We start from the raw sequence: 87,118 nt of genomic DNA, 5'->3' as shown, positions 1-87,118 counted from the left end.
GGAGCAGCCCGGTAGCTCGTCAGGCTCATAACCTGAAGGTCACAGGTTCAAATCCTGTCCCCGCATCCAAATACAAGGCGCTGACCCAAACGGGCCAGCGCCTTTGCCGTCTGTCTGGACGCTCTCTCAAACGATCCCGCTCGCCGCACCTTCGGCAAAGCCGCGCAGCCGCCCGGAGATAACTGTGCCCACCGCCTGTAGGGCGGCGCGCCGCGGAAAGCTGGCCCGCCAAACCAAGCGGACGGTCCGCCTAGCTTGGCAGGCCAGAGGCCGCAACACAATCCCCGCATCCTGCGCCGCTCCCGCGGCAAGCCCTGGAACCAACGTCGTCCCGTATCCCGCGGCGACCATGTTGAGCAGTGTCGAGAGGCTTGCCACCCGCAAGGTACTGCCAAGCGCGCCGTGGCGCCCACAAGCCTCCAGCGCCTGATCGCGCAGGCAATGCCCGTCGGCCAGCACCAGAATGTCAGACGCCAATTCCGCTTCTGCTACCACCGCCCGCCCGACAAGCGGATGCTCGGGTGGCAGTGCTGCCAGGAAGGGTTCGGCGAAGAGCGGCCGGCTGGTGAGGTCCGGCCCATCCACATCGGTCGCCAGCAGGGCGGCATCCAATTCATGCCCGCGCAGCCGCTTGAGCAGCACCTCGGTCTGCTCTTCCCAGGGCTCAATCTCCAACGCCGGCAGCGCATCGCGTAGCGGCGCGAAGACCAGCGGCAACAGGTAGGGTGCCAATGTCGGGATGATGCCGAGCCGAAAACGCCCGGCCAGCGGATCCTGCAGGCTGCGCGCCACGGCGAGGATCGCATCGACCTCGGCCACAGCGGCGCGCGCGTGGTCGATCAGCAAGCCGCAAGCGGCGGTCGGTGTCACCGCCTTGCTGCTGCGTTCGAACAAGGTCACGCCAAGTGCTTCTTCCAACTTGCGCAATTGGACAGAGAGGGTCGGCTGGCTGATGCCGCAGGCCTCCGCCGCCCGGCCGATATGCTCGTGCTCGGCGACTGCCAGAAGGTAGCGCAGATCCCGCAGGTTCATCGGGTCAGCCCCGCTGTCGTGATAGGCAATGCCTATCGGGTCCTTTGAAGCTCTATGCTTCCATTTATGCTTGGCTTGGCGCTAGCCTTCCACAAGACCACTGAACAAGGTGGGGGATGGCGGGTCGCGCCCCAAGCCGACAGGTCCCTCGCAATGGTCGCAGGCACCGGGATGACCCGGGTCTATCCTCGCGGGACCGCATGGCGGCTTCGCAGGATGACGTGCCTTCCAAAGCAATCGCGGTCCTTCGAATGGACCCAAGCACATCCGGAGTGGAGGAAAACATGGACGGAACCAGTGGCCCGACCAGCGGCAAGTGCCCTGTGGTGCACGGCCCACCGAAGCACGCGACCTTCGCCGGCCGGTCGAACCGCAATTGGTGGCCGAACGCGCTGAACCTCCACATTCTGCACCAGCGGTCCGAGCTCTCCAATCCGATGGGGCCGGCGTTCAACTACGCCGAGGAGTTCAAGAAGCTCGACCTCGATGCCCTCAAGCAGGACCTCTTCGCGCTGATGCGGACCTCGCAGGACTGGTGGCCTGCGGATTACGGACATTACGGTCCGCTCTTCATCCGTATGGCATGGCACAGCGCGGGCACCTACCGCACCGGGGATGGCCGCGGCGGCGCTGGCGCCGGCACGCTCCGCTTCGCGCCGCTGAACAGCTGGCCCGACAACGGCAACCTCGACAAGGCGGTCCGCCTGCTCTGGCCGGTGAAGCGGAAATACGGCAATCGGATCTCCTGGGCCGATCTCATCGTCTTCGCCGGCAACTGCGCCATCGAATCGATGGGCCTCAAGCCCTTCGGCTTCGCCGGCGGCCGCGTCGACGTCTGGGAGCCGGGGGAGGACATCTACTGGGGCTCCGAGGACACCTGGCTCGGTGATACGCGCTACACCGGGGAGCGCGAGCTCGAGGCGCCGCTCGCCGCGGTGCAGATGGGCCTGATCTACGTGAACCCGGAGGGACCGAACGGACAGCCGGACCCGCTCGCCTCGGCGCGCGACATCCGCGAGACCTTCGCCCGCATGGCCATGAACGACGAGGAGACCGTCGCGCTGGTCGCCGGCGGGCATACCTTCGGCAAGTGCCATGGTGCCGGCGAGGTGAAGCATGTGGGCCGCGAGCCCGAGGGCTCCGAGATCGAGGACATGGGCCTCGGCTGGAAGAACAGCCTCGGCAACGGCCACAGCCTGCATACTATCACCAGCGGCCTGGAGGGCGCCTGGACCAGCCATCCGACCCAGTGGGACAACGGCTACTTCGACAACCTGCTCGGCTACGACTGGGAGCTAACCAAGAGCCCGGCCGGCGCCTGGCAGTGGACGCCGACCGATCCGGCGGCGAAGACCACGGTGCCGGATGCGCACGACCCGGCGAAGCGCCACGCGCCGATGATGACGACGGCAGACATGGCGCTGAAGATGGACCCGATCTATGCGCCGATCTCGAAGCGCTTCCATGAGAACCCCGACCAGTTCGCGGATGCTTTCGCGCGCGCTTGGTTCAAGCTGACCCATCGCGACATGGGGCCGCGCAGCCGCTATCTCGGTCCGCTCGCCCCGACCGAGGACCTGCTGTGGCAGGACCCGGTTCCGCCGGTCACGCACCCGCTGATCGACGCGGCGGATATCCGCGCGCTCAAGGCGAAGATCCTCGAGTCCGGCCTGTCGATCCCGCAGCTCGTCAGCACCGCCTGGGCCTCTGCGGCAACCTTCCGCGGCTCCGACAAGCGGGGCGGGGCGAACGGGGCGCGCATTCGCCTAGCGCCGCAGAAGGATTGGGAGGTGAACGAGCCGGCAAAGCTCGCCAGCGTCCTGGCGAAGCTCGAAGGCATCCAGCAGGCCTTCAACTCGGCGCAATCCGGCGGCAAACAGGTCTCGCTCGCCGACCTCATCGTCCTCGGCGGCTGTGCCGGGGTGGAGCAGGCGGCGCGCCAGGCCGGCGTCGAACTTGAGGTTCCCTTCACCCCGGGCCGCACCGATGCCTCTCAGGAGCAGACCGATGTCGAGTCCATGGGAGTGCTGGAGCCGATCGCCGACGGCTTCCGCAACTACCTGAAGGCAGACTACAGCTCCCCGCCCGAGGAACTGTTGGTCGACCAGGCGCAGCAGCTCACGCTGACTGCACCCGAGATGACGGTGCTGCTCGGTGGCATGCGCGTGCTGGGCGCCAATTTCGGCGAGTCTCCGAACGGCGTCTTCACGCAGCGGCCGGGGACGCTGACCAACGACTTCTTCGTCCATCTGTCCGACATGGGCACGGGTTGGAAGCCGTCGGAGACCACCAAGGGCCTCTACGAAGGCCGCGACCGCGCGACCGGCGCGCCGAGATGGACCGCCACGCGGATCGACCTCGTCTTCGGCTCGAACTCCCAGCTCCGCGCCCTGACGGAGCTCTATGCCTGCGACGGCTCAGAAGCGGCCTTCGTGCATGACTTCGTGGCGGCCTGGACCAAGGTGATGAACCTGGACCGCTTCGACCTCGCCTGAGGACGAAGGACCGGCACCCGGGCGCGGCTTCGGCCGCGCCCGGGCGTGGTTCGACGATCGCGAGGGCCGACCGGCGGCGCAAGCGGCTGGACGGCGAAACCCGCGACCGGCATCACGCGTCAGCAGATCGCCAGTCCGGAAAACACCCATGCACCAGCCGCTCCTGCCGCGCCGAGGCCTCGCCATCCTGGCCGCCGGCCTCGGCCCTGCCGCCACCGCCCGCGCCGCCGACTACCCGACCCGCCCGCTGCGCATCATCGTCCCCTACACGCCCGGTGGCACCACCGACATTGCCGCCCGCCTGATTGCCGAGCCGCTGGCAAAGGCCTTCGGCCAGCCGGTGATCGTCGAGAACCGCCCCGGCGCCAACAGCATCGTCGGCGCCGCCGCGGCCGCCACCAGTCCCGCCGACGGATATACGCTGGTCATGGTGCTGCCGGCGCATGCGGCCAATGCCACGCTGCAGGCCGGCAAGATGCCCTTCGACGCGATCGCCAGCTTTGCGCCGGTCTCGCTCGTGGTCTCGGCGCCGCTGGTGCTGGCCGGCAGCCGCCAGGTGCCCGGCCAGACCCTGCGCGACTACCTCGACCATGCCCGCAAGAACCCGGGCCGGATGAACTACGGCTCCAGCGGCATCGGCGCGACCGCGCACCTGGCGATGGAACTTCTCAAGCTCCGCACCGGCGCGCAGATGGAGCACATTCCCTACCGCGGCACACAGCCGGCGCTGCAGGACCTGATGGCCGGCAATATCGGCCTGCTCTTCGACAGCTACTCCACACTCAAGCCGCAATTCGAGGCCGGCGCCATCCGCCCGCTCGGCATAGCGGCGCGGGAACGCGCGGCTTTCGCCCCCGACTTGCCGACCATCATCGAGGCCGGCCTGCCGGACTTCGCCGCCAGTTCCTGGTGCATGCTGCTGGCCCCGGCTGGGACGCCGCCGGACCTTGCCACGCGACTGTCGTCCGAGGTCGCCCGCATTGTCCGCGAGCCCGGCATGACCACCCGGCTGCAGGACCTCGGCTTCGTCGTCGAGGGCCGCAAGCCGGCCGAGACCGCGGCCTTCCTGCAAGCCGAGGTCGTCCGCTGGGGCGAGGTCATCCGCGCCGCCAAGGTCACGCTCGAGTAGCCCCGCGGCTTGCCGGCTTCCGCTGCTTCCTGCCATGGTCGGGCAAAACCACGGGGGAACGGCCAATGGCCAGGCTGCAGGGCAAAACCGCCATCGTCACCGGCGCGGGCACCGGCATCGGCCGCTGCACCGCGGAGTTGTTCGCGCGTGAGGGCGCCAAGGTGGTCATCGCCGAGATCGACGCGCCCACCGGCGAGGAGACGGCCCACCGCATCGCCCGTGCCGGCGGCGAGGCGATCTTCCTGCAAACCGATGTGAGCGAACCCGAGAGTATCGCCGGCGCCATCGCCCGCACCGTGCAGCACTATGGCGGCCTGCACGTGCTGCACAACAATGCCGGCGGTTCCACCAGCATCGACAACAACGTGGTGGAGGCGCCGCTCGAGGAATTCTGGCGCGCCATCAAGCTCGACCTCTACGGCACCTTCCTCGGCTGCCGCTTCGGCATCCCGGAAATGGCCCGCTCCGGCGGTGGTTCCATCATCAACATGGCCTCGGTCGTCGCGCTGATGGGCTTTCCCGGGCGCGATTGCTACACCGCGGCCAAGGGTGGCGTCGCCTCGCTCACCCGGTCGCTCGCGGTCGAGTTCGGTCCGAAGCGCATCCGGGTCAATGCCATTGCCCCGACCGTGACGCTGACCGACCGCGTGCGCGGCCTGCTCGCCGGCAACTCGGCGATGCAGGTCCTGGCCGACCAGCACCTGCTCGGCCTCGGCGAGCCGATGGATATGGCGAATGCCGTGCTCTACCTCGCCTCCGACGAGAGCCGCATCGTCACCGGCACCATCCTTCCCGTCGATAGCGGCCTGGTGACGCTCTGATGTCGAACCTCACCCATATCGGCTTCCTCGGTCTCGGCCAGATGGGCGCGCCGATGGCGGAGCGGCTCTTCGGCGCCGACGTGCAACTGCATGTCTACGACCCGCGCGCCGAGGCCATGGCGCCCTTCGTCGCCCGCGGCGCCAAGGCCTGCGCCTCGCCCGCCGCGGTCGCGGACGCCGCCAACATCGTCTTCGCCTGCCTGCCCAGCGGCAAGGTCAGCGAGGCCGCGGCGCTCGGCCCCGAGGGCACCGTCCACGGAAAGGCCATCCGCATCCATGCGGAAATGTCGACCATCGGCCGCGCCACCGTCCAGCGCATCGCCGAAGGCTTGGCGCAGCGTGGCCTGGCGATGGTCGATTCGCCGATCAGCGGCGGCCCGGCTGGCGCGCGCGCGGGCACGCTGGCGATGATGGTCGCCGGCGATCCGGCGGCGGTCGAGACGCTGCGGCCCTTCCTGCTGCGCATCGGCAAGCGGGTCTTCGTCCTCGGCGAGCAGCCGGGGCAGGGACAGGTGATGAAGCTGGTGAACAACCTGCTCTTCGCCGCCAACACGGCGAATGCCTTCGAGGCCTTCGCGCTCGGCGCCAAGGCCGGGCTTGACCCCGACACTATGGTCGAGATGGTCAATGCAGGCACCGGCCGCAGCTTCGCCAGCAGCGACGTCATGCCTGCGATCCTCAGCGGCAAGCTGCGCTTCGGCGCCACGATCGCCGTGCTCGACAAGGATGTTGGCCTCGGACTGGATGAGGCGAGGGCCTACGACGTGCCGATGTGGGGGATCGAACAGGCGGCGCGGCTCTGGCGCTTCGCCGCCAGCCAGGGCAAGGGCAACGAGGACCTGGCCGAGCTGGTCCGCGTCGTCGAGGGTTGGGCCGGCGCCGAGATCCGCAGCCGCAAGCCGGATCATACCTGACGCAGGAAGTTCCAACCTGCGGCCCGCAGGGCCGAGGCGCCGAATGGCGCCCGCCGCCGGTGCGGCGAGGCCAAGCCGTGCGGCGGCACGGCGCCCGGCGCCTGAGGCGCACGAAGGTATAACCTTCGTGCGCTCGGTATTGGCGGCCCAACAAGGCAAGGCCAGAGAGGAGGTATCCTCCGGCTAAAGGCCTTTGGCGTCCAACCCTCCTCCATTGCTGGGAGTCGGTACCCGTCGCGCGGCGAGTGCCAGATTCAGAGAACGTAGGTGGGGTTTGGGGAGGAAACGCTTTTTCCTCTCCAGCCTTCCAAACCGTTCAGGTCGCCAGCTGGCTCCCGATCGGCAGCTCGCGGATCCGCTTGCCGGTCGCGGCGAAGATCGCGTTGCAGAGCGCCGGCGCGAAGGGTGGCAGGCCCGGCTCCCCGACCCCGCCTGGCGGCACCTCGATCCCCGCCGGCACGATATGCACCCGCACCTCGCGCGGCGCGTCGTCGATGCGGCTGATCTCGTAGTCCGTGAAGTTGGATTGCTGCACCTTCCCGCCCTTGAAGGTGATGGCACTCTTGGTCGCCAGCCCCATGCCCATGACGCAGGCGCCCTCGATCTGCGAGCGGATGCGCTCCGGGTTGACGTGGAAGCCGCAATCAACCGCCACGTCGACCCGCGGCACGGAGAGCACGCCCTTTTCGTCCACCGCCGCCTCCACCACCATCGCCACGTAGGTGACGAAGCTGCGATGCGCGGCGATGCCGAGGCCGTGCCGCGACGGCAGCTTGCGGCCCCATGCCGCCTTCTCCGCCGCGAGTTCCACCACCCGCCGCAGCCGGCCGGTATCGACCGGGTATTTCCGCGGGTCCTCGTTGTAGTTCCAGTACTGCGTCGGCTCGGTGCCCTGCGGCAGCTTCAGGTCGCGGGGCGGGCCGATCAGCTCCAGCAGGTAGTCCTTCGGGTCGCGCCCGGCCTCGTGCGCCAGCTCCGCCGCGAAGGACTGCACGGCGAAGACGTGCGGAACGTTCAGCACCGAGCGGAACCAGCCGATGCGCGCATGCGCCTCGGCCTCGCCGTTCTCGATCCGCAGGTTGGGGATGGCGAAGGGCGTGTCGTAGAGCCCCATTCCCACCTCGAAGGTCAGGCCGTGCTTCGGGTCCGGCGCGAAGATGCTGCCGATCGAGGGGAAGACGCTGCGATGCAGGAAGGCGGTCGCCTTGCCCTCCTTGTCGAGCCCGCCTTCCAGGTGGTCGACCTGCACGGTGTGGAAATAGTCGTGCTGGACATCGTCCTCCCGCGTCCAGACCACCTTCACGGGTTGCCCGTCCATGGCCTGGGAGAGCACCGCCGCCTCGATCGCGTAGTCGCATTTCGACTTGCGGCCGAAGCCGCCGCCGAGCAGCTCTATGTTCACCGTCACCTTCTCGATCGGCAGCTTGAGACGCTCGGCGACCTCGCCGCGGACCGAATAGGGGCTCTGCGCGCTGGTCCAGACCTCGCACACGCCGTCGCGGATGCGGGCAGTCGCGGCCGGCGGCTCCATCGGCGCATGCGCCAAGTGCGGCGCGTAGTATTCCGCCGTGACGCGCTTCGCCGCCTTGGCCAGGCCGTCGCCGGCATCGCCTTCGTCGCGCAGGCGGCGGGCCGGCCTGCGGGCGGTCTCGGTCAGCGTGGCGCGATAGGCCTCGCTGTCGTAGGAGGCGTGCGGCCCCTCGTTCCAGGTCAGCTTCAGCGCGTCGCGTCCCTGCATCGCCGCCCAGGTGTTGCGGGCGATGACGGCGACGCCGCCGAGCGGCTGGAACTTCGCCGGCGGCGGCGTGCCCTCGATCCGCATCACCTTCAGCACGCCCGGCACCTTGCGCGCCGCGCTGTCGTCGACCGAGGCGAGCGTCGCGCCGAAGACCGGCGGCCGCGCCACCACCGCGAAGAGCATCCCCGGCAGGGTGGTGTCCTGGCCATAGACCGCGCGGCCGGTCGAGATGTCGAAGCCGTCGACGATTTCGAGCTCGCCCTTGCCGATGTAGCGGAAGCTGGCGGGGTCCTTCAGCTTCAGCGACGTCAGGTTGGGCACCGGCAGCTTCGCCGCATCTGCCGCCAGCTCGCCATAGCCGAGCGTGCGGCCGCTCGCCTGGTGCACCACCTGGTGGTTGCGCGCCGCGACCTCCCCGGGCGCCACCTTCCAGCGCTGCGCCGCGGCGGTCTCCAGCATCTGCCGCGCCGCGGCGCCGCACTCGCGCATCGGCTGCAGAAAATGCCGCGTGCTGCGGGAGCCGTCGGTGTCCTGGTTGCCGAAGCGCGGCTCGTCGGCCGGCGCCTGCTTAACGCGGACCTTGGCCCAGTCGGCGTCAAGCTCGTCGGCGACGATCATCGGCATGCCGGTGCGCACGCCCTGGCCCATCTCGGCACGGTGACAGAAGATCGTCACGATCCCGTCCGGCGCGATCGAGACGAAGACATGCGGGTCGTTCACCACGCCGTGCGGCATGGCATCGGCGCCGTACTTGGCCTCGGGCGCGGCCTCGACCGCCTGGGCGCGCGGCAGGCGGAGCGCCAGCAGCAGCCCGCCGGCCGCCGCACCCTGCAGCAGCAGGCGGCGGGACGGTGCTTCGATGCGGATGTCGGTCATGTCACGCGGCCCCCCGGGCGGCTGCCTTGATGGCGGCGCGGATGCGCTGGTAGGTCCCGCAGCGGCAGAGGTTGCCCTGCATGCCGCCGTCGATGTCCTCGTCCGTCGGGTTCGGCGTTTGCTGCAGGAGCGCCGCGGCCTGCATGATCTGCCCGGCCTGGCAGTACCCGCACTGCGGCACGTTGATGCTGCGCCAGGCCTTCTGCACGGGATGCATGCCGTCCTTGCTCAGCCCCTCGATGGTGACCACCGCCTGGCCCTCGACATCGCCCATGGCGGTGGCGCAGGCCCGCACCGCATCGCCGTTCAGGTGCACCGTGCAGGCGCCGCAGGCGGCTACGCCGCAGCCGAACTTGGTGCCGGTCAGGGCGAGCTCGTCCCGCAGGTACCAGAGCAGGGGCATGGCGGGGTCGCCGTCGTAGGAGCGCTCCTCGCCGTTGACGCGCAGCTTGACCATCGGGGGGTCCCTTCCTCCGCCCGGCGCCGATGCGCCGGCATGCCTAGGGAACGCCGGGGAACGCGTTCCCGTTGCGCTTGCTTCGGCCCGCGGAACGGTTCGCGCCCTCGTCCGCTGGCCGGGCGGCTGCTAGACAGCGGCGGATCGCAACAGGGAGGCGGCGGCACCATGGCATCGAAGAAGACCCCCGCTGTCCGTGCGGCCGAGGCTGCGGGAATCCGCTTCCGCTTGCTGGAATACGACTACGACCCGGAGGCCGAGTCCGTCGGCCTGCAGGCGGCCGGCGCCATGGGCATCGCGCCGGAGCGGGTTTTCAAGACCCTGGTCTGCCTGCTGGACGGGGCGGAGCTCGCCTGCGCCGCCATTCCGTCCGACGCCCGGCTGTCGCTGAAGGCCCTGGCCACGGCGGCGGGGGCCAAGCGGGCCGAGATGGCCGATCCGGTGAAGGCCGAGCGCAGCACCGGCTTCGTCGTCGGCGGCATCAGCCCCTTTGGCCAGAAGCGGCGGCTGCGCTGCTTCCTGGATGCCAGTGCCGAGTCGCATAACGAGATCGTGGTGAACGGCGGCCGGCGCGGCCTGCAGATCGCGCTCGCGCCCGCCGATCTGATAGCGGCGCTGGAGGCGGTGGTCTGCCCGCTGCAGGCCGAATGACGCAACGAAACAAAGGGAGGATACCCGCATGAAGGCCCTGGTGGTGGACAAGCCGGAGGCCGGGCCACCCGGCCGCGCCGCCTTCCGCGACTTCGCCGACAGCGAATTGCCCGAGGGCGATGTGCTGCTGCGCGTCACCCATTCGACGGTGAACTACAAGGACGGGTTGGCGGTGACCGGCCGTGCCCCCGTGGTGCGGCGCTTCCCGATGGTGCCGGGGATCGACCTGGTCGGCGTGGTCGAGCAGTCGAGCAACCCCGCGGTGAAGGCCGGCGACCGGGTCCTCCTGAACGGCTGGGGCGTCGGCGAGACGCATTGCGGCGCCTATGCGCCGAAGGCCAGGGTCAAGGCGGACTGGCTGGTGCCGCTCCCCGAGGGCATGGCCCCGGCTGAGGCCGCGGCGATCGGCACGGCGGGCTATACGGCGATGCTCTGCGTCATGGCGCTGGAACGCCACGGCCTGACGCCCGAGCGCGGCCCGGTGCTGGTCACCGGCGCGGCGGGCGGCGTCGGCTCGGTCGCCATCGCATTGCTCGCCTCGGCCGGCTGGTATGTCGCGGCCAGCACCGGGCGGCCGGAGGAGCAGGCCTATCTGGAGAGCCTCGGCGCGAAGGAGGTGGTGCCGCGCGACCGCTATGCCGGCGGTGCCGCGCGCCCGCTGGGCAAGGAGGTCTGGGCCGCGGCGGTGGATACCGTCGGCTCCAAGACGCTGGCCGGCGTGCTGACCGAGATCAGGTATGGCGGGGCCGTCGCCGCCTGCGGCCTGGCGCAGGGCATGGACCTGCCGGCCTCGGTCGCGCCTTTCATCCTGCGCGGGGTCGCGCTGCTCGGTGTCGATTCCGTCATGGCGCCCCGCGCGCTGCGGCTGCAAGCCTGGTCACGGCTGGCGAAGGAGCTGGACCGCACCAAGCTGGCGGCAATGACGGCCACGGTCGGGCTGGACGAGGTGCCGCGCGTGGCGGAGGCGATCCTCGCCGGCCAGGTGCGCGGCCGCGTCGTGGTGGAGATCGGCTGATGGCGATGCTTTCCCGCCGCGCGCTGCTCGGCGCCGGTGCCGTGCTGGCGGCTTCGCCGGCCCGGGCCCAGCCCTGGCGGCCCGCCCGGTCGGTCACCATCCTGGTCCCCTTCGCCGCCGGGTCGGGCACCGATGCGATCTCGCGCATCCTGGCCGGTCTGCTGGAGCCGATCTGGGGCCAGCCGGTGGTGGTCGAGAACCGCGCCGGCGCCAATGGCGCGCTGGCGGCGGGCGCCACGGCGCGCAGCGCACCGGACGGCCAGACCCTGATGATGACCACCAACACGCCGAGCGCGGCCAACCCGGCGCTGATGAAGAAGCTCGACTACGACCCGGTCGCCGACTTCACCGCCATCTGCCGCACCGGCAACTACAATTTCTGGCTCGTGGTGCCGGAGAGCTCGCCCTTCCGCAGCGTGGCCGATCTGCTGGCGGCGGCGAAGGCGAAGCCGGGGCAGCTCACCTATGCCTCCGGCAACTCGACTGGCATCGTCGCCGGCGGCGCGATGGCGGCGCAGGCCGGGGTCGAGATGACGCATGTCCCCTATCGCAGCACCCCGCCGGCCATCACGGACGTCATGGCGGGGCGCGTATCCTGCATGATCGTGGATGCGTCGTCCTCGCTCGGCAACGTCAAGGGCGGGCAGCTGCGGGTGCTCGGCGTGACGACGCAGCAGCGCAGCAAGCTGCTGCCGGACATCCCGCCGCTGGCCGAGCTCGGGCTGCCCGGCTTCGACGTGGCGGCCTGGGCCGGGCTAATCGGGCCGGCGCGGATGCCGCCCGGCATGGTGGCCTCGATCAACGCCGATGTCCGCAGCGTCTGGGACCGGCCGGAGACGGTGAAGCGGCTCGGCGACATCGGCTTCGACGGCTTCAGCTCGACGCCCGAGGAGTTCGGCAGCTTCATCAAGGACGAGATCGTCAAGTGGGGACGCATGGCCCGCACAGCGGGGATCGAGCCGGAGTAGCTAGACCGCGACGAGCCTTCGCCTGGGCCGGATGCGCCAGGCGAAGGCGCCGTCGCCGAGGTCGAGGCGGCGCTCCACCACCAGCTCCAGCCTTGGGTCGTGCGCCGCCAGCAGGCCTTCCCACAGCGCGTTCCAGCATTCGAAGGCGGCGGGATGCAGGTCCGGCGCGCCGCGCATCAGCGCCCAGCTCGACTGTTCCGCGCCATCGGCGTGCTGCGTCACCCGGTCGCCCTGCGCAGTGGCGACCGCCGCCAGCAGCGCAGCGAAATCGGCGGCACCGCGTCCGGCGATGCCGGCGGCGGCGGCCAGTTCCTGGTGCCACTGCATGCCGACCTGGCGCAGCGCCAGTCCGAGCAGCGCGGTCGTCTCCGTCGCGCCGAACAGGTCGATGGCGGCTGGGATGGCGGTGCGCAGGTATTCCATGGCGTAGTTGCGATGCGCCTTCCGCAGGCGCTCCGCCGGCCAGGCGCTGGCCTCGACCCAGGGCGCGGCCGCGGGGTCGAAGGGCGGGGCTGCCTCGGCCCTGGCGAAGCACAGCCGCTCCTCCGGTGCCAAGTCGCGGTCGTATTCGCGGTAGTAGCCGTCCAGCGCCGCATCGCCCTCCGCCACCTGCCCGGTGCAGACGAAGCCGAGCCGCGGATTGCCGAGCGAGACGCCGTTCTGCGCGTGCCAGCCGCGCAGCATGGCGCGGGAGACCTCGCCGGGAATGCCGCAGACCGCGGTGCCGTGCCACAGCCAGCGCGGCGGGGCGTAGCGGATCCAGGCCTTGCGGTCGCTCTCCGGCATGTATTCGACCGAGACGCCGCCGATGCGGTTGGACAGGTAGTGATACTGCGCAGCGGCAACGGCGTGCGGCAGACAATCCAGGCCGAGCTTCCGCAGGCCGGGCAGGAAGCGTTCGTGGTGCTGCCGGCGGAAGACGGCGAAGACGAGCTCGGCCGCGGCCGGCGTGCCGCGACGCGCGACGGTGGCCAGGACCGTGCCGGTGAAGGCGGCGCGGTGAAGGTCGGCGACGGCCTGCAGCAGGGCAGGGTAAGGGGCGTCAGGCATTGGCGAAAAGCCCCGGTTGCGCCGGCGGTGGCGGCGGTGTGACGGCTCCGAGCGGCCGGGCGCCGCAGGCCGTCAGGTAGTCGGCGATCGCGTCCATCTCGGCCGCGGGGCGGGTACGGTCGTGGAAGGGGTCGTCGGCCGGCGAGCCGCGGGGGACCCAGATCACCGTCTCATAGCGGGCGCGGGTCAGCAGCACGCGGTACGTGTTGCGGATGAAGTCGGCATCCTTTGCGGCGATCTGCCACTTGTCGCCGACGAAGCCGCGCGCCGACCAGCCCGCCTGGCCGCGCACGAAATCGCCGCCCCAGGCCAGGCCCACCACATCCAGCTCAAGCCCCTGGCAGGCATATTCCGTGGCCGCCGTCTCCAGCGCGTCTGAGGCGCGGGTATCCGGCCACCGCCGCAGGAACCAGTCCGGCACCTCCTTGGTCGGCACCTCGGCGCCGAGGCCTTCGGCCCGCAGCCGCCGTGCCCCGGCGGCCCGCACCAACCCGGCGCGGCGCTGGCCACGGGCGAAGTGGCGAAGCGCCGCGCGCGTTGCCGCCAGGTCACGGGTGAGGAAATAGGGCAGGGCGGGCGCCGCCTCGGCGATGCGCCGCGCCTCTGCCGTGTCGCTGTCCAGCAAGGCATTGACCCAGGCCGCGCCCGCGGTCTCCCGCACGCTGCGCATCGGCACCACCAAGTCGAGGTCGGGGTCGATCTCCAGCCAATCCGGCATCCCCTCCGTCAGCCGCTGCACCGGATCAGCGGCGGACAGCGCGCGGGGCGCCGCGGCGGCGCGCCAGCGTGGATTCGCGGCGACCACGCGGCCCCATTCCCTCAGGCCGGCCTCGCCGGTATTGATCTCCTGCCCGTTGCCGATCAGCGCCAGGACCACGGACCAGCCGGCACGCCGGCCCATGATTTCCAGCGTATGCGCAGGCTCGCTCATGGTCAGGCGGGACCGCTTGTTCTGTGTGCCCATCAGCGATTTCGCCTCGTCCCAGGCGCGCTGCGCCTCGTCGAAAACGATCAGTCGCTCGGGCGGCAGGCGGGTAGGATCGATCGCGCAGTCCTCGAGGAAGCGGTGCACGTTCTGCAGCGCGGCCTGGGTGCGCCGCTCCGCCTCCGCCCGGTCGCATTCGCCGCGCGTCACCGCATCGCGCGCCAGCGCCGCGCGCAGCACCGAGACCAGGGGCGCATTGCCGGTGAGGAAGGCCGCCCCGTCCAGCCGCGCCGGCCCGAAAACCGCATTCAGCCCGCATAAGGTCTTGCCCGCGCCGGGAATGCCGGTGACGAAGATGACGATGCGCGCCGCCTCGGCCCGCGCTGCCTCGATATGCCGGGCGATGGCACGCGCGGTGCGGGTCAGGTTGGTGGCATCCGCGCGCGCCGCGGCAATCTCGGCGACGCCGTTGCGGGCATAGAGCATGGTCGCCGCCTCGACGATGGTCGGCACCGGCCGGTAGGGCGCCTCCAGCCAGGCGGCGCCATCGATCGGCGTGGCGGGCGCGGGCAGGATCGCCTGCACCCAGGCGATCAGGTCGGCCAGCGACTCCGCGCCGCAGACCAGCGGGTCGGTCGGGTGCTTCGGCAGCAGCCAGCGCTGTGCCGGCGGCATCCAGCCGTGCCGCCCCGCCACCAGCACCGGCACGATGGCATGGTCGCGGCTGCCGGCATGGAAGTCGCGCAGGTCGAGCGCGTAGTCCTCGGCCTCCGCCCTTGCAGCATTGGTCGCCGCGGCCGTCTTGAACTCCAGGCAGAGGATGGCACGGTCGGTCAGCAGCACCGCGTCGATGCGCTTCTCCAGCCGCAGCAGGTCGAATTCCAGCGCCACGGTCCAGGCCCTGCCGCCGCAGGCCGCCACGGCGGCTTTCAGGTCCCGCACCTGCGCCTGCCAGGCCATTTCCTGGTCCGGCATCCCGGCAAAGCCGCGCGCCTGCTGTGCCGAGGCGAGGCGACCGACGATGTCGCGCGGGTCGCTCGCCAGCAACTCCGCCCCGCTGCAGGCGAACCACGCCCTCATGCGCCCGGGTCCCGCTTCGGCCAGGTTGCCAGCAGCAGACTTCCCCCCATGAGCGCGAAGCCCACCGCATGCGTCACCGTGAAGCTCTCCCCCAGCACCAGCACTGCCGTCAGCGCGGCAGCCGCCGGCAGGAAGCCGGTGAAGACGCCCGCCACCCCCGCCGGAACCCGGCGCAACCCGGCATACCACAGCAGCAGGCAGAGCACGCTCGCGGTCAGGCTATGGAAGACCAGCAGCCCGGCCAGTGCCGGGTCGGCCAGCGCGGCCATCGCGCCGAGGCCGGGCAGCGCCAGCGGCAGCAGCATCGCCGCGCTGAACAGCTGCATCCAGAAGCTTGCGCTCACCACCGGCACCCGCCCACCGAGCCGCTTGGCCAGCAGCACATAGGCTGCCTCGCCGCAGACGCCGGCGAAGACCAGCGCATTGCCGAGCGCCGAGCCGCCCGCCTCGCCCCCCAGCCGGGCGACGGTGATCGCCGCCATGCCGCCGGCCGCCAGCACCGCCGCGACCCAGTGCCGCGGTGCCAAGCGCTCGCGCAGCCAGGCTGCGCTGCCGAGCGCGACCACCGCCGGCATCGTCGCCAGCACCAGCCCGCCCTCGAGCGCCGTGGTCAGCCGCAGGCCCGCCAATAGCCCGGCGTTGTACAGCGCGGTGCCGAGCAGTGCCTGCAGCCCCAGGTTCAGCGCCGCGGCGCGGTTGAGCCGCAGGGACCCGTCCAGCAGGCGGGCCAGAGGCCACAGCACGAGGCAGGCCAGGATGCAGCGCAGGCAGAGGATCAGCGGGATCGGCAGCGCCCCGGCCAGCAGCTTGCCGACCGCGACATTGGCGCCGACCAGCGCCATGGACAGCGCCAGCTGACCCTGGGCGAGCAACATGCTCAGGCGGCCCGCATGACGGGGTGCCTCACGCCGCCTCTGGACGGTCCCGGCGCAGCCCAGACCGGCGCCGCCGCCGGAGCGCGCTTTGCCATTCCGGCCGGGATTCTCATTCGATGCGCACCACCATCATGCCTGGCGCATCATGCCGCCCGGTTCCATCCCGGAAAACCGTCCGCGGCTTGCCTTTCCGTGCCCGACCCGCACCGTCCCTGCAGCCCTGCCGTCGCGCCGGCATTGGTGAGCCAGGAAACGCCGCTCGCCAGCCTTCCTCCTGCAGCGCGGTCTGCCATGCCGCGACGAACCCTGCTGACCGGTGCCGGTGCGCTGCGGGCGGCATCCGCCCCGGCCCAGCCGGCCGTGGCGCGGTTGCCGTGCTACGTGCCGCGGACCGACCTCGCCGTGCTCGACTCGGTCTTCACCAAGGTCGAGATCACGCGCCACCACGCGCCGATGATCTGTGACCAGCTCTACGGTCTCGACGCTCAGCGCCGCCCGCCGCCGCGAATGCTCGAAGCGCGCGAGGCCGATGCCGATAGGCTCGCCTGGCGCGTCCGCCTCAGCGTTCGGCTGGCCCGGCGTACCGTGGCCAGACGCGTCGCGCGAAGCCTCGGTCGACGCGCCGGACCTGGCGGCGCAGCGGGCGATCGCCGCCGACATTCAGCGCACGGTGCTGGACGACGCACCCTGTCTGCCGACCCGGCAGTATGTCGCCGACACCGCCGATCGGAACACCATCACCGAGCCGGCCTCGGAATTCCTGGCATTCTGGGGCGGAAGGCCGGCCTGATCACTCCGCCTCGCCCGCCCGCTTGAACGGGGAAAGCTCCGCCAGCGCCTCCATCTCCCGCAGCATCGCCGGCCGCTCGCGCCCCAGGAAATCCTCCACCGCGCGGCGCAGGCCGGGATGCTGGATCCAATGCGCCGAATAGGTGGCGCTCGGCAGGTAGCCGCGCTGGATCTTGTGCTCGCCCTGCGCGCCCGCTTCCACGCGCGGCAGCTTGTGCTCGATGGCGAAGTCGATGGCGCGGTAGTAGCAGAGCTCGAAGTGCAGAAAGGGCGCGTCCACCACGCTGCCCCAGTTGCGGCCATAGAGCGCCTCCCGCCCCAGCAGATTCAGCGCGCCCGCCACCGGCTCGCCGTCCCGCTCGGCTACCATCAGCACGACCTTGTCGCCGAGCGCCTCGGCCATCAGCGGCCAGAAGCGCGGGGTCAGGTAGGCGCTGCGGCCCCATTTCTTGTCGGTAGTGCTGCGGTAGAAGCGGTGGAAGGCCTTCCAGTGCCGCTCCGTGATCTCCGGCCCGCGCAGGGTCTTCAGCACATAGCCCGAGGCCGCGGCATCGCGCCGCTCGCGCTTGATCACCTTCCGCTTGCGCGAGGCCAGCGCGCCGAGGAAATCATCGAAGCTCGCGTAGCCCTGGTTGTGCCAGTGGAACTGAGTGCCGAGGCGCCGCAACCAGCCGGTCTCGCCGAGCGCGGTCCACTCGGCCTCCTGGCAGAAGGTGATGTGGACCGAGGAAAGGTCGAGCTGGCCGCAGGCCTGCACCAGCCCCTGGCCCAGCGCCGCCGGGCCGATCCCGGCGCCCGGCCGCACCAGCAGCCGCGGGCCGGGGACCGGGCTGAAGGGCGCGCAGACCTGCAGCTTCGGGTAGTAGCTGCCGCCGGCCCGTTCGAAGGCATCGGCCCAACCATAGTCGAAGACGTACTCGCCCTGGCTGTGGCTCTTCGCATAGGCCGGGCAGCAGGCCAGCAGCTCGCCCGCCGCGTCGCGCAGCGCGGCGTGCTGCGGCAGCCAGCCGGTGCGGGAGCTGGCGCTGCCGCTCGTCTCCAGCGCCGCGAGGAAGGCGTGGCTGACGAAGGGATTGTCGCCGCCAGCGCAGGCATCCCATTCGGCCGCGGGGATCTCCGCGATGCTTGGATGGAGCGAGAGGGTCAGGGCAGGGGTGCTGTCGGGCATCTCCCGCAGCATGTGCGGTGCATCGAGGCTTGGGCAAGGGCCGACGAGGGGCATGGACCGCGCCGCCGTGCCGGGCGAGGCTGTGCCGGCAGGCCAGGCACCGAAGCCGCCCCGGCCGTGCCACCAGAACGAGGGACGCCACCATTCCATCATGTCGAAACCTCGGCGGCCTGGCGCTCGCCGCGCTGCTTGCCTGCACCCCCGCAGCCCGCGCCCAGCAGACGGCTCCGGGCCGGGTTGAGGCCATCCCGCTCGCCACCACCACGCTTTCGGGCGAGGCCTTCCTCACCGGCGACAAGGCTGCGGCCAGGCCGGCGCTGATCGCCGGCGAGTTGCGGCTGCCCTTCCCGCTGCCGCCGGGGCGGCGCGTCCCGGCGGTGGTGCTGGTGCATGGCTCGGGCGGCATCGGCGCCTCGACCGACCTTTGGGCGCGGGAGCTGAACGCCGCCGGTCTCGGCGCCTTCATCCTCGACAGCTTCGCCGGGCGCGGCATCGTCAGCACGGTGCAGGACCAGACCCAGCTGCATTCGCTGGCGATGATGGTCGATGCCTTCCGCGCGCTGGATTGGCTGGCCGGGCATCCGCGGATCCGCGCCGACCGCATCGCGGTGATGGGCTTCTCGAAGGGGGCCGTCGCCGCGGTCTATTCGGCGATGACCCGCTTCCAGGCGCTGTACGGCAATCCCGCGCACCGTTTCGCCGCCCATATCGGCCTCTACACCCCGTGCAACGTCGGCTTCGCCAAGGATGCCGAAGTGGGGCCGGCGCCGATCAGGCTCTTCCACGGGGTGGTCGATGACTACGTCGCGATCGGACCCTGCCGGGACTATGCGGCCCGCCTGAAGGCGGCTGGCGCCGACGCGACGCTCACCGAATACGCCAATGGCCAGCACAGCTTCGACAACCCGTTCCAGCCGCTACTGGTGACGGTGGCCGATGCGCAGACGACACGCGGCTGCCGGCTGGAGGAAGGCGCAGGCGGGGCGATGCTGAACGCCGCGACGAAGCAGCCCTATACGCTGGCCGATGCCTGCGTCGCCCGCGGCGCGCATGTCGGCTACGACCCGGTCGGCGCAGCCGCCGTGCGGGCCGCGGTGCGCGCCTTCGCCGAGGAACGGCTGGTCAGGTAGCGGCCTGGAATTCCAGCGTCGCGCCGAAGGGCAGGGTGGTGAAGGCCTCTGCCGGCACGCCCTGCGCCGCACGCGCCTCGGCCAGCTTCGCCTCGGGCTCCTCGATCGGCTCGTCGGTCAGGCCCGCGAAGGTGCCGAAGTGCATGCCGATGCTGCGTCGCGCGCCCAATGCGCGATGCGCCATCACCGCCTCCGCCGGGTCCATGTGCTGGGTCTGCATGAAGAAGCGCGGCGCATAGGCGCCGATCGGGATCAGTGCCAGGTCGATGCGCGGGAAGCGCCGGCCGATCTGCTCGAAATAGGGGCACCATCCGCTGTCGGCGGCGAAGTAGACGGTCCCGCCATCCGGCGCCTCGAGCACGAAGCCGCCCCAAAGGCTGCGGTTGCGGTCCCAGGGCGTGCGGGCGGAGAAATGCTGCGCCGGCACGTAGGTGACGCGCAGCCCCGCCACCTCGGCATGCTCCCACCAGTCGAGCTCCCGGGCGCCGCGGATGCCGGCCTTGGCCAGGTGCCGCGCATTCTCCAGGCCGGTGACAGCGGGCGGCGCCCAGCGCCGCCGCACCGCGCGCAGCGTCGGCAGGTCCAGGTGGTCGTAGTGGTTGTGGCTGACCAGCAGCAGGTCGCAGCCCGGCAGGTCCGCCAGCGCCTGGCCGGGCGCGCGGACCCGCTTCGGCCCGGCGAAGGCGAGCGGGCTGGCCCGCATCGACCAGACCGGGTCCAGCAGCACGCAGCGGCCGCCGATCTGCACCAGGAAGCTCGCATGGCCGATAAAGGTCACGCCGATCCGGCCGGCCTCGATCCGCCGCGGCGGCGGTTGCCCGGGGTCGTCGATCCATTGCGGCCAGGGCGCCGGGGTCGTCTCGCGCCGCCAGCGCCAGACATCCCGCAGGGTGCGGGTGGTCGGGTCGTAGGGGTTGCGGAAGCCCTGCCCGGCATGGTGCGCCGGCGGCGTCACTTGCAGTCCAGCACCCGCACGTCATAGACCGGGTGCTCGAGCATGCTGACGCCCGGCGCGTTGGCGAACATCCAGCCGCGGAAGGCGGGCACGCCCGGGCGCAGGCTGTCGGTGATCTCCATCCAGGCCGCGGCATCCGGCACCTCGCCCACCGGCCGCGCGTTGCAGGCGCGGACCTGGATGCTGAGCGTGCCGAACGGTGCCGCCTGGCCCACCCCGGCCGTGATCACCGTGACCCGGGCGGTGACCTTGTCGAGCAATTGCAGCTCGGCCGTCCGCTTCGGCTCCCAGCCCTGCGCCGCGGCGGGGAGCGCGGCGCAGCAGAGCGCCGCCGCGAAGGCCGCCGCCAATGCCCTCATCCGCGCCGCTTCGGGCTCGGCAGCGCCTGCACCAGCTCGCCGAGAATGCGCCGCATGGCGGCCTCGTCGACGCCCATCAGCACCGCATCCTCGAAGGCGTCGCGCATCACCTGGGCGAGCTCCGCATGGTTCTCCGCCAGCACCTTCAGCTTCTCCCGGCAGGACAGCGGCGCGCCATCCGCGCCCGGCCAGGAGTCGGGCGGCGCGAGGCTCATTTGGGGCCGGCGGCGCCGCCGGCTTCCTGGTTCTGGCTCTGGTTGCCGCTGTTCATCTGGGTGACCGAGAAGATGAAGCGGCCCAGCAGCGATTCAAGGCTGACCGAGCCCTGCGTCTCGGTGATCCTGCCGCCATCGGCCAGCAGCTTCTCGCTGCCGCCGGGCACCAGCGAGACATACTTGCCGCCGAGCAACCCTTCCGAGGTGATCTCGGCCGAGGTGTCGGTCGGCAGCTTCAGGCTGCGGTCGACCTTGAGGGTCAGCACCGCGGCGAAGCTCTGCGGGTCGATCCGGCTGTCGGTGACGGTGCCGACCTTGACCCCGGCGATCCGGACGTCGGCGCCATTGGCGAGCCCGTCGATGCGGTCGAAGCTGGCGCTCAGCTGCATGCCCTCGGCCGTGACGGCGCCGCGGCCGCTATGCAGCACGGCATAGCCGAGGAAGATCGCGGCGACCGCGAGCACGATCGCGCCGGCCGCGACCTCGGCGAGACTACGTCCCTTCATTTGGATCAGGTTCCACGCACCCGCGTCACGAACCGGGCGTCCAGGCCTCGTAATCGCCACCGGTGACGCGGCGCGTGCCGCCCACGTAGTCGTGGCCGGCAGGACGGTAAGCGTGCGGAGTGCCGGTCAGGTTCGGCCGGTGCTCGTCCTGCCAGGGGTAACGTTTCGTCTCACTCAGCGGGGCGGGCACGGTGTGGTGCAGCCAGGCATGCCATTCGGGCGGCACCACGGTCGGCTCCCGCCCACCGCCGGCATAGATCGCCCAGCGGCGCGGCCGGTCGTAGATCGGCTGGCTGGTCTTGCCCTCGTAGTACTCGTTGCCGAAGCGGTCGGTGCCGACCTTGCGCCCGCGCAGGGACGAGGTGAGGCGAAGCAGGAAGGACATGGGGCCGGAAAAGCTCCTCGGGGGGTGGCCCTCGCGGGGGCCAGCGTCGGCGGCACAATCGCACAGCGCCTGCTGCGGTGCAAAGTCGCCCGATCCAACCCGGTTTTTCCGCGTTATCCACATCATCTTGCGGTCAATCGGTCCGCGACTCACCAAATCTGGCTTCCCCACCCGCAACGGTGTCCCTACCATCGGGCCATGGCACGCACCTTTGGCACGCTTTGGGACGGGGTGGCGCTGCGGCGCCGGCGGGCGGGGGCCGACCCGGACGCGCCGCCGCGCGCGGTGGCGATCCCCGCCACCTGGGAGGCCGGGGCGGCCGAGGCGCTCGCCGGCCTCGCCCCCGGCGAGGGCCCGACCAGCCTGCCGCGCGCCGCCGAGGCCTGGATCGGCCGGGTCGCCGGGCGCGGCCGCAAGGCCGGGCTGCTGGACGAGGCGGCGGCGGATGCCCTGGCCGAGGCGCTGCGCGGCCTCCTGCTGGCGCGCCGCGGCGCGCCCGGCGCCGAGGTCTGGCGGAACGAGGCGAAGCCCGCCCGCGCCGCCGCCGAGCCGCGCTTCGTCCTCAACCTGCCGGCCTTCCTCGAGCCCGAGGGCGGCTTCGACCTGGAAGCCTATGCCGAGGCCTGCGCCCTGGCGGTGCGGGCGCTCGACGCGCTCGCCTCCGGCCGCGCGACGCGGCTGCGGCTCGGATTCGCCGACCTGGCCGGGCTGCTGTGCGGCCTGGGGCTGGCCTATGATTCGGAGAAGGCCCGGGCCGTCGCCGCGGCGGTCGCGGCGCTGACCCGCGGCGCGGCGGAAGCCGAGTCGGGCCGGATCGCGGCTCGTCTCGGTGCCCGAGAGCCGGTCGCCCTGCTCTGGCCCGCCCCGCCGGGAGAGACGGCGGTGCCCGGCCTCGCCGCCGCCGCCCGCGCCGCGCTCGATGCCGCCGCCGGCGCGCCCGGCCTCCGGCACCAAGCGCTGGTGGCGCTGGCCCCGGCCGACGCGGTGGAGGCGCTGCTCGGCGCCGAGACCGCCGGCATCGCCCCGGCCGCCGGCGCGACGCGCAGCCTGCTCTCCGCCTCGGGCGAGGCGATGGAGGTGCCGACCCGCGCCGCCCGCCGTGCCGGGCCGCGCCTCGCCGAACTGCTCGGCCCGGTCACCGAGGCGGCGCGCGAGGCGATGCGCGAGGCCGTCGCTCCCTTCCTGCATGCCGCGCCGCCGGCGCCGGCGGCGATGCCCGCCCCGGGCCGCGCCCTGCCGAAGCCGGCGCCGATCCTTCGCCGCCATGCCGGCGCGGCGCTGCACGTCACCCTCGGCGGCCACCGCGTGGTGCTGCGCACCGCCGAGGATGCCGAGGGCCGGCTGCTCGAGATCGCCTTCACCCTGTCGAAGGAAGGCGCCGCCTATCGCAGCCTGATGGACGGCTTCGCCCAGTCGGTCTCGCTCGGCCTGCAGCGCGGCGTGCCGCTCGACGACTATGTCGAGGCCTTCGCCTATACCCGCTTCGGCCCGGCCGGGCTGGTCGAGGGCGACCCGGCGATCCCCCGCGCGACCTCGGTGCTGGACTGGGCCTTCCGCCGGCTGGCGCTCGACTATCTCGGCCGGCGCGACCTGCCGCAGCCCTCCGAGGCCGATTGCCTCGGCGATTCCGCCGGCCATGCCGTCGAGATGACGCCGCTGCTGCCGCTCGACCTGCCGGCCTCGGCGAGCCCGCGCGGCCGGCGGCGGTCGCTGCGGGTGGTGGGCTGAGACGGCGCGGGTTGAGGGAATAAAGTTGAGGCCGGCTCAAACGGGTTGAGGCCCGCGGCGCCGCGCGGCCAGGATCGGCGGCCAACCCGCTGCGTTTGTTGTCGTCCGTTGGTCGTTCCGCTTAGTTTCGCAGGATTTGAGCTTTTCAATTCGGCCTTCGGCCACCCCGCTCGCCGACGGGCGCAACTCGCCCGCTGACCAGCGAAAGCCTATCACGCCGGCTCCCGCATGCGGAACGAAAAAACAACTCAGCCGCGTTCCGGCTCGAGGGTGCGCTGCCACAGCACGGCATTCGCCATGTCCTTCAGCATCACCGTCAGCGCCCCGGTCCGGCCCTCGATCGCCGCCTCGCCGAAGTATTGGCCGCCCTCGGCCGGCGGAACGTTGACCCGGCCGTCCGGCGCCTTCTGCCAGACCACCTCCAGGCCGAAGGTGTCGTCGGGCGCGTTGGGGCCGAAGCCGCCGGCATGCAGCGGGCCCGAGACGAATTCCCAGAAGGGCAGGAAGTCGCGGTGCCGGGCGCGGGCGGGGTCGTAGCGATGCGCCGCGGTATAGTGCACGTCGGCGGTCACCCAGACGATGTTGCGCAGCCCGGCCGCCTTGATCGCCGAGAGCAGCCCGGCGATCTCCAGCTCCCGCCCGAGCGCCGGGCCGTCGCCATTGGCCACCGCCTCGAACCGGTCGCGGCCCTCGGCATCCTTGCCGTCCGGCACCAGCAGGCCAAGCGGCATGTCGGCGGCGATGACCTTCCAGGTCGCCCGGCTCCCGATCAGGCCGCGCAGCAGCCAGTGGATCTGCTCGCGGCCCAGGAAGGCGGTTTCCGGCCCGGCCTTGTGCTGCCGGTTGTGCGTGTTGGGGCCGCGGTAGCTGCGCATGTCGAGCGCGAAGACATCGAGGTGCGGGCCGTAGCCCACCTTGCGGTAGACCCGCTCGAGCTCGTCGGCGCCCTGCGGCCGGACCGGCGCGTAGTCGAGGAAGGCGCGCGTCGCCACCGCCTGCAGCGCCGCGATGCGCGTCTCGGCATAGGCGGCGCCCAGCGCCTTGCTGTCCGACCAGTTGTTGGTGACCTCGTGGTCGTCCCACATCCAGAGCTGCGGCACCTCGGCCTGGAAGGCGCGGACATTCCTGTCCATCAGGTTGTAGCGGTGCCGGCCGCGGAACTCGCCGAGCGTCTCGGCGACCTTCGAGACCTCGGGGGTGACGAGGTTCCGCCAGAGCGTGCCGTCGGCCAGCGTCACCTCCGGCTGGATCGGGCCGTCGGCATAGATCGTGTCGCCGCAATGGATGAAGAAGTCGGCCCCGGTGCGCCGCATGGTCTCGTAGCAGCGCATGCCGCCCCGGGCCTCGTCGATGCCCCAGCCCTGGCCGGCGGTGTCGCCTGACCAGAGGAACCGCAGGTCGCGCCGGCCGCCCGGCGCGGTGCGGAAGCGGCCCGGCACCGGGGCCGAGAGCGGCGCGCCGTCCTCCGGCCCGGCGAAGCCGACGCGGTAGAAGATCTCGGCATCGGCGGGCAGGCTGGTGAGGTCGAGGCGGGCGGTGAAGTCGGTCGCCCCGGTCGCCCAGGGGCCGCGCAGCCGCGTGGCGTCGCGCATGCCTTCGTCCGTCGACCATTCGACGATCATGCGCGCGGTGCGGTCGGCGCGGCTCCAGACCAGCGCCCGGTCGGCGGTGACGTCGCCGGTCGAGGCGCCCCATTCGGCCTTGGGCCGCGCGGCCTCGGCGGCGATCGCCGCCGGGGCGCTGCCTTGGCCGAAGGCGAGGCGGCTGCCACCGGCGATGGCGGCGGCGCCCAGCAGCGCGGCGCGGCGGGAAAGGTGGATCTTCGGCATGCGCGTTTCCTGGTTCGGCAGGCCGCGTGTACCGAAGCCGCGTGACGCTTCCGCGACACTGCCGTTGCCGGTGGATGACGAGCGCCTATGCTCGGCGGCGACGCCAAGGATGGGCTGGATGACCGAGCGGCTGGTCGAGTGCTTCTACACCCTGTCTTCGCCCTGGATGTACTTCGCCGGGCCGCGGCTGCGCGCCATCGCCGCGCGGCACGGCGCGCGGGTGCTGCTGCGGCCCTACGACTTCCAGGAGGTGGTGCCGCGCACGGGGGGGATCCCGCTGCGCACCCGGCCGCGGCCGCGGCAGGACTACCACGCGCTGGAGCTCGACCGCTGGGCGCGGCACCTCGGCATGCCGCTGGTGCCGAAGCCGCGGCACTACCCGCCGGCCGACCAGCGTCCGGCGGGGCGGATGGTCATGGCGGCAGAGGCGCGCGGGCTCGATGCCCAGGCGCTGTCCCACGCCATCCTGCGGGCGCTCTGGGTGGAGGAGCGCGACATCGCCGACCCGGCGGTGCGCGCGGCGATCGGCGATGCGCTCGGGATGGACGGCGCGGCGCTGGTGGCGGCGGAGGAAAGCCCGGCCATCCATGCGGACTGGGCGGCGAACAACGCGGCGGCGGCCGCGCGCGGCGTCTTCGGCAGCCCCACGTTTTTCCTCGGCGACCTCTGGCTCTGGGGCCAGGACCGGCTGTTCTTCCTCGAGAAGGCGCTGGCCGGCGAGGCCGTGCAGACGCCGTGACCCGCACCGTCGTCATCGGCGCCGGCATCGTCGGCGCCTGCACCGCGCTCGCGCTGCTGCGGGAGGGCCACCAGGTCACCATCCTCGAGCCCGGCGCGCCCGGTGGCGAGCAGGCGGCGAGCTACGGCAATGGCTGCTGGCTCAGCCCCATGTCGGTGATCCCGCCGGCGACCCCGGGGCTGTGGCGGAAGGTGCCCGGCTTCCTCGCCGACCCGCTCGGCCCGCTGGCGATCCGCTGGTCCTACCTGCCCAGGGTGCTGCCCTGGCTGGCGCGCTACCTCGGCTCCGGCTGGACCGAGGCGCGGGTGGCGCGCACCGCCGTCGCGCTGCGGGCGATCCTGCGCGGCGCCCCGGCGCTGCATGCGGCGCTCGCGGAGGAAGCCGGCGTCGGCGGCCTGATCGAGCGGCGCGGCCTGATGTACGTCTATCCCACGCGTGCGGAGTTCGAGGCGGAGGCCATGGCCTGGCGCATCCGCCGCGAGGTCGGCATCGAATGGCTCGAGCTTTCGGCCGAGGAGTTGCACCAGCGCGAGCCGGCGCTCGACCGGCGCTACGGCTTCGCCGCGCTGGTCGAGGAGGGCGGGCATTGCCGCGACCCCGGCGCCTATGTCGCGGCGCTGGTGGCGCTGGCGGAGGCGCAGGGCGCGAAGCGCGTCGCCGCCCGCGCCACCGGCTTCCGGATCGAGGCGGGGCGACTGCGCGCGGTGCGGACCGAGGGCGGCGAGATCGCCGCCGACCGCGCGGTGATCAGCGCCGGCGCGCGTTCGCGGGCGCTGGCGGCGGCGGCGGGCGACCGGCTGCCGCTCGAATCCGAGCGCGGCTACCACGCCATGATCGAGCATCCCGGGACCGGGCCGCGCACGCCGCTGATGCCCTCCGACGGCAAGATGTCGATCACCTGGACCGATCGCGGCCTGCGCTGCGCGGGCCAGGTGGAGATCGCCGGACTCGACGCGGCGCCGAACTGGAAGCGGGCCGAAATTCTTCGCGACCACCTGTTGCGGAGCTTCCCCGCCCTGCCGCGCGACCTGCCGGCGGAGCGGGTGAAGCTCTGGATGGGGCACCGCCCGAGCATGCCGGACGGGCTGCCCTGCATCGGCCCGGCGCGCGCCACGCCGGACGTGGTCCATGCCTTCGGCCACGGCCATGTCGGGCTGGTGGCGGCGCCGCGCACCGCGCGGCTGGTCGCGCAAATACTTGGCGGGCAGTCGCCGGAGATCGACGCGAAGCCCTATTCGCCCGCCCGCTTCGGCTGAATTCGCCCTCGCATTGCCGGCAATGGGGTGTCATGCTGCCCGGCAGCGTCCCGCCATTCCTGTCGGGTCGCACGACACCAGATACGGATTAATAAGCAAGTGCCTTCCGACAACGACATGCAGGGCGGCGCCGGGCCCGTCGAGGCCCAGGTGAAGTGGTACAATGCCCGCAAGGGCTTCGGCTTCGTGCTGGGCCCGGACGGTCAGGACGTGTTCTTCCATGCCTCGGCGCTGACCGAGGCTGGGATCGAGCCTCCCGACACGGGCGATACCCTGGTCTGCGAGATCGGCACGGATCGTCAGGGCCGTCGCCTGGTCACCCGCATCTCCGAGTTGCGGCGCGGCGACGGCGGCGGTGCCGCCGGCATGGCGCCGCGGCGGCCGCCCTTCGGCGGCGCGGGCGGCGGCTTCGGCGGCGGTGGCTTCGGCGACCGGCCGCCACGGCGTGACTTCGGTGGCGGCGGGTTCGGCGACCGGCCGCCGCGGCGCGACTACGGCGGCGGCGGGTTCGGCGATCGTCCGCCGCCGCGTCAAGGCGGGGCTGGCGGCGGCTTCGGCGCGCCGCGCCAGGGCGGCTTCGGCGGTGGCGGCGGCTATGGCGACCGGCCGCCGCGGCGCGACTTCGGCGACCGCGATGCCGGCGGCCCGACCTATGCGGTCAGCGGCACGGTGAAGTGGTTCGACCAGGTGCGCGGCTTCGGCTTCGTGACGCCGGAGGACGGTGGCCAGGACGTCTTCCTGCATTCCTCCGTGCTGCAGAAGGCCGGGCGCCAGGATGTCCAGCAGGGCGAGAAGGTCGCGCTCGACGTCCGCGACGGCCAGCGTGGCCGCCAGGCAGTCAACCTGAAGGAATAGGCACGGTCAGGGCGCCATGGCGCCCGGGACCGACTGCGGATGGCCGGGCTCGCCCGGCCATTTCCAATTCTCAGGCCGTGGCGGCGTGGATGAAGCCGAGCGCCGGCCAGTGGCTGGCGCCATAGTCGTTCACCGGCGGGAACCAGACCCGCAGCAGCGACCAGTCGTTGGCGGCCGAGACGTCCTGCACCGGCTGGTCCCGCGCCTCCCGGCCCTTGGCGGAACCGGAGGCCCAGTTGGCGTGGTCGACCCGGATCTCCCGCGCCGAGACCAGCCGCGTCACCACCGCCAGGTGCCCCTGCGGCAGGCGGGAGGTTCGCATCAGCACCAGCACGCTGCCCCGGCGCGGCACCCGGCCGCGGGCGTAGCGGCCCTCGGCGCCGTCCCACCACTGCCAGGCATCGCCGCGCAGCGCGATGCCCGACTTGGCCCGGGCATAGGGTACGCAGGACAGGCCGCCGGCCCCGCCCGGCTGCGGCACGCGCGAGGTGGCGCAGCCGAGCAGGGCGAAGGGCGCCAGCAGCGCCGCGCGCCGCGACGCCACGGCGCCGCACATCCCGCGGCCCGGGCCGCGATTCGCGCCCGGAGGCCCCGATCCCGCATCATCGCCGAACATGTTATGGTCTCGATACATCCCGCAGCGGGGCTCGGCAAGCTCCTGTAGGTACTTGATTCCACGACTCAGCCGGCGGCTTCAAGCGGCTGTTCGGCCGGGTGTTCCACCGGCCTCGCGCGATGCACCCCCTGCTGCCTATCGCCGCCGCCGCTCGGGTGTGCTGAAAGGGCGCTCCGGACCAAGATGCGGCACCGCATCGGGCCGGACCGGAGACGGCCAAAGCGTCCTGTCGTTGCCAGGCCACGCTGCCAGGAAGGACCACACGGATGACCAGACACACCCCGCCCACGCGGCGGGCCACCGGCCGCAGGCGCGGCGTCGCGGCGCTGCTCGCCGCCGCCATGCTGCTTGCCCAGCCGGCCCAGGCCCTGGCGCGCTGCACCAACGAGACCGACCAGGCGATCTTCGAGGTCGAGGCGCTGAAGACCGAGCTGATGGTCGTCGCCACCACCTGCAAGGGCCCGGCCGAGGACCGCTACAACGACTTCGTCCGCCGCTACCAGCAGGGGCTGGTGGTGTCCAACCGCGGCATCGGCCAGTACTTCACCCGGGCCCATGGCAGGGGCGGCCAGCGGCAGCAGGACATCTTCATCACCGAGCTGGCAAATGCCCGCTCGAACATGGCCCGGCAGCTCGGCAGCGACTACTGCGCGCGCAATTCCGGCCTGTTCGACGAGGTGATGGCGCTGCAGGGCGTGACCGACCTGGCGGCCTATGCCGCGACCAAGGACCTGCTCTCCTCCGGCGTCACCGCCTGCCCGGGCGGCGCCGCCCCGGCTGCCGCCCATTCCGCGCCTGCCGCCCGCCGGAGCACCCGCTGATGTCCGTTTCCGCGAAAAGCGGCCTCGCCGTCGCCGCGGCGATGGCGCTCCTCGCCGGCTGCGCCGAGCAGCCGCGCGTCACCGCCACCGGCGCCCGCGTCTTCTATGTCGACACGCAGGGCGCCTCGGCGGTCTGCACCGTGCCGCCGAAGGTGGAGCTGGCGGCGGGCCAGCAGGCCGAGGCGACCATGGTGATGAAGAACGACGGCGGCTGGTGCGGCATCTCCGTCTCCCAGAGCGGGCCGAAGCCCTATAACGCCGGGCTGCTGGTCGGCCGGCCGGAGCATGGCCGGGTGCATGTGCACAAGGTCGGCGACGTCTCGCGCATCGACTACATCCCGGATGCCGGCTTCGGCGGCGAGGATCGCTTCACCGTGCGGATGCTGCCGGGCAACCCGGCGCTGCGCGTCGCGGTGACGGTGCAGTACACGCCGCCGCCGGCCCCGCCGACGCCGCCGCCGGCGCCCGCCCCGGCCCGTCGCGCCCCGGCGAAGAAGAAGTAGCAGCCGGCGCGGGGAGGGCGTCGCCGTCCTCCCCGCACCCCCGCGCTACTGCTTCAGCAGCGCGCGGTAGCGTTCCAGCAGGGCGCGGCCGTCCGGGCCGGCCTTCACCGCCCATTCCTCCTCCTGCTTCGCGCCGACCGCCCGGAGCTGGGCCATCAGCTCGGGGCTCGGCTCCGGCGCCTGCATGCCGTTGGCCTTGAGCTTGGCCATCTGCACCTCCTCGGAGGCGCGGGCCGCCGCCCAGCCATGCTCCATCGCCTTCGCGGCAGCGTCGCGGATGGCATTCCGCGTCGCGTCGTCGAGCGCCGTGAAGGCGCGGGTATTCACCATGACCACGTTGCGGGTCAGGGTGAAGCCGATGTCGTAGACGTATCTCGAGAAGTCCCAGGCGGCGCTGTCGGCGCCGGTCTGCGCGCTGGTCAGCAGCGCGTTGACGATGCCGGTGGCGAAGGCCTGCGGCACGTCGGCGGCCTGCACCATCACCGGGGTCGCGCCGATCAGCTCGGCCATGCGGGCGATGATCGGCGTCTGCGCGCGGAAGCGGGCGCCCTTCAGGTCGTCGAGGCTGCGGATCTCGGTCTTGCCGTAGAGCGCCTGCGAGGGCCAGGGCACGTAGTACAGCGGGGTGATGCCCTGCTTCTCGAACCTGGCGCGCAGGGCGGGTTCGGTCGCCGCGTGCAGGGCGCGGGCCTGCGGGTAGGTGGCGGCGAGGAAGGGGATGAAGTCGACCTCGAAGATCGGGTCCTCGTTGCCGTAGGCGCCGAGCAGGATCTCGCCCATCTGCACCTGGCCGGTCTGCACCGCGCGCTTGATCTGCAGCAGCGGCAGCAGCGAGGCATTGGGGTGCAGCTGCACCGCCAGCTTGCCGGGCGCGGCCTTCTCCACCTCGCCGAGGAAGAACTTGATGGTCTGGGTGTGGAAATTGGCGTCGGGGTAGGGCGTCGCCATGACCCATCTGGTCTGCGCTGCCGCCGGGCTCGCCAGGGCGAGCACGGGCGCGATGAAGGCGGCAAGGGCCGCGGTGATGATGCGGTGCATGCCGCTTCCTCCGGGTAGTGGGTTGGCCGTGGAGGGCGGGCGATTCGTCCCGGCAGCCTTATGCCAGCGGGAACGGCAGCGCGCCAGCCGCCGCCCCGCGCCGCCTGCGCCGACGACGCGGGCCGGGACACGGCGGCATGAGGCACCGCTTCGCGAAAGCCGGTGGCCGGCAGAATTGTATACGAATTGCCCGTCGCAAAAAAATTGCGATGGAGGAATGACCAGATGGCACAGATGGTCTTCGTCGCAGACGACGGCTTCAGCGGCCGCGAGCTCTGGACCACCGATGGAACCGCGCGGGGGACCGGCCTCCTCGCCGATATCTGGCCAGGCGGCGGTCCCGGCAGTCCCACTTACCTCGCGCGGCTGGATGCCGGGCATGCCGTCTTCGCCGGAACCGACCCGGAGCATGGCAACGAGCCCTGGATCACCGATGGCACCGCGGCCGGCACCCGCCTGATCCTCGACATCAGTGCGCTGGAATCCGGCTTCGGCGGCAGCAGCCCGCGCAGCTTCACCCAGCTCGACGAGGGCCGGGTGCTGTTCGTCGCCGGCGACGCGGAGCATGGCAACGAGCCCTGGGTCACCGACGGCACCGCCGCCGGCACCGAGGTGCTGGAATTGGTGCCCGGCAGCGCCGGCGGCTACGTCTCCGGCTCCTTCATCGCGCTCGGTGACGGGCGGGCGCTCTTCGCCGCCTCCGATCCAGGCCTCGGCAACGAGCTCTGGGTCACCGATGGCACCCAGGGCGGCACCTTCCTGGTGAAGGACCTCTACCCCGGCTCCAACGGCAGCTATCCCGGATCCTCCAGCAGCCGCGGGATGATCAGCCTCGGGGATGGCCGTGCCATCCTCTCGGCCGAGGACAACCTCCATGGCCGCGAGCTCTGGATCAGCGACGGCACCGAGGCGGGCACCAGCCTCCTGGCCGACCTCTCACCCGGCACCATCAGCTATTATCCGGGCTCCGGCGACCAGCCCCTCAGCAGCAGTCCGGGCAATTTCACCGCCCTGGCGCCGGGGCGGATCCTGTTCACCGCCACCGACCCCGAACACGGCACCGAGCTCTGGTTCACCGACGGCACCGCGGATGGCACGCGCCTCGTCGTCGACCTGTGGCCCGGCAATGCCCCGTCCTATTCCGGCGCCAACCCGGCCGCCAACAGCTCCAACCCCGGCCAGATCCTGCCGCTCGGCGATGGCCTCGCGCTGGTCAGCGCCGATGACGGCGTGCATGGCCGCGAGTTCTGGGTCACCGACGGCAGCGCGGAGGGCACCTCGCTGCTGGCGGATATCTGGTCCGGCGGCGGGTCCGGCAATCCCGGCAGCGCGACGTCGTCCTATTCCCCCTATCCGCCCTACCAGCCCCAGCCGGCCGTCGGTCCGGGCGGCAGCATCGCCTTGTGCAAGGGTGTGGCGCTGTTCTCGGCCACCGACCCGGTGCATGGCACCGAGCTCTGGATCACCGACGGCACCGCCGAGGGCACCCGGATGCTCGAGGACATCAACCGCGGCATCCAGGGTTTCGCCGGCAGCAATCCGAGCTACTTCGCCGCCCTCGGCGACGGGCGGGTGGTCTTCACCGCCGATGACGGCGTCAACGGCATGGAGCCCTGGATCACCGACGGCACCGCCGCCGGCACCCACCTGCTGGACAACATCAATCCCGGCGCCGCCGGCAGCGGGGCGCAGGGCTACCTGCTGCTGTGATCATCCGCGCGGGGTGACGCGCATCCCCGGACGCGGGCGCGCAGTCCGGCGCGACCGGCCCGCCCGGGTCGCGCCCCGGCCCCCGCATGCGCCCCGCCACGCATCCCGCCAGCATATCGTGCAGGGGTGTCCGATCTTTGCCTGCCGTGATCGTTGCGGCCGGCGGCCCGCCGGCCGCCGCCCCGGCGCACGCAACCTCAGTGCATCACGTCGCCGCCGTTCGGCGACAGCGTCGCGCCGACGTAGAAGGCCCCGCCCGGCCCGGCCAGCAGCAGCGCGGTCGCCGCGATCTCCTCCGGCCGGCCGAGCCGCCCGGCCAGGATCGTGTCCTCCATCGCCTTCTTCCAGTCCGGCCCGCGGGCGCGGGTCAGGTCGGTCTCGATGGGACCAGGCGCGATGGCGTTCACCTGGATGCCCTTCGGCGCCGCCTCCCAGGCGAGGCTTCGGGTGAAGCCGACGATGCCGGCCTTGGCGGTGCAATAGGGCACGATCTCCGGGCCGCCCTTGAAGGCGAGCTGCGAGGCGATGTTGATGATCCGCCCCTGGCCGCGCGCGACCATGCCCGGATAGACCGCCTGGGCCATGAAGAACATGCCCTTCACATGGACATCGACGACGCGGTCGTAGTCGGCCTCCGAGATCGTCTCGAAGGGGCCGCGGATGTTGATGCCCGCGTTGTTCACCAGGATGTCGCAGGGGCCGAGCGCGGCCTCGGCCGCCGCGGCGAAGGCGCGCGTCGCGGCGGGGGCGGCGACGTCGGCGTCCATCTGGAAGCCGCGCCGCCCGCGGGCGGTGACGGCCTGCACCAGCGTCGCCGCCTGCGCCGCGTCGCCCAGGTGGCAGATCGCCACCTCGGCGCCGGCCTCGGCGAAGGCCAGCGCGATGGCGCGGCCGATGCCCCGGCTGCCCCCGGTGACATAGGCGATCTTCCCGTGCAGCGGGCCCTCGGTCATGCCGGCAATCTCCGCATCGATCTCGCAAAGGCCTCGCCGGTCTCCAGGCGCGCGACATGGCGCCCGGCCTCGACCACCCGCTTCGCCCCGACGACGACGGTGCGGACGGGATTGGCCTGGCCGGAAAACACCCAGGCATCGAGCAGGCTGTCGCCGGTCCGGCCCAGCAGCGAGGGGTGCTCGTCGTCGAGCTCCACCAGGTCGCAGCGCAGCCCCGGGGCGATGCCGCCGAGCGGCCGGCCGCTGGCCTGGGCGCCGCCGGCCAGCGCCGCCTCCAGCAGCAGCCGGCCGGGATGCGGCGCGGCCTCGCTCGTCGCCACGGCGCGTTCGTGCAGGGCGAGGCGCTGGCTGCACTCGAGCTGGCGCAGCTCGTCGCGCGGCGAGGTGCCGACATGGCTGTCGGTGCCGATGCCGAGCCGCCCGCCGGCTTCGAGATAGCCGCGCAGCGGGAAGGTGCCGTCGCCGAGCGAGGCCTCGGTCGAGGGGCAGAGTCCGGCGACCGCGCCGGTCGCGGCCAGCGCCGCGCACTCCGCCGCGTCCATGTGGGTGGCGTGGATCAGGCACCAGCGGGCATCGACGGGCGCGTTGTCCAGCAGCCACCGCACCGGGCGGGCGCCGGTGGCGGCCTCGCACTCCGCCACCTCGCGCAGCTGCTCGGCGGCGTGGATGTGGATGGGGCCGGGCAGGGCGGCGACCGCCTGCAGCATGGCGGGCGTCACCGCGCGCAGGCTGTGCGGCGCCATGCCGACTGCCGATTGAGGATCGCCCGCGATCGCCGCGCGGCAGGCCTCAAGGATGCGCAGGTAAGGGTCGAGGTCGTTCAGGAAGCGCCGCTGCCCCGGCACCGGGTCGCGGCCGAAGATGCCGCCATGGCGGTAGAGGCTGGGCAGCAGGGTGATCCCGATCCCCGCCCGCCGCGCCGCCGCCAGGTGCCGCAGCGCCATCTCGGCCGGCTCGGCATAGGCCGTGCCGTCGGGCTGGTGGTGCAGGTAGTGGAATTCGGCGACGCCGGTGAAACCCCATTCGAGGAGCTCGACGTAGAGCTGCGCCGCGACCGCCTCGGCGTCCTCCGGCGTCAGCCGGCCGACGAAGCGGTACATGGTGTCCCGCCAGGTCCAGAAGCTGTCCTGCCCGGCCGGGCTGCGGCGTTCCGCGCCGCCGGCCATGGCGCGCTGGAAGGCGTGGGAATGCAGGTTCGGCACGCCGGGGACGACCGCGCCGCGCAGCCGGTCGGCGGCGCCGGGCGGCGCGCCCGGGGTGACAGCGGTGATGGTCCCCGCGGCATCGGCGGCGACCAGGACGTCGGCGGCCCAGCCATCCGGGAGGAGCGCGGCGCGTGCATGGAATTCCGTCATGGCGGCATGATGCCCGCGCGGCGGGCCGCTGCGCCAGCCGTGGCGATCGCGCCGCGGCGGGTCCGTGCAGCCGCCGTTTGCCCTAGGCTGCCCGGATGGACCGAGGATCGCCGCCCCCCGATTCGCTCATGGCCCGGCTGCTGGGCGGGCCGATGGCGCCCGGCCGGCTCGCCTGGATCGGCCTGCGCCCGGCCCGGCGGGCGCCGATGCTGGCGGTGGAGGGAGCCGTGCTGGCGCCGGGGCAGGGGCTGGACGGCGACCGCTGGGCCGGCGCCGCAAGCGGCGCGCGGCAGGAGACGCTGATCGCCGCCGAGCACCTGGCCGCCATCGCCGCCTTTCTCGGCCGGGAGGCGGTCGCGCCCGAAAGCCTCCGGCGCAACCTCGTCACCGCCGGGCTGAACCTGCTGGCCTTGAAGGGGCGGCGATTCCGCATCGGCGACGCGGTGCTGGAGCACAGCGGGGAATGCCACCCGTGTTCCCGCATGGAGGAGATTCTCGGCCCGGGCGGCTACAACGCCGTCCGCGGCCATGGCGGCATCACCGCGCGGGTGCTGGGGGGCGGCGCGATCCGCCTCGGCGATGGCGTCGTCCGGCTTTGAACCGGCATGCCTTCGGCAACAGGCGGCGGGCTGGCCCGGCTCAGGTCCCGCCCTCGGCCGGGGCGAAGACCCGCAGCGCCGCCGGCCGCAGCCGGAAGACAGCCGGGGTATGCGTGGTCAGTTCGCCATCGGTGTTCACCGGCCGCGGCCGGCGGGTGCGCAACTCGAGCCCCGTGGTGCGGAAGGCGCGGACGTCCCGCCAGCTGCCCTGCGTTCCCCGCCGCAGCCAGGGCAGCAGCGCCACCAGCCGCCACCAGTGCCGCACTTCCAGGCTGTAGACGTCGAGCAATCCGTCATCCGGCCGGGCCTCCTCCGAGACCGTCATCCCGCCGCCATAGTGCCGGCCGTTGCCGACCGAGACCTGGATGGTCCGCACCCGCTCGGTCCTGCCGTCATGGATCAGCGTGGCGGTGAAGGGCCGCGCCCGCCGCACCAGGCCGAGCGCGGCGACGCCGTAGCCCAGCTTGCCCCAGCGTTTCTTCGCCTCCGCCTTCAGCTCCGTGGCCAGCTCGGCGCTGAACCCTATGCTCGCCACGTTGAAATAGGGATGGCCATTGACCTCGCCGAGGTCGACCGGCCGCGGCGCCGCGGTGGCGATCACCTGCGCGGCGCCGTCCAGCTCGAAGGGGATGCCGAGGCTGCGGGCGAGGTCGTTGGCGGTGCCGAGCGGCATGATGCCGAAGGGCAGGCCGGCCTCGAGCAGCCCGGGGATCGCGGCGTTCAGCGTGCCGTCGCCGCCGCCGATCACCACCCGGTCGAAGCCGCCTTGCGCCAGGCCGGTGCTGACCGCCTCGGCGCAGGACATGCCCTCCGGCGGGTCGAAGGCCTGCGCCTCGAGCCCGGCCTCGGCCAGGGCCTTGGCCGCGGCATCGGCCTGCTCGGCGCCGCTGCGGGCATGGCGGTTGACGATCAGCAGGGCGCGCCCGGCTGCGGGGAGTTTCGTTTCGATGGTCCCGGCTCCGGCCTGTTGCGCCGTTGCAACCGCCGAGCCCGCCGCGGGTTGCAACGACATGGATGATGTCGTGGCCCGGCCGAGGGGGCTGTTGGGACGGATCGGCCGCTTCGCGCTGGGGCAGGGGGCGGCGCTGGCGGCGCTGGCGGTGGTCGCCGCCGGCCTGCTCGGCTTCGCCGCGGTGATGCAGCTGGTGGAGGGCGGCACCCACCGCTTCGACGAGGCCGTGCTGCTGGCGCTGCGCCGGCCCGGCGCGCCCGACCAGCCGATCGGGCCGACCTGGCTGACGCTCTCGGCGCGCGAGGTGACCGCGCTCGGCAGCATCCCCGTGCTGGCGCTGCTCGGGCTGCTGGCGCTGGGCTACCTGCTGCTGGACGGGCGCTGGCGGGCGGTGGTGCTGCTGGCGGTCTCCCTGCCCGGCGGGCTGCTGCTGAACAGCCTGCTCAAGCAGGGCTTCGACCGGCCGAGGCCGGCCCTGGTGGCGCGGCTGGCCGAGGTGCAGACGGCCTCCTTCCCCAGCGGCCATGCGATGCTCTCGGCCATCGGCTTCCTCACGCTCGGCGCTCTGCTGGCCAGCGGCGCGCGGCGGCGGCGGCACCGGGCCTATATCCTCGGCATGGCGGTGGCGCTGACCCTGCTGGTCGGCGGCAGCCGGGTCTGGCTTGGCGTGCACTGGCCGACCGACGTGCTGGCGGGATGGTGCCTCGGCGCCGCCTGGGCCATGGCCTGCTGGCTGATGCTGCGCGACTGGCGCCGCCGAAGCTGACTGACTTGCGGCCCCCGGCATGGCTATCCTGCCGGGATGACCGACCGCTTCCGCAACGCCCCCGCGATCCGCGCCCCCCGGGGCCTCGAGAAATCCGCCCGGCACTGGACGACGGAAGCGCCGCTCCGGATGCTGATGAACAACCTCGACGACCAGGTGGCGGAGAAGCCGGGCGAGCTTGTGGTCTATGGCGGCATCGGTCGCGCCGCGCGCGACTGGGCGAGCTACGAGGCGATCGTCGCCACGCTCCGCCGCCTGGAGGAGACCCAGACCCTGCTGGTGCAGTCCGGCAAGCCGGTCGGCGTCTTCGAGACGCACAAGGACGCGCCCCGCGTGCTGATCGCCAACAGCAACCTTGTCCCGCGCTGGGCGAGCTGGGAGCATTTCTCCGAGCTCGATCGGAAGGGCCTGATGATGTACGGCCAGATGACCGCGGGGTCCTGGATCTATATCGGCAGCCAGGGCATCGTGCAGGGCACCTACGAGACCTTCGCCGAATGCGGCCGCCAGCATTTCGGCGGCGACCTGCGGGGGCGCTGGATCCTGACCGGCGGGCTCGGCGGCATGGGCGGGGCGCAGCCGCTGGCCGGCGTCTTCGCCGGGGCCTCGGTGCTGGCGGTGGAATGCCAGCCATCGTCGATCGAGAAGCGGCTGGAGACGCGCTACCTCGACCATCGGGCCGACGACCTCGACGCCGCGCTGGCGATGATCCGCAAGGCCTGCGCCGAGGGCCGCGCCATCAGCGTCGGCCTGCTCGGCAATGCGGCGGAGGTTTTCCCGGACCTGGTCCGCCGCGGCGTGATCCCCGACATCGTCACCGACCAGACCAGCGCGCATGACCCGGCCAACGGCTACCTGCCGGCCGGCTGGACCCTCGCGGAATGGGCGGCGAAGCGGGAGAGCGACCCGGCCGCGGTCGCCGCGGCGGCGAAGCGCAGCATGGTGGCCCATGTCCAGGCGATGCTGGACTTCCAGGACCGCGGCGCAAAGGTGCTCGACTACGGCAACAACATCCGGCAGATGGCGAAGGAGGAGGGCCTCGCCAATGCCTTCGGCTTTCCCGGCTTCGTGCCCGCCTATATCCGCCCGCTCTTCTGCCGCGGCGTCGGCCCCTTCCGCTGGGCGGCGCTGTCGGGCGACCCGGAGGACATCTACAGGACGGATGCGAAGGTGCGGGAGCTGATCCCGGACGATGCCCACCTGCACCGCTGGCTCGACATGGCCCGCGCGCGGATCAGCTTCCAAGGGCTGCCGGCGCGGATCTGCTGGGTCGGGCTCGGCCAGCGCGACTGGCTCGGCCTCGCCTTCAACGAGATGGTGGCGCGGGGCGAGATCGGCCCCATCGTCATCGGCCGCGACCACCTCGACAGCGGCAGCGTCGCCTCGCCCAACCGGGAGACCGAGGCGATGCGGGACGGGTCGGATGCCGTTTCCGACTGGCCGCTGCTGAACGCGCTGCTGAACACCGCCTCGGGCGCCACCTGGGTCTCGCTGCACCATGGCGGCGGGGTCGGGATGGGGTTCAGCCAGCATGCCGGCATGGTCATCGTCTGCGACGGCACCGAGGACGCGGCGCGGCGCCTCAAGCGCGTGCTGTGGAACGACCCGGCGACCGGCGTGATGCGCCATGCCGATGCCGGCTACGACATCGCCATCGACTGCGCGCGGGAGCATGGGCTCGACCTGCCCATGTTGTTCAAGTGATCGCCCCCGGCAGCGCCGGCCTTTCCGCGCTGCGCGCCGTCATGGAGGGCGCGCCGCTGGCGCTGCCCGAGGACTGGCGCCTGCCGGTCGAGGCCTCGGCCGGGGCGCTCCACGCCCGCATGGCGCAGGGCGAGGCGCTCTACGGCGTCAATACCGGCTTCGGGAAACTCGCCAGCACCCGCATCCCGGATGCCCAACTGGCGCAGCTCCAGCTCAACCTCGTCCGCAGCCATGCCGCCGGCACCGGGCCGCTGCTGCCGGCGCCGGTCGTTCGGCTGGTCCTGGCGCTGAAGGCGCTGTCGCTGGCCCGGGGCGCCTCCGGTGTCCGCCCGGTGGTGGTGGAGGCATTGCTGGCGCTGCTCGAGGCCGGGGTCACGCCGGCCATCCCGGCGCGCGGCTCGGTCGGCGCTTCGGGCGACCTAGCGCCGCTGGCGCATCTCTCGCTGGTGCTGATCGGGGAGGGCGAGGCCTTCGTGGAAGGCACCGTCATGCCCGGCGCCGCGGCGCTGGAGCGCGCCGGCATCGCCCCGCTGGTCCTTGGTCCGAAGGAGGGGCTGGCGCTGCTGAACGGCACCCAGGTCAGCACCGCGCTCGCGCTCGCCGCCTTGTTTGCCGCTGAGGACCTGCTGCGCACCGCCCTGGTCGCCGGCGCGATGAGCACCGATGCGGCGCGCGGCAGCGACACACCCTTCGATGCCCGCATCCATGCCCTGCGCGGCCAGCCCGGCCAGATCCGCGCCGCCGCGGCGCTGCGCGGGCTGCTGGCCGGCAGCGCCATCCGCGACAGCCACCGCATCGGCGACCCGCGGGTGCAGGATCCCTATTCCCTGCGCTGCCAGCCGCAGGTGGCCGGCGCCTGCCTCGACCTGATGGCGCATGCCGCCCAGGTGCTGCAACGCGAGGCCAATGCCGTCACCGACAACCCGCTGGTGATCGACGGCGACATCCTTTCCGGCGGCAACTTCCACGCCGAGCCGGTCGCCTTCGCCGCCGATGCGCTGGCCCTGGCGCTGGCCGAGCTGGGCTCGATCGCCGAGCGCCGCATCGCCCTGCTGACCGATCCGGCGCTCTCCGGCCTGCCGGCCTTCCTGGTGCGGGAGGGCGGGCTGAATTCCGGCTTCATGCTGGCCCAGGTCACGGCCGCCGCCCTGGTCGCCGAGAACCGTGCGCTCGCCACGCCGCGCAGCACCGACAGCCTGCCGACCAGCGCCAACCAGGAGGACCATGTCAGCATGGCGACCGGCGCCGCGCTGCGGCTGCACGACATGGCGGACAACCTCGCCGGCATCCTCTCGATCGAGCTGCTGGCCGCGGCGCAGGGCCTCGAGTTCCACCGTCCCCTGCAATCCTCGGCGCCGGTCGAACGCGCGCATGGGATGGTGCGCGAGGTCGCCGGTCCCTGGGAGACCGACCGCGTCATGGCGCCCGACATCGCCGCGGTGAAGGCGCTGGTCGAGCACGGGCGCTTCGCCGGCCTGGTGGATTTCGGCTGATGTTCGATCGCGTCTGGCTGAACGCCAACCTCGCCAGCATGGAGGGCGACGCCCTCGGGATCGTCGAGGACGGTGCCGTCGCCGTGACCGCCGGCCGCATCGCCTGGGTCGGCCCGCGCGGCGCGGTGCCCGGGCCGGCGCGGGAGACGGTGGACTGCGGCGGTGCCTGGATCCTGCCGGGCCTGATCGACTGCCACACCCACCTCGTCTTCGGCGGCGACCGGGCAGACGAGTTCGAGCGGCGCCTGGCCGGGGAGGACTATGCCGCGATCCTCAAGGCCGGCGGCGGCATCCTCTCGACCGTCCGGGCGACGCGCGCCGCCAGCGAGGACGCGCTGCTCGCCGCCGCCTTGCCGCGCGCCAGGACGCTGATGGCGGAGGGGGTCACGACGCTCGAGGTGAAGTCGGGCTACGGGCTCGACACCGCGACCGAGCTGCGCCAGCTCCGCGCAGCCCGCCGCCTCGGCGCCGAGCTGCCGCTCTCGGTCGTCACCACGCTGCTCGCCGCGCATGCCGTGCCGCCGGAATACGCCGGCCGCCGCGCCGACTATGCCCGGCTGGTCGCCGAGGAGACGGTGCCGGCCGCGGCCGCCGCCGGCCTCGCCGATGCGGTCGACGTCTTCCACGACCCGCTGGCCTTCGACGATGCCGAGGCCGGCCGGGTGCTGGATGCCGCCCGCCGGCACGCGATCCCCGCGAAGCTGCACGGCGACCAGCATGCCGATGCCGGCAGCGCCGCGCTCGGCGCGCGGCACGGCGTGCTCTCGGTCGACCACCTCGAGCGCGCCGATGCGGCGGGGCTGGCGGCCATGGCCGCGGCCGGCTGCGTCGCCGTGCTGCTGCCCGGCGCCTGCTACTTCCTGCGCGAGACGGCGCGGCCCGACATCGCCGCGATGCGCACGGCCGGCCTCCGGATGGCGGTCGCCACCGACTTCAACCCGGGCTCCTCGCCCGCGCTGTCGCTGCTGCTGATGCTGAACATGGGCTGCACCCTGTTCCGCCTGACCGTGGCGGAGGCGCTGCGCGGCGTCACGGTGAACGCCGCGGCCGCCCTGGGGCTCGCGGACCGCGGCCGGCTCGCGCCCGGCCTTCGCTGCGACCTCGCGCTCTACCGGATCGCCCGGCCGGCCGAGCTCTGCTACTGGCTCGGCGGCAATCCCTGCATCGGCCGCGTGGTTGAAGGACGTTGATGAGCAACCTGAGCCCGGCCGAGATCCAGGCCATCATGCGGCGCGGCGTGCCGCTCGCCGCGGAGTGGGAGATCGAGGTGCTGGCGGCCGAGGCCGGCACCGCGCTGGTCCGCCTGCCGGCCAAGCCCCTGCTGCTGCGCCCCGGCAACACGGTGTCCGGTCCCGCCCTGATGGGCCTGGCCGACGTGGCGATGTGGGCGGCGCTGCTCTCGACGACCGAGGGGCGGGACGACAGCGTCACCAGCACCATGACGGTCAACTTCCTCCGCCCCGCCGGCAGCGGCCCGGTGCTGGCCGAGGCGCGCCTGGTCAAGCAGGGCCGCCGGCAGGTCTTCGGCGAGATCCTGATCCGCGCCGAGGGCTCGGCGGAACTGGCGACCCATGTCACCACGACCTGGACGGTCATCGCCCCGGCACGCTGACGCGCGGCAGCGGGAACGGCAGCGGCGGCGGCGCGTTGGCGGCACCCAATGCCGGAACCGCAACCATGCGCCGCGCCGCCCTCGCCTTCGCCCTTACGCTGCTCGCCTGCGGCGCGGAGGCCGCCGTCTTCGACGAGTTCCAGGTCTTCGACGGCCGGATCACCGAGCCGGGCAGCGTCGACCTGAACCTGCATCTCAATGCCGGGCGGCGGGGGATCCTCGACGGGCAGGGGGCGCCGCGCAACGGCGGGCTGCTGACCGCCGAGATCGGCTACGCGACCGCGCCCTGGCACGAGGTCGCCGTCTACCTCCCGGTCGCCCGGGAATTCTCTGGCGACACCTTCGGCGGCGGCTTCAAGCTGCGGAACAGCTTCGTCACCCCCGGCGCCGCCGACCGGCCGCTGGCCGCCGGGCTCGACGTGGAGATACGGCACCAGTCCTACCGCTTCTCCTCGACCGACTGGGCGCTGACCCTGCGGCCGATCCTGGATTTCCGTTCCGGCCCCTGGCAGCTCATCCTCAACCCCGCGGTGGAATTCCCGCTCGGGCGGGACGGGCCGATCTTCGCCCCGGCAATGCGCGGGGTGCGGCGGGTGGCGGAAACCGTCTGGCTGGGGCTGGAGCACTACATGGATTTCGACCGGATCGACCGGCCGGCCAAGCCGTCCGGCCAGGCGCACCAGCTTTTCGTCACCACCGACTTCAAGGTCGGCGAGAAGCTCGGCCTGCACTTCGGGCTTGGCCATGGGCTGACCCATGCCAGCGATCGCTGGGCGGGGAAATTCATCCTTTCCGTCGATTTCTGACGCGGCGACTCCGCGCGCAGCGGCAGGCGGACGCCGCCGTTGCCTCAAAATGCAGACGAGAGACGGGCTTCGGAACGCGCGTGAGGTCCGAATCCCACGAGCTCACGCTTTCTTGAGATCACCTTACGCGGCCTAAAGCCTTGCAAAAGCGGTCTTTGTGCGGCGAAACGCCGGATCTGTAACGGCGAGACACTTGCAGTAACTAAGTTTCTCGGGATTTCTGGCCCGCATGGCCCAGGCAAAACCGATCCCCGACCTGGCCGCGCGTCGCGGCTATCACCACGGCAACCTGCGGGAGGCCCTGCTCGAAGGCGCCAAGCAACTGGTCGGGGAACGTGGGCCGCAGGCCTTCACCTTGACCGAAGCGGCCCGCCGCGCCGGGGTCTCGCCCAGCGCACCCTACCGGCATTTCAAGGACCGCGAGGAGGTGCTCGCGGAGCTCTGCCGGCGCGGCTTCACGCTGTTCAGCCAGCGGCTGCAGGCCGCCGCCGGGGGCACCAGCGACGCGGCCGAGGCGCTGCGGCGCATGGGGCCGGCCTACCTGGCCTTCGCCCGGGAGGAGCCGGGCTACTACGCCGCCATGTTCAGCGTGCAGTCCGAGGAGACGGCCGGCGAAGCGGAGAAGGGCAGCCCCTTCGAGGCGCTGACCGGCACGATCGGCGCCCTTTTGCCGGGCGGCGAGGGGCTCGCCGGACGCACCCCGCGGCTCGTGGCCATGCAGGTCTGGGCGCTCTCGCATGGGGTGGCGATGCTGGAGCGGGCCGGGATGCCGGCGCCCGAGAGCGGCGCCCCGGCGGCGGAGGCAGTGCTGGAGAAGGGGGTGAAGGCGCTGCTGGGCCGCATGTGAATTGCATTGACTCGCGGTCTCCCCGGGCGCTAAGTAAATGGTATTCACTTTTCCATGGAGGAGCCCATGTCCGCCTGCGTCCCGTCCTTTCCCCCGCAGGCCGTCTCGATCCTGGCACGTCGCGTCGGCGAGCTTGGCGCGCGCCTCCATCCGGCGGTGCCGGTGCTCGCCATGGTGGCCGGCTTCGCCACCTGGTGGCCGCTCGGCCTGGCGGTGCTGGCGCTCTGGAAGGGCGGCCGCCTCGCCGGGTCGCGGGGCGGCTTCGGCATGCCGGGGCAGCCCGCCGCCGTCACCGGCAATACCGCCTTCGACGCGCACCGCGCGGCGGTGCTGCAGCGGCTGGCGGTGGAGCGGCGGGCGCTCGACGACCAGCAGCGCGAGTTCGGTGCATTCCTCGATCAACTGAAGCGCGCCCGGGACCGAGAGGAATTCGACCGCTTCATGCAGGGCCGCGGGCCTGCCGGGACCTAGTCCAGGCTGGCGCCGGAGCGCCGGACAATGGCCGCCCAGCGGGCGATATCCGCCTCGTGCACCCGGCGGAAGGCCTCGGGCGAGGCATCGGCCGGCGGGGTGATGCCCTGGCTTTGCACCAGCCAAGCCCGGAAGTCCGGGGTGGCGAGGATCCTGGCCACCTCCGCCTGCATCCGCTGCTGGATCGCCTGCGGCAAGTGGGGCGGGCCGAACAACCCGTACCAGGTGCTGCTCTCGAAGCCCGGCAGGGCGCAGGCCTCGGCCACTGTCGGTACCCCGGGCAGGGCGGCGACCGGACGCGGCACGGTCACGCCGAGCGCCAGCGCCTGGCCCTGCGTCACCGGCCCGATGGAGAGCCCGACCTGGTTGAAGAACAGGTCGACGTCGCCGCCGAGCAGCGCCTGGATCGCGCCGGGCTGGCCCCGATAGGGCACGTGCACCAGGTCGATCCCCGCCGCGGCGGCGAATTGCGCCGCGGCCAGGTGGGTGGAGGCGCCGTTGCCGGTCGAGGCATAGTTCAGCGCTCCCGGCCGCGCCTTCGCCGCCGCGACCAGGTCGGCGCAGGTGCGGTATTGCGGCCGCTTCTCCGGGTTCACCAGCAGCACGTTCGGCACGTCGCCGAGCAGGGTGACATGCGTCACGTCGCGCAGCGGGTCGAAGGGCAGCGCCTTGTAGAGCGTGGCGTTGATCGCATGGGTCCCCGCCGTGCCGATCAGGAACAGGTACCCGTCCGGCCGCGCCTTCGCCACCGCCTCGGAGGCGATGTTGCCGCCGGCACCGCTGCGGTTGTCGACGACCACCGGCTGCCCGAGGGCGCGGCCGAGCGGCTCGGCCAGCTTGCGGGCATAGATGTCGGTGCCGGCGCCATTGGGGAAGCCGCCGAGCAGGGTGATGGGGCGGCTGGGCCAGGCCTCCTGCGCCGTGGCCGGCGGCAGGGGGGCCAGCATCAACCCGATCAGCATCGTCGCGCGGCGGAGCATGCGGCCCGTCCTTCCCGTTCCGCCGGCCAATCTAGCGGGCTAAGCTGGCGGCATGAACCTGCAAGACTCCCCCGCGCCGCGCATCGCCCGCGGCGGCAAGGCCATCTATGGCGCGCCCTTGGGCATCCTTATGCTGGAAGCCCGTTTCCCGCGCATTCCCGGCGACATGGGCAATGCCGGCACCTGGCCCTTCCCGGTGCTCTACCGCGTCGTGCGCGGTGCCAGCCCCGAGCGCGTGGTGCTGCAGGGCGCGCGCGGCCTGCTGCCCGACTTCGTCGCCGCGGCGCAGGACCTGGTCGCCCAGGGCGCCGAGGCCATCACCACCAATTGCGGCTTCCTTTCGCTGTTCCAGCGGGAGATCGCCGCCGCGGTCGGCGTGCCGGTGGCGACCTCCTCCCTGATGCAGGTGCCCTGGGTACAGGCGACGCTGCCGCCGGGCAGGCGGGTCGGCGTGCTGACGGTCAGCCAGGGCTCGCTCACCCCCGCGCATCTCGAGGCCGCCGGCGTGCCGCTCGACACGCCCATCAAGGGCACCGAGGGCGGGCGGGAGTTCTTCCGCGTGCTGATCAGGGCCGAGGCGGTCGACATGGACGTGGCGCTGGCCGAGCAGGACATCCTGGAGGCCGGACAGGCGCTGGTCGCGGCGCATCCCGGGATCGGCGCCGTCGTGCTGGAATGCACCAACATGCCGCCCTACGCGGCGGCGCTGCAGGCCGCGCTCGGCCTGCCGGTCTTCGACATCTATTCCCTCATCACCTGGTTCCACGCGGGGCTGCGGCCGCGCCGTTTCGCGGGGTGAGGCGCGGGTCCGGCGCCGGCGTGCCGCCGGGCCAGGACGAGGCGGCCTGGGGAGATGACCCCTGAGCGGCGGAGCCGTCGGCCGAGGGCGCCGGATTCTGCTGAAGGAACGGCATCACCGAGATCGGCGGCGATTCGCCCGGCGGCGGGCCGGCCGGGGTGACGCCGCAAGCCGGGCGCAGCACGCCGCAATCCCAGCGATGGCCGGGCGGACGGCCCGTCAGCGTGCCGCCCGGTGCCCAGCGGCATGCGCAGAGCTTCTCGCCGAAGCAGGCCACCATCCCTTCGCGGCCGGGGCCGCAGCTGGGCAGGTCCTGCGCCAGGGCGGGCACGCAGGCCAGGACGGCGGGCAACAGGACCGGAAGCAGGCGCATGGCCGCAGCCTGTGCCCGCCGGGGTGAAGGAAGCCCTACCGCTCCAGCAGCACCTCGACCCGGCGGTTCCGCTGCCGGCCTTCGGGGTCATCGCGTCCGTTCACGCTGTTCGGCGCGACCGGCTCCCGCTCGCCCCTGCCTTCGACGCCGAGCGGGGGAAGGCCGCCGCCGCCATTGCCGGCGATCCACTCCCGCACCGCCTCCGCCCGGCGCAGAGAAAGCTGGTCGTTGTAGGCATCCGCGCCGACCGAATCGGTATGGCCGACCACCAGCGCGGCGCGCGGCCTGCGCTGCTGCAGGATCTCGACCACCCGGCCCAGTGCCTCGGCCGCCTCGGGCTTGAGCTCGGCCTTGTCGAAGTCGAAGAGGACGTCGTTCTGCACCGTCAGGGTGGTGCCCTTCGGGGTCTCCCGCTCGACCACCACATCGGCGCCCTGCACCTGCACGGCGCCGCCGCGCGGCACCTCGACGGTGCGGCCATCGGGGGTGGTGACGAGGGCGCCCTTCGGCTCGGGGGGCGGCCGGTCGATCGTCACCTGGCCGGTCGCCCGGTCCTGGGCGGCGGCGGCCAAGGGGAGTAACAGCGCGACAACAAAGGCTTGCATGGCATGACGGGGCATGCGGCGACCTCCAGGGTGCATTCTGCCGCCGCAACGCAGCCCTTCGTCCCGGGGTGCGACCGTTCCGCAAGCTGTGACCCAGATCAATTCCGGGCTTTTGACGTTCGGTTATATGCCGCAATGCAGCATCATACCCGCAAGACGAGACAGCCCATGGATTCCCTCCCGATGCAGTCCACCCTCCAGGCCACCCCCCGCGCCAAGGTGAAGGTCACCGCCATCCCCGGCGACGGCATCGGACCGGAGGTGATGCGCGCCACCCAGACGGTGCTGGCCGCCGCCGGCGCCCTGGTGGAGTGGGAGGAGGCGCTGGCCGGGGCGGAGGCCTTCAAGCGCGGCATCGCCGCCGGCGCCACGAAGGAGACGCTCGACAGCATCGCCCGCAACGGCGTGGCGCTGAAGGGCCCGCTCGAGACCCCGGTCGGCTTCGGCGACAAGTCGGCCAACGTGACGCTGCGCAAGACCTTCGAGATGTACGGCAACATCCGGCCGGTGCGGGAATTGCCGGGCATCCGCACGCCCTTCTCCGGCCGGGGCATCGACTTCGTCGTGGTGCGCGAAAACGTCGAGGACGTCTATGCGGGCATCGAGCACATGCAGACGCCGGGCGTCGCGCAATGCCTGAAGATCATCACCGAGGTCGGCTGCGAGCGCATCGTCCGCCTCGCCGCCGCGGTGGCCGAGGCCGAGGGGCGGAAGAAGGTCACCGTCGCCACCAAGGCCAACATCATGAAGCTGACGGAAGGGATGCTGAAGCGCAGCGCCGAGCAGGTGATGCCCGACTATCCCGGCCTGCAGCACGAGCACATGATCGTCGACAATTGCGCCCACCAGATGGTCATCCGGCCCGAGCAGTTCGACGTCACCGTCATGACCAACATGAACGGCGACATCCTGTCCGACCTGGCGGCCGGCCTGGTCGGGGGATTGGGCGTCGCGCCCTCGGCCAATCTCGGCGACGAGGCGGCGATGTTCGAGGCGGTGCACGGCTCCGCCCCGCAGATCGCCGGCAAGGGCGTCGCCAACCCGACCGCGCTGCTGCTCTCGTCCCTGATGATGCTGCGCCACATCGGCGACTTCGCCACGGCGCGGCGGATCGAGCATGCGCTCTACGTGACGCTGGAGGAGGGCCGCGACCTCACCGGCGACATCGCCCGGGACGGGGAAGGGGCGCGGACCGCCGCCTTCGTCGACCGCATCATCGCCAACCTCGACCGCGAGAGCCTGAACGTGCCGGACCGCGAGTACCGGCCGATCGCCATGAAGCGCTGGCCGCAGATCACCTGGTACCGCGCGGCCTCGACGCGCGAGCTGGTCGGCGTCGACGTCTTCGTCGAGAGCGAGCGCGACCCGCGCGCCATCAGCATCACGCTGCAGGCCGCCGCCGAGAACAGCGCCTTCGACCTGACCATGATCTCCTCGCGCGGGGCGCAGGTCTGGCCGGAGGTCGCCGGCCACACCTTCCTGGTCGACCATTTCCGCGCCCGCTTCATGTTCAAGGAGGCGCCGAAGGGCAACGGCGTCGCCGAGATCACCGACCTGCTGCAGCGGATCGGCCGGCAGCACAACTGGATGCACCTCGAGAAGCTGCAGCGCTACGACGGCGCGGATGCCTACAGCAAGGCGTAGCGGGCGCCCTCAGCGCAGCGGCATGCGGTAGGCGATGCCGCCGCGCGGCCGGCCCTTGAGGCCGCGCCTTTCGTAGAAGCGCTGCGCACCGGCATTGTCGGCGCGCGCGGCGACGCCCAGCGCGGCGCAGCCCCAGGCGCGGCCCTGCTCCGCCGCCGCCGCGAGCAGCGCCGTGCCGATGCCCTGGCCGCGCGCCCCGGCGGCCACATGCAGGTGCTCGAGCGTGACCACCGGCTCCGCGGCATCGACCTGCAGGCCCTTCAGCAGCACCGCATAGCCCACCAGCCGCCCGTCCGCCGCCGCGGCGACCAATGCCGCCAGCCAGGCGGCGGCACCCGGCGCGAAGAACTGCCGGCCGAGCGCCTCGGCGCTCGCCTCGGCCACCTCGCCATGGTGCGCGGCGAGCGCCGCGACCATGCCGGCCAGCGCCGGCAGGTCGGCAGTCGCCGCGGCGCGGATGCGGACGGTCAGGCGCGCACCAGCGGGCAGCCACCCTCGGCCAGCGGCCGGAAGGCCTGGTCGGCCGGCACCGTGCCGGCCAGGGTATAGACGTCGCCGGCATACTTGTTCTCGCCCGGCTTCTTCACCTGCAGCAGGTAGCTCGGGTGGATCTTCCGCCCGTCCTCGCGGATCAGGCCGCGGCCGAAGGCGTCGTCGTCGGTCGGCATGCGCTTCATCAGCGCCACCACCTCCCGCCCGCTCGCCTTGGCCCGCGCCACGCCCATCTCCTTCACCGCCTTCAGGTAGTGCGTCACCCCGGCATAGTTGCCGGCATGCACGTAGTTCGGGAAGACGCCGGCCGGGAGCTTGGTCTGGACCCGCTTGGTGAAGCCGCGGGTGCGGTCGTCGAGGTCCCACCAGAAGGTCTCCGAGATATACATCCCCTGCATGGTCTCGAGCCCGGCGGCGAGGACGCCGGTGATGGAGCCGATGATGGCGGCGTATTTCATCCCCGACCTGCCGAGGCCGAATTCCTGCGCCTGCTTCACGCAGTTCACCAGGTCGTCGCCCGCCATCGCCAGGCCCAGCACCTTCGCCCGGCTGGCCTGCGCCTGCAGCAGGAAGGCGGAGAAGTCGGTGGTCTGCGGGAAGGGGTAGCGCGAGGCGCCGAGTACCTTGCCCCCGGCGGCCTCGACGAAGCGCGTGGTGTCGCGCTCGATCGCATGGCCGAAGGCGTAGTCGGCGGTGATGAAGTACCAGGTGGCGTTGCCCGCCTTGGTCAGCGCCGTGCCGGAGGTGTTGGACAGGCACCAGGTGTCGTAGGACCAGTGGATCGTGTTCGGCGTGCAGGACTTCGCGGTCAGTTCCGAGCTGCCGGCCGAGGCATTGAGGTGGATCCGGTCGCGCTCGACGCAGACCGGGTTGATGCCGAGCGCGATGGCGCTGTTGCCGACATCCGTCACGACATCCACGCCGCGCTGGTCGAACCATTGGCGGACGGTGTTGATGCCGATATCCGGCTTGTTCTGGTGGTCGGCGGTGATGATCTCGATCTTAACGCCGGGGTTCTGCGCCGAGAATTCCTCGACCGCTTGGCGCACGCAGGCGACCGAGGTCGGGCCGGTCACGTCGCGGTAGGGGCCGGAGAGATCCGTCAGCACGCCGATGCGGATGGTGTCGGCCGGCTGGGCTCCCGATGGACCGAAGGTCAGCGTGGCGGCGGTCGCACCGAGCGCGGCGCGGCGGGTCAGCAGCATGGACGGAGACTCCCCTTCGGCCGCACGCATCGGCGGCCTGGAGGGCAGCCTATCCAGCCCGCTGGGTCCGGGGAAGGCTTGGCCGCCCCGGACCCGGCTTGCCCCGCCGCCCTATTCCGCGGCCTGGGCGGCTGCCTCCCGCACCGCTGCCTTCGGGTCGAAGAGCGAAAGGTCGATCGCCGCCGCCATCGCGGCATAGCCCGCGTCGCTGGGGTGCAGGTGGTCGCCGCTGTCGTACGCCGCCAGCAGCATGGCCGGGTTCTGCGGGTCGCGCACCGCCTTGTCGAAGTCGATCACCCCGTCGAAGCCGCCGCCGCGGATGAAGGCGTTGACCGCCTGGCGCTTCGCCTCCCCGGCCTCGCTGTAGTAGCCGGCGCCCTGGAAGGGCGTCAGCGTGCAGCCGTAGATCGTCAGCCCCTGGTCATGCGCGCGGGCGATCAGCTGCCGGTAGCCGGCGATGATCTGCTCGGCGGTCACCGCCTCCGCCGGGGCGAGGGCGACGGAGAAGCCGATGTCGTTGATCCCCTCCAGCACCGTCACGAAGCGGGCGCCGGCCTGCACCAGCACGTCGCGGTCGAAGCGGGCCAGGGCATTCGGGCCGATCGCGTCGTGCAGCACGCGGTTGCCGCTGATCCCGGCATTGGAGACGGCGACGCGGTTGCCGTACTGCGCGCGCAGCCGTCGCGCCAACTGGTCCGGCCAGCGGGCATTGGCATCGACGGTCGAGTTGTACCCGTCGGTGATGGAGTCGCCGAGCGTGACCACCGCGTAGGATTGCGGCGTGCCGAGCACCTCGACATTGCTCAGGAAGGGGCGGGTCAGGATGGTCGCCGCATCCGGCGGGAAGCTCTCCGCCCCGGTGGCATCGCCGGCGGTGACGTAGGAGGTCTGGACGCCGAGCGTGTGCTGCGTCGCCGGCCCGGTGTCCTGCGGGACGTAGAGGCTGACCGCGAGGTCGGACAGGGCCGGCACCGCGAGGTCGACCGGGTCGCTGACGAGAACCGCGCCCGGCGGGATGCTGGCGCCGGGCTGGCCGGCGAAGGTGACGGGGCGGTCGGTCCCCGGCCTGATGCCGCTCCCCTCGGCGGCGCGGGCGACATGCACGGCGCCGACCACCAGGGTCTGGGCGCCGTAGCTGTTGGTCAGCCGCAGCCGCAGTTGCGGCCCGCCGAGGCTGACATGCACGATCTCGCGCAGGGTCTGGTCGGCATAGCTCGGCGGCGGCGGAACCAGGTTGGCGAGCAGCGGGTCGCCGGTCTGCGGGCTGCCCTGCCAGGTCGCCACCCAGTGCCGGCCGTCGGCATCCTGTCCGTCCCTTGCCAGGGCGGGCGCGACGACCGGCGCCATGCCCGCGAGCAGGCCGGCCGCCAGCAGCGCGCGCCGGCCGAAGCGGCGCCATGATGCATCCATTGTTGTCCTCCCATGAATTCCGTCGGTCTTATGCGAGCAATTCGTTATGGTATTGCTTCGGGAACTGAAGACGTGCTGGACCTGTACTGTTCGAGTTCAAGCATCCCGGCGGCTCATGGAGCATCCGCTGCTGCGGACTGACAATCGTCGGCAGCCTCGGGGCTCGTCACAGGGCCGCGCGCAGGATCGGGGGTGGTTCCGGTCCGCGGCCCGGGCTTTGCTTTACCTCCGCCCCACCACACCGGAAGAGGGTATCGGGGATGCATGACGGCTTCGGACGGCGCGGCCTGCTGGGCGGCGCGGGCGGCATCATCGCGGCGGCGGCACTGCCCTGGGACCTTGCCCTTGCCCAAACCGCGGGCACCCTGCGCGTCGGCATGACGGCGGCAGCGGTGCCGCTGACCAACGGCGTCCCCGACCAGGGCGCCGAGGGCCACCGCTTCATGGGCGTCACGCTCTATGACCAGCTGGTCCATTGGGACCTGTCGAAGGCCGATGCGCCGGCGGTGCTGCGGCCCGGCCTGGCGACGGCCTGGAAGGTCGACCCGACGAACCCGAAGCGCTGGACCTTCACCCTGCGCGAGGGCGTGAGGTTCCACGACGGCAAGCCGCTGACCGTGCAGGACGTCGTCTTCTCCTTCGACCGGGTGCTGAAGGCCGACGCGCCGCATTTCGACCAGCGCGCCGCCGCCTTCGGCCGGGTCCGCGTCCCGACCGTCTCGGCCTGGGAGGCGGTGGACGAGCGGACCTTCGCGCTCGAGACCCGCACCGTCGACAGCACCGTCCCCTATGGCGTGAGCTGGATCGGCATCGTCCAGCAGGCGGCCTGGGAGGCGGCGGGGCGGAACTGGGACGCCTATATGCCGAAGGCAATCGGCACCGGGCCCTGGAAGCTGGAAGCCTTCTCGATCCGCGAGCGCGCCGTGCTGGTGCGCAACCCCGACTATTGGGACGCGGCGCGCATCCCGAAATCCGAGAAGCTGGTGCTGATCCCGCTGCCCGAGCCCAATACCCGCGTCGCCGCGCTGCGCTCCAACCAGGTCGACTGGATCGAGGCGCCGCCGGCCGATGCCGTGCCCAGCCTGAAGCAGGCCGGCTACACCATCGTGACCAACCAGTACCCGCACAATTGGACCTGGCAACTGGCGACCGCGGAGGGCTCGCCCTGGCGCGACAGCCGCATCCGCCGCGGCGCCAACCTGGCGATCGACCGCGCGGCGATGAAGGGCATGCTGGGCGGGCTGATGGACGAGGGCGCCGGGCTGCTGCCGCTCGGCAGCACCTGGAACGACGTGCCGAAGTTCAGATGGGGCTACGACCCCGCCGCGGCGAAGAAGCTGCTGGCCGATGCCGGCGTCACGCCGCGCACGCCGCTGAAGACCAGGATCGGCATCTCGACCTCGGGCTCCGGGCAGATGCAGCCGATGGCGATGAACGAGGCGCTGCAGCAGATGCTGAAGGACGTCGGCATCGAGATCGAGTTCGAGGTCTTCGAGTGGAACACCCTGCTGACCATCTGGCGGGACGGCTGGAAGGCACCGTCCAACCGCGGGATCACCGGGATCAACATCAGCTTCACCGCGATCGACCCCTTCACCGCGATGATCCGCTTCCTCCGGTCGGACCTGACGCCGCCGGCGGGCAACAACTGGGGCGGCTTCTCCAGCCCGGACTACGATGCGCTGATCGCGAAGATCCTGTCCGAGTTCGACCAGACGGCGCAGGACAAGCTCGTCTCCGACCTGCACGCCAAGATCGTCGAGGACGCGCTGTTCCTCTTCGTGGCGCATGACCTGAACCCACGGGCGATGAGCCGCAAGGTCCAGGGCTTCGTCCAGGCGCGTTCCTGGTTCCAGGACCTGACGCCGGTGCGCGTCACCGGCTGAGGCGCGGCCTCAGCGGTCCGGCACCCAGACCTCGAGGGTGCCAGACCCGGGGGAGGGCTCGTAGCCGCGGAAGTCCTGGATCGCCCAGCCACGGCCGAGCCGCCCGGCAAGCCGTGCGGCGGCCGCGGCATCCTCGGCATGGAAGTAGCGCACCACCCGCTGCGAGGGCACGGCCGGCACCGCCCGCACCTCCGGCACCTCGAACCCGCCGTCCCGCAGGGTGCCCGACACCGCCGACGCCGCCTCCGCGCCGGCGGCGGAGCCGGCGCGATGGTGGACGAAGACGCGCGGCTGGCCGCCGGCGGCGGGGGCCGTGGCGGGCGTTTCCCGCGTCGGTCGTGCCGGGGGCGGCGCAGGCGCCGGGGCAGCCGGCGGCGCCGTGCCGGCGATCGGCGGCAAGGGCGCGGCCTCCCGCCGCGGAACCGCCGCCAACTCGCGCTGTGCCGACACGATGTCGCGCTGCAGGGTGGCCAGCTGCGCCTCGGCCGTCGCCCGGGCGCGGCCGAGCGCATCCAGCCGCGCCTGCTGCTCGGCCTCGGCGGTGACGCGCGACCGGATCAGGGCATCGAGCCGCGCCTGCTCCTGCTCCACCGCGCGGCGCAGCGCGGCAAGCCGGCCCTCCACGGCGCTGGCTTCGGCCGCTGTCCGGTCGGGCGGCGCTTCAGGCGGCGGCTGGGCCGGTCCGGTCGTGCGGGGAGGGGATGCGGGCCCTGCCGCGAGCGGCGGCTCGGATGGGGCGGTCGGTGGCGGCCGCAGCCCCAGGCCGACGACGATCCCACCGATCGCGCCGACCATGCACAGGATCAGCGCAAGAACCAGCGTGCGGAAGGTCCAGCGCCGCTGCGGACGCAGCAACGGCGGGGAGGGCCCCCGCTTCGATACCTCCGCCCAACGGGTAGGCCGGGCCACGCCCGGCCCCCGCGTCAATGGGTCTCGGCCGCGACCTCGGTCTCGCCGACGACCGGCATGCCGACCACCGCTGCAGCCGCCTGGCTCTGCGCCGCCAGCGCGCGCGCCATCTGGCTCAGCGCTTCCTGGTGCTTCTCATTGTCGATCATGGCGAAGTTCCGCGCGAGCTCGAGGCACATGCGCTGGCGGGGCGAGATCTCATGCTGCTCGGAATCGGCGGACAGGCCTTCGAAGAACCAGGACACCCCGACTCCGAGCACCTGGGCGATCTCGAACAGCCGGCCGGCGGAGATGCGATTCAGGCCGCGCTCGTACTTGTGAGCCTGCTGATAGGTGACGCCGATCATTCGCGCGAGTTGTTGCTGCGACAGACCCATCATGACCCGCCGTTCCCGGATCCGGGAGCCGACATGGCGGTCAGCGGCATTCGCCCGCTGTCCCGGCTTGGCACCATCCGGCCGCTTCGCTTCGGTCTGCGTGGTCGTCTGCACCATTGCCGTGCCCTTTGCCGTTGAGAATCTCACCCAACGGAATGCCGCGGCATGGCGGGCGTTCCACCTCGGCGCGTGACGAACGCGTGATGGAAGCGAGAGCCCGGAAACTCACGCCTCGCGCGAGGAACCATTGTTCGTTCGGGTCGCCTCGGCCAGTTGCTGGCGCAGCGATTCCACCTCCGCCTTCAGTGATTCCATGGTCGCCGGCGTCTCCGGCGGGCGGAAGGGAGCGAACAGGCTCATGGCGCGCTCGAGCATCGCCATGTTCTGCTTGCCGACCTCCTCGAGGCCCGGGATCCCGCCGAAGGGCATGAAGCCGCCCATGGCCTGTTCCACCGAGCGGCGCATCTGCTCCTGCTGCCGGGCGAAGCCGGCCATGGCGAATTCCAGGTAGCGCGGCAGCACGCTCTGCAGGCTGTCGCCGTAGAAGCCGATCAGCTGGCGAAGGAAGCTCTCCGGCAGCAGGCTGCGGCCTTTCGATTCCTCCTCGACGATGATCTGGGTCAGCACCGAGCGGGTGATGTCCTCCCCCGACTTGGCATCGAAGACGATGAAGTCACGCCCCTGCCGGACCATGTTGGCGAGGTCCTCGAGCGTCACGTAGCTGGAAGATTCGGTGTTGTAGAGGCGACGATTGGCGTATTTCTTGACCACTACGGGTTGCAAGGGGGGTTCGCCCGTGGTTTCGGCACGTGCGGCGTTCTCGGCCATGGCGGCTCCTGTCCTTCATTCGTCGCGGCGGCACGGCGCCGGTAGGCAAGGGGTGCTGAGCCCAGACTAGCACGTGCATCCCGCACCTGCGTTAGAGGGAATTCCGCAGCGCACCAAGACCCGGCAGCATATCGTTGCGAGACCGCTGGACGCCTTCGGGACGCTGGACAACGATCGCGCGAGCGGCGAACAGGAGAGGCGCTTGACCGGCTCCAGGCCTACCGACCCCAAGCAGACTGGCTCTGAGGACGAGGCATGCGGACCCGAATGCGACCGGTCCCCGCGGGACGCGCCGGGGCTGGACGACCTGGCGGAGGCGTGGATCGCGCTCTGGCAGAGCGAGCTGGCCGGCCTTGCCGCCGATCCAGAGGTCGCGGCCGCCTGGCGACAGGCATTCGACCTCGCCGCGGCCTGGCACCGCGCCCTCGGCGGGCTCTCATCGCATGAGCAAGGTCGCACCGGACGGGACGTCGCGCCGACGGGGACCGCGTCCGCTCCCGCTTCACCTGGCCCTGGCGCTGGCGACCCGCTGGGCGGCGCGGATGCCGCCCGGCTGCGCGCCCGGATCGACGAGCTGGAGCGGCGGCTCGCCGCGCTCGAACGCGGGGCGGCGGGAAGCGGCGCGGATCGCCGCCGCCCTCGCCGCCGGCAACCATCCGCCTGAAGCCTTCGCCGCCGCGGTGGAGCGCCGCCTGCGGGCCAGCGAGGCGGCCCTGCTGCAAGGCATCCTGGCCTATCGCCGGCATCCCTTCCGCCGCGACATGCCGCCGCAGCCGGCGGTCTGGACCGAGGGCGGCAGCCGGCTGCTCGACCATGGCGGGCCGCCCGGCGCGCCGGTGATCCTCGTCATCCCCTCCCTGGTCAATCGCGCGGAGGTGCTGGACCTGCTGCCCGGCGCCTCGATGCTGCGGCACCTGGCCGCGGCGGGGGTGCGGCCGCTGCTGCTGGATTGGGGCGCGCCGGGCGCGGCGGAGCGCGGCTTCTCGCTGACCGACTACGTCGCCGGGCGGCTGGAGCGTGCCCTGGCTGCCGCCATCGGCTGCGCCGGAGGACCGGTCGTGCTGGCCGGCTATTGCCTGGGCGGGATGCTGGCCCTCGCTCTGGCGCAACGCCGGCCCGGCCTGCTGCGCGGCCTGGCGCTGCTGGCCACCCCTTGGGACTTCTGGGCCGAGGACGCGGCGCGCGCCCGCGGCCTGGCGGCCACCCTGCCGCTGCTGGAGCCGCTGCTGCGGGCGACCGGCACCCTGCCGGTGGATGCGCTGCAGGCTCTCTTCGCGGCGCACGACCCGGCCGGCATCGGCGAGAAATACCGCGCCTTCGCCCGGCTGGACCCGGACAGCCCGCAGGCCCGCCGCTTCGTGGCGCTCGAGGACTGGCTGAACGACGGGATCCCGCTGGCGGCGGCGGTGGCGCGCGAGGCGCTGTCCGGCTGGTACGGGGCGAATACCCCGATGCGCGGCGAATGGCGCATCGCCGGGGAGGTGGTGGCGCCGCAGGCGCTGCGGCTGCCGGCCTTCCTGGCGATCCCCGCCCGCGACCGTATCGTCCCGCCCGCCTCGGCGCTGGCCCTGGCAGCGGCGATGCCCGGCGCCCATGTGCACCATGCCGCGGCCGGCCATGTCGGCATGGTCGCCGGGAGCGGGGCGGAGGCGCAGCTCTGGCGTCCCCTCCTGACCTGGATCAAGGCGTTGCCTGGTCCCCTGGGCTTGTAGGGAAAGGCGGCGCCGGTCCAATGTGCGGCGCAACATCAGGGTGGGAGAACCAGTCTTGACCGAGATCGTCATCGCCTCAGCGGCCCGTACACCCGTCGGCAGCTTCAACGGCGCTTTCGCCTCCCTGTCGGCGCATGCGCTCGGCACCGTCGCCATCCAGGCCGCGCTGGAACGGGCCGGGGTGAAGCCGGACGAAGTGGACGAGGTCATCATGGGCCAGATCCTGACCGCCGGCGCCGGCCAGAACCCGGCCCGCCAGGCCGCCATCAATGCCGGCATCCCGGCCGGTGCCACGGCCTTCGGCATCAACCAGCTCTGCGGCTCCGGCCTCCGCGCCGTGGCGCTCGCCGCCCAGCAGATCAGCAGCGGCGACGCCGCGATCGTGGTCGCCGGCGGCCAGGAGAGCATGACCCAGGCGCCGCATGCCGCGCAGCTTCGCGCCGGGCAGAAGATGGGCGACCTCGCCATGGTCGACACCATGATCAAGGACGGCCTCTGGGACGCTTTCCACGGCTACCACATGGGCACGACGGCCGAGAACGTCGCCGAGAAGTACCAGATCACGCGGGAACAGCAGGACGAGTTCGCCGCCGCCAGCCAGCGGAAGGCGGGCGAGGCCATGAAGGCCGGCCGCTTCAAGGACGAGATCGCGCCGGTCACGGTCAAAGGCCGCAAGGGCGACGTGGTGATCTCGGATGACGAGTATCCGAAGCCCTCGACCGACTACGACGTGCTGGCGAAGCTCCGCCCGGCCTTCAGCAAGACCGGCACGGTGACCGCGGGCAATGCTTCCGGCATCAACGACGGCGCCGCCGTCGCCGTGGTGATGTCGGCCGAGGAGGCGCGCAAGCGCGGCGTCACGCCGATGGCGCGGATCGTCTCCTGGGCCACCGCCGGCGTCGATCCCTCCATCATGGGCACCGGCCCGATCCCGGCCTCGCGGAAGGCGCTGCAGAAGGCCGGCTGGTCGATCGACACGCTCGACCTGATCGAGGCGAACGAGGCCTTCGCGGCGCAGGCCTGCGCGGTGAACAAGGACCTCGGCTGGGATCCGGCCAAGGTGAACGTCAATGGCGGCGCGATCGCGCTCGGCCACCCCATCGGCGCCTCGGGCGCCCGGGTGCTGAACACGCTGCTGTTCGAGATGCAGAAGCGCAATGCCAAGCGCGGCCTGGCGACGCTCTGCATCGGCGGCGGCATGGGCGTCGCGCTCTGCGTCGAGCGGCCCTGAGTCGACGCCCGTGACCTGACCGGCGGGCGCCGCGGCGCCCGCCGCCCTGTCGCGGGGCGCCTCGCCGGGGCCCGGCGGTGGCGGCCCGCGGCGAGGCTTGCGGCGCCGGCCGGGCCGCAAGCTAGGTCCGGCGGAATTGACAGTTGCGATTGGTGACCAGTACCGTTCCTTCCGCGAATCACTAATAAAGGCGCATGGCCGCAGGTCGAGGAGCTGGATCATGGGTGGACAGGTCAGATTGTCCGGCGGTCACCTCTGCATAGATCTTACGTATGTACAGATGACCGGCGAGGAACAGCGCGCCCTGCTTGCCGCGGTGCAGGAAACGGTCGTGGAACATCTGGCCATGATCTCCGCGGCGTCGAACGTCGTCACCATCAGCATGCTGCCGGACAACAACGGCCAGCGCCCGCCGCCGCCGCCGCCGCCCAAGCCGAAGCCCGTGCCGAAGCCGAAGCCCGTGCCGAAGCCGAAACCCGTGCCCAAGCCGAAGGCCGATCCCGCGTGACCGCCCGCCCTGGCGCCGCCGCCTCCGCGGCCTCCCGCCGGGATGAGGGGGCACGGCCGGCCGCGGCGCCGGCACCCCGGCCGCCGCGGATGGCGGCCGGGGCGACGCTTTGCCCGAGCGTCAGCGGCGACCCGCGCAACGCGCCGGTGATCATCGGGGTGGTGGGGGAGGGCGGCGTCGTCGCCAACCTGCCGACTCCCATTCCGCTCACCCCGGGGATGCGGGCGCGGATCGGCGGGACGCCCGAGGCGCGGTTCCGGCTGGCCGGGCCCTGCGCCGAGCGGCATTGCGCGCACTGGAAGGATGCGGCCTGCTCGCTGATCGGCCGGATGCAGGAGGCCGTTGCCGGTTTCGTCGAGCCGCGCGAGCCCGGCGCCGCGGTCCCGCGCTGCGGGATCCGTGCCGCCTGCCGTTGGTGGGTGCAGCTCGGCCCCGAGGCCTGCCACACCTGCCCGCACGTGCACTACAATCCATCGGTCTGAGCGACCGGTCCGGCCAGCGCAGGTCGCGCATGTACCCCACCTGCCTCCACTGCGACGCGCCTGCCGCCTCCGGGCGGTTCTGCGACCATTGCGGCGCGCCGCTGGAAAAGCCCTGTCCGGCCTGCCGGACGGCGAACCGCGTGGTGGCGAGGTTCTGCACGCATTGCGGCGCCGGCTTCGCCGCGCCGGGGACGGCGGCCCCGCCGGCCGGCCTCCCGCCGCGCGACCGCGACGCGCAGTACAAGCACGCGACCATTCTCTTCGCCGACCTCTGCGATTCCACCGGCCTGATCGCCGCGATGGACGCCGAGGATGCGAGCGTCTCGCTCGGCCTCGCGCTCGACATGATGGCCGAGGCGGTGGCGCGCTGCGGTGGCACCGTGGCAGTGCGGATGGGTGACGGGCTGATGGCCATGTTCGGCGCGCCGGTCGCCGCCGAGGACCATGCGGTGCGCGCCTGCTTCGCCGCACTGGCGATCATCGAGGGTGCACGCGATGTCGGCGGCCGGGCGCTGCCGGTCCGCATCGGCATCTGCAGCGGGCCGGTGATCCTGCGGCCGGGCAGGCAGGACGGCGATGCCGAGGGGATGGGCGTCTGGGGGCTGACCGCGCACATCGCCTCCCGCATCGAACACCAGGCCGAGCCGAACACCGCCCTGCTGGCGCAGCAGACCGCGGTGCTGGTCGCCGGCTCCGCCCAGCTCGTGCCGCTCGGCAAGGTGCCGCTGCGCGGCCTGGCCGAGCCGCTCGGGCTCTACCGCCTGCTCGGCGTGGCGAACCGTTCCTCCTGGCTGGTCCGCTCCGGCAGCCGGGCACTGACCACGCTGGTCGGCCGGCAGCAGGAACTCGCGCTGCTCGGCCAGGCGCTGCGGCGGGCGGCGGGGGGCGGGGAGCAGGCGGCGGCGCAGGCGGTCGCGCTGGTCGCCGATGCCGGCATGGGCAAGTCGCGCCTGGTGCATGATTTCCTCGGCGCCCCGGTTCTGGCCGGCTGGCGGGTGATGCGGGTCGAGACCACCGTCCACTCCCTCGCGGTGCCCTACCTCCTCGTCACCGCGTTGCTGCGCGAGATCGTCGGCTGCGCGCCGGGCGACCCGGTGGCGGAGATCGCCGCCCGGCTGCCGGCCCGGCTCGCCGCGCTGATGCCGGATGCAGCGATCGATGGCGCGCCGCTGCTGCGATACCTCGACAGCGATGCCGGCGGGCCCGACCTCGACCCGACCGATCCTTCCCAGCGCCGCCGCCAGCTGCTGGCCGCGCTGGTCGGCGTGCTGCGGCGCCAGGCCGCGCGGCAGCCGCTGGTCATCGTCATCGAGGACTACCACTGGCTCGACGCCTCGAGCGTCGAGCTGGTGGAGGAGTTGCTCGACGGGCTGCAGCGGCACCCCGTCCTGCTGCTGCTGACCACCCGGCCGGAGCGGCGGCCCGGCTGGTCCGCCGACCCGGCCGCGCCGCGCGCCGAGATCGAGCTCTGGACGCTGAGCGACGACCAGGCCGAGGCGATGCTATGCGAGCTGATCGGCCCCGGGGCGGCGCTGGCGCCGCTGCGCGCGCAGATCGTCGCCCGCGCCGGCGGGACGCCCTTCTTCCTCGAGGAATTCGCCCGCGCCCTGCACGAGACCGGGGTGCTCGCGGAAGGCGCGCCGCCGCCCGCCGATCTCGAGATTCCCGGCTCGGTCCAGGCCATCGTCGCCTCCCGTATCGACCGCCTGCTGCCGGTGCACCGGCGGATCCTGCAGGTCGCCGCGGTGGTCGGCCGGCAATTCGCGCCGGCCCTGCTCGGCGCCATCCTCGATGTTCCGGCCGCGGTGCTGGCGCGCGGGATCGAGGTGCTCGGCATCGGCGGCTTCCTGGCGGAGCTCGGCCTGCCGACCGGGCCGCGCTACCGCTTCTCCCATGTGCTGATCCAGGCGATGGCGCATGACAGCCTGCTGCGGAGCGACCGCCGCGGGCTGCATGCGCGCATCCTGCGCGTGCTCGAGACCACGCCGGACGAGGCGAGCATCGAGGACCTGGCCCGCCATGCCATCGCCGCCGAGGCATGGCCGGAGGCGGTGCGCTACTCGATGGAGGCGGGCGAGCGCGCCACCCGGCGTTCGGCCTGGACCGAGGCGCGGGTCCACCTGGAAGCCGTCCTCGCCGCGCTGCAGAAGCAGCCGGTGACCGCCGAGCGGGTCGGGCTCGGGATCGACGTGCGGCTGCGGCTTCGCTTCGTGCTCGGCGCCGCCAACGACCTCGCCCGGGTGCAGGACTACCTGCACGAGGCCGACGTGCTGGCCGGGCAGGCCGGCGATGCGCTGACGCTCGCCCGCGTCTACATCAACCGCTCGACCGCGCTGGCGCATGGCGGCGACCTGGCGCGCGCCAAGGAGCTCAGCCGCCAGGCGCTCGACATCATGCTGGCCGCCGTGGATCCCGTCGGCATCGTCAGCGCCGCCTTCGGGCTGGGGCAGGCGATGTGGTATGCCGGCGACCTGGCCGAGGGGCTGCGGGTGCTGGAGCAGACCCTGCCGCATGCGCGGAGCGAGGCCGGGCAGCGCCGCAGCGCCGCCACCTTCGTGCTGCCGGCCGTGGTGCATTTCTGCTTCCTGGCGCAGTTCCGCGGCGAGACCGGCGCGGTCGACGCCGGGTTCCTGGCGATCGAGGAGGCCCGCGGCATCGCCGGCCGGCATGGCCAGGCCTTCGACCGGCTGCTGGTCAGCATGTACGAGGGCGACCTGCTGCTGCAGGACGGCCGGGTCACCGCCTCGATCGACCTGCTGGAGCGCGCGCTGCGCGGCGCCCGGGCCGATGGCCTCGACTACCACGTGCCCTACATGGCCTATGTGCTCGGCCGTGCCTATGTCCGGGCCGGCCGCTTCACCGACGCCGCGGACCTGCTGCTCGCGGGCTGCGAGCGGGCCGACCGCAACGGCCATCGCGGCAAGCGGCTGCTCTGCAACCCGGCCCTGGCGCGAGCCATGGCGGAAGGGCCGCAGCGCGACATCATCGGGGCCTGCGACCTTGCCCGCCGCACCACCGAGGAAGCCGCGGCGCTCGGCTTCCGGCCGACCCAGGTGCAGGCCCAGCTGGCGCTCGCCCGCGCGCTGGTCCTGGCTGGGCAGGCCTCCGAGGCCGCGGCCCAATTGCGGGCCGCGGCGATCCTCGCCGCGCGGATCGGGCTGCGCGCGGCGGAGGCCGAGGCACTGGAGTGGCTGGCCAGGCTGCTGCGCGTGCCGCCGCCCGCGTCCGCGGCGGCGGCGGTGTGGTCGCCGCCCGCGGTCGGGCCGGAGCCGACGCTGCATTGAACCGGCCGGGCGACGGCGGCCGGCGTCCGGAGTTGGACGCGGCGCCGCCGCGACCTACGGCGGTCTGCGTTCAAAGGTGAACGCCGCATCGCTGTAGGTCATCGTCTTCAGGGCAGATTCGCGCGTTTGGGCGCTCACGCCCTCCCGCGGTCCGGGCCACAGCGCCGGCCCGAGTTCAGGCCGGGACGCGGATCCGCGCATCCAGGCTTGCGCACCCGTCCGCGATCCGCGGAACAGCGCGCCCGGGCCTGCACGCCCGTCCGCGCTCCGCGCCGACGGTCAGCAGAAATGCGCGCCGCGGGTCTCGACCGGCAGCAGGTAGATCGACTGGCTCGCCGTCATCAGCAGCTGGTTGCGCCGGGTGCCGCCGAAGCAGAGGTTGGCGCAGATCTCCGGCAGCTTGATCAGCCCGATGCGGGCGCCGTCGGGGGCGAAGACATGCACCCCGTCATAGCCCGCGCCCACCCAGCCGGCACCGACCCAAAGGTTGCCCGCTTCGTCGCAACGCACGCCGTCGCCGAAGCCGGACTTCCCGTCCATCTCCATGTTGAACTGCGGCTTGCCGGTGCCGAGCTTCTGGCCGTCCACGTCGAAAGCCCAGATGACGTTCTTGGCGTCCGGATAGTGGCTCGTGCCGCTGTCGGCGACATAGAGCTTCTTGTAGTCGGGCGAGAAGCAGAGCCCGTTCGGCTTGAAGGGCTGGTCGGTCACCTTGGTGACCTGGCCGGACTGCGCATCGATCCGGTAGACCGCCTCCTTGATGAAGGGGCGGGGGCTGCTGGCGGCCTCCGGCACCCGGTTGCCCTCGTAGTTCATCAGCGCGCCGTAGCCTGGATCGGTGAACCAGATCGCGCCGTCGGCCGGGTTCACAACGGCGTCGTTCGGCGCGTTGAAGGCGCCGTCCGGGCCGCGCGCCGCCAGCACGGTCAGCTTGCCGTCCGGCTCGTAGCGCACCACGTCGCGGTGAAAGTGGCGGCAGGCGATCTGCCGTCCCTCGCGGTCGAAGGTATTGCCGTTCGAGAAGCCCGAGGGGTTGCGGAAGCGGCGATGGACCGAATGGTCCTCCTCGTTCATCCGCAGGCATTCGTCGTTCGGGATGTCCGACCAGACCCAGAAGCGCCCGGTGGCGTGCCAGGCCGGGCCCTCGGCCCAGCCGAGCCCGGTGTAGAGGCGGCGGATGGTGCTGTTGCCGAGCGGCGCGGTGAAGCGCTTCTTGTCCAGCGCGACGATGTCGGCATCGGGGTAGCGGGTGGGCGCGCCCCCGCGGCCGAAGTCGCGCTGCTGGGCATCCGCCGGGATCGCGGCACCGGCGGCCAGCGCGCCGGCGAGGCCGCCGAGCACCGCACGGCGCGAGGGTTGGGCGCCGCGCGCCGCGGCGTCGGAGTGATCGGTCATTCGGTTGTCCTCCCCAGGTCGGGGCCGCCCCCTGGCGCGGCCCCGGCGCCAGCGTGGCACGGCTTGGTGCGACATAGGCAAGCTAATCATCTGCCGAGCGCGTGCACGCAATCGCGCGGGCGGCCGGGGCAGGCTCGGCGTTCCGCCAGCCCCCGAACTTCGTTAGCCTATCCCGCAACGTGCCAGCGGAGGGACATCCATGATCGTCGTCAGCGTCTCCTACCCGAACGACCCGGCCACCCGGTTCGACGAGGCCTACTACCTGCAGACCCACATCCCGATGGTGAAGCAGCGCTGGTCGGGCATGGGGCTGCAATCCGTGCAGGTGCTGCGCGGCCTCGGCACGCCGGATGGCGGCCCGGCGCCGATGCGCATCACCGCGCTGCTGGCCTGGGACAGCACCGAGGCGCTCGGCCGGGCGGTCGAGGCGCATGGCGCCGAGATCTTCGGCGACATCCCGAACTTCACCGACGGCAGGCCGGTGATGCAGGTCAGCGAGCCGGCGGGCTGAGCCCCGCCGCCGGTTGCTGCCGGGCGGCCCTCAGGCGAGGGTCGTCAGGTCCTGGAACCAATGCTGCGCCTGGACATAGCCGCGCACCGCGCGGCCCATGACATGGGGGTTGGTGTCGTGCACCACGAAGACCAGCAGCGCCTGGTCCACCACCCGCTCGTGCACCCTGGCCATCAGGCGATCGACCTCGGCGCCGTCGAAGGTTTTCGCCGCGGTGTCGATCAGCGCGTCGGTCTCGGGGTCGCTGTAGTGGCTCCAGTTCACCCCGGTCGGCGAGACCTGCTTTGAGTGGAAGAAGCGGACCAGCGCGTAGAGCGGGTCCGAGGTGACATAGGCGACGTTGTTGGCGGTGATGCTGCCCGCCCGGGCGATCTCCCCGGCCGCGCCCTGGCGCCAGCAGGTATAGAGGACTTCCAGCTCCACCGCCTGGAACTCGACCTCGATCCCCACCTCGCGCCAGGCCGACTGGATGTACTCGTTCATCGGCATTGACAGCATCTGGCCGCTGCCGCCGGTCGCCACCAGGAACTTCGTGCGCAGCGGGCTGCCCTTCGAGACGCCGGCCTCGGCCAGCAGCTTCCGCGCCGCGTCCGGGTCGTACTTCACCTGGAACTGCGGCTTGCCGTACCAGGGGGAGGAGGGGTCGACCACGCCCGTCGCCGGCTTGGCCAGGCCGTTCATCAGCCCGACCACGTCGTCGCGGTTGATCGCCAGGTTGGCCGCCTTCCGCAGCCGCAGGTCGCGCCAGGGCGAGCCTTCCAGCAGGCTGAGATGGTAGTTCCAGACATGCGGCGTGACGTTCTCGACGATCCGCATGCCGGACTGCTTGAGGCGCGGCACCAGGTCGGGCGCCGGCGTCTCGATGAAATCGACCTGGCCGGTCAGCAGGGCATTGGTGCGCGTCACCGCGTCGGGCGCCACCACCAGCAGGATGCGGTCCGCCTTCGGCACGCGCTTCGGGTCCCAGTAGGCGGCGTTCTTCAGCAGCTCGAGGCTGGCCCGCGGCACCAGCCTGCCGGCGCGGAAGGGGCCGGTGCCGGAGGGCTCCTGCGCGAAGCGTTCCCAGGACCGGCCGAGCTTCTCGTACTGCGCCGGGGAGGAGATCAGGAACCAGAGCATCTGGTAGGGGAAGATGCTGTCGACCGTCCTGGTGGTGACCTCGACCGTCATGGCGTCGAGCTTGCGCCAGGCGGCGACCGAGGGCAGCCGCGGCCGCACCTGGGCGGCCTGGCGGTTGTCGAAATGCGGCGCCTGCGGGTTCAGGACCTTCTCGAGGTTCCAGACCACCGCCTCGGCGTCGAAGTCGGAGCCGTCATGGAACTTCACGCCTGGGCGAAGCCTGAAGACCCACTTCCTGCGGTCCGCCGGGTCGGCCTCCCAGTTCGTGGCCAAGCCGGGGACCAGCTTGCCCGGCCGGTCCGCGACGTCCATCTCCCAGGCGACCAGCGGGTCGTACAGCGTATGGCCGGTGAACTGGTAGGCGCCGGCGCCGCGATCCGGCTGGCCCGTGGTCTGCGGGATGTCGGCCATGGAGATGCCGTAGCGCAGCACCCGTTCCGCTTGCGCGGCGGCTGGGCTGCCTGCCCAAGGCGCAGGCATGCCCGGCAGCGTGGCGAGGCCGGTGGCGCCTAGCACGGCGCGACGCGAAAGGGTCATGGGACGTCCCGGGCTGGTGTTTCACCCGGTCCAGGCAAGCGGCGTGCCGCCTTGGCTATTCCGCCGCCGCCAGCCCCGCCGCCGGTGCCGGACGCCTCGCCGCCCCAGCCGGCAGGATCGAGAAGGGCCGCTCCACCGCCAGGAACAGCGCCGCCGATCCCACCAGCGTGGCCAGGAAGGCCGGCGCCAGCAGCACCCACCAGGCGGCTCCCCCGAGCCCGGCGAGGCCCGGCCCGGCCAGCTTCAGGGCATGGAACACCACCTCCAGCACCAGGCCATGCACGAGGTAGTAGGAATAGCTCATGTTGCCGAGCCAGCGCAGCGGCCGCCAGGCAAGGCCCCGCGCCACCGGCCCGGCGCCGGCGAAGGCCGCGGCCGGCAGCAGGAAGCCGGCAAGGAAGAGGCCGAGGAAATTGGCCTGCCCGCCCGGCCCGGCCAGGAGCAGCCCGCCGCAGAGCAGGACCGCGGCGCCGGCCGCCAGGTCCAGCCAGGGACCGCGGCGCGCCAGGGCGGCGAGCAACGGCATCGTCTCCACCAGCAGCATGCCGGCGGCGAACATGCCCATCCGGCCATGCGCCCAGTCGGTCGCCAGCATCAGCCCGACCGCGGCGAGCATCGCCGCCACCCGCGCCGCCGCCGGCCAGCGCCGCAGCTGCAGCGCCGCGACCAGCGGCGGCATGGCCAGGTAGAAGGCCATCTCATAGCTCAGCGACCAGGCGACGATGACGATCGGCGTGATGGTGAAGAGGCCCGGCAGCAGCAGCAGGTTGGCCAGCAGCAGCCAGGCGCGGTCCCCGGCACCCGGCGGCAGCCCGCCGCCCGAGACCGAGGCCAGCGCGATGCCGAGCTGCAGCGCCAGCACCACGAGGAAGGCCGGGTAGAGCCGCTGCACCCGCCGCGCGAGGAAAGGCAGGTAGGGCCGCGCCCGGCCCAGCAGCATCCGGTAGATCAGGTAGCCGCTGAGCACGAAGAACAGATCCACCCCGGCATGCCCCAGCGTCTGCAGGGCCATGCCCAGGGCCGGCGGCGCCAACCCGGAGGCATGGGCGAGTTGCGCGCCGTAGTGGACGAAGAAGACCAGCAGCACGGCAAGCCCGCGCAGGCCTTCCATCGGCAGCAATCGGTCGACCTCGGCGGCGCCGAGCTCGAACCAGCGGGCGAGCGGGCCGGGCCGAGCGGGCTGCGTTTTCACCTGCTTTCTCACTTGGCCTCTGCTCTTCGACCGGCAGGCGTGACCATAGCGATATCGAACAGGTTGGTTGAATGACAAAGCAACGAGCATGTCGTTCAGGGCTGATCTGCCTGACCAAATCTTTAAATAACGAACAAACGAATGGCACGATGGCGACCGCTTTGGTTCCGCTGCCGCCGTTTCGAGTAAGTGCGGCGATGCCTGCTGGGCTGGGGGATCTCGCGACAGCCCCGACAGGCCCTTGCCTGCACCGGTAGTATCCGCCGTCGGCTTCGCGCCGCGATGGTCCAGGCTCCCGCATTGTTGCACTGGCCTGTTTGGCTGAATCAGGTGAGTTTCCGCCGTTTTCCGGCCATGCCGAAGCTAAAGAACCGGCACGCCGTCAAGACCAGCAGGAGAATACCCCACCCATGCTCGGCAATCGGACCCCATCTACATTGCCGCGCTTGTTGCCGATCATCCTGCTGGGCGGACTAATCCTGGGTTGGCCGGCCTACTGGAACGGCTATCCTTTGGTTTTCAACGATACCGGGAATTATATAGCGCAGGTGAAGCTGCGCTTCATCGGCTGGACCGCGCCGCCCTTCTACAGCGCCTTCCTCTCGGGAACCGACCTCGGGCTGACCCTCTGGGGGCCGGTGCTGGCCCAGGGGCTGGTCGCCGCGACCGTGGTGGTCATCGCGCTCGAGCAATCCGGCCTGCGCCGCCGCTGGGGGATGCTGCTCGCCTTTGTCGCGCTGGCCGGCCTCACCAGCCTGCCTTGGCTGGCCAGCCAGGTGACCGCCGACTTCTTCACCGGCATCGCGGTGCTCTCGCTCGCGCTGCTGGCCTTCGGCAGGCCGGTGCCCTGGCATCGCTGGGTGCTGCCGCCCGTCGCGCTTCTGGCGATCCTGGCGCACCAGTCGCACGTGCCGCTGGCGCTCGGCATGGTTGCCGCCGCCGGGGCCATCGGCTGGGCGCGCGGCGGCCGCCGGGCGGCGCTGGCGATCCTCCGGCGGATGGCGCCCGCACCGGTCCTGGCCCTGGCGATCGCCTTCGCTGTCAATCTCTTCGGGCTCGGCATCCCTGCGATCTCGCCCTTCGGCAACATCATCCTGGCGGCGCGGATGCTGGCCGACGGCACCGCGCTCGACTACCTGCAGGAGGCCTGCCCGGCGCAGCACTACCGGCTCTGCGACCACTTGGCGGAAATCCCGCCCGGCGGCACCGTATTCCTGTGGGACCGGCCGGCAATGTGGGACGCGATCGGCGGCCACCGGGCCTGGAATGCCGAGGCCAGCCGCATCGTCCGCGGCACCATCGCGCATGACCCGGCCGGGGTCCTGCGCGACCTCCTGGCCAATGGGGCTGCGCAATTCGCGGCGCTGCGGACCGGCGAGTCGATCCTGCCATGGCCCAAGGATGACGGCCCGCGGCCGATGATCGCCCGCTTCTTCCCCGCCGAACTCCAGGCCTTCGACCACTCGCGCCAGCAGCGCGGCCTGCTGCTGGCCGATGTGCGGCCCTTCGAGCGGCTGCATGTGCCGATTGCCTGGCTGGGCATCGCCGGGTTGCTGGCCTGCATTCTGGTCTGGCGGCGCGACCCGCTGGTCCCCGGCCTCTGCGCCCTGGTGTTGCTGGCGGCGATGGGAAATGCGCTGCTGACTGGCGGCCTGTCCGAGGTGCAGAACCGCTACGCCGCGCGGCTGGCCTGGGTCCTGGTGCTGACGCCCTGCCTGGTGCTGGCGGCGCGGCTGCCGGAGGGGGCGCCCGGACGCCTGCCGGGCGCGGCGACCCGCGCCGGCTGACGCGGCCCGACGGCCGCAAGGGCAGAAGCCCGAAAACCCCAAATCGGGCCGCCCGGCGTTCCGATGGCCGCACAGGCAAAAGCTCCAGCGGCCTCCATCCGCCCGGGCGGTGGTCCGTCGGCCGCCCGCTCCGGCCGGCTCAGACCCCCTCGGCCACCACCACCCGCCGCGCCTGGGCCGGCACGGCGCCGGCCGGCACCAGCTCGCCGAAATCCTTCACCGCCTCCAGCAGCATCACGCCGGCGAAGCGCGGGCAGAGCCGGCCGCCCAGCCTCTCCCAGGCGCCGGCGCCGCGCAGCAGCAGCCTGGTCTGGAAGGGCGGCACGTAGAGCGCGGCCTCGCGCCGCTCCACCTGGAACATCTGCCGCCGCAGCAGGCCCTCGATCTGCCCGGCGGAATAGGGCTGGCCATGGCCGAAGGGCGTGCCTTCCGTATGCGCCCAGAGGCCGAGGCGGTTCGGCACCACCACGAGCATCCGCCCGTCGTCCTTCAGCACCCGCCAGGCTTCCCGCAGCAGACGGCGGGCGTTGTCGGCCGTCTCCAGCCCGTGCACCAGCAGGATCCGGTCGAACATCAGGTCGGGGAAGGGCAGGCTGTCCTCCTCGGCGACCGCGGTGGCGGAGGCCGCCTTCCGCGGCCAGCGCCACCGCGGCACGTGCGGCGGCAGGGTGGCGACGCAGCGCCGCGCTTCCGCCCGCCAGACCCGCAGGAAGGGGCTGGCATAGCCGAGGCCGAGCACCGCCTGGCCCGGCAGGCTCGGCCAGAGCGCGCGAAGCCTTTCGCGCAGCAGGCGCGCCGTCACCAGCCCTGCCGGGGTCGCGTAGAAATTCCCCAGGCCGTGGACCTCGTGGCTCATGCCGGGGATATAGGGCGGCGAGGGCCCCCGTTGCAGCGGGGCCGGAGGAGGAGCCCGCCATGCCGCTCTCGGTCACCGCCGTGCCGTGTCTTTCCGACAACTACCTTTGGCTGCTGCAGGACCAGTCGACCGGCGCGGTCGGGATCTGCGACCCGGGCGAGGCCGGCCCGGCGATCGCCGCGGTGGAGAAGCTCGGCGGCCGGCTCGACCTGATCCTGCTGACGCACCACCATGGCGACCACATCGCCGGCGTCGCGGACCTTCAGGCGCGCTTCGGCGGCCGGATCGTCGGCGCCGCGGCCGATGCCCACCGCCTGCCGAAGCTCGACCAGGCGGTGCGGGAGGGCGACACCGTGGCGCTGGGCGAGAGCCGCGCCCGGGTGATCGAAACGCCGGGCCATACCGTCGGGCACATCGCCTTTCATTTCCCGGACGGCGCCGCCTTGCTCTGCGGCGACACGCTCTTCTCGCTCGGCTGCGGCAGGCTGCTGGAGGGGACCGCGGCACAGATGTTCGCCAGCCTGGCCAAGCTGGCGGCACTGCCGGCGGAGACGCTGGTCTGCTGCGGCCATGAATACACGCTCAGCAATGCCCGCTTCGCCCTGACCGTGGAACCCGACAATGCCGCGCTGCGGGCCCGCGCCGAGCAGGCCAAGGCGCAAGTCGCCGCCGGGCAGTTCACGGTGCCGACCACCCTGGCGGAGGAGCAGGCGGCCAACCCTTTCCTGCGGGCCGGCGACGTGGCCCGGCTGGCCGCGATCCGGAGCGCGAAGGACAGCTTCCGGTGATCCCGCTGCCGGACCTGCGCGACCCGCGGGTCGAGGCCGCGCGGGTGGTCACCGCGCTCGGTCTCGCCCCGCACCCTGAGGGCGGGCACTTCCGCGAGGTATGGCGCGACCGCCCGGCCGGCGGCGGCCGCGGCGCCGGCACGGCGATCTACTACCTGCTGGCGGCCGGGGAGCGCAGCCACTGGCACCGCGTGGACGCCGCCGAGGCCTGGCACTGGTATGCCGGCGGGCCGCTGGCGCTGTCGCTCTCGGCGGATGGCACGGAGGAGGAACTGCTGCAGCTTGGCCCCGACCTCGGCGCCGGGCAGCGGCCCTTCGCCGTGGTGCCGGCCGGGTGCTGGCAGGCGGCGGCGCCGCTCGGCCGCTGGACGCTGGCGGGCTGCACGGTGAGCCCGGCCTTCGACTTCGCCGGCTTCGAACTGGCGCAGCCGGGCTGGGCGCCCGGCTAGGCGGCCTGCCGGGGCCCGCTTGGCCGCCGGCGGGGAAGGCCGGTGCCCCCGCGGCGCCATGCCGCCCGCGACACGGGCAAGCGCGCCGGCCGGATTGGCGCCGAGGCGGCCTTCGGCACCGCCGGCGCCAGGCCGAGGCAACGGGCGACGAAGACAATCCCCGGCTTGCAGGAGGGCATCGCCTCCCGCGCCGGGCCTGGTTGCCGCCAGGCCGCCTGCCGCGGCGCGGTCCCGGCCCTTGCTGCGCTCGATCCCCAGCTTGCCAGGCGGTCGCTGGCGCTTTCCGGCCCAGGGTCAGGGACCGTGCGGATCGGAGCGCGGAGAAGCGGCGGGGGCATACCCCCGACCCGCCGCATCGGCACCAGCCGGAGCCCGGCGTGCCCCATGCCGTAGCCCCGGGCACCGGCGGGGAGGCGCTGCGGCACGATCCGGGCTTCCTGCGCGCGGCGCCGACCGGTCATGGACCGATCCGCCGCGCCATCCGCAGCGGCGCATGGGTCAGGGATCCGGCCGCGCCGTTGCCGCCAGCACGCCGCCGCCGACCACGAGCGCCGCGGCCGCCAGCACCGACCCGCCGAGCCGGCCCTCCCCGAAGGCGACCAGCAGCAGGGTGGAGCCGACCGGCGTGGCATAGGCAAGCGTCCCGAGCAGCCGCGGGTCGCCCCGCTTCATCCCGAGGTCCCAGAGGAAGAACGCCGCGCCCACCGGGCCGATGCCGAGCAGCAGGATCGCCGGCCATTGCGCCGGGCCAGGCCAGCCCGGCGGCTCGAAGGCCAGGTGGCCGGCCAGGGTGACGGCGGCGGCGGCGAGGCAGAAGCCGGCGACCGCCTCGGTCGGCGTCCGCGCCAGGCGCGGCGTGCCCGAGAGCACCGAATAAAGCGCCCAGGTCAGCCCCGCGGCGAGCGCCAGGGCATAGCCCGCCGGCGCCCCTGCGCCGAAGCCGCCCGTGCCGCCGCCCGCCAGCAGCAGCACCGCGCCGAGGGCGCCGAGCCCGACCCCGGCCAGCCGCCGTGGCCCGAGCCTGAGGCCGCGCAGCGGCGCCGCCAACAGCACGATCAGCAGCGGCCAGGTGTAGTTCAGCAGGTTGGCCTCGACGGGCGGGGCCAGGGCGAGGGCGGCGAAGTACAGCGCGTGGTAGCCGGCCAGCCCGCCGACGCCGTGCAGCCAGACCAGCGGTGGCTGCCGCAGCGCGCCCAGCCGGCCGCGCGCCGCCACCACCAGCAGGCCGAGGGTGCCGCCGACGGCGAAGGCAAGGCCGGTGAGCAGCAGCGGCGGCACCGGCTGTGCAAGCCGTGCCAGCAGCGCCAGGAAAGCCCAGAGCAGCAGCGCGGCGCAGCCCGCGAGGGTCGGTCCCAATGAGGCGGTCACGATCGTTCCATGCAGGCGGTCCGTCCGGGCGAAGCGGGTGGGTCGCAGGGGCTCCGCAGCCTATGCTGCCCCGCAGGATTCGCGGAGGCGGCGGGATGGGTTTCTGGGCACGACTTTTCATCACCGCCTTCGCGCTCTGGGCGGCGACGCAGCTCGTTCCGGGGATCGAGGTGCGTGGGGTCGTCCGGTTGCTGCTGGCCGCGCTGGCCTTCGGCCTGGTCAATGCCTTCGTGCGGCCGGTGCTGGTCCTGCTCTCCCTGCCGCTGACCGTGCTGACGCTCGGCCTGTTCCTGCTGGTGGTGAACGCGGCGATGCTCGGCCTGGCCAGCTGGCTGGTGCCCGGCTTCGAGGTGGCGGGGTTCTGGCCGGCGCTCTGGGGCGCGATCGTGGTGTCGGTGATGAGCTGGGCGGCGACGCGGTTGTTCGCGCCGGCAGCGGACCTGCCGGCCTCTGGCCGTTAGCGCGACGCGCAGCAGGGTGCGATCGCCGGCACGCGTGACGCCGCGCTGAAACCGGCGGCTCGAGCGGTGCCGCGGCCACGGCTGGACACAGGCCGCAGCAGCGCGATCCGCGGGATGGTGCGGGCGCCGGGATGCTGCTCCTGGGACGAACGAAGCGCAGCGGTCGCATCGCTGCCAAACCTGCGGCGCCCTGGCCCGCCCCCAGGCCAGGTTGAGGCGCGCAGGCCGCGCCCCACCACCGGAGCCGGGCCGCATGCGGCTCGACGGAATCAGGACCGGCACGCTGACCGGTCCGAGGGCGACGAACTCCCAATGACCCACGAGTTCCTGTCGACGATGCTGGGCGTGCGCCGCGCCGGGGTCACCGTCGCGACGGGCCAGCTCTCGAAGGCCGGCTAAATCCGCCACGAACGCCGCCGTATCCGGGTCACCGACCGCCTCGGCCTCGAGAGTGCCTGCTGCGGGTGCTCCGGCGCCGTCCGGCGCATCCACGACCGGCCGCTCGGCCAGAATACCGGGCGCGCGCCCGGCAGCACATACTGCCGCTGAGGCGCGGTCGCCCGCGCTGCGGCCTATTCCGCCACCATCGCGCGCCAGGGCGCCCAGCCCTCGACCAGTGCGGCGATCGCGGCATAGCCGGCGGCATCGGGGTGCACCCCGTCGCCGCGCGCCGCGGCCTGCCGCCAGGCCGGCCCGCCCGAGAGCGGCGCATGCAGGGCGAGGTAGGGCAGGGCCATTGCGTCGCAGAGCGCGGCGAGCCGCACCGAGAGCGCCGCCACCCGCGCGTCATGCGCCGCGTCGTGCGCCAGCGGCGGCGGGCCGACCATCAGCACCGGCCAGCGCGCCGCGGCCCAGCCGAGCAGCGCGGCGGCATTCTCCTCCGTCACCTCGGGCGGCACGCGGGGCATGTCGTCCTCCAGCGTGCAGTCGTTCGCGCCGAAGCTGAAGACCACAGCCTGGGCCGTGCCGGCGCCGAGCAGCCGGGCGAGGATCTCGGCCTCCGCGCGGCGCCTGAGGTCGGCGCTGGTGTCGCGGCGGACGCCGAGGTTGTACGCGGTGAAGCCCTCGCCGCGATGCCAGGCCGCCGCGGTGACGCGGCCGACCCAGCCGAGCGCCGCCGCGTCCCCGGTGCCGGCGACGAAGCTGTCGCCGACAAAGCAGATGCGGAGATCGCGGATCATGTCTCGAAGGCGGGATCGACCGGCACGCGCAGCGCCTCGGCCAGCCGGTTGGTCTCGGCCGCCATGCCGACCACGCCGAGCAGCTCGCCGAACATGGCGTCGTCCATCCCGGCGCGGCGGGCGGCGGCGCCGTGGCTGGCGGTGCAATAGGCGCAGCCCGCGGCCATCGACACCGCGAGATAGAGCATTTCCTTCGTGCGCGCATCGAGCGCGCCGGGCGCCATGACCTGCGACAGGCTCTCCCAGGTCCGCTTCAGCGTGGCGGGATCGACCGCCAGCGCCTTCCAGAAGTTGTTCACGTCCGGCACGCCGCGCGCCGCCTTGATGGCGTCGAAGACGGCGCGGACCTCGGGCCCGGCCTCGGCATAGTCGACCAGCCGCGGCATCAGCCGGGCGCCCCCGGCAGCGGCCGCCACGGCAGCGGGGCGAAGCGGGTGCCGTAGAGCGTCGTCTCCTGCCAGACCCCGCCGGTGGTGTAGGGGTCCTCGGCCAGCCAGGCCCGCGCGCCGGCATCGGTGTCGCGCGCGATGACGACGGCGGAGCCGATCATGGTGCCGTCCGGCGCGTCGAGGATGGCGCCGCCGAGCGCGAGCGTGCCCTCGGCCGCCATCGGCGCGACCCGCGCCATATGCGCCGCGCGCACCGCCTGCCGCCGCGCCGGCGCCCCGGCATCGGTGCCGTCGCGGGCGATGACGACGGTATGGGTGCGCCGAGGCGCCAGCGGCGTGCCGGGCTGCGGCAGCGGCCGGTAGGGCAGCGGGGCGATGCGGAAGGGGAAGTGCGTCACCTTCGTCCAGACGCCGGTATTGTTGAAGGGCTCGGCGGCGAGGTAGTCGCGCAGCCCGGCCTCGTCCGGCACCGCGAGCACCATGAAGGAGCCGAGCGCGCGGCCGTCATCGGCCAGCAGCGGCGTGCCGAAGGCCAGCCTGCCGTCGCCGGCCCATTGCGTCAGGACCGCGAGGTGCCGGTCGCGCGCCGCCATGCGCCGCGCCGGCGCCTCGGCATCCTCGCCATCATAGGCGAGCACCGCAAAGCCCATCGCGTATCACTCCTCCCGCGTCCCGCGGGGGAGCATGCCGCGAAAGCCGTCCCGCGGCTACCGGTTGGTGCGGCCGCGCTTGCCGGGCTCGACGCCGCCCTGCGGCGTGGTGTCGTTCATCACGTCGCCCTCGCTGGTGCTGTCGCCGGCGATCGTGTCCGGGTCGCGGGCGCCGCGGCGCTGCGTGCCTTTGCTCGCGCCGATGCCCGGATCGCGGTCGAGGTCGTCCGGCGGCCGCGGCGTGTCGGCGCCGAGCCCCGCCTCGCGGTCCGCCGGACCCGATGGATGCTTGCTGCCGGTCATCCTGGCCTGTCTCCTGCGGTGGAGACAGCCGAACGGCGCGGCGCGCCGGATGTTCCCGGCCTTGCGGCCGTGCCGCCGTGCCGCCGTGCCGCCGTGCCGCTGCCGTTTCGCGGCAATGCTTCGGGCATCGCCGCGAAACGCGTCGCGCAGGTCAGTACATGTGCTGGCCGCCGTTGATCGACAGCGTCGATCCGGTGATGAAGTCGGCCTCGTCGCCGGTCAGGAAGACCACGCCGCGGGCGATGTCATCGGCGGTACCGAGCCGGCCGCGCGGGATCTTGGCGATGATCTTCTCCAGCACGTCGGGCGGCACCGCGCGCACCATCTCCGTGTCCACGTAGCCCGGGGCGATGGCGTTGACGGTGATCTGGTTGCGCGCGCCTTCCAGCGCGAGCGCCTTGGTGAAGCCGTGGATGCCCGACTTGGCCGCGGCGTAGTTCACCTGGCCGAGCTGGCCGGCCTGGCCGTTGATCGAGCCGATGTTGACGATGCGGCCGAACTTCCGCCCGCTCATGCCGTCCCACACCGCCTTGCAGGTGTTGTAGCAGGAGCCGAGGTTGGTATCGATCACGTCGTCCCACATCTGTCGGGTGAGCTTCCGCATCATCGCGTCGCGGGTGATGCCGGCATTGTTGACCAGGATCTCGATCGGGCCCTGCTCGGCCTCGATCTTGGCGATCGCGGCGACGCTCGCGTCGAAGTCGCCGACATTGAACTTGTAGCACGGGATGCCGGTGCGCTCGGTGAAGGCCTGTGCCGCCGCATCGTTGCCCGCGTAGTTCGCCACCACCTTGCGCCCCGCCGCCTTCAACGCCTCGCTGATCGCCGCGCCGATGCCGCGCTGCCCGCCCGTGACCAATGCAACTCGTGCCATGCCCCTGTCTCCCTCTGTGATTTGCGCCCACGACTCCGGGCCGACGCCGAGCCGGGCGATGCTTTGCGCGGCGCCGGATCGCTAGGTCAGCCTGTTAGCCGGTTCGGATCAAGCGGCAATGCCGCGCCGTGTCGTTGCGCGGGATCAAGCATGCAGTGCCGCGGCGCTGGCGCATTTCGCCCGCCGGTTGGTCCATGCCGGCCAATATTCAGGCTGCCGATCCTGCCCCGGCGGGGGGCACGGCGGCCTCCCCGTGCCTCAGCGCGGCTTCTGCGCGAGGATCCAGGTGACCACCCCGTCCAGCTCCGCCTGGGTCAGCCGGTAGTCCGGCATCCGGGAATGCGGCGTCTGCAGGAAGGCGCGCAACGACATCGCGGTGGTCGAGGGCATCGCCGCCACCGCCGCGAAGGGCGGCGCGGCATCGCCGGCCGGGCCGCGCGCCCTGGGGCCGATGACATGGCAATCGGCGCACCAGGCCTCCGCCACGCGGCGGCCCTCATTCAGCCGTTCCTGCCGCGCCGGCTCCTCGGCACTGGCGAGGGCGGGCAGCAGAACGGCCAGGGCGAGCATGGGTCGCATCGGGCTTCTCCTTCGCGGGACCACCGATCCTCGCCTAGTCTCGCCGGGAGGGCATTGCGGGAGGACAAGGTGGCAAGATTCAGCGGCAAGGTGGTGCTCATCACGGGCGGCGCCCGCGGCCAGGGCGCGGCCGAGGCCCGCCTGCTGGTGGCCGAGGGCGCCCGGGTCGTGCTCGGCGACCTGCTCGAGGAACAGGGCCGGGCGCTGGCGGAGGAACTGGGTCCGGCCGCCCGCTTCCTCCGCCAGGACGTGACGCAGGAGGCCGACTGGGCCGCGGCGGTGGCGATGGCCGAGGCCATGGGCGGGCTGCACGGCATGGTCAACAATGCGGGCATCTACGTGCCGAAGCGGCTGATGGAGACGGATGCCGCGCTGTTCGAGCGGCACATGCGGGTCAACCAGCTCGGCTGCTTCCTCGGCATGCAGGCGGTGGTGCCGGCGATGGAGCGCTCGGGCGGCGGCTCGATCGTCAATATTTCCTCGACCGCGGGGCTGCGCGGCTCGCCGGGTGCGATCGCCTATAGCGGCACCAAATGGGCGCTGCGCGGGATGACGAAGGCGGCGGCGCTCGACCTGGCGCCGCGCGGCATCCGGGTGAACAGCGTCCATCCCGGACCGATCGAGACCGAGATGGTGCAGGTCTGGAGCAACGCGCAGCGGGTTGAGCGGCTGGCGCGGATCCCGATGGGCCGGATCGGGCAGGCGGAGGAGGTGGCGCGGGCGGTGCTGTTCCTGCTCTCGGACGACAGCAGCTACATGACCGGCGCCGAGCTGGCGGTGGACGGCGGGGCGACGCTGTAGCCGGCCTGTCCTCGGGAACAGGCACCTGGGGGGGGCCGCCGATGCGGCGCCGGCCCGGGCCGGCCGGCGAACCGGCCTCGTCGTGGCCCGTTGGCAGCTTGTAACGGCAACCGCGCTGACCAGAAGGACCCAACGGCATGCCATGCACCCGGCTTCCCCGCCGCACTGCCCTCGCGGGCCTCGGCGCTGCGGCGCTCATCGGCCGGGCGCCGCCGGGCGCCCTGGCCCAGCCGGCGCGGCCCATCACCCTGGTGGTGCCCTATGCCGCCGGGGGCGGCACCGACATCGTCGGCCGGGAATTCGCCATCGGCTTCGCCGAGGCGCTGGGGCAGGTCGTGGTGGTGGACAACCGCGGCGGCGCGGCGGGCCACGTGGGCGCGACCGGCGTGGCACGGTCGCGCCCGGATGCGACGACGCTGCTGTTTGCCGTCTCCACCAACATCGTCGTCAACCCGCATCTGCAGAAGGGCGACAAGCTGGACCTAGCGACCGCGCTGCAGCCGGTGGCGCAGGTCTCCACCTACCAGTACCTGCTGGTGGTGCACCCGGACGTGCCGGCGCGGACCCTCGCCGAGCTGATCGCCTATGTGAAGTCGCGCCCCAAGGGCGAGCTGACCTATTCCTCGGGCGGCGTCGGCAATGCCAACCACCTGGCCGGAGTGCTGTTCTCGGAAGCCGCGGGCGTGGAGATGGAGCACGTGCCCTATCGCGGCACGGCGCCTGCGCTGCTGGACGTGGTGGCCGGGCGGGTGACGATGAACTTCTCCTCGCCGCCGCCGGCGCTCGCGCTGGTGCGGGAAGGCAAGCTGCGCGCCATCGCGGTGACCGGGGAGGCGCGCATCCCGGCCTTGCCGGAGATCCCGACCCTGACCGAGGCCGGCCTGCCGGGCGCCGTCATCACCGGCTGGCACGGCGTCTTCGCCCCGGCCGGCGTGCCGGCGGCGCAGATGGATGCGCTGGAGGCCGCGGCGCGCAAGGCTGCCGCGTCGCCGCGCTACCTCGAGCGCCTGGCGCATGACGGGCTGGAGCCGGCGCCCGACCGCCCGCGCGCTGCCTTCGCCGCCGCGGTGGTGCAGGAGAGCGCCTATTGGGCGCGGAAGGTGAAGGAGCTCGACCTCAAGCTGGAATAGTCGCGGCGACTACCAGCGCCGCCCGTGCCAGCCATAGCCGCCCCAGCCGCGGTAGAAGCCGAGCGAGACGCTCGGCCCGTAATACGGGTAGGGATAGGAGTAAGGGTAGGGATAGGCATAGGGCGCCGGGTAGGCATAGGCCGGCGCCGGATAGCCGACCACGGCCGGCGCGGGCGCCGCCTGCACGCTGTTGCCGGTGCTGGCGATGCACTGAGTATAGGCGATGTCGTAGCGCTGCTGCAGGCTGGATCCGGTGACCTGGGCATTGCCGGCGCCGATTGCCGACCCGGCCAGCAGGCCCGTGCCGGCGCCGATCGCCGCACCCGCACCCGCCGCCCCGCCGGCCGCGCCCAGCAGGGCGCCGGCCCCGGCGCCCAGCGCGGTACCGAGGGCGGCGCTGCCGACCGCTGACTGCGTCGCCGCATTGGCGGGCGTGTTGCCGCCGATCTGCGCCTGGGCGTAGTTGCGGCAGTTGTAGTCCTCCGCCTGGAAAGCCTGCAGGTCCTTGCCCTTGGCGGGCAGGGCGAGGACGCTCGGCCCGGTCGGCGGCGCCACCGCGCAGGCGGCAAGGGACAGCGGGGCGAGCAGGGCGAGTGCGGCGCGTGGGGTTCTCATGGTCCTGTCTTCCTGCCCGGCGGGTGCCGGGCGCGATGCTGGTGCCGATATGGGCTCGCGCGGGCCATCCCGCAGCCCTCGTTACACGTCGAGACCTTGCGGCGGCCTCGCCGTCATGCGGATCCTGCGCTGAGGATTCGGGCAAAAACCGGCACGGCGGCAGCCAGGTCGGCGATGGCCACGCATTCGTGCGGGGTATGCGCCGTCTCGATCGTCCCGGGACCGAGGATGACGCAGGGCGCCAGCTCCTGCAGTTCCGATGCATCCGTGCCGTAGGGCGCGGTGCGCGGCGCCTGTCCCGTGAGGTCGGCGGCGAGGCGGATCAGCGGGTGGTCGGTCGCCAGTTCGGGCGGCCGGCCTTCCCGGGCGATGTCGAGCGCGATGCCGGCGCGCCCCGCAGCGGCCCGCACCGCATCCAGGATGGGCGCGGTATCGAGGCTGCGGCTGGCGCGGAACTTGATGCGGGCGGTGGCGCGGGCGACGGTGACGTTCACCGCGGTGCCGTGATTGTCCACCACCAGGTTGAAGTCGCAGAAGGGCGGGTCGTAGGCGGGGTCCTGCAGCGCCGGGTCCTGCCGCAGCCGCTGCTGGATCTCCCGCATCTCCGCCAGGAAGGGGATCAGCGCCCAGTTCGCGTTGGTCCCCTGGCCGGTCGAGGAATGCGCCTGCACCCCGCTGGCGGTGGCGACGATGTTGCTGGACGACCGGTGCCCGCGCACCGGCACCAGCCCGGTCGGCTCCGCCACCACGATGCCCCTGAGGCCGAGCGAGCGGGCGAGGGCGCTGGCCGCGACGGCCCGGGCGCCGGCCTTGGTGGTCTCCTCGTCCGTGGTGATCAGCAGGGTCGCCGGGACATGCGCCGGGACCGACTTCGCCGCCAGGATGCAGGCGGCGACCGCCCCCTTCATGTCGACGCTGCCGAGCCCGTGCAGGATGCCGGCATGGTCGATCCGCGGCGACCAGGGGTCCTGCTGCCAGCCGGTCTCCGGAACGGTGTCCATGTGGCCGGACAGGGCAAAGCCGCCCTTCGGCCCGCGATGCGCCACCAGCGCCCGCTTCTCCACCCCGGCAGCGTCGCGGTAGTCCAGACGCTCCACCTCGAAGCCGCGCAGCTCATGCTCGATATGGCCGGCGACGGCGAGGTTAGAGACGGCGGAGCGGCTGTCGAGGGCGACGAGCTCGGTGGCCAGGCGGGCGAGGGAGTCTTGCATGGCGGCAGCTTGCCGCGGCGCGGCGAAAGGGCAAGTCTCCGCGGCATGGATACCCTGGCTTACCTCGACCCCCGCACCGGCCGGATCTGGCCGCTCGAGACCCCCCGCTGGTGCGGCGACGCGCAGGAACCGCTGCTGCTGACCGACCTGCCAGGGCTGACCCCGGAAGGTATCGACCGCGGCACCCGCAGCCTGTGGCGCTACCGGGCGGCACTGCCGCCCCTCGACGGCGCGCCGATCAGCATGGGGGAGGGCTGCACGCCGCTGGTGCCCCGCCAGCTCGGCGGCGCGACGGCGCTGCTGAAATGCGAGTGGTTCATGCCGACCGGCAGCTTCAAGGACCGCGGCGCCTCCGTCATGCTGTCGCTGCTGCGGGCCCAGGGCATCCGGGCGGTGCTGGAGGACAGCTCCGGCAATGGCGGCGCGGCGATCGCCGCCTATGCCGCGGCCGGGGGCATGCGGGCGAAGATCATGGTGCCGGCCAGCACCAGCCCGGCGAAGACGGTGCAGAGCCGCGCCTCGGGCGCCGAGATCGAGCTGGTCCCGGGCAGCCGGCAGGATTGCGCCGACGCGGCAATGCGGGAGGCGGCGAAGATCTTCTACGCCAGCCACAACTGGCACCCCTTCTTCCTCCAGGGCACCAAGACCCTGGCCTACGAACTGTGGGAGGATCTCGGCTTCCGCGCCCCGGACAACGTCATCGTTCCCTGCGGCGCCGGGTCGAACGTGCTGGGCTGCGGCATTGGCTTCTCCGAGCTGCTGCGGGCCGGGCAGATCGACCGGATTCCCCGCATCTTTGCCGCGCAGCCGGCGAATTGCGCGCCGATCGCCCGCGAGTTCCTCGACCTCGACGCCGTCGCGCCGCAGCCGACCATCGCCGAGGGCACGGCCATCGCCCAGCCCATCCGCTCGCGCGAGTGCATCGGCGTGCTGCGGCTGAGCCAGGGCGGCGCGGTGATGCTGTCCGAGGCCGAGATCGGCCAGGCCTGCCTCGACCTGGCGCGGAGCGGTGTCTATGTCGAGCCGACCTGCGCCCAGGCCGCTGCGGCGTTTGCGAAACTGCTGGCTGCCGGCACGATCAATGCCGGCGAGACGACGGTGGTGGTGCTGACCGGCACCGGGCTGAAATCGACCCAGCGGGTCGCCGAGCTGTTGGGCGTCGCGTTGTAGGCGATGGCCTGGGAGGCGCGCCTCGCCCGGGCCTTCCGCCTGGACGATGCCGGCTGGGTCCGCCATGCCAATCCCTGGAGCGGCTGGACCCGCATGGCGGTGCTGCCGCTGCTGGCGCTGGCGGGCTGGAGCCGCGCCTGGATCGGCTGGTGGGCGCTGCTGCCGCTGGTGTTGCTGCTGGGCTTCCTCTGGCTGAACCCGCGGTTGTTTCCGCCGCCCTGCCGACTCGATGCCTGGATCAGCCGCAGCGTGCTTGGCGAGCGGCTCTGGGTGAACCGGGACCACGTGCCGGTGCCGGCGCGGCACCGACGGCTGCCGCACTGGCTGGCCGCGCTGTCGGGGCTCGGCGGGATCTGCCTTGCCTATGGCGTCGCCATGCTGGAACCGTGGCCCAGCCTGCTGGGCCTGGTGGTGGCCTATATGGGGAAATTGTGGTTCCTCGACCGGATGGTATGGCTGCATCAGGACATGGATGGGGAAGGGCGATGACTGCCAGCGGACCGCGCATCGCGCTGCTCGGCTTCTCGATCGAGTGCAACCGCTTCGCCCCGCCGGCGACGCAGCGGGATTTCGACACCCGCTGCTGGCTGGCGGGCGAGGCGATCGTGGCCGACGCCCGCGGGCCGGCGCCGAAGGCGCTGGGCGAGATGCCGGGCTTCGTCGCCGGGATGGACGCCGCCGGCCCCTGGCAGCCGCGGCCGATCCTGCTGGCCATGGCCGAGCCGAACGGCCCGGTGGAGCAGCCGGTATTCGACCGCATGATGGCAACCTGGCGCGCAGGCCTCGAGGCGCTGCGGGGCGAGGTGGAAGGCGCCTATGCCGTCCTGCACGGCGCCGGGCTGGCCACCGCGCTGGATGACCCGGAAGGCGCGCTGCAGGCGCTGGTGCGGGAGGTGCTGGGCGACATCCCCTTCGTCTGCAGCTACGACCTGCACGCCAATGTCTCGGACGCCATGGTGCGCGACTGCGACGCCTTTGTCGGCTACCGCACCAACCCGCATCTTGACATGCGGGAGCGCGGCGCCGAGAGCGCGCAACTGCTGCGCCGCCTGCTGGCCGGGGAGAAGGCGCATCGCGCGCTGGTCCGCCTGCCGATCGTCGCCCCGACCGTCTCTATGCTCACCGCCGCCGGCCCCTATGCCGAGGTGATCGACCTCGGCCAGGAGCTGGCCGCATTGGACCCGGCGATCTGGAACGTCTCGGTCATGGGCGGCTTCGCCTATGGCGACACGCCGTTCAACGGCATGGCGGTGGTGGTCACCGCCGCGGACCAGGAATCCGCCGACAGCATGGCCGAGCGGCTGGCCCGTGCCGCCTGGGCGCGGCGCGACCGCTTCGTCGCGGAACTGACCCCGCTGCGGGTCGCCACGCGGCGGGCCAAGGACAGCCCGGTGCCCCTGGCCTTCGCCGATGTCGCCGACAATCCCGGCGGCGGCGGGCGCGGCAATACGATGCACATCCTGGCGAGCTTCCTCGCCGCCGGGGTCGAGGGCTGCCTGATGGGCGTGATCCACGACCCGATGCTGGCCGGGGAGGCGCACCGCCTCGGCGTCGGCGCCCGCTTCACCGCCCGCTTCAACCGGCCGCAGGGCACGCTGACGGCGGAGGACGAATTCAGCCGCCCCCTGGAGGCCGAGGCCGAGGTGGTCGCGCTGTCCGACGGCCGCGTCACCGGTCGCCGCGGCATCTTCGCCGGCACGGCGATGACGCTCGGCGCGACGGCGGCGCTGCGGCTCGGCGGCATCACGGTGGTGGTCATCTCGATCCGCACGCAATGCGCCGACCCCGCCTTCCTCGAGCATCTCGGGCTCGACATCGGCGCCGCGCGCTGCGTGGTGGTGAAGTCGCGCGGGCATTTCCGCGGCGGCTTCGACGAGTTCTTCACCCCCGACCGCATCGTTGAGGTCGATGCGCCCGGCCTGACCTCCCCCATCCTCACCCGCTTCGCCTGGACGAAGCTGCCGCGCCCGGTCCTGCCGATCGACCCGGACGCGCATTGGAGCCCCGCGCGATGACCCTCGACGACCTGCCGACGCCCTGCCTGGTGCTCGACCTCGGCGTGCTGAAGCGGAACCTGGCGCTGATGCAGGCGGCCGTGGCGCGCTTTCCCGGCCTCACGCTGCGGCCGCACATGAAGACCGCCAAGAGCATCGAGGTGGCGCGCCTGGCCGCGCCGGATTTCGGCCCGATCACCGTCAGCACCCTGGCCGAGGCGCGCACCTTCGCCGAGGCCGGCTGGCGCGACCAGATCTACGCGGTCGGCATCACCCCGGCGAAGCTCGATGCGGTCGCCGCGCTCAACGCCGCCGGCGCCGCGGTGAAGGTCATCACCGACGATGTCGAGGCCGCCCGCGCCATCGCCGCGCATCCCGGCGGGCTCCAGGCCTTGGTCGAGGTCGATGTCGGCGAGGCCCGCGGCGGCGTCGCCCCGGATGGCGGCGCCCTGCCGGAAATCGCCGCGGCGCTCGGCCCGCGCCTGGCCGGCGTGCTGTCCCATTCCGGCCACAGCTATGCCGGCCGCAGCCCGGCCGAGATGGCGGCGATCGCCGAGGCGGAGCGGCTGGCGATCACCGCCGCCGCGGCGCGGCTGCGCGAGGGCGGCCTTGCCGTGCCCATCGTCTCGCTCGGCTCCTCCCCCACCGCGATGCATGCGGCGCGGATGGACGGGGTGACCGAGGTCCGCGCCGGGGTCTACATGTTCGGCGACCTGTTCCAGGGCCAGATCGCCACCCATCCGCTGGACGATATCGCGGTGACGGTCCTGGCCTCCGTCATCGGCCGCCGGCCCGACCGCAACACGCTGCTGCTGGATGCCGGGGCGCTCGCGCTGTCGAAGGACCGGAGCACCCAGGCCGCGCCGCGCGACTGGGGCTTCGGCCGGGTGCTGGATGCCGCCGGGCATCCGCTGCCCGGCGAGCCAATGGTAGCCCGCGCCTACCAGGAGCATGGCGAGGTTCATGCCGCGGCGCCGCTGCCCTTCGCCGCGCTGCCCGTCGGCGCCCGGTTGCGGGTGGTGCCCAACCATTCCTGCCTGACCGCCGCGGCGCATGACCGCTACCACGTGGTGGAAGGCGACGAGCAGGTGATCGCCACCTGGAATCGGGTAAACGGCTGGTAGCCAGCCGTCTGCAACGGGCGCAGGCTGCCGGACGTTCCAGGCGCCGCGACGGCTCGCACCCGGGCCCGATCGGGGGGTAACGCCATGGCCAGGCGATGGCTTTCGCTGCTGTACGTGCAGGTACTGATCGCCATCGCGATCGGCGTGACCCTCGGCGCGATCTGGCCGGAGACCGGGGCGGCGATGAAGCCGCTCGGCGACGGCTTCATCAAGCTGATCAAGATGATCATCGCCCCGGTGGTCTTCTGCACCGTGGTGCACGGCATCGCCAGCGTGCGGGATGCCAGCCGGGTCGGCCGGGTCGGGCTGAAGGCGATCCTCTATTTCGAGGTGGTCTCGACCTTCGCCCTCGCCATGGGCCTGATCGTCGCCAAGGTCTTCCAGACCGGCAGCGGCTTCAACATCGATGTCAGCCAGCTCGACGCCAAGGCGATCAGCGGCTTCACCCAGAAGGCGCAGTCGGACAGCGTGGTCGCGCATTTCATGGCGATCATCCCGGATACCTTCGTCGGCGCCTTCGCGCAGGGCGAACTGCTGCAGGTGCTGCTGCTGGCGGTGCTGACCGGCTTCGCCATCAACGCCCTGCCGGAACAGGCGCGGCTTTCAGTGTCCCACGCCGTCGACCGGCTGTCCGAGATCTTCTTCGGCATCGTCAAGATCGTGGTGCGGGCGGCGCCGGTCGGCGCCTTCGGGGCCATGGCCTTCACCATCGGCGCCTATGGCATCGGCTCCCTGCTGAAGCTCGGCGAGCTGGTGGCGACCTTCTACCTCACCTCGATCGCCTTCGTGCTGATCGTGCTCGGCACCATCGCGCGCTTCTGCGGCTTCAGCATCCTCCGCTTCATCGCCTATATCCGCGAGGAATTGCTGATCGTCCTCGGCACCTCCAGCTCCGAGAGCGTGCTGCCGCAGATCATGCGCAAGCTCCAGCGGCTCGGCTGCGCGCCGCAGGTGGTCGGGCTGACGGTGCCGCTCGGCTACAGCTTCAACCTCGACGGCACCAACATCTACATGACCCTGGCGACGATGTTCCTGGCCTATGCCACGAACACGCACCTGACCCTGGGGCAGGAGCTGACCATCCTGCTGGTCGCGATGCTGACCTCGAAGGGCGCCTCGGGCGTCACCGGAGCGGGTTTCGTCACCCTGGCGGCGACGCTCTCGGTCATCCCCGACATCCCGATCCAGGCGCTTGCGGTCCTCGTCGGCATCGACAAGTTCATGAGCGAATGCCGGGCGCTCACCAACCTGGTCGGCAACGGCGTTGCCTGCGTCGCGGTGAGCAAATGGGAGGGCGAACTCGATCTGACGCGGCTGCAGTCGGAACTGGCGCGAGGGCCGGCGGCGCATGACCTGGACGACGTCGTGCCGGTGGGCAGGCCGGCCGAATAGGCAAGGCCAGGGAGGATGTATCCTCCTTGGACCCTCCTCTCTCTCTCTGTAAGTCCGGCACCCTCCGCGTGACGAGTGTCAGACTCGGAAAAGGGCAGGGTGGGGATGGAGGGGGAAACACTTTTTTTCTAGGCTGGCAAAGCTGGCTGGCCTGATGCGTTGAGGGAGGCGTCATTGGCGGCTCTTGGAGGCGCAAGATGGCCAGGGTGTCGGCTCGACGGCGGCCGGAGCGGGAGCGGGTTCTGGTTCCGGTCCGGCGGGAGTGCCTGGGATGCGGCAGGCACATGCGCCTGCGCTATGAGAACCGCCGTCATCTGGTGATGCTGTCTGG

Annotated in this window: 85 protein-coding genes; 45 read left to right on the top strand and 40 right to left on the bottom strand. The window is 72.4% G+C overall.

What is annotated here, in order from left to right:
• Positions 1-126: 126 nt before the first annotated feature.
• Entirely contained in the window at positions 127-1,032 is a 906-nt protein-coding gene (locus E2C06_RS16995) for a LysR substrate-binding domain-containing protein (RefSeq protein WP_133289803.1), read from the bottom strand.
• Positions 1,033-1,316: 284 nt separating this feature from the next.
• Between E2C06_RS16995 and katG the strand changes: the two genes are divergently transcribed.
• The 4 genes from katG (at position 1,317) to E2C06_RS16975 (ending at position 6,391) form a co-directional block, all read left to right on the top strand.
• Complete coding sequence (katG, locus tag E2C06_RS16990) at positions 1,317-3,527, top strand: catalase/peroxidase HPI (RefSeq protein WP_133289802.1); 2,211 nt, start codon at positions 1,317-1,319, stop codon at positions 3,525-3,527.
• A 148-nt stretch (positions 3,528-3,675) separates the two neighbouring features.
• On the top strand, positions 3,676-4,656 hold the full coding sequence (locus tag E2C06_RS16985) for a Bug family tripartite tricarboxylate transporter substrate binding protein (RefSeq protein WP_133289801.1): 981 nt from the start codon (positions 3,676-3,678) through the stop codon (positions 4,654-4,656).
• A 65-nt stretch (positions 4,657-4,721) separates the two neighbouring features.
• A complete protein-coding gene (locus tag E2C06_RS16980; protein ID WP_133289800.1) occupies positions 4,722-5,477 on the top strand; it encodes an SDR family NAD(P)-dependent oxidoreductase in 756 nt (251 codons plus the stop codon).
• Positions 5,477-6,391 carry an NAD(P)-dependent oxidoreductase gene (locus E2C06_RS16975; RefSeq protein ID WP_133289799.1) on the top strand — a complete coding sequence of 305 codons (915 nt, stop codon included), beginning with the start codon at positions 5,477-5,479 and terminating at the stop codon, positions 6,389-6,391. Before E2C06_RS16980 ends, E2C06_RS16975 begins: the two co-directional genes overlap by 1 nt.
• 316 nt (positions 6,392-6,707) lie before the next feature.
• On the opposite strand, the gene E2C06_RS16970 is transcribed toward E2C06_RS16975, so the two are convergent.
• Together E2C06_RS16970 and E2C06_RS16965 are read right to left on the bottom strand one after the other, a co-directional pair.
• On the bottom strand, positions 6,708-9,005 hold the full coding sequence (locus tag E2C06_RS16970) for a xanthine dehydrogenase family protein molybdopterin-binding subunit (RefSeq protein WP_133289798.1): 2,298 nt from the start codon (positions 9,003-9,005) through the stop codon (positions 6,708-6,710).
• 1 nt (position 9,006) lies between these two features.
• Positions 9,007-9,462, bottom strand: coding sequence for a (2Fe-2S)-binding protein (locus E2C06_RS16965; protein WP_133289797.1), 456 nt, complete (start codon positions 9,460-9,462; stop codon positions 9,007-9,009).
• A 168-nt stretch (positions 9,463-9,630) separates the two neighbouring features.
• On the opposite strand from E2C06_RS16965, the gene ybaK reads away from it, so the two are divergent.
• Genes ybaK through E2C06_RS16950 form a run of 3 tightly spaced genes read left to right on the top strand, consistent with a single transcriptional unit; the run spans position 9,631 to position 12,096 of the window.
• On the top strand, positions 9,631-10,113 hold the full coding sequence (gene ybaK / locus E2C06_RS16960; protein WP_133289796.1) for a Cys-tRNA(Pro) deacylase: 483 nt from the start codon (positions 9,631-9,633) through the stop codon (positions 10,111-10,113).
• Positions 10,114-10,141: 28 nt separating this feature from the next.
• Positions 10,142-11,128 (top strand): acrylyl-CoA reductase (NADPH), encoded by a 987-nt coding sequence (gene acuI, locus E2C06_RS16955; protein ID WP_133289795.1) that lies wholly within the window; start codon positions 10,142-10,144, stop codon positions 11,126-11,128.
• Entirely contained in the window at positions 11,128-12,096 is a 969-nt protein-coding gene (locus E2C06_RS16950; protein WP_241671325.1) for a Bug family tripartite tricarboxylate transporter substrate binding protein, read from the top strand. The genes acuI and E2C06_RS16950 overlap by 1 nt, the downstream gene beginning before the upstream one ends.
• On the opposite strand, the gene E2C06_RS16945 is transcribed toward E2C06_RS16950, so the two are convergent.
• The 3 genes from E2C06_RS16945 to E2C06_RS16935 are packed head-to-tail and all read right to left on the bottom strand — an operon-like array spanning position 12,097 to position 16,026.
• On the bottom strand, positions 12,097-13,146 hold the full coding sequence (locus E2C06_RS16945) for a hypothetical protein (protein WP_133289794.1): 1,050 nt from the start codon (positions 13,144-13,146) through the stop codon (positions 12,097-12,099).
• Positions 13,139-15,151, bottom strand: a complete 2,013-nt coding sequence (locus tag E2C06_RS16940; protein ID WP_133289793.1) for a DNA/RNA helicase domain-containing protein — start codon at positions 15,149-15,151, stop codon at positions 13,139-13,141. Before E2C06_RS16940 ends, E2C06_RS16945 begins: the two co-directional genes overlap by 8 nt.
• The gene (locus E2C06_RS16935; protein WP_133289792.1) at positions 15,148-16,026 is read right to left on the bottom strand and encodes a DMT family transporter; all 879 of its coding nucleotides are present in this window, start codon (positions 16,024-16,026) and stop codon (positions 15,148-15,150) included. The genes E2C06_RS16940 and E2C06_RS16935 overlap by 4 nt, the downstream gene beginning before the upstream one ends.
• A gap of 529 nt (positions 16,027-16,555) precedes the next feature.
• On the opposite strand from E2C06_RS16935, the gene E2C06_RS16930 reads away from it, so the two are divergent.
• Complete coding sequence (locus E2C06_RS16930; RefSeq protein ID WP_133289791.1) at positions 16,556-16,816, top strand: hypothetical protein; 261 nt, start codon at positions 16,556-16,558, stop codon at positions 16,814-16,816.
• Here the strand turns inward: E2C06_RS16930 and E2C06_RS16925 are convergent, their stop codons facing one another.
• The gene (locus tag E2C06_RS16925; RefSeq protein WP_133289790.1) at positions 16,817-17,983 is read right to left on the bottom strand and encodes a GNAT family N-acetyltransferase; all 1,167 of its coding nucleotides are present in this window, start codon (positions 17,981-17,983) and stop codon (positions 16,817-16,819) included.
• Between the two features lie 17 nt (positions 17,984-18,000).
• Between E2C06_RS16925 and E2C06_RS16920 the strand changes: the two genes are divergently transcribed.
• Complete coding sequence (locus E2C06_RS16920) at positions 18,001-19,113, top strand: dienelactone hydrolase family protein (protein ID WP_206664569.1); 1,113 nt, start codon at positions 18,001-18,003, stop codon at positions 19,111-19,113.
• Here E2C06_RS16920 and E2C06_RS16915 read toward each other — a convergent pair.
• Genes E2C06_RS16915 through E2C06_RS16895 form a run of 5 tightly spaced genes read right to left on the bottom strand, consistent with a single transcriptional unit; the run spans position 19,106 to position 21,533 of the window.
• Positions 19,106-20,068: an MBL fold metallo-hydrolase gene (locus tag E2C06_RS16915; protein WP_133289789.1), complete on the bottom strand. Its 963-nt coding sequence runs from the start codon at positions 20,066-20,068 to the stop codon at positions 19,106-19,108. The genes E2C06_RS16920 and E2C06_RS16915 overlap by 8 nt on opposite strands.
• On the bottom strand, positions 20,065-20,427 hold the full coding sequence (locus E2C06_RS16910) for a DUF2155 domain-containing protein (RefSeq protein WP_133289788.1): 363 nt from the start codon (positions 20,425-20,427) through the stop codon (positions 20,065-20,067). Before E2C06_RS16910 ends, E2C06_RS16915 begins: the two co-directional genes overlap by 4 nt.
• Positions 20,424-20,642, bottom strand: coding sequence for a hypothetical protein (locus tag E2C06_RS16905; RefSeq protein ID WP_133289787.1), 219 nt, complete (start codon positions 20,640-20,642; stop codon positions 20,424-20,426). Before E2C06_RS16905 ends, E2C06_RS16910 begins: the two co-directional genes overlap by 4 nt.
• Complete coding sequence (gene mlaD, locus E2C06_RS16900) at positions 20,639-21,148, bottom strand: outer membrane lipid asymmetry maintenance protein MlaD (RefSeq protein ID WP_133289786.1); 510 nt, start codon at positions 21,146-21,148, stop codon at positions 20,639-20,641. The genes E2C06_RS16905 and mlaD overlap by 4 nt, the downstream gene beginning before the upstream one ends.
• Positions 21,149-21,173: 25 nt before the next feature.
• Complete coding sequence (locus E2C06_RS16895) at positions 21,174-21,533, bottom strand: NADH-ubiquinone oxidoreductase subunit NDUFA12 family protein (protein WP_133289785.1); 360 nt, start codon at positions 21,531-21,533, stop codon at positions 21,174-21,176.
• Between the two features lie 198 nt (positions 21,534-21,731).
• Between E2C06_RS16895 and E2C06_RS16890 the strand changes: the two genes are divergently transcribed.
• A complete protein-coding gene (locus E2C06_RS16890) occupies positions 21,732-23,261 on the top strand; it encodes a TSCPD domain-containing protein (protein WP_133289784.1) in 1,530 nt (509 codons plus the stop codon).
• A 248-nt stretch (positions 23,262-23,509) separates the two neighbouring features.
• On the opposite strand, the gene E2C06_RS16885 is transcribed toward E2C06_RS16890, so the two are convergent.
• On the bottom strand, positions 23,510-25,090 hold the full coding sequence (locus E2C06_RS16885) for an alkaline phosphatase D family protein (protein ID WP_133289783.1): 1,581 nt from the start codon (positions 25,088-25,090) through the stop codon (positions 23,510-23,512).
• 118 nt (positions 25,091-25,208) lie between these two features.
• Here E2C06_RS16885 and E2C06_RS16880 point away from each other — a divergent pair, with 118 nt between their 5' ends.
• The 3 genes from E2C06_RS16880 to E2C06_RS16870 all read left to right on the top strand — a co-directional run bounded on the left by E2C06_RS16880 (position 25,209) and on the right by E2C06_RS16870 (position 27,940).
• Positions 25,209-25,829: a 2-hydroxychromene-2-carboxylate isomerase gene (locus E2C06_RS16880; protein WP_133289782.1), complete on the top strand. Its 621-nt coding sequence runs from the start codon at positions 25,209-25,211 to the stop codon at positions 25,827-25,829.
• On the top strand, positions 25,826-27,085 hold the full coding sequence (locus E2C06_RS16875; RefSeq protein ID WP_133289781.1) for an NAD(P)/FAD-dependent oxidoreductase: 1,260 nt from the start codon (positions 25,826-25,828) through the stop codon (positions 27,083-27,085). Before E2C06_RS16880 ends, E2C06_RS16875 begins: the two co-directional genes overlap by 4 nt.
• Positions 27,086-27,184: 99 nt before the next feature.
• Complete coding sequence (locus E2C06_RS16870) at positions 27,185-27,940, top strand: cold-shock protein (protein ID WP_133289780.1); 756 nt, start codon at positions 27,185-27,187, stop codon at positions 27,938-27,940.
• Positions 27,941-28,010: 70 nt separating this feature from the next.
• Here E2C06_RS16870 and E2C06_RS16865 read toward each other — a convergent pair whose 3' ends face one another.
• The gene (locus E2C06_RS16865; protein ID WP_241671324.1) at positions 28,011-28,484 is read right to left on the bottom strand and encodes a CHAP domain-containing protein; all 474 of its coding nucleotides are present in this window, start codon (positions 28,482-28,484) and stop codon (positions 28,011-28,013) included.
• 338 nt (positions 28,485-28,822) lie between these two features.
• On the opposite strand from E2C06_RS16865, the gene E2C06_RS16860 reads away from it, so the two are divergent.
• Both E2C06_RS16860 and E2C06_RS16855 read left to right on the top strand, forming a co-directional pair.
• Positions 28,823-29,377 carry a hypothetical protein gene (locus E2C06_RS16860; RefSeq protein WP_133289778.1) on the top strand — a complete coding sequence of 185 codons (555 nt, stop codon included), beginning with the start codon at positions 28,823-28,825 and terminating at the stop codon, positions 29,375-29,377.
• Positions 29,377-29,880: a hypothetical protein gene (locus tag E2C06_RS16855; protein ID WP_133289777.1), complete on the top strand. Its 504-nt coding sequence runs from the start codon at positions 29,377-29,379 to the stop codon at positions 29,878-29,880. Before E2C06_RS16860 ends, E2C06_RS16855 begins: the two co-directional genes overlap by 1 nt.
• Positions 29,881-29,925: 45 nt before the next feature.
• Here E2C06_RS16855 and E2C06_RS16850 read toward each other — a convergent pair whose 3' ends face one another.
• Entirely contained in the window at positions 29,926-30,918 is a 993-nt protein-coding gene (locus tag E2C06_RS16850; RefSeq protein ID WP_133289776.1) for a TRAP transporter substrate-binding protein, read from the bottom strand.
• Positions 30,919-31,143: 225 nt separating this feature from the next.
• Between E2C06_RS16850 and E2C06_RS16845 the strand changes: the two genes are divergently transcribed.
• Positions 31,144-32,628 carry a hypothetical protein gene (locus E2C06_RS16845; RefSeq protein WP_133289775.1) on the top strand — a complete coding sequence of 495 codons (1,485 nt, stop codon included), beginning with the start codon at positions 31,144-31,146 and terminating at the stop codon, positions 32,626-32,628.
• Between the two features lie 197 nt (positions 32,629-32,825).
• Here the strand turns inward: E2C06_RS16845 and E2C06_RS16840 are convergent, their stop codons facing one another.
• Positions 32,826-33,581 carry an SDR family NAD(P)-dependent oxidoreductase gene (locus E2C06_RS16840; RefSeq protein ID WP_133289774.1) on the bottom strand — a complete coding sequence of 252 codons (756 nt, stop codon included), beginning with the start codon at positions 33,579-33,581 and terminating at the stop codon, positions 32,826-32,828.
• Positions 33,578-34,936: a formimidoylglutamate deiminase gene (locus tag E2C06_RS16835; RefSeq protein ID WP_133289773.1), complete on the bottom strand. Its 1,359-nt coding sequence runs from the start codon at positions 34,934-34,936 to the stop codon at positions 33,578-33,580. Before E2C06_RS16835 ends, E2C06_RS16840 begins: the two co-directional genes overlap by 4 nt.
• Before the next feature lie 95 nt (positions 34,937-35,031).
• Here E2C06_RS16835 and E2C06_RS16830 point away from each other — a divergent pair, with 95 nt between their 5' ends.
• On the top strand, positions 35,032-35,535 hold the full coding sequence (locus E2C06_RS16830; RefSeq protein ID WP_133289772.1) for an MOSC domain-containing protein: 504 nt from the start codon (positions 35,032-35,034) through the stop codon (positions 35,533-35,535).
• 40 nt (positions 35,536-35,575) lie between these two features.
• Here E2C06_RS16830 and E2C06_RS16825 read toward each other — a convergent pair whose 3' ends face one another.
• On the bottom strand, positions 35,576-36,547 hold the full coding sequence (locus tag E2C06_RS16825) for a lipid kinase (RefSeq protein WP_133289771.1): 972 nt from the start codon (positions 36,545-36,547) through the stop codon (positions 35,576-35,578).
• Here E2C06_RS16825 and E2C06_RS16820 point away from each other — a divergent pair.
• From E2C06_RS16820 to E2C06_RS16785, 8 genes are all read left to right on the top strand, one after another.
• A complete protein-coding gene (locus tag E2C06_RS16820) occupies positions 36,546-37,253 on the top strand; it encodes a phosphatase PAP2 family protein (protein ID WP_133289770.1) in 708 nt (235 codons plus the stop codon). The genes E2C06_RS16825 and E2C06_RS16820 overlap by 2 nt on opposite strands.
• Before the next feature lie 36 nt (positions 37,254-37,289).
• Positions 37,290-38,957 carry a urocanate hydratase gene (hutU, locus tag E2C06_RS16815; RefSeq protein WP_133289769.1) on the top strand — a complete coding sequence of 556 codons (1,668 nt, stop codon included), beginning with the start codon at positions 37,290-37,292 and terminating at the stop codon, positions 38,955-38,957.
• Positions 38,954-40,450 carry a histidine ammonia-lyase gene (gene hutH, locus E2C06_RS16810; protein ID WP_133289768.1) on the top strand — a complete coding sequence of 499 codons (1,497 nt, stop codon included), beginning with the start codon at positions 38,954-38,956 and terminating at the stop codon, positions 40,448-40,450. Before hutU ends, hutH begins: the two co-directional genes overlap by 4 nt.
• Positions 40,450-41,640, top strand: coding sequence for an imidazolonepropionase (gene hutI / locus E2C06_RS16805; protein ID WP_133289767.1), 1,191 nt, complete (start codon positions 40,450-40,452; stop codon positions 41,638-41,640). Before hutH ends, hutI begins: the two co-directional genes overlap by 1 nt.
• On the top strand, positions 41,640-42,062 hold the full coding sequence (locus tag E2C06_RS16800) for a PaaI family thioesterase (RefSeq protein WP_133289766.1): 423 nt from the start codon (positions 41,640-41,642) through the stop codon (positions 42,060-42,062). The genes hutI and E2C06_RS16800 overlap by 1 nt, the downstream gene beginning before the upstream one ends.
• A gap of 65 nt (positions 42,063-42,127) precedes the next feature.
• Positions 42,128-42,868 (top strand): hypothetical protein, encoded by a 741-nt coding sequence (locus tag E2C06_RS16795; RefSeq protein WP_133289765.1) that lies wholly within the window; start codon positions 42,128-42,130, stop codon positions 42,866-42,868.
• Positions 42,869-43,097: 229 nt separating this feature from the next.
• Positions 43,098-43,715 carry a TetR/AcrR family transcriptional regulator gene (locus E2C06_RS16790; protein WP_133289764.1) on the top strand — a complete coding sequence of 206 codons (618 nt, stop codon included), beginning with the start codon at positions 43,098-43,100 and terminating at the stop codon, positions 43,713-43,715.
• Between the two features lie 66 nt (positions 43,716-43,781).
• Positions 43,782-44,186: a DUF2852 domain-containing protein gene (locus tag E2C06_RS16785; protein WP_206664568.1), complete on the top strand. Its 405-nt coding sequence runs from the start codon at positions 43,782-43,784 to the stop codon at positions 44,184-44,186.
• Here the strand turns inward: E2C06_RS16785 and E2C06_RS16780 are convergent.
• Positions 44,183-45,166, bottom strand: coding sequence for a Bug family tripartite tricarboxylate transporter substrate binding protein (locus E2C06_RS16780; protein ID WP_133289763.1), 984 nt, complete (start codon positions 45,164-45,166; stop codon positions 44,183-44,185). The two genes, E2C06_RS16785 and E2C06_RS16780, sit on opposite strands and share 4 nt — an antisense overlap.
• 52 nt (positions 45,167-45,218) lie before the next feature.
• Here E2C06_RS16780 and E2C06_RS16775 point away from each other — a divergent pair, with 52 nt between their 5' ends.
• Positions 45,219-45,965 carry an aspartate/glutamate racemase family protein gene (locus E2C06_RS16775; RefSeq protein WP_133289762.1) on the top strand — a complete coding sequence of 249 codons (747 nt, stop codon included), beginning with the start codon at positions 45,219-45,221 and terminating at the stop codon, positions 45,963-45,965.
• Here the strand turns inward: E2C06_RS16775 and E2C06_RS16770 are convergent.
• Complete coding sequence (locus tag E2C06_RS16770; protein WP_133289761.1) at positions 45,919-46,338, bottom strand: hypothetical protein; 420 nt, start codon at positions 46,336-46,338, stop codon at positions 45,919-45,921. The genes E2C06_RS16775 and E2C06_RS16770 overlap by 47 nt on opposite strands.
• Positions 46,339-46,373: 35 nt before the next feature.
• A complete protein-coding gene (locus E2C06_RS16765; protein ID WP_133289760.1) occupies positions 46,374-46,958 on the bottom strand; it encodes an OmpA family protein in 585 nt (194 codons plus the stop codon).
• 168 nt (positions 46,959-47,126) lie between these two features.
• On the opposite strand from E2C06_RS16765, the gene E2C06_RS16760 reads away from it, so the two are divergent.
• Complete coding sequence (locus tag E2C06_RS16760; RefSeq protein ID WP_133289809.1) at positions 47,127-48,587, top strand: NADP-dependent isocitrate dehydrogenase; 1,461 nt, start codon at positions 47,127-47,129, stop codon at positions 48,585-48,587.
• A gap of 9 nt (positions 48,588-48,596) precedes the next feature.
• Here E2C06_RS16760 and E2C06_RS16755 read toward each other — a convergent pair whose 3' ends face one another.
• The 3 genes from E2C06_RS16755 to E2C06_RS16745 all read right to left on the bottom strand — a co-directional run bounded on the left by E2C06_RS16755 (position 48,597) and on the right by E2C06_RS16745 (position 51,694).
• Positions 48,597-49,004, bottom strand: coding sequence for a GNAT family N-acetyltransferase (locus E2C06_RS16755; protein WP_133289759.1), 408 nt, complete (start codon positions 49,002-49,004; stop codon positions 48,597-48,599).
• Between the two features lie 50 nt (positions 49,005-49,054).
• On the bottom strand, positions 49,055-50,284 hold the full coding sequence (locus E2C06_RS16750) for an ABC transporter substrate-binding protein (protein ID WP_133289758.1): 1,230 nt from the start codon (positions 50,282-50,284) through the stop codon (positions 49,055-49,057).
• 111 nt (positions 50,285-50,395) lie between these two features.
• Complete coding sequence (locus tag E2C06_RS16745; protein ID WP_133289757.1) at positions 50,396-51,694, bottom strand: SGNH/GDSL hydrolase family protein; 1,299 nt, start codon at positions 51,692-51,694, stop codon at positions 50,396-50,398.
• A 260-nt stretch (positions 51,695-51,954) separates the two neighbouring features.
• On the opposite strand from E2C06_RS16745, the gene E2C06_RS16740 reads away from it, so the two are divergent.
• On the top strand, positions 51,955-53,580 hold the full coding sequence (locus tag E2C06_RS16740) for an ABC transporter substrate-binding protein (RefSeq protein ID WP_206664567.1): 1,626 nt from the start codon (positions 51,955-51,957) through the stop codon (positions 53,578-53,580).
• Positions 53,581-53,589: 9 nt separating this feature from the next.
• Here the strand turns inward: E2C06_RS16740 and E2C06_RS16735 are convergent, their stop codons facing one another.
• The 3 genes from E2C06_RS16735 to phaR form a co-directional block, all read right to left on the bottom strand.
• The gene (locus E2C06_RS16735; protein WP_133289756.1) at positions 53,590-54,435 is read right to left on the bottom strand and encodes a hypothetical protein; all 846 of its coding nucleotides are present in this window, start codon (positions 54,433-54,435) and stop codon (positions 53,590-53,592) included.
• A 68-nt stretch (positions 54,436-54,503) separates the two neighbouring features.
• Positions 54,504-54,983 (bottom strand): helix-turn-helix domain-containing protein, encoded by a 480-nt coding sequence (locus E2C06_RS16730; protein ID WP_133289755.1) that lies wholly within the window; start codon positions 54,981-54,983, stop codon positions 54,504-54,506.
• A 108-nt stretch (positions 54,984-55,091) separates the two neighbouring features.
• A complete protein-coding gene (phaR, locus tag E2C06_RS16725) occupies positions 55,092-55,694 on the bottom strand; it encodes a polyhydroxyalkanoate synthesis repressor PhaR (RefSeq protein ID WP_133289754.1) in 603 nt (200 codons plus the stop codon).
• Positions 55,695-56,137: 443 nt separating this feature from the next.
• Between phaR and E2C06_RS16720 the strand changes: the two genes are divergently transcribed.
• The 5 genes from E2C06_RS16720 to E2C06_RS16700 all read left to right on the top strand — a co-directional run bounded on the left by E2C06_RS16720 (position 56,138) and on the right by E2C06_RS16700 (position 62,911).
• The gene (locus E2C06_RS16720) at positions 56,138-57,406 is read left to right on the top strand and encodes an alpha/beta fold hydrolase (RefSeq protein ID WP_133289753.1); all 1,269 of its coding nucleotides are present in this window, start codon (positions 56,138-56,140) and stop codon (positions 57,404-57,406) included.
• A 55-nt stretch (positions 57,407-57,461) separates the two neighbouring features.
• Positions 57,462-58,637, top strand: coding sequence for an acetyl-CoA C-acetyltransferase (locus tag E2C06_RS16715; RefSeq protein WP_133289752.1), 1,176 nt, complete (start codon positions 57,462-57,464; stop codon positions 58,635-58,637).
• A 280-nt stretch (positions 58,638-58,917) separates the two neighbouring features.
• Positions 58,918-59,145, top strand: a complete 228-nt coding sequence (locus E2C06_RS37620) for a hypothetical protein (protein ID WP_165982438.1) — start codon at positions 58,918-58,920, stop codon at positions 59,143-59,145.
• Positions 59,142-59,627 (top strand): hypothetical protein, encoded by a 486-nt coding sequence (locus E2C06_RS16705; protein ID WP_133289751.1) that lies wholly within the window; start codon positions 59,142-59,144, stop codon positions 59,625-59,627. The genes E2C06_RS37620 and E2C06_RS16705 overlap by 4 nt, the downstream gene beginning before the upstream one ends.
• A 29-nt stretch (positions 59,628-59,656) precedes the next feature.
• Entirely contained in the window at positions 59,657-62,911 is a 3,255-nt protein-coding gene (locus E2C06_RS16700) for an adenylate/guanylate cyclase domain-containing protein (protein WP_133289750.1), read from the top strand.
• 279 nt (positions 62,912-63,190) lie between these two features.
• Here the strand turns inward: E2C06_RS16700 and E2C06_RS16695 are convergent, their stop codons facing one another.
• Positions 63,191-64,306, bottom strand: a complete 1,116-nt coding sequence (locus tag E2C06_RS16695; RefSeq protein ID WP_133289749.1) for an SMP-30/gluconolactonase/LRE family protein — start codon at positions 64,304-64,306, stop codon at positions 63,191-63,193.
• A 199-nt stretch (positions 64,307-64,505) separates the two neighbouring features.
• Between E2C06_RS16695 and E2C06_RS16690 the strand changes: the two genes are divergently transcribed.
• Complete coding sequence (locus E2C06_RS16690) at positions 64,506-64,817, top strand: EthD family reductase (protein ID WP_133289748.1); 312 nt, start codon at positions 64,506-64,508, stop codon at positions 64,815-64,817.
• 30 nt (positions 64,818-64,847) lie between these two features.
• On the opposite strand, the gene E2C06_RS16685 is transcribed toward E2C06_RS16690, so the two are convergent.
• Together E2C06_RS16685 and E2C06_RS16680 are read right to left on the bottom strand one after the other, a co-directional pair.
• Positions 64,848-66,473, bottom strand: a complete 1,626-nt coding sequence (locus tag E2C06_RS16685; protein WP_133289747.1) for an ABC transporter substrate-binding protein — start codon at positions 66,471-66,473, stop codon at positions 64,848-64,850.
• Positions 66,474-66,528: 55 nt separating this feature from the next.
• On the bottom strand, positions 66,529-67,665 hold the full coding sequence (locus E2C06_RS16680; protein WP_206664566.1) for an acyltransferase family protein: 1,137 nt from the start codon (positions 67,663-67,665) through the stop codon (positions 66,529-66,531).
• A gap of 410 nt (positions 67,666-68,075) precedes the next feature.
• Between E2C06_RS16680 and E2C06_RS16675 the strand changes: the two genes are divergently transcribed.
• A complete protein-coding gene (locus tag E2C06_RS16675; RefSeq protein WP_133289746.1) occupies positions 68,076-69,452 on the top strand; it encodes a hypothetical protein in 1,377 nt (458 codons plus the stop codon).
• Positions 69,453-69,591: 139 nt separating this feature from the next.
• Here the strand turns inward: E2C06_RS16675 and E2C06_RS16670 are convergent, their stop codons facing one another.
• Entirely contained in the window at positions 69,592-70,308 is a 717-nt protein-coding gene (locus E2C06_RS16670; RefSeq protein WP_133289745.1) for a methyltransferase domain-containing protein, read from the bottom strand.
• A 59-nt stretch (positions 70,309-70,367) separates the two neighbouring features.
• Between E2C06_RS16670 and gloB the strand changes: the two genes are divergently transcribed.
• The gene (gloB, locus tag E2C06_RS16665) at positions 70,368-71,096 is read left to right on the top strand and encodes a hydroxyacylglutathione hydrolase (RefSeq protein WP_133289744.1); all 729 of its coding nucleotides are present in this window, start codon (positions 70,368-70,370) and stop codon (positions 71,094-71,096) included.
• Entirely contained in the window at positions 71,096-71,545 is a 450-nt protein-coding gene (locus tag E2C06_RS16660) for a cupin domain-containing protein (RefSeq protein ID WP_133289806.1), read from the top strand. Before gloB ends, E2C06_RS16660 begins: the two co-directional genes overlap by 1 nt.
• Before the next feature lie 498 nt (positions 71,546-72,043).
• Here the strand turns inward: E2C06_RS16660 and yddG are convergent, their stop codons facing one another.
• Positions 72,044-72,913 carry an aromatic amino acid exporter YddG gene (gene yddG, locus E2C06_RS16655; RefSeq protein ID WP_133289743.1) on the bottom strand — a complete coding sequence of 290 codons (870 nt, stop codon included), beginning with the start codon at positions 72,911-72,913 and terminating at the stop codon, positions 72,044-72,046.
• 95 nt (positions 72,914-73,008) lie between these two features.
• Here yddG and E2C06_RS16650 point away from each other — a divergent pair, with 95 nt between their 5' ends.
• Complete coding sequence (locus tag E2C06_RS16650; protein WP_133289742.1) at positions 73,009-73,374, top strand: phage holin family protein; 366 nt, start codon at positions 73,009-73,011, stop codon at positions 73,372-73,374.
• Between the two features lie 572 nt (positions 73,375-73,946).
• On the opposite strand, the gene E2C06_RS16640 is transcribed toward E2C06_RS16650, so the two are convergent.
• The 6 genes from E2C06_RS16640 to E2C06_RS37615 all read right to left on the bottom strand — a co-directional run bounded on the left by E2C06_RS16640 (position 73,947) and on the right by E2C06_RS37615 (position 77,350).
• On the bottom strand, positions 73,947-74,555 hold the full coding sequence (locus E2C06_RS16640) for a GDSL-type esterase/lipase family protein (protein WP_133289741.1): 609 nt from the start codon (positions 74,553-74,555) through the stop codon (positions 73,947-73,949).
• Entirely contained in the window at positions 74,552-74,941 is a 390-nt protein-coding gene (locus tag E2C06_RS16635) for a carboxymuconolactone decarboxylase family protein (protein ID WP_193560471.1), read from the bottom strand. The genes E2C06_RS16640 and E2C06_RS16635 overlap by 4 nt, the downstream gene beginning before the upstream one ends.
• Entirely contained in the window at positions 74,941-75,594 is a 654-nt protein-coding gene (locus E2C06_RS39415) for a YciI family protein (RefSeq protein ID WP_241671323.1), read from the bottom strand. Before E2C06_RS39415 ends, E2C06_RS16635 begins: the two co-directional genes overlap by 1 nt.
• Positions 75,595-75,651: 57 nt before the next feature.
• Complete coding sequence (locus E2C06_RS16620; protein ID WP_133289740.1) at positions 75,652-75,897, bottom strand: hypothetical protein; 246 nt, start codon at positions 75,895-75,897, stop codon at positions 75,652-75,654.
• A 151-nt stretch (positions 75,898-76,048) separates the two neighbouring features.
• Positions 76,049-76,771 carry an acetoacetyl-CoA reductase gene (gene phbB / locus E2C06_RS16615; RefSeq protein WP_133289739.1) on the bottom strand — a complete coding sequence of 241 codons (723 nt, stop codon included), beginning with the start codon at positions 76,769-76,771 and terminating at the stop codon, positions 76,049-76,051.
• Between the two features lie 258 nt (positions 76,772-77,029).
• Positions 77,030-77,350: a c-type cytochrome gene (locus E2C06_RS37615; protein ID WP_193560470.1), complete on the bottom strand. Its 321-nt coding sequence runs from the start codon at positions 77,348-77,350 to the stop codon at positions 77,030-77,032.
• A gap of 69 nt (positions 77,351-77,419) precedes the next feature.
• Between E2C06_RS37615 and E2C06_RS16610 the strand changes: the two genes are divergently transcribed.
• Both E2C06_RS16610 and E2C06_RS16605 read left to right on the top strand, forming a co-directional pair.
• Entirely contained in the window at positions 77,420-78,151 is a 732-nt protein-coding gene (locus E2C06_RS16610; protein ID WP_193560469.1) for an SDR family NAD(P)-dependent oxidoreductase, read from the top strand.
• A gap of 137 nt (positions 78,152-78,288) precedes the next feature.
• A complete protein-coding gene (locus E2C06_RS16605) occupies positions 78,289-79,281 on the top strand; it encodes a Bug family tripartite tricarboxylate transporter substrate binding protein (RefSeq protein ID WP_133289737.1) in 993 nt (330 codons plus the stop codon).
• Between the two features lie 9 nt (positions 79,282-79,290).
• Here E2C06_RS16605 and E2C06_RS37610 read toward each other — a convergent pair whose 3' ends face one another.
• Complete coding sequence (locus tag E2C06_RS37610) at positions 79,291-79,896, bottom strand: glycine zipper family protein (RefSeq protein ID WP_165982436.1); 606 nt, start codon at positions 79,894-79,896, stop codon at positions 79,291-79,293.
• Between the two features lie 113 nt (positions 79,897-80,009).
• Entirely contained in the window at positions 80,010-81,107 is a 1,098-nt protein-coding gene (locus E2C06_RS16595) for a M20/M25/M40 family metallo-hydrolase (RefSeq protein WP_133289735.1), read from the bottom strand.
• 45 nt (positions 81,108-81,152) lie between these two features.
• On the opposite strand from E2C06_RS16595, the gene E2C06_RS16590 reads away from it, so the two are divergent.
• The 5 genes from E2C06_RS16590 (at position 81,153) to E2C06_RS16570 (ending at position 86,787) form a co-directional block, all read left to right on the top strand.
• Complete coding sequence (locus E2C06_RS16590; RefSeq protein ID WP_133289734.1) at positions 81,153-82,277, top strand: pyridoxal-phosphate dependent enzyme; 1,125 nt, start codon at positions 81,153-81,155, stop codon at positions 82,275-82,277.
• Between the two features lie 3 nt (positions 82,278-82,280).
• Positions 82,281-82,766, top strand: a complete 486-nt coding sequence (locus tag E2C06_RS16585; RefSeq protein WP_133289733.1) for a DUF6653 family protein — start codon at positions 82,281-82,283, stop codon at positions 82,764-82,766.
• Positions 82,763-84,292: a M81 family metallopeptidase gene (locus E2C06_RS16580; protein ID WP_133289732.1), complete on the top strand. Its 1,530-nt coding sequence runs from the start codon at positions 82,763-82,765 to the stop codon at positions 84,290-84,292. The genes E2C06_RS16585 and E2C06_RS16580 overlap by 4 nt, the downstream gene beginning before the upstream one ends.
• Entirely contained in the window at positions 84,289-85,395 is a 1,107-nt protein-coding gene (locus tag E2C06_RS16575; RefSeq protein WP_133289731.1) for an alanine racemase, read from the top strand. Before E2C06_RS16580 ends, E2C06_RS16575 begins: the two co-directional genes overlap by 4 nt.
• Before the next feature lie 84 nt (positions 85,396-85,479).
• Positions 85,480-86,787: a dicarboxylate/amino acid:cation symporter gene (locus tag E2C06_RS16570; RefSeq protein ID WP_133289730.1), complete on the top strand. Its 1,308-nt coding sequence runs from the start codon at positions 85,480-85,482 to the stop codon at positions 86,785-86,787.
• The last annotated feature ends 331 nt before the right edge of the window (positions 86,788-87,118 follow it).

The sequence above is a fragment of the Dankookia rubra genome (assembly GCF_004355005.1).
Classification (GTDB): domain Bacteria; phylum Pseudomonadota; class Alphaproteobacteria; order Acetobacterales; family Acetobacteraceae; genus Paracraurococcus; species Paracraurococcus ruber_A.
The sequence above is the reverse complement of the archived record's forward strand: the minus strand, read 5'-3'. Positions and strand labels throughout refer to the sequence as shown.

Coding starts and splice junctions, on each gene's coding strand:
- E2C06_RS16995 (WP_133289803.1), bottom strand. CDS start 1,032: ATGAACCTGCGGGATCTGCGCTACCTTCTGGCAGTCGCCGAGCACGAG.
- katG (WP_133289802.1), top strand. CDS start 1,317: ATGGACGGAACCAGTGGCCCGACCAGCGGCAAGTGCCCTGTGGTGCAC.
- E2C06_RS16985 (WP_133289801.1), top strand. CDS start 3,676: ATGCACCAGCCGCTCCTGCCGCGCCGAGGCCTCGCCATCCTGGCCGCC.
- E2C06_RS16980 (WP_133289800.1), top strand. CDS start 4,722: ATGGCCAGGCTGCAGGGCAAAACCGCCATCGTCACCGGCGCGGGCACC.
- E2C06_RS16975 (WP_133289799.1), top strand. CDS start 5,477: ATGTCGAACCTCACCCATATCGGCTTCCTCGGTCTCGGCCAGATGGGC.
- E2C06_RS16970 (WP_133289798.1), bottom strand. CDS start 9,005: ATGACCGACATCCGCATCGAAGCACCGTCCCGCCGCCTGCTGCTGCAG.
- E2C06_RS16965 (WP_133289797.1), bottom strand. CDS start 9,462: ATGGTCAAGCTGCGCGTCAACGGCGAGGAGCGCTCCTACGACGGCGAC.
- ybaK (WP_133289796.1), top strand. CDS start 9,631: ATGGCATCGAAGAAGACCCCCGCTGTCCGTGCGGCCGAGGCTGCGGGA.
- acuI (WP_133289795.1), top strand. CDS start 10,142: ATGAAGGCCCTGGTGGTGGACAAGCCGGAGGCCGGGCCACCCGGCCGC.
- E2C06_RS16950 (WP_241671325.1), top strand. CDS start 11,128: ATGGCGATGCTTTCCCGCCGCGCGCTGCTCGGCGCCGGTGCCGTGCTG.
- E2C06_RS16945 (WP_133289794.1), bottom strand. CDS start 13,146: ATGCCTGACGCCCCTTACCCTGCCCTGCTGCAGGCCGTCGCCGACCTT.
- E2C06_RS16940 (WP_133289793.1), bottom strand. CDS start 15,151: ATGAGGGCGTGGTTCGCCTGCAGCGGGGCGGAGTTGCTGGCGAGCGAC.
- E2C06_RS16935 (WP_133289792.1), bottom strand. CDS start 16,026: ATGTTGCTCGCCCAGGGTCAGCTGGCGCTGTCCATGGCGCTGGTCGGC.
- E2C06_RS16930 (WP_133289791.1), top strand. CDS start 16,556: ATGCCGATAGGCTCGCCTGGCGCGTCCGCCTCAGCGTTCGGCTGGCCC.
- E2C06_RS16925 (WP_133289790.1), bottom strand. CDS start 17,983: ATGCCCGACAGCACCCCTGCCCTGACCCTCTCGCTCCATCCAAGCATC.
- E2C06_RS16910 (WP_133289788.1), bottom strand. CDS start 20,427: ATGAGGGCATTGGCGGCGGCCTTCGCGGCGGCGCTCTGCTGCGCCGCG.
- E2C06_RS16905 (WP_133289787.1), bottom strand. CDS start 20,642: ATGAGCCTCGCGCCGCCCGACTCCTGGCCGGGCGCGGATGGCGCGCCG.
- mlaD (WP_133289786.1), bottom strand. CDS start 21,148: ATGAAGGGACGTAGTCTCGCCGAGGTCGCGGCCGGCGCGATCGTGCTC.
- E2C06_RS16895 (WP_133289785.1), bottom strand. CDS start 21,533: ATGTCCTTCCTGCTTCGCCTCACCTCGTCCCTGCGCGGGCGCAAGGTC.
- E2C06_RS16890 (WP_133289784.1), top strand. CDS start 21,732: ATGGCACGCACCTTTGGCACGCTTTGGGACGGGGTGGCGCTGCGGCGC.
- E2C06_RS16885 (WP_133289783.1), bottom strand. CDS start 25,090: ATGCCGAAGATCCACCTTTCCCGCCGCGCCGCGCTGCTGGGCGCCGCC.
- E2C06_RS16880 (WP_133289782.1), top strand. CDS start 25,209: ATGACCGAGCGGCTGGTCGAGTGCTTCTACACCCTGTCTTCGCCCTGG.
- E2C06_RS16860 (WP_133289778.1), top strand. CDS start 28,823: ATGACCAGACACACCCCGCCCACGCGGCGGGCCACCGGCCGCAGGCGC.
- E2C06_RS16855 (WP_133289777.1), top strand. CDS start 29,377: ATGTCCGTTTCCGCGAAAAGCGGCCTCGCCGTCGCCGCGGCGATGGCG.
- E2C06_RS16850 (WP_133289776.1), bottom strand. CDS start 30,918: ATGCACCGCATCATCACCGCGGCCCTTGCCGCCTTCATCGCGCCCGTG.
- E2C06_RS16845 (WP_133289775.1), top strand. CDS start 31,144: ATGGCACAGATGGTCTTCGTCGCAGACGACGGCTTCAGCGGCCGCGAG.
- E2C06_RS16840 (WP_133289774.1), bottom strand. CDS start 33,581: ATGACCGAGGGCCCGCTGCACGGGAAGATCGCCTATGTCACCGGGGGC.
- E2C06_RS16835 (WP_133289773.1), bottom strand. CDS start 34,936: ATGACGGAATTCCATGCACGCGCCGCGCTCCTCCCGGATGGCTGGGCC.
- E2C06_RS16830 (WP_133289772.1), top strand. CDS start 35,032: ATGGACCGAGGATCGCCGCCCCCCGATTCGCTCATGGCCCGGCTGCTG.
- E2C06_RS16820 (WP_133289770.1), top strand. CDS start 36,546: ATGGATGATGTCGTGGCCCGGCCGAGGGGGCTGTTGGGACGGATCGGC.
- E2C06_RS16825 (WP_133289771.1), bottom strand. CDS start 36,547: ATGTCGTTGCAACCCGCGGCGGGCTCGGCGGTTGCAACGGCGCAACAG.
- hutU (WP_133289769.1), top strand. CDS start 37,290: ATGACCGACCGCTTCCGCAACGCCCCCGCGATCCGCGCCCCCCGGGGC.
- hutI (WP_133289767.1), top strand. CDS start 40,450: ATGTTCGATCGCGTCTGGCTGAACGCCAACCTCGCCAGCATGGAGGGC.
- E2C06_RS16800 (WP_133289766.1), top strand. CDS start 41,640: ATGAGCAACCTGAGCCCGGCCGAGATCCAGGCCATCATGCGGCGCGGC.
- E2C06_RS16795 (WP_133289765.1), top strand. CDS start 42,128: ATGCGCCGCGCCGCCCTCGCCTTCGCCCTTACGCTGCTCGCCTGCGGC.
- E2C06_RS16790 (WP_133289764.1), top strand. CDS start 43,098: ATGGCCCAGGCAAAACCGATCCCCGACCTGGCCGCGCGTCGCGGCTAT.
- E2C06_RS16785 (WP_206664568.1), top strand. CDS start 43,782: ATGTCCGCCTGCGTCCCGTCCTTTCCCCCGCAGGCCGTCTCGATCCTG.
- E2C06_RS16780 (WP_133289763.1), bottom strand. CDS start 45,166: ATGCTCCGCCGCGCGACGATGCTGATCGGGTTGATGCTGGCCCCCCTG.
- E2C06_RS16775 (WP_133289762.1), top strand. CDS start 45,219: ATGAACCTGCAAGACTCCCCCGCGCCGCGCATCGCCCGCGGCGGCAAG.
- E2C06_RS16770 (WP_133289761.1), bottom strand. CDS start 46,338: ATGCGCCTGCTTCCGGTCCTGTTGCCCGCCGTCCTGGCCTGCGTGCCC.
- E2C06_RS16765 (WP_133289760.1), bottom strand. CDS start 46,958: ATGCCCCGTCATGCCATGCAAGCCTTTGTTGTCGCGCTGTTACTCCCC.
- E2C06_RS16760 (WP_133289809.1), top strand. CDS start 47,127: ATGCAGTCCACCCTCCAGGCCACCCCCCGCGCCAAGGTGAAGGTCACC.
- E2C06_RS16755 (WP_133289759.1), bottom strand. CDS start 49,004: ATGGTCGCGGCGCTCGCCGCGCACCATGGCGAGGTGGCCGAGGCGAGC.
- E2C06_RS16750 (WP_133289758.1), bottom strand. CDS start 50,284: ATGCTGCTGACCCGCCGCGCCGCGCTCGGTGCGACCGCCGCCACGCTG.
- E2C06_RS16745 (WP_133289757.1), bottom strand. CDS start 51,694: ATGGATGCATCATGGCGCCGCTTCGGCCGGCGCGCGCTGCTGGCGGCC.
- E2C06_RS16740 (WP_206664567.1), top strand. CDS start 51,955: ATGCATGACGGCTTCGGACGGCGCGGCCTGCTGGGCGGCGCGGGCGGC.
- E2C06_RS16730 (WP_133289755.1), bottom strand. CDS start 54,983: ATGGTGCAGACGACCACGCAGACCGAAGCGAAGCGGCCGGATGGTGCC.
- phaR (WP_133289754.1), bottom strand. CDS start 55,694: ATGGCCGAGAACGCCGCACGTGCCGAAACCACGGGCGAACCCCCCTTG.
- E2C06_RS16720 (WP_133289753.1), top strand. CDS start 56,138: ATGAGCAAGGTCGCACCGGACGGGACGTCGCGCCGACGGGGACCGCGT.
- E2C06_RS37620 (WP_165982438.1), top strand. CDS start 58,918: ATGACCGGCGAGGAACAGCGCGCCCTGCTTGCCGCGGTGCAGGAAACG.
- E2C06_RS16700 (WP_133289750.1), top strand. CDS start 59,657: ATGTACCCCACCTGCCTCCACTGCGACGCGCCTGCCGCCTCCGGGCGG.
- E2C06_RS16695 (WP_133289749.1), bottom strand. CDS start 64,306: ATGACCGATCACTCCGACGCCGCGGCGCGCGGCGCCCAACCCTCGCGC.
- E2C06_RS16690 (WP_133289748.1), top strand. CDS start 64,506: ATGATCGTCGTCAGCGTCTCCTACCCGAACGACCCGGCCACCCGGTTC.
- E2C06_RS16685 (WP_133289747.1), bottom strand. CDS start 66,473: ATGACCCTTTCGCGTCGCGCCGTGCTAGGCGCCACCGGCCTCGCCACG.
- E2C06_RS16675 (WP_133289746.1), top strand. CDS start 68,076: ATGCTCGGCAATCGGACCCCATCTACATTGCCGCGCTTGTTGCCGATC.
- E2C06_RS16670 (WP_133289745.1), bottom strand. CDS start 70,308: ATGAGCCACGAGGTCCACGGCCTGGGGAATTTCTACGCGACCCCGGCA.
- gloB (WP_133289744.1), top strand. CDS start 70,368: ATGCCGCTCTCGGTCACCGCCGTGCCGTGTCTTTCCGACAACTACCTT.
- E2C06_RS16650 (WP_133289742.1), top strand. CDS start 73,009: ATGGGTTTCTGGGCACGACTTTTCATCACCGCCTTCGCGCTCTGGGCG.
- E2C06_RS16640 (WP_133289741.1), bottom strand. CDS start 74,555: ATGATCCGCGATCTCCGCATCTGCTTTGTCGGCGACAGCTTCGTCGCC.
- E2C06_RS16635 (WP_193560471.1), bottom strand. CDS start 74,941: ATGCCGCGGCTGGTCGACTATGCCGAGGCCGGGCCCGAGGTCCGCGCC.
- E2C06_RS39415 (WP_241671323.1), bottom strand. CDS start 75,594: ATGGGCTTTGCGGTGCTCGCCTATGATGGCGAGGATGCCGAGGCGCCG.
- E2C06_RS16620 (WP_133289740.1), bottom strand. CDS start 75,897: ATGACCGGCAGCAAGCATCCATCGGGTCCGGCGGACCGCGAGGCGGGG.
- phbB (WP_133289739.1), bottom strand. CDS start 76,771: ATGGCACGAGTTGCATTGGTCACGGGCGGGCAGCGCGGCATCGGCGCG.
- E2C06_RS37615 (WP_193560470.1), bottom strand. CDS start 77,350: ATGCGACCCATGCTCGCCCTGGCCGTTCTGCTGCCCGCCCTCGCCAGT.
- E2C06_RS16605 (WP_133289737.1), top strand. CDS start 78,289: ATGCCATGCACCCGGCTTCCCCGCCGCACTGCCCTCGCGGGCCTCGGC.
- E2C06_RS37610 (WP_165982436.1), bottom strand. CDS start 79,896: ATGAGAACCCCACGCGCCGCACTCGCCCTGCTCGCCCCGCTGTCCCTT.
- E2C06_RS16595 (WP_133289735.1), bottom strand. CDS start 81,107: ATGCAAGACTCCCTCGCCCGCCTGGCCACCGAGCTCGTCGCCCTCGAC.
- E2C06_RS16590 (WP_133289734.1), top strand. CDS start 81,153: ATGGATACCCTGGCTTACCTCGACCCCCGCACCGGCCGGATCTGGCCG.
- E2C06_RS16585 (WP_133289733.1), top strand. CDS start 82,281: ATGGCCTGGGAGGCGCGCCTCGCCCGGGCCTTCCGCCTGGACGATGCC.
- E2C06_RS16580 (WP_133289732.1), top strand. CDS start 82,763: ATGACTGCCAGCGGACCGCGCATCGCGCTGCTCGGCTTCTCGATCGAG.
- E2C06_RS16575 (WP_133289731.1), top strand. CDS start 84,289: ATGACCCTCGACGACCTGCCGACGCCCTGCCTGGTGCTCGACCTCGGC.
- E2C06_RS16570 (WP_133289730.1), top strand. CDS start 85,480: ATGGCCAGGCGATGGCTTTCGCTGCTGTACGTGCAGGTACTGATCGCC.